Origin of the sequence: Pseudoxanthomonas sp. CF385 (genome assembly GCF_900104255.1) — a bacterium.
GTDB lineage: Bacteria > Pseudomonadota > Gammaproteobacteria > Xanthomonadales > Xanthomonadaceae > Pseudoxanthomonas_A.
In genome coordinates, this window is record NZ_FNKZ01000001.1 from 878449 (window position 1) to 990536 (window position 112088).

General features: G+C 66.1%; 112 protein-coding genes, 2 tRNA genes and 1 pseudogene (2 of these 115 only partly in view). 88 read left to right on the forward strand and 27 right to left on the reverse strand.

The features are described 5' to 3' along the window. From kdpA to BLT45_RS03805, 10 genes are all read left to right on the forward strand, one after another. Window positions 1-215, forward strand: partial view of a potassium-transporting ATPase subunit KdpA gene (gene kdpA / locus BLT45_RS03760; protein ID WP_093295359.1) — the end only. The gene continues 1489 nt to the left of window position 1, outside the view; only the last 215 of its 1704 coding nucleotides appear in the window; its start codon lies off the left edge, out of view; the stop codon is at window positions 213-215. Window positions 216-225: 10 nt separating this feature from the next. Beyond that, window positions 226-2286: a potassium-transporting ATPase subunit KdpB gene (gene kdpB, locus BLT45_RS03765; RefSeq protein ID WP_093295361.1), complete on the forward strand. Its 2061-nt coding sequence runs from the start codon at window positions 226-228 to the stop codon at window positions 2284-2286. A 9-nt stretch (window positions 2287-2295) separates the two neighbouring features. Then, the gene (gene kdpC, locus BLT45_RS03770; protein WP_093295363.1) at window positions 2296-2883 is read left to right on the forward strand and encodes a potassium-transporting ATPase subunit KdpC; all 588 of its coding nucleotides are present in this window, start codon (window positions 2296-2298) and stop codon (window positions 2881-2883) included. Between the two features lie 25 nt (window positions 2884-2908). Then, on the forward strand, window positions 2909-5554 hold the full coding sequence (locus BLT45_RS03775) for a sensor histidine kinase (RefSeq protein ID WP_093295365.1): 2646 nt from the start codon (window positions 2909-2911) through the stop codon (window positions 5552-5554). Then, window positions 5551-6273, forward strand: a complete 723-nt coding sequence (locus BLT45_RS03780; protein WP_093295368.1) for a response regulator — start codon at window positions 5551-5553, stop codon at window positions 6271-6273. Before BLT45_RS03775 ends, BLT45_RS03780 begins: the two co-directional genes overlap by 4 nt. A gap of 80 nt (window positions 6274-6353) precedes the next feature. After that, entirely contained in the window at window positions 6354-7352 is a 999-nt protein-coding gene (gene dusA, locus BLT45_RS03785; RefSeq protein WP_093295371.1) for a tRNA dihydrouridine(20/20a) synthase DusA, read from the forward strand. Window positions 7353-7355: 3 nt separating this feature from the next. Next, complete coding sequence (locus BLT45_RS03790) at window positions 7356-8279, forward strand: arginine deiminase-related protein (protein ID WP_093295374.1); 924 nt, start codon at window positions 7356-7358, stop codon at window positions 8277-8279. A gap of 183 nt (window positions 8280-8462) precedes the next feature. After that, on the forward strand, window positions 8463-8819 hold the full coding sequence (locus tag BLT45_RS03795) for a hypothetical protein (protein ID WP_254771781.1): 357 nt from the start codon (window positions 8463-8465) through the stop codon (window positions 8817-8819). A gap of 76 nt (window positions 8820-8895) precedes the next feature. Then, window positions 8896-9582, forward strand: a complete 687-nt coding sequence (locus BLT45_RS03800) for a response regulator transcription factor (protein ID WP_056879339.1) — start codon at window positions 8896-8898, stop codon at window positions 9580-9582. 29 nt (window positions 9583-9611) lie between these two features. Next, complete coding sequence (locus BLT45_RS03805) at window positions 9612-11063, forward strand: ATP-binding protein (RefSeq protein ID WP_093295377.1); 1452 nt, start codon at window positions 9612-9614, stop codon at window positions 11061-11063. A 3-nt stretch (window positions 11064-11066) separates the two neighbouring features. Here BLT45_RS03805 and BLT45_RS03810 read toward each other — a convergent pair. After that, a pseudogene (locus BLT45_RS03810) lies at window positions 11067-11877 on the reverse strand (M90 family metallopeptidase). Next, window positions 11844-12164, reverse strand: coding sequence for a hypothetical protein (locus tag BLT45_RS18065; protein WP_139187908.1), 321 nt, complete (start codon window positions 12162-12164; stop codon window positions 11844-11846). The pseudogene BLT45_RS03810 and the gene BLT45_RS18065 overlap by 34 nt, the downstream one beginning before the upstream one ends. 193 nt (window positions 12165-12357) lie before the next feature. On the opposite strand from BLT45_RS18065, the gene BLT45_RS03815 reads away from it, so the two are divergent. The 10 genes from BLT45_RS03815 (at window position 12358) to BLT45_RS03860 (ending at window position 19391) form a co-directional block, all read left to right on the forward strand. Beyond that, window positions 12358-14178, forward strand: a complete 1821-nt coding sequence (locus tag BLT45_RS03815; RefSeq protein WP_139187910.1) for a DegV family protein — start codon at window positions 12358-12360, stop codon at window positions 14176-14178. Between the two features lie 30 nt (window positions 14179-14208). Then, window positions 14209-14835 (forward strand): glycerol-3-phosphate 1-O-acyltransferase PlsY, encoded by a 627-nt coding sequence (plsY, locus tag BLT45_RS03820; protein ID WP_093295383.1) that lies wholly within the window; start codon window positions 14209-14211, stop codon window positions 14833-14835. After that, window positions 14832-15797, forward strand: coding sequence for a bifunctional biotin--[acetyl-CoA-carboxylase] ligase/biotin operon repressor BirA (gene birA, locus BLT45_RS03825; protein ID WP_093295386.1), 966 nt, complete (start codon window positions 14832-14834; stop codon window positions 15795-15797). The genes plsY and birA overlap by 4 nt, the downstream gene beginning before the upstream one ends. Continuing rightward, on the forward strand, window positions 15794-16543 hold the full coding sequence (locus BLT45_RS03830) for a type III pantothenate kinase (protein ID WP_093295389.1): 750 nt from the start codon (window positions 15794-15796) through the stop codon (window positions 16541-16543). The genes birA and BLT45_RS03830 overlap by 4 nt, the downstream gene beginning before the upstream one ends. A gap of 23 nt (window positions 16544-16566) precedes the next feature. Next, on the forward strand, window positions 16567-17229 hold the full coding sequence (locus tag BLT45_RS03835) for an SPOR domain-containing protein (protein ID WP_093295392.1): 663 nt from the start codon (window positions 16567-16569) through the stop codon (window positions 17227-17229). Window positions 17230-17242: 13 nt separating this feature from the next. Then, window positions 17243-17318 (forward strand) — tRNA-Thr (locus BLT45_RS03840). A 97-nt stretch (window positions 17319-17415) separates the two neighbouring features. After that, the gene (gene rocF / locus BLT45_RS03845) at window positions 17416-18339 is read left to right on the forward strand and encodes an arginase (protein WP_093295393.1); all 924 of its coding nucleotides are present in this window, start codon (window positions 17416-17418) and stop codon (window positions 18337-18339) included. 146 nt (window positions 18340-18485) lie between these two features. Next, window positions 18486-18638 carry an entericidin A/B family lipoprotein gene (locus BLT45_RS03850; protein WP_056879413.1) on the forward strand — a complete coding sequence of 51 codons (153 nt, stop codon included), beginning with the start codon at window positions 18486-18488 and terminating at the stop codon, window positions 18636-18638. 198 nt (window positions 18639-18836) lie between these two features. Next, window positions 18837-18971, forward strand: coding sequence for an entericidin A/B family lipoprotein (locus tag BLT45_RS03855; RefSeq protein WP_093295398.1), 135 nt, complete (start codon window positions 18837-18839; stop codon window positions 18969-18971). A 198-nt stretch (window positions 18972-19169) separates the two neighbouring features. Continuing rightward, window positions 19170-19391 carry a CsbD family protein gene (locus BLT45_RS03860; protein WP_093295401.1) on the forward strand — a complete coding sequence of 74 codons (222 nt, stop codon included), beginning with the start codon at window positions 19170-19172 and terminating at the stop codon, window positions 19389-19391. Window positions 19392-19451: 60 nt separating this feature from the next. Here BLT45_RS03860 and BLT45_RS03865 read toward each other — a convergent pair whose 3' ends face one another. Next, window positions 19452-20258: a hypothetical protein gene (locus BLT45_RS03865; RefSeq protein ID WP_093295404.1), complete on the reverse strand. Its 807-nt coding sequence runs from the start codon at window positions 20256-20258 to the stop codon at window positions 19452-19454. A gap of 192 nt (window positions 20259-20450) precedes the next feature. Between BLT45_RS03865 and BLT45_RS03870 the strand changes: the two genes are divergently transcribed. The 5 genes from BLT45_RS03870 (at window position 20451) to BLT45_RS03890 (ending at window position 25364) form a co-directional block, all read left to right on the forward strand. After that, window positions 20451-21743 carry a tryptophan--tRNA ligase gene (locus BLT45_RS03870; RefSeq protein ID WP_093295407.1) on the forward strand — a complete coding sequence of 431 codons (1293 nt, stop codon included), beginning with the start codon at window positions 20451-20453 and terminating at the stop codon, window positions 21741-21743. 3 nt (window positions 21744-21746) lie between these two features. Continuing rightward, window positions 21747-22046 (forward strand): hypothetical protein, encoded by a 300-nt coding sequence (locus tag BLT45_RS03875; protein ID WP_093295410.1) that lies wholly within the window; start codon window positions 21747-21749, stop codon window positions 22044-22046. A gap of 92 nt (window positions 22047-22138) precedes the next feature. After that, window positions 22139-23068: an MBL fold metallo-hydrolase gene (locus BLT45_RS03880; protein WP_093295414.1), complete on the forward strand. Its 930-nt coding sequence runs from the start codon at window positions 22139-22141 to the stop codon at window positions 23066-23068. Between the two features lie 140 nt (window positions 23069-23208). Next, the gene (locus tag BLT45_RS03885; RefSeq protein ID WP_254771783.1) at window positions 23209-24855 is read left to right on the forward strand and encodes a M28 family metallopeptidase; all 1647 of its coding nucleotides are present in this window, start codon (window positions 23209-23211) and stop codon (window positions 24853-24855) included. 74 nt (window positions 24856-24929) lie between these two features. Beyond that, entirely contained in the window at window positions 24930-25364 is a 435-nt protein-coding gene (locus tag BLT45_RS03890; RefSeq protein ID WP_175455715.1) for a BLUF domain-containing protein, read from the forward strand. Window positions 25365-25369: 5 nt separating this feature from the next. On the opposite strand, the gene BLT45_RS03895 is transcribed toward BLT45_RS03890, so the two are convergent. The 5 genes from BLT45_RS03895 to BLT45_RS03915 all read right to left on the reverse strand — a co-directional run bounded on the left by BLT45_RS03895 (window position 25370) and on the right by BLT45_RS03915 (window position 32983). After that, on the reverse strand, window positions 25370-25756 hold the full coding sequence (locus BLT45_RS03895) for a VOC family protein (RefSeq protein WP_093295420.1): 387 nt from the start codon (window positions 25754-25756) through the stop codon (window positions 25370-25372). A 138-nt stretch (window positions 25757-25894) separates the two neighbouring features. Further along, on the reverse strand, window positions 25895-27295 hold the full coding sequence (locus tag BLT45_RS03900; RefSeq protein ID WP_093295423.1) for a dihydrolipoamide acetyltransferase family protein: 1401 nt from the start codon (window positions 27293-27295) through the stop codon (window positions 25895-25897). A 43-nt stretch (window positions 27296-27338) separates the two neighbouring features. Next, window positions 27339-28370: an alpha-ketoacid dehydrogenase subunit beta gene (locus BLT45_RS03905; RefSeq protein ID WP_093298475.1), complete on the reverse strand. Its 1032-nt coding sequence runs from the start codon at window positions 28368-28370 to the stop codon at window positions 27339-27341. Between the two features lie 8 nt (window positions 28371-28378). Beyond that, window positions 28379-29464, reverse strand: coding sequence for a pyruvate dehydrogenase (acetyl-transferring) E1 component subunit alpha (pdhA, locus tag BLT45_RS03910; protein WP_093295426.1), 1086 nt, complete (start codon window positions 29462-29464; stop codon window positions 28379-28381). Between the two features lie 273 nt (window positions 29465-29737). Beyond that, entirely contained in the window at window positions 29738-32983 is a 3246-nt protein-coding gene (locus BLT45_RS03915; RefSeq protein ID WP_093295429.1) for a lamin tail domain-containing protein, read from the reverse strand. 210 nt (window positions 32984-33193) lie between these two features. Between BLT45_RS03915 and BLT45_RS03920 the strand changes: the two genes are divergently transcribed. Both BLT45_RS03920 and BLT45_RS03925 read left to right on the forward strand, forming a co-directional pair. Further along, on the forward strand, window positions 33194-34054 hold the full coding sequence (locus BLT45_RS03920; protein ID WP_093295432.1) for a tryptophan 2,3-dioxygenase: 861 nt from the start codon (window positions 33194-33196) through the stop codon (window positions 34052-34054). Between the two features lie 197 nt (window positions 34055-34251). Then, complete coding sequence (locus BLT45_RS03925) at window positions 34252-35748, forward strand: peptide MFS transporter (protein WP_093295435.1); 1497 nt, start codon at window positions 34252-34254, stop codon at window positions 35746-35748. A gap of 82 nt (window positions 35749-35830) precedes the next feature. Here BLT45_RS03925 and BLT45_RS03930 read toward each other — a convergent pair whose 3' ends face one another. After that, window positions 35831-36304 carry a MarR family winged helix-turn-helix transcriptional regulator gene (locus BLT45_RS03930; RefSeq protein ID WP_093295438.1) on the reverse strand — a complete coding sequence of 158 codons (474 nt, stop codon included), beginning with the start codon at window positions 36302-36304 and terminating at the stop codon, window positions 35831-35833. Window positions 36305-36380: 76 nt separating this feature from the next. Here BLT45_RS03930 and hppD point away from each other — a divergent pair, with 76 nt between their 5' ends. Further along, a complete protein-coding gene (gene hppD / locus BLT45_RS03935; protein WP_093295440.1) occupies window positions 36381-37478 on the forward strand; it encodes a 4-hydroxyphenylpyruvate dioxygenase in 1098 nt (365 codons plus the stop codon). A 28-nt stretch (window positions 37479-37506) separates the two neighbouring features. Then, window positions 37507-38805 (forward strand): homogentisate 1,2-dioxygenase, encoded by a 1299-nt coding sequence (gene hmgA / locus BLT45_RS03940; protein ID WP_093295442.1) that lies wholly within the window; start codon window positions 37507-37509, stop codon window positions 38803-38805. A gap of 6 nt (window positions 38806-38811) precedes the next feature. Here the strand turns inward: hmgA and BLT45_RS03945 are convergent, their stop codons facing one another. Further along, window positions 38812-39357: a hypothetical protein gene (locus tag BLT45_RS03945; RefSeq protein ID WP_093295445.1), complete on the reverse strand. Its 546-nt coding sequence runs from the start codon at window positions 39355-39357 to the stop codon at window positions 38812-38814. 124 nt (window positions 39358-39481) lie between these two features. Here BLT45_RS03945 and BLT45_RS03950 point away from each other — a divergent pair, with 124 nt between their 5' ends. The 9 genes from BLT45_RS03950 (at window position 39482) to BLT45_RS03990 (ending at window position 48053) form a co-directional block, all read left to right on the forward strand. Beyond that, on the forward strand, window positions 39482-40105 hold the full coding sequence (locus BLT45_RS03950) for a lectin (RefSeq protein ID WP_139187912.1): 624 nt from the start codon (window positions 39482-39484) through the stop codon (window positions 40103-40105). Window positions 40106-40156: 51 nt separating this feature from the next. Beyond that, on the forward strand, window positions 40157-41107 hold the full coding sequence (locus BLT45_RS03955) for a calcium/sodium antiporter (protein WP_093295448.1): 951 nt from the start codon (window positions 40157-40159) through the stop codon (window positions 41105-41107). A gap of 87 nt (window positions 41108-41194) precedes the next feature. After that, entirely contained in the window at window positions 41195-44026 is a 2832-nt protein-coding gene (locus tag BLT45_RS03960; RefSeq protein ID WP_093295451.1) for a monovalent cation/H+ antiporter subunit A, read from the forward strand. 16 nt (window positions 44027-44042) lie between these two features. Further along, a complete protein-coding gene (locus tag BLT45_RS03965) occupies window positions 44043-44465 on the forward strand; it encodes a Na+/H+ antiporter subunit C (RefSeq protein WP_093295454.1) in 423 nt (140 codons plus the stop codon). Next, window positions 44462-46027: a monovalent cation/H+ antiporter subunit D gene (locus BLT45_RS03970; protein WP_093295457.1), complete on the forward strand. Its 1566-nt coding sequence runs from the start codon at window positions 44462-44464 to the stop codon at window positions 46025-46027. Before BLT45_RS03965 ends, BLT45_RS03970 begins: the two co-directional genes overlap by 4 nt. A gap of 2 nt (window positions 46028-46029) precedes the next feature. Beyond that, the gene (locus BLT45_RS03975) at window positions 46030-46530 is read left to right on the forward strand and encodes a Na+/H+ antiporter subunit E (RefSeq protein ID WP_093295460.1); all 501 of its coding nucleotides are present in this window, start codon (window positions 46030-46032) and stop codon (window positions 46528-46530) included. Further along, a complete protein-coding gene (locus tag BLT45_RS03980; protein WP_093295463.1) occupies window positions 46527-46811 on the forward strand; it encodes a K+/H+ antiporter subunit F in 285 nt (94 codons plus the stop codon). Before BLT45_RS03975 ends, BLT45_RS03980 begins: the two co-directional genes overlap by 4 nt. After that, window positions 46808-47179 carry a Na+/H+ antiporter subunit G gene (locus tag BLT45_RS03985; protein ID WP_093295466.1) on the forward strand — a complete coding sequence of 124 codons (372 nt, stop codon included), beginning with the start codon at window positions 46808-46810 and terminating at the stop codon, window positions 47177-47179. Before BLT45_RS03980 ends, BLT45_RS03985 begins: the two co-directional genes overlap by 4 nt. Then, the gene (locus BLT45_RS03990) at window positions 47145-48053 is read left to right on the forward strand and encodes an NAD-dependent epimerase/dehydratase family protein (protein ID WP_093295469.1); all 909 of its coding nucleotides are present in this window, start codon (window positions 47145-47147) and stop codon (window positions 48051-48053) included. Before BLT45_RS03985 ends, BLT45_RS03990 begins: the two co-directional genes overlap by 35 nt. 4 nt (window positions 48054-48057) lie before the next feature. On the opposite strand, the gene BLT45_RS03995 is transcribed toward BLT45_RS03990, so the two are convergent. The 3 genes from BLT45_RS03995 to BLT45_RS04005 form a co-directional block, all read right to left on the reverse strand. Further along, window positions 48058-48537, reverse strand: coding sequence for an Mpo1 family 2-hydroxy fatty acid dioxygenase (locus BLT45_RS03995; protein ID WP_093295472.1), 480 nt, complete (start codon window positions 48535-48537; stop codon window positions 48058-48060). A 90-nt stretch (window positions 48538-48627) separates the two neighbouring features. After that, entirely contained in the window at window positions 48628-48960 is a 333-nt protein-coding gene (locus tag BLT45_RS04000; RefSeq protein ID WP_093295475.1) for an SMR family transporter, read from the reverse strand. 95 nt (window positions 48961-49055) lie between these two features. Continuing rightward, entirely contained in the window at window positions 49056-49982 is a 927-nt protein-coding gene (locus BLT45_RS04005) for a phosphoribosylaminoimidazolesuccinocarboxamide synthase (RefSeq protein ID WP_175455716.1), read from the reverse strand. A gap of 198 nt (window positions 49983-50180) precedes the next feature. On the opposite strand from BLT45_RS04005, the gene BLT45_RS04010 reads away from it, so the two are divergent. The 10 genes from BLT45_RS04010 (at window position 50181) to BLT45_RS04055 (ending at window position 58736) form a co-directional block, all read left to right on the forward strand. Next, window positions 50181-50510: a J domain-containing protein gene (locus BLT45_RS04010; RefSeq protein WP_093295482.1), complete on the forward strand. Its 330-nt coding sequence runs from the start codon at window positions 50181-50183 to the stop codon at window positions 50508-50510. An 8-nt stretch (window positions 50511-50518) separates the two neighbouring features. Next, entirely contained in the window at window positions 50519-51196 is a 678-nt protein-coding gene (gene rpe, locus BLT45_RS04015; RefSeq protein WP_093295486.1) for a ribulose-phosphate 3-epimerase, read from the forward strand. Window positions 51197-51475: 279 nt separating this feature from the next. Continuing rightward, complete coding sequence (gene yegS / locus BLT45_RS04020; RefSeq protein ID WP_093295489.1) at window positions 51476-52402, forward strand: lipid kinase YegS; 927 nt, start codon at window positions 51476-51478, stop codon at window positions 52400-52402. A gap of 157 nt (window positions 52403-52559) precedes the next feature. Next, window positions 52560-54032, forward strand: a complete 1473-nt coding sequence (gene trpE, locus BLT45_RS04025; protein WP_093295492.1) for an anthranilate synthase component I — start codon at window positions 52560-52562, stop codon at window positions 54030-54032. Next, window positions 54032-55123 (forward strand): threonine aldolase family protein, encoded by a 1092-nt coding sequence (locus BLT45_RS04030; protein WP_093295495.1) that lies wholly within the window; start codon window positions 54032-54034, stop codon window positions 55121-55123. Before trpE ends, BLT45_RS04030 begins: the two co-directional genes overlap by 1 nt. Window positions 55124-55126: 3 nt before the next feature. After that, entirely contained in the window at window positions 55127-55705 is a 579-nt protein-coding gene (locus BLT45_RS04035) for an anthranilate synthase component II (protein WP_093295497.1), read from the forward strand. A 65-nt stretch (window positions 55706-55770) separates the two neighbouring features. After that, window positions 55771-56814, forward strand: coding sequence for an anthranilate phosphoribosyltransferase (gene trpD, locus BLT45_RS04040; protein WP_093295499.1), 1044 nt, complete (start codon window positions 55771-55773; stop codon window positions 56812-56814). Between the two features lies 1 nt (window position 56815). Beyond that, complete coding sequence (locus tag BLT45_RS04045; RefSeq protein WP_093295501.1) at window positions 56816-57175, forward strand: antibiotic biosynthesis monooxygenase family protein; 360 nt, start codon at window positions 56816-56818, stop codon at window positions 57173-57175. Between the two features lie 47 nt (window positions 57176-57222). Next, the gene (trpC, locus tag BLT45_RS04050; RefSeq protein ID WP_093295504.1) at window positions 57223-58017 is read left to right on the forward strand and encodes an indole-3-glycerol phosphate synthase TrpC; all 795 of its coding nucleotides are present in this window, start codon (window positions 57223-57225) and stop codon (window positions 58015-58017) included. Continuing rightward, window positions 58014-58736, forward strand: a complete 723-nt coding sequence (locus BLT45_RS04055) for an HAD-IB family phosphatase (protein ID WP_093295506.1) — start codon at window positions 58014-58016, stop codon at window positions 58734-58736. The genes trpC and BLT45_RS04055 overlap by 4 nt, the downstream gene beginning before the upstream one ends. Window positions 58737-58748: 12 nt before the next feature. On the opposite strand, the gene BLT45_RS04060 is transcribed toward BLT45_RS04055, so the two are convergent. The 3 genes from BLT45_RS04060 to BLT45_RS04070 all read right to left on the reverse strand — a co-directional run bounded on the left by BLT45_RS04060 (window position 58749) and on the right by BLT45_RS04070 (window position 61511). Further along, window positions 58749-59123 (reverse strand): zf-TFIIB domain-containing protein, encoded by a 375-nt coding sequence (locus BLT45_RS04060; protein ID WP_093295508.1) that lies wholly within the window; start codon window positions 59121-59123, stop codon window positions 58749-58751. Between the two features lie 82 nt (window positions 59124-59205). After that, entirely contained in the window at window positions 59206-60849 is a 1644-nt protein-coding gene (locus BLT45_RS04065; RefSeq protein WP_254771784.1) for a type IV secretory system conjugative DNA transfer family protein, read from the reverse strand. Between the two features lie 86 nt (window positions 60850-60935). Continuing rightward, a complete protein-coding gene (locus tag BLT45_RS04070; RefSeq protein ID WP_175455717.1) occupies window positions 60936-61511 on the reverse strand; it encodes a hypothetical protein in 576 nt (191 codons plus the stop codon). Window positions 61512-62113: 602 nt separating this feature from the next. Between BLT45_RS04070 and BLT45_RS04075 the strand changes: the two genes are divergently transcribed. From BLT45_RS04075 to BLT45_RS04155, 15 genes are all read left to right on the forward strand, one after another. Further along, complete coding sequence (locus tag BLT45_RS04075) at window positions 62114-62563, forward strand: hypothetical protein (protein WP_093295515.1); 450 nt, start codon at window positions 62114-62116, stop codon at window positions 62561-62563. Window positions 62564-62579: 16 nt separating this feature from the next. Next, the gene (locus BLT45_RS04080) at window positions 62580-63503 is read left to right on the forward strand and encodes a VirB8 family type IV secretion system protein (RefSeq protein WP_093295517.1); all 924 of its coding nucleotides are present in this window, start codon (window positions 62580-62582) and stop codon (window positions 63501-63503) included. Continuing rightward, window positions 63500-64264, forward strand: a complete 765-nt coding sequence (locus tag BLT45_RS04085) for a TrbG/VirB9 family P-type conjugative transfer protein (RefSeq protein ID WP_093295520.1) — start codon at window positions 63500-63502, stop codon at window positions 64262-64264. Before BLT45_RS04080 ends, BLT45_RS04085 begins: the two co-directional genes overlap by 4 nt. Then, entirely contained in the window at window positions 64261-65454 is a 1194-nt protein-coding gene (locus tag BLT45_RS04090; RefSeq protein WP_093295522.1) for a TrbI/VirB10 family protein, read from the forward strand. Before BLT45_RS04085 ends, BLT45_RS04090 begins: the two co-directional genes overlap by 4 nt. 13 nt (window positions 65455-65467) lie before the next feature. Then, window positions 65468-66520, forward strand: coding sequence for a P-type DNA transfer ATPase VirB11 (virB11, locus tag BLT45_RS04095; RefSeq protein WP_093295525.1), 1053 nt, complete (start codon window positions 65468-65470; stop codon window positions 66518-66520). A 150-nt stretch (window positions 66521-66670) separates the two neighbouring features. Next, window positions 66671-67456 carry a transglycosylase SLT domain-containing protein gene (locus BLT45_RS18675; RefSeq protein ID WP_175455802.1) on the forward strand — a complete coding sequence of 262 codons (786 nt, stop codon included), beginning with the start codon at window positions 66671-66673 and terminating at the stop codon, window positions 67454-67456. A 73-nt stretch (window positions 67457-67529) separates the two neighbouring features. Next, a complete protein-coding gene (locus BLT45_RS04105) occupies window positions 67530-67904 on the forward strand; it encodes a TrbC/VirB2 family protein (protein WP_093295531.1) in 375 nt (124 codons plus the stop codon). Beyond that, entirely contained in the window at window positions 67897-68211 is a 315-nt protein-coding gene (locus tag BLT45_RS04110; protein ID WP_093295534.1) for a VirB3 family type IV secretion system protein, read from the forward strand. Before BLT45_RS04105 ends, BLT45_RS04110 begins: the two co-directional genes overlap by 8 nt. Window positions 68212-68216: 5 nt before the next feature. After that, complete coding sequence (locus BLT45_RS04115; protein ID WP_093295537.1) at window positions 68217-70697, forward strand: VirB4 family type IV secretion/conjugal transfer ATPase; 2481 nt, start codon at window positions 68217-68219, stop codon at window positions 70695-70697. 66 nt (window positions 70698-70763) lie between these two features. Continuing rightward, a complete protein-coding gene (locus tag BLT45_RS04120; RefSeq protein ID WP_139187914.1) occupies window positions 70764-71534 on the forward strand; it encodes a type IV secretion system protein in 771 nt (256 codons plus the stop codon). A 52-nt stretch (window positions 71535-71586) separates the two neighbouring features. Then, window positions 71587-72651 carry a TrbL/VirB6 family protein gene (locus BLT45_RS04125; RefSeq protein ID WP_093295544.1) on the forward strand — a complete coding sequence of 355 codons (1065 nt, stop codon included), beginning with the start codon at window positions 71587-71589 and terminating at the stop codon, window positions 72649-72651. 807 nt (window positions 72652-73458) lie between these two features. Next, window positions 73459-74040 carry a hypothetical protein gene (locus BLT45_RS04135; RefSeq protein WP_139187916.1) on the forward strand — a complete coding sequence of 194 codons (582 nt, stop codon included), beginning with the start codon at window positions 73459-73461 and terminating at the stop codon, window positions 74038-74040. Window positions 74041-74135: 95 nt separating this feature from the next. Continuing rightward, on the forward strand, window positions 74136-75353 hold the full coding sequence (locus BLT45_RS18070; RefSeq protein ID WP_175455719.1) for a Tle-like phospholipase domain-containing protein: 1218 nt from the start codon (window positions 74136-74138) through the stop codon (window positions 75351-75353). A gap of 70 nt (window positions 75354-75423) precedes the next feature. Next, complete coding sequence (locus BLT45_RS04150) at window positions 75424-76290, forward strand: hypothetical protein (protein WP_139187920.1); 867 nt, start codon at window positions 75424-75426, stop codon at window positions 76288-76290. Window positions 76291-76387: 97 nt separating this feature from the next. Further along, entirely contained in the window at window positions 76388-78217 is a 1830-nt protein-coding gene (locus BLT45_RS04155; protein ID WP_093295561.1) for a peptidoglycan-binding protein, read from the forward strand. A gap of 72 nt (window positions 78218-78289) precedes the next feature. On the opposite strand, the gene BLT45_RS04160 is transcribed toward BLT45_RS04155, so the two are convergent. The 3 genes from BLT45_RS04160 to crp all read right to left on the reverse strand — a co-directional run bounded on the left by BLT45_RS04160 (window position 78290) and on the right by crp (window position 80283). Next, the gene (locus BLT45_RS04160) at window positions 78290-79039 is read right to left on the reverse strand and encodes a sulfite exporter TauE/SafE family protein (protein WP_093295564.1); all 750 of its coding nucleotides are present in this window, start codon (window positions 79037-79039) and stop codon (window positions 78290-78292) included. Window positions 79040-79102: 63 nt separating this feature from the next. After that, complete coding sequence (locus BLT45_RS04165; protein ID WP_254771785.1) at window positions 79103-79516, reverse strand: GNAT family N-acetyltransferase; 414 nt, start codon at window positions 79514-79516, stop codon at window positions 79103-79105. An 80-nt stretch (window positions 79517-79596) separates the two neighbouring features. After that, window positions 79597-80283: a cAMP-activated global transcriptional regulator CRP gene (gene crp, locus BLT45_RS04170; RefSeq protein ID WP_254771786.1), complete on the reverse strand. Its 687-nt coding sequence runs from the start codon at window positions 80281-80283 to the stop codon at window positions 79597-79599. Between the two features lie 186 nt (window positions 80284-80469). Between crp and speD the strand changes: the two genes are divergently transcribed. After that, window positions 80470-81264: an adenosylmethionine decarboxylase gene (gene speD / locus BLT45_RS04175; RefSeq protein ID WP_056879496.1), complete on the forward strand. Its 795-nt coding sequence runs from the start codon at window positions 80470-80472 to the stop codon at window positions 81262-81264. A gap of 174 nt (window positions 81265-81438) precedes the next feature. Beyond that, complete coding sequence (gene sugE / locus BLT45_RS04180) at window positions 81439-81753, forward strand: quaternary ammonium compound efflux SMR transporter SugE (protein ID WP_093295570.1); 315 nt, start codon at window positions 81439-81441, stop codon at window positions 81751-81753. Window positions 81754-81771: 18 nt separating this feature from the next. Here sugE and coq7 read toward each other — a convergent pair whose 3' ends face one another. Beyond that, window positions 81772-82413, reverse strand: coding sequence for a 2-polyprenyl-3-methyl-6-methoxy-1,4-benzoquinone monooxygenase (coq7, locus tag BLT45_RS04185; RefSeq protein WP_093295574.1), 642 nt, complete (start codon window positions 82411-82413; stop codon window positions 81772-81774). A gap of 170 nt (window positions 82414-82583) precedes the next feature. Here coq7 and rplM point away from each other — a divergent pair, with 170 nt between their 5' ends. The 6 genes from rplM (at window position 82584) to maiA (ending at window position 86139) form a co-directional block, all read left to right on the forward strand. Beyond that, complete coding sequence (rplM, locus tag BLT45_RS04190; RefSeq protein WP_055936916.1) at window positions 82584-83012, forward strand: 50S ribosomal protein L13; 429 nt, start codon at window positions 82584-82586, stop codon at window positions 83010-83012. Window positions 83013-83014: 2 nt separating this feature from the next. Next, entirely contained in the window at window positions 83015-83407 is a 393-nt protein-coding gene (gene rpsI / locus BLT45_RS04195; RefSeq protein WP_055936912.1) for a 30S ribosomal protein S9, read from the forward strand. 33 nt (window positions 83408-83440) lie between these two features. Further along, window positions 83441-83515: transfer RNA gene (locus BLT45_RS04200), tRNA-Gln, on the forward strand. Window positions 83516-83581: 66 nt separating this feature from the next. Continuing rightward, window positions 83582-84328, forward strand: coding sequence for a 2OG-Fe dioxygenase family protein (locus BLT45_RS04205; protein WP_217629527.1), 747 nt, complete (start codon window positions 83582-83584; stop codon window positions 84326-84328). A 63-nt stretch (window positions 84329-84391) separates the two neighbouring features. Further along, complete coding sequence (locus BLT45_RS04210) at window positions 84392-85381, forward strand: fumarylacetoacetate hydrolase family protein (RefSeq protein ID WP_093295577.1); 990 nt, start codon at window positions 84392-84394, stop codon at window positions 85379-85381. A 98-nt stretch (window positions 85382-85479) separates the two neighbouring features. Further along, window positions 85480-86139 (forward strand): maleylacetoacetate isomerase, encoded by a 660-nt coding sequence (maiA, locus tag BLT45_RS04215; protein WP_093295580.1) that lies wholly within the window; start codon window positions 85480-85482, stop codon window positions 86137-86139. A gap of 57 nt (window positions 86140-86196) precedes the next feature. On the opposite strand, the gene BLT45_RS04220 is transcribed toward maiA, so the two are convergent. Further along, window positions 86197-87333, reverse strand: a complete 1137-nt coding sequence (locus tag BLT45_RS04220; protein WP_093295583.1) for a PilT/PilU family type 4a pilus ATPase — start codon at window positions 87331-87333, stop codon at window positions 86197-86199. 95 nt (window positions 87334-87428) lie between these two features. Here BLT45_RS04220 and BLT45_RS04225 point away from each other — a divergent pair, with 95 nt between their 5' ends. The 14 genes from BLT45_RS04225 to BLT45_RS04290 all read left to right on the forward strand — a co-directional run bounded on the left by BLT45_RS04225 (window position 87429) and on the right by BLT45_RS04290 (window position 103009). Next, window positions 87429-87806 (forward strand): DUF4398 domain-containing protein, encoded by a 378-nt coding sequence (locus BLT45_RS04225; RefSeq protein ID WP_093295586.1) that lies wholly within the window; start codon window positions 87429-87431, stop codon window positions 87804-87806. A 47-nt stretch (window positions 87807-87853) separates the two neighbouring features. Beyond that, window positions 87854-88696, forward strand: a complete 843-nt coding sequence (locus BLT45_RS04230) for an OmpA family protein (protein ID WP_093298487.1) — start codon at window positions 87854-87856, stop codon at window positions 88694-88696. 355 nt (window positions 88697-89051) lie between these two features. Beyond that, a complete protein-coding gene (locus BLT45_RS04235; RefSeq protein WP_056879505.1) occupies window positions 89052-89270 on the forward strand; it encodes a YdcH family protein in 219 nt (72 codons plus the stop codon). Window positions 89271-89386: 116 nt separating this feature from the next. Beyond that, window positions 89387-90757, forward strand: a complete 1371-nt coding sequence (locus BLT45_RS04240) for a pyridoxal-phosphate dependent enzyme (protein ID WP_093298490.1) — start codon at window positions 89387-89389, stop codon at window positions 90755-90757. Between the two features lie 98 nt (window positions 90758-90855). Beyond that, entirely contained in the window at window positions 90856-92040 is a 1185-nt protein-coding gene (locus tag BLT45_RS04245; protein WP_093295589.1) for a cystathionine gamma-synthase, read from the forward strand. Window positions 92041-92056: 16 nt separating this feature from the next. Continuing rightward, on the forward strand, window positions 92057-92839 hold the full coding sequence (locus BLT45_RS04250; RefSeq protein WP_093295592.1) for an ABC transporter permease: 783 nt from the start codon (window positions 92057-92059) through the stop codon (window positions 92837-92839). Further along, the gene (locus tag BLT45_RS04255; RefSeq protein WP_093295595.1) at window positions 92836-94050 is read left to right on the forward strand and encodes an ABC transporter ATP-binding protein; all 1215 of its coding nucleotides are present in this window, start codon (window positions 92836-92838) and stop codon (window positions 94048-94050) included. The genes BLT45_RS04250 and BLT45_RS04255 overlap by 4 nt, the downstream gene beginning before the upstream one ends. After that, window positions 94040-95683: a class I SAM-dependent methyltransferase gene (locus BLT45_RS04260; protein ID WP_093295598.1), complete on the forward strand. Its 1644-nt coding sequence runs from the start codon at window positions 94040-94042 to the stop codon at window positions 95681-95683. The genes BLT45_RS04255 and BLT45_RS04260 overlap by 11 nt, the downstream gene beginning before the upstream one ends. 18 nt (window positions 95684-95701) lie before the next feature. After that, on the forward strand, window positions 95702-97558 hold the full coding sequence (locus BLT45_RS04265) for a glycosyltransferase family 2 protein (RefSeq protein WP_093298492.1): 1857 nt from the start codon (window positions 95702-95704) through the stop codon (window positions 97556-97558). A gap of 110 nt (window positions 97559-97668) precedes the next feature. Continuing rightward, complete coding sequence (locus tag BLT45_RS04270; RefSeq protein ID WP_254771839.1) at window positions 97669-98802, forward strand: rhamnosyltransferase WsaF family glycosyltransferase; 1134 nt, start codon at window positions 97669-97671, stop codon at window positions 98800-98802. 15 nt (window positions 98803-98817) lie between these two features. Continuing rightward, window positions 98818-100785, forward strand: a complete 1968-nt coding sequence (locus BLT45_RS04275; protein ID WP_175455720.1) for a DUF2142 domain-containing protein — start codon at window positions 98818-98820, stop codon at window positions 100783-100785. Further along, window positions 100782-101576, forward strand: coding sequence for a glycosyltransferase family 2 protein (locus BLT45_RS04280; RefSeq protein WP_093295606.1), 795 nt, complete (start codon window positions 100782-100784; stop codon window positions 101574-101576). Before BLT45_RS04275 ends, BLT45_RS04280 begins: the two co-directional genes overlap by 4 nt. A gap of 9 nt (window positions 101577-101585) precedes the next feature. Further along, window positions 101586-101963 (forward strand): DMT family transporter, encoded by a 378-nt coding sequence (locus tag BLT45_RS04285; RefSeq protein WP_093295609.1) that lies wholly within the window; start codon window positions 101586-101588, stop codon window positions 101961-101963. Then, entirely contained in the window at window positions 101960-103009 is a 1050-nt protein-coding gene (locus BLT45_RS04290; RefSeq protein WP_093295613.1) for a glycosyltransferase family 2 protein, read from the forward strand. Before BLT45_RS04285 ends, BLT45_RS04290 begins: the two co-directional genes overlap by 4 nt. A 37-nt stretch (window positions 103010-103046) precedes the next feature. Here the strand turns inward: BLT45_RS04290 and BLT45_RS04295 are convergent, their stop codons facing one another. The 4 genes from BLT45_RS04295 to BLT45_RS04310 all read right to left on the reverse strand — a co-directional run bounded on the left by BLT45_RS04295 (window position 103047) and on the right by BLT45_RS04310 (window position 106379). After that, the gene (locus BLT45_RS04295) at window positions 103047-103463 is read right to left on the reverse strand and encodes a hypothetical protein (RefSeq protein WP_093295616.1); all 417 of its coding nucleotides are present in this window, start codon (window positions 103461-103463) and stop codon (window positions 103047-103049) included. Window positions 103464-103670: 207 nt separating this feature from the next. Continuing rightward, window positions 103671-104615: an electron transfer flavoprotein subunit alpha/FixB family protein gene (locus BLT45_RS04300; protein ID WP_093295619.1), complete on the reverse strand. Its 945-nt coding sequence runs from the start codon at window positions 104613-104615 to the stop codon at window positions 103671-103673. Next, a complete protein-coding gene (locus BLT45_RS04305) occupies window positions 104615-105361 on the reverse strand; it encodes an electron transfer flavoprotein subunit beta/FixA family protein (protein ID WP_093295622.1) in 747 nt (248 codons plus the stop codon). The genes BLT45_RS04300 and BLT45_RS04305 overlap by 1 nt, the downstream gene beginning before the upstream one ends. Before the next feature lie 76 nt (window positions 105362-105437). After that, window positions 105438-106379 carry an ATP-grasp domain-containing protein gene (locus BLT45_RS04310; protein WP_093295625.1) on the reverse strand — a complete coding sequence of 314 codons (942 nt, stop codon included), beginning with the start codon at window positions 106377-106379 and terminating at the stop codon, window positions 105438-105440. 111 nt (window positions 106380-106490) lie between these two features. Between BLT45_RS04310 and BLT45_RS04315 the strand changes: the two genes are divergently transcribed. The 3 genes from BLT45_RS04315 (at window position 106491) to BLT45_RS04325 (ending at window position 110443) form a co-directional block, all read left to right on the forward strand. Then, window positions 106491-107222: a CoA transferase subunit A gene (locus BLT45_RS04315; RefSeq protein ID WP_093298495.1), complete on the forward strand. Its 732-nt coding sequence runs from the start codon at window positions 106491-106493 to the stop codon at window positions 107220-107222. Then, the gene (locus BLT45_RS04320; RefSeq protein WP_093295628.1) at window positions 107222-107857 is read left to right on the forward strand and encodes a CoA transferase subunit B; all 636 of its coding nucleotides are present in this window, start codon (window positions 107222-107224) and stop codon (window positions 107855-107857) included. Before BLT45_RS04315 ends, BLT45_RS04320 begins: the two co-directional genes overlap by 1 nt. 189 nt (window positions 107858-108046) lie before the next feature. Next, window positions 108047-110443, forward strand: a complete 2397-nt coding sequence (locus tag BLT45_RS04325) for a reprolysin-like metallopeptidase (protein ID WP_175455721.1) — start codon at window positions 108047-108049, stop codon at window positions 110441-110443. Between the two features lie 151 nt (window positions 110444-110594). Here the strand turns inward: BLT45_RS04325 and BLT45_RS04330 are convergent, their stop codons facing one another. Both BLT45_RS04330 and BLT45_RS04335 read right to left on the reverse strand, forming a co-directional pair. Beyond that, window positions 110595-111308: a methyltransferase domain-containing protein gene (locus BLT45_RS04330; RefSeq protein ID WP_175455722.1), complete on the reverse strand. Its 714-nt coding sequence runs from the start codon at window positions 111306-111308 to the stop codon at window positions 110595-110597. A 31-nt stretch (window positions 111309-111339) separates the two neighbouring features. Continuing rightward, on the reverse strand, window positions 111340-112088 hold the end of the coding sequence (locus BLT45_RS04335) for a glycoside hydrolase family 99-like domain-containing protein (RefSeq protein WP_093295636.1). 1255 nt of this gene lie beyond the right edge of the window; the window shows 749 of its 2004 coding nt (coding positions 1256-2004); its start codon lies off the right edge, out of view; the stop codon is at window positions 111340-111342.

Consider the following 112088-nt stretch of genomic DNA (forward strand, 5'->3'; position numbering starts at 1 on the left):
TCGGCCGCTACCCTGCGCTGATCATCCCGCTGGCCATCGCCGCCTCGCTCGCGCGCAAGCGCGCCGCGCCCGAAGGCCCCGGCACCCTCCAGGTGGAAACCCCGACTTTCGCGCTCACCCTGATCGCCGTGGTTGTCATCCTGACCCTGCTGCAGTTCATGCCCGTGCTGGTCCTCGGCCCGATCGCCGACCACCTGTCCCTGAGCGCGCTCTGAGAACACCGACATGACTTCTACTTCCTCCCGCTCCGCCGGCCGTGCGCCGGCCCTGCTCGACAGCGCGGGCTTCCGCGCTGCCGTCATCGGCTCCTTCACCAAGCTGGCCCCGCAGCACGCCTTCAAGAACCCGGTCATGGCCGTGGTATGGCTGGGCACGCTGCTGACCGCTGGCCTTACCCTGGCCGGCACCACCACGCCGGGCATCGGATGGTCGGTGACCGTGCTGCTGTTCGTCACCGTGCTGTTCGCCAACTTCGCCGAAGCCGTTGCCGAAGCGCGCGGCCGTGGCCAGGCCGCCTCGCTGCGGCGCGCGCGGAAGGACCTGGTCGCGCGTCGCGTCGACACACCGCTCGGCGGCACCGAGCGGCGCCTGCCCGCGGCGGAACTGAAGGCGGGCGACTACGTCATCGTCTCGGCGGGTGAGCAGATTCCCGCGGATGGCGAGATCGTCAAGGGCCTGGCCACGATCAACGAATCCGCCGTCACCGGCGAATCCGCCCCCGTGCTGCGCGAAGCCGGCACCGACCGCAGCGGCGTGATCGGCGGCACCAAGGTGCTGTCCGACGAGATCGTGGTGAAGATCACCGCCGAGCCCGGGCACAGCTTTCTCGACAGGATGATCGCGCTGGTCGAAGGCGCCAACCGGCAGAAGACGCCGAACGAGATCGCGCTTGGCCTGCTGCTGCTGACGATGACGCTGACCTTCCTGATCGTCGTGGTCTCGCTGCCCTTCATCGCGGGCTTCGTGGGCGCGAAGCTCGATCCGCTGCTGCTGGTCGCGCTGCTGGTCTGCCTGATCCCGACCACCATCGGCGGCCTGCTGCCGGCCATCGGCATTGCCGGCATGAACCGCGCGCTGGCCGCCAACGTGCTGGCCAAGTCGGGCAAGGCGGTGGAAGTGGCCGGCGACGTCGATGTGCTGCTGCTCGACAAGACCGGCACCATCACCCACGGCGACCGCCAGGCCACGCTGTTCCATCCGCTGGCCGGCGTCGACCGCGAACAGCTGCGCGATGCGGCGATGCTGGCCTCGCTGGCCGACCCCACGCCGGAAGGCAAGTCCATCGTGCGCCTGGCGCGCGAGCAGGGTGCAACGCTTGACGAACCGGCGCGGGCGCAATTCATCGCCTTCACCGCGCAGACCCGCATGTCCGGCGTGGACCTGCCGGACGACGGCCGCGGCCACGCGCGCGTCATCCGAAAGGGTGCGTCGGACGCGATCCTCGCGCATGTGCAGGCCAGCGGTGGCAGCGCGCCCGCCGAACTCGCCGCGCGTGTCGAGCAGGTTGCCCGGAACGGTGCTACGCCGCTGGTGGTCAGCGACGGCAACCACGTGCTCGGCGTGGTCGAACTCTCCGACGTGGTCAAGCACGGCATCAAGGAAAAGTTCGCCCATATGCGCGCCATGGGCATCCGCACGGTGATGATCACCGGCGACAACCCGCTGACCGCCGCCGCCATCGCCGCCGAAGCCGGCGTGGACGACTACATCGCCGAGGCGCGCCCGGAAGACAAGTTGGCGCGCATCCGCCAGGAACAGGCCGGTGGCCGCCTCGTCGCGATGGTCGGCGATGGTACCAACGACGCGCCTGCGCTGGCGCAGGCCGATGTGGGCCTTGCGATGAACTCCGGCACGCAGGCGGCGAAGGAAGCCGGCAACATGGTCGACCTCGATTCCGACCCGGCCAAGCTGTTGGAAGTGGTCGAAGTCGGCAAGCAGCAGCTGATCACGCGCGGCGCGCTGACCACGTTCTCGCTGGCCAACGACGTGTCGAAGTACTTCGCGATCCTGCCGGCGCTGTTCGCCGCCGCCATCCCGTCGATGGGCGCGTTGAACGTGATGCAGCTGTCCAGCCCGACCAACGCGGTGCTGGCGGCACTCATCTTCAACGCCATCATCATCCCGCTGCTGATCCCGCTGGCGTTGCGCGGCGTGCGCTTCCGCCCGGCCGGCGCCACCGCGCTGCTGCGCCGGAACATGCTGGTCTACGGCGTGGGCGGCGTGCTGCTGCCGTTCGCCGCGATCAAGCTCATCGACCTGTTGCTGGCCGCCGTCATCGGCGCCTGAGGAGTTTCCATGAACGTTTCAACGACTGCTTCCACGCCGGTATGGCGCACCTCGCTGATGCTGGCGCTGGTCACGTTGCTCGGCTTCGGCCTGTTGTACTCGTTGGCCGGCGCGGGGCTGGGCCGGGTGCTGTTCCCGCACCAGGCCACCGGCAGCCTGCTCGAACGCGACGGCCAGGTGATCGGCTCTTCGCTGGTCGCGCAGCCCTTCGCCGATGATCGCTACTTCCAGTCGCGCCCGTCCGCCGCGAAATACGACGTGATGACGCTGGCCGGCAGCAACCAGGCCCGCACCAATCCGGACCTGCGCAGCCGCATCGACGAGGCGCGCACCGCCGTCGCCACGCGCGAAGGCGTAGCGCCCGATGCGGTCCCCGGGGATCTGGTCACCCAGTCCGGCGGTGGCATCGATCCGCATCTGTCGCCGGCCGCCATCCAGATCCAGGTCGCCCGTGTCGCTCGCGTCCGCGGGTTGCCGGTGGGCGAGGTCGAACGCCTTGTCGCCGCGCACACCGAGGCGCCGCAATTCGGCCTGCTCGGTGCGCCGCGTATCAACGTGCTCGCGTTGAACCTGGCGTTGGATGCGCAGGCGCACTGAGCCATCCAACGCGCACAATAGGCCCATGACCGACGCCCGCGAACGCCAGGCTGATGCCCTGATTGACCACCTGCAGCGCGAGCAGGGCGGGCGGCTGACCATCTTCCTGGGAGCGGCGCCGGGGGTCGGCAAGACCTACACCATGCTGTCGCGGGCGCGCGAACTGCGCCGGCAGGGCAGGGATGTCGTGGTCGGCATCGTCGAAACGCACGGGCGCGGCGAGACCGCCGCGCTGACCGAAGGGTTGGACATCCTGCCGCGCAAGCGCGTGGCCTACCAGGGCCGCTGGCTGGAAGAGATGGACCTGGACGCGCTGCTGGCGCGCCGCCCGCAGATCGCGCTGGTGGATGAGCTGGCCCACCGGAACGCGCCCGGCAGCCGCCATGAACGGCGCTGGCAGGACGTGATCGAACTGCTCGATGCCGGCATCGACGTCCACACCACGATCAACATCCAGCATCTGGAAAGCCTCAACGACGTCGTGCATCGGATCACCGGCGTGCGCGTCAGTGAGACCGTGCCGGACGCCGTGTTCGACCGCCTGCGCGACATCGTGCTGGTGGACCTGCCGCCGCGCGAATTGATCGAACGCCTGCACCAGGGCAAGGTCTACCTGCCGGAACAGGCGGCGCAGGCGCTGCAGGCGTTCTTTTCGCCCTCCAACCTGATCGCGTTGCGCGAACTGGCCATGCAGACGGCCGCCGACCGCGTCGACGCCGACCTGCGCGAAGACCAGGCCGCGCGCGGCCTGCCGGGTATGCCGCTGCGACGGCGCGTATTGGTGGCCATCGACGGCCGCGGCCAGTCCGAGTACCTGGTGCGCGCGGCGCGGCGCATCGCCGAGCGGCGCGATGCGCCGTGGAGCGTGGTGACCGTGCAGGTATCGGACACGGTGGACGATGCGCAGCAGCGCGAGATCGACCAGGCCTTCGCGCTGGCGCGCCGGCTGGGCGCGGACACCGAAGTGCTGCGGGGCGCGCGCATTCCCGATGCGCTGCTCGACCACGCCACCCAGAGCGGTGCATCGACGCTGGTACTGGGGCGCACGCGCGAGCGGCCGTTCGCGCGCATGATCAACCGCACGCTGACGCAGCAGATCCTGCAGCGCGGCGCGCATTACGAGCTGGTCATCATCAGCACACCGGAAGCGCGTGCACGTGCGCGTCGCGGCTATACCGGCCTGGGCGGCTGGTTGGAGCGGAATGAGCTGGCGTTCGCGGCGGTGGCTTCGTTGCTGGCGATCGGCGTAGCGTGGCTGGCCGAACGCTGGGTGGGGCTGGAAGACCTGTCGATGGTGTTCATCGTCGCGGTGGTACTGGTGGCAGCGCGCACGCGCATGACGGCTGCGGTGGTCGCCGCGTTGTTGAGCTTCCTGGCCTACAACTTCTTCTTCATCGAGCCGCGCTTCACTTTCAACATCGGCGCGCGCCAGGGCGTCACCACCGTGTTCCTGTTCCTGGTGGCCGCGCTGGTCGCCGGGCGCCTGGCCTCGCGCCTGCGCATGCAGGTGGTGGCATTGCGGGCGGCCAATGCGCAGGCCACCGCCCTGCAGACGCTGGCGCGCGATCTGGCCGGCGCCGCCGACCTGGGGCAGGTGCTGGTCGCCGGGCGCAAGGCGTTGGAGCGCGCGCTGGCCGCCGATGCCTGGTTGCGCGTACAGGGGCGCGAAGAGCCCGCTGATGGCACGCCGAGCGAGATCGACCGTGCCGCCGCCGACTGGGCGCAGCAGCACGGCCAGCCCACCGGTCGCCACACCGATACGCTAGCGGGCGCGGGGCGCTGGTTCCTGCCGCTGCGCGGGGATCGCGGCAGCCTGGGCGTGCTGGGCCTGCGCTTCGATCACGACACGCGGCTGCTGCCGGAGCAGCGCCGCTTGGCCGAAGCGATGGCCGACGACATCGCACAGGCCGTGGTGCGCACGCGGCTGGTCGCCGAGCTGGAGGATGCGCGCGTCAGCGGCGAGACCGAGCGGCTGCGGTCGGCGCTGCTGTCGTCGGTCTCGCACGATCTGCGTTCGCCGCTGGCTTCGATGATCGGTTCGGCCAGCAGCCTGGCCAGCTACGGCCAGCAGATGGGGGAAGATGATCGGCGCAGCCTGCTGGACACCATCCAGCAGGAGGGCGAACGGCTGGACCGCTATATCCAGAACCTGCTCGACATGACCCGCCTCGGCCACCGTGGACTGACCCTCAATCGCGACTGGATCGGCGTGGACGAGCTGCTCGGCTCGGCGGTGTCGCGCCTGCAGCGCTACCAGCCCGGTGTGCGCGTGCAGACCTCGGTCGCCCTGGACGTGCCGACGATCTGGGTGCACCCGGCCTTGATCGAGCAGGCCGTGTTCAACGTGCTGGAGAACGCGGCGAAGTTTTCGCCGCCGGACGAACCGGTGCAGATCGACGCGAAGCTTGTGGACGGGGCGCTGCGCATCGATGTGCGCGATCGCGGCCCCGGCATACCGGAAGACGAGCGCGCGCGCATCTTCGACATGTTCTACAGCGTGGAACGCGGCGACCGCGGCCGCCACGGCACCGGGCTGGGCCTGGCCATCTGCCAGGGCATGGTGGGCGCCCATGGCGGCAGCGTGCAGGCGTTGCCCGGGCCCGATGGCCGCGGCACGGTGATCCGGATTACCCTGCCGCTGCTGACGCCCACGCCGCAGGAACCGGTTTGACCTACACCGCACCACCGCCCGCGTCCGCGCCGCCGGCGCGCATCCTGGTGATCGACGACGAGCCGCAGATTCGGCGTTTCCTCGATATCAGCCTGCGCGCGCAGGGCTACGTGGTGGCGCTGGCCGACAGCGGGCGCGCCGGCTTGGCGGAACTGGCTGCGCACGGCGCCGACCTCGTCGTGCTCGACATCGGCCTGCCGGATCTGGATGGCCACGGCGTGCTGCGCGAGCTGCGCCAGTGGTCGCAGGTGCCGGTGATCATGTTGACCGTGCGCGACGGCGAAGCCGAGAAGGTCGCCGCGCTCGATGGCGGTGCCAACGACTACGTCACCAAGCCCTTCGGCGTGCAGGAACTGATGGCGCGCATCCGCGGCCTGCTCCGCGCGCGCGTCGCCCATGCCAACGCCGCGATGGCCCTCTTCGACGACGGCCACCTGCACGTGGACCTGGGCCGCCGCGAAGTGACCCTGGACGGCGAACCGGTGGTGCTGAGCCGCAAGGAGTTCGCCCTGCTGGCGTTGCTGCTGCAGCACGCCGGCCGCGTGGTCACCCAGCCGCAGCTGCTGCGCGAACTCTGGGGCCCCACCCACCAGGACGACACCCACTACCTGCGCATCCTCGTCGGCAAACTGCGCCAGAAGCTGGGCGATGACGCGACAGCGCCGCGGTATATCGCGACGGAGCCGGGGGTGGGGCTGAGGTTCGTCGCGCGGGAGTGAGATGCGTCGCGCATCGCGACGAGGTCCTAGCGCGTTGTGCTGGAGTGGGGGCCGAAAAGGCGCCACGCTACAATACCCACATGACGTCCCCCCCGATTCCCCACGAAGCCCTGCGCCTGTCCGTTGCTCCGATGATGGACTGGACGGATACGCACTGCCGCGTGTTCCACCGGCTGCTGACGCCGAATGCGCGCCTGTACACCGAGATGGTGCATGCGCAGGCGGTGATCCATGGCGACCGCGACCGCCTGCTCGGTTTCGATGCCGGCGAACATCCGGTGGCGGTGCAGTTGGGAGGCAGCGAGCCCGCGCACTTGGCGCAGGCGGCGCATATCGCGCAGGAGTGGGGCTACGACGAGGTGAATCTCAACGTCGGCTGCCCGTCGGACCGCGTGCAGGCGGGGCGCTTCGGTGCCTGCCTGATGAAGGAGCCCGCGCTGGTGGCCGAGTGCGTGGCGGCAATGATCGATGCCGTCCGCATTCCGGTGACGGTGAAGTGCCGCCTGGGCGTGGATGAGCAGGAAGACTACGGCTTGTTCCGTGCCTTCATCGATACCGTGGCGGCGACCGGCTGCAACGTGTTCTTCGTGCATGCGCGCAAGGCGTGGCTGCAGGGGCTGTCGCCGAAGGAGAACCGCGAGATCCCGCCGTTGCGCTACGACTGGGCGTACCGGCTCAAGCGTGAGCGGCCGGAACTGACGGTGGCCATCAATGGCGGCATCACCACGACGGCGCAGGTGCACGAGCACCTGAAGCACGGCGATGGCGTGATGATCGGTCGTGCGGCCTATCACGAGCCCTACGTGTTGCACGAAATGCAGGCTGCCTTGTTCGGGGGTGAGGTTGCGACGCGCGCGGACCTGCTGCGCGCGTGGCGGCCCTACGTCGAAACGCAGCTCGCCAAGGGCGTGGCGCTGAAGCACCTGACCCGGCATGTGTTGGGGCTGTTCCACGCGCAGACGGGCGGGCGCGCGTTCCGGCAGATCCTCAGCGAAGGCGCGCACAGGCCCGGCGCGGACTGGTCGCTGGTGGAACAGGCGCTCGCGGCGACCACGCGCGAACTGCGGCCGGCGGCCTGACCCATGATCACGCGCGACATCGATGCCTTCATCGCCCGTGCGCGGACGCTCCCGGCCGACGCCGGACCGGCGACGGCACGTGCGGCGTTCCTGGTGTCGCCGGACGGCTTCGTGCGGGCCGAGCAGTCCGCGCAGGACAACCGGTACATGGCCGACGCCGGGGCGTTCGACGCCGATGCGGCGTTGCGCGAACACCATGCGCTGCATCGCGCGCTGTCGCAGGAACTGCCCGTGATCTGCTTCCCGGGCAGCGAGGCGACGCCGGATGCGGTGTTCCCGAACAACGTGTTCGCCACGGCATGCGTCGACGGCCAGCCGCGCCTGGTCGTCGGGCGCATGCGCCATCTCGTGCGCCAGCGCGAAGCGGAGCGGCCCGACATCCGCGGCTACTTCCGCGACGTCCTCGGCTACGCAGAGGCCGACCTGTCCAGCCAACCGCATCCCTGCGAGCTGACGGGCGCACTGGTCATCGACCGGTCGCACGGCATCGGCTTCTGCGGGCTGTCGGAGCGCTGCGACGAAGCCGGCGCCGCCCGCATGCACCACGCCTTCGGCCTGCGTGCCACCCTGATGTTCGACCTGGCCGCGGGCGAGTACCACACCAACGTGCTGCTCGCCGTATTGGCCGGCCGCGCCGCCCTGGTCTGCCCGCACGCGCTGCAGGGCGATGTGGTTTCCGCACTGCAGGCGCTGTATGGCCCGCATGTCGTGACGCTGTCGCCGGCCGAGCAAGCCGCCTTCGCCGGCAATGCGATCGCCCTGACGGATCGATCGGTATGGATGAGCCGACGGGCCCATGACCGCCTGGAGCCGGCGTCTCGGCGGCAGTTGGAGGAGGCGGCCGGCTTCGCCATCCGCAGCGTGCCGCTGGATGCCATCGAGGCCGGGGGTGGTTCGCTAAGGTGTTGTGTGGCCGAGATTTTCTGACTGTTCAGCTGGCTGAATGGGGCCCGTTGGGCTGTGGATAAATTCAGAACGGATTCACCGCCGCCGGCCAAGACTTTGCCTCCAGTCCACAGAGGCGGTTTCGGGTTCCGTTCAGTTTCGCGGCCCCGTATCCGTTACGATTCCGTTATGCGATTTCGTTCATCGACCCTTGCCGCCGTTGCCATGACGGCGCTCATCGTCCTGGCGGGCACCTCCGCGGTGCTGGCGCAGGACGACCAAGGCCGTCGCGACGCGCCCCCGTCGCGCGAACGCGGCCCCCAGCGTGCCGAAGATCGCGGCCATCGCAGTTCGATGTCCGACTCCGTGCGCCGCGTGCGCAACGAGACCGGCGGGCAGGTGCTGAGCGTCGAGCGCATGCAGTACGACGGCCGCGAGATCAACCGGGTGAAGTACGTCGACGATCGTGGCCGTGTTCGCACGATGGATGACGCGGGCCCCTCGCGCCGCGGCGGCAATGCGCCGTCGCGTCCGCGTGATGACGGCCAGCCTGCACGCGGCGATAACCCCCCGCGCCCGTAGTCTTACGTAGAATCACGGCTCAACACGAGCACGTCCCGCGCGGATATACGCCGCGCCGCATTCCCAAGGAGAGTCCATGCGTATCCTGCTGGTCGAAGACGAAGCCCCTCTGCGTGAAACCCTCGCCGCGCGCCTGAAGCGCGAAGGCTTCGCGGTGGATGCGGCCCAGGACGGCGAGGAAGGCCTCTACATGGGACGCGAGGTGCCGTTCGACGTTGGCATCATCGACCTGGGCCTGCCGAAGATGTCGGGCATGGAGTTGATCAAGGCGCTGCGTGACGAAGGCAAGAAGTTCCCCGTGCTGATCCTGACCGCGCGCAGCAGCTGGCAGGACAAGGTCGAGGGCCTGAAGCAGGGCGCCGACGACTATCTGGTCAAGCCGTTCCACGTCGAAGAGCTGCTGGCGCGCGTCAACGCGCTGCTGCGCCGCGCCGCCGGCTGGAGCAAGCCGACGCTCGAGTGCGGTCCGGTCGCGCTGGACCTCGCCGCGCAGACCGTGAGCGTCAACGGCAGCAACGTCGACCTGACCAGCTACGAGTACAAGGTGCTCGAGTACCTGATGATGCACGCCGGCGAACTGGTCTCGAAGGCAGACCTCACCGAGCACATCTACCAGCAGGATTTCGACCGCGATTCGAACGTGCTCGAAGTCTTCATCGGTCGCCTGCGCAAGAAGCTGGACCCGGAAGGCGAACTGAAGCCGATCGAAACCGTGCGCGGTCGCGGCTATCGCTTCGCCATCCCGCGTACCGGCGAGGCCTGATGCGCCGCGCCGGCATCGCCTGCACTTGAATGCCCGCGCCACCTTCCGGCGGTACGCCGCCCGCGCCCGTCGGCCGTGACCGGTTCGACGGCTGGCGCCCGCGCTCGCTGCGCGCGCGCCAGTTGCTGGCCGCCAGCCTGGCGCTGCTCGCCTTCCTCGCCCTCGCCGGCTATGCGCTGGACCGCGCGTTCGTCGATACCGCCGAAGACAATCTGCGCCAGCGACTGAAGAGCTATGCGCTCTACTACACCGACAAGGTGGAGTTCGGCCGCAACGGCACGCTGATCCCGCCCTACAACACGCCCGACCCGCGCTTCGACATGCCCGACAGCGGCATGTACGCGCAGGTGGTGCTGCAGGGCACCCCGCCGTGGGGCTCCAACTCCACGCTGGGGCCCGAACTCCCGGTACCGCAGCTGCTCGGTGCGCTCGACGAATCGTTCGAAGGTCCCTTGCCGATCCGTCGCGCCGACGGCACCGAGAGCGAGGCCTACCGTTACGGCGTGGGCTACGCCTGGCCCGCGACCCACCAGCACGGCGAAATCCCCTACAGCATCTACATCCTCGAGGACGCGCAGGCGCTGAGCGCGCAGATCCGCGTGTTCCGCGGTTCGCTGTGGGTGTATCTGGGCGGCGCCGGCGTGATCCTGCTGCTGTTGCAGATGCTGGTGTTGCGCTGGAGCCTGCGGCCGCTGCGGCGGGTGATCTTCGAACTCAGCCGCGTGCAGCGCGGCGAAGCCTCGGGCATGACCGAAAGCCATCCGCGCGAACTCGAACCGCTGACCGACAGCATCAACGCCTTTATCGAGAGCGAGCGCGAGAACCTGGAGCGGCAGCGCAACACGCTCGCCGACCTGGCCCACAGCCTGAAGACGCCGATCGCCGTGTTGCGCACCCAGATGGACAACAACGCCGATCCCACCGCGTTGCGCGAGGAAGTGGACGTGCAACTCAAGCGCATGAACAACCTGGTCTCGTACCAGCTGGCGCGCGCGGCTTCGAGTGGCCACAAGCTGTTCTCGGCACCGGTGCCGATCGAGCCGCATGCGGAAGAGATCGTGCGTGGCCTGGAGAAGGTCTACGCCGGCAAGGGCGTGATCTGCGAATTCGAGATCGATCCGCGCGCACGCTTCCACGGCGAGACGGGCGACCTGCAGGAGCTGATAGGCAACCTTCTGGAGAATGCGTTCAAGTGGGCGCGCTCGCGCGTGCTGCTCACGGTGAAGGTGGGCGCGACCGCGCCGCAGCGCCGGCCGGGGCTTTTCCTCGCGGTCGACGACGACGGCCCGGGCATCGCCGAGGACGATATCGCCAAGGTCCTGCAGCGTGGGGTACGCGGCGACGAACGCGTGCAGGGCCACGGCATCGGCCTGTCGATCGTGCAGGACCTGATCCGCGACTACCGCGGCGAACTGCAGGTGCTGCGTTCGGACGAACTCGGCGGCGCCCGATTCGAAGTCCGACTACCGCCGGGACTCTAGCGCTCAGCCGGCGGACGCGAACGGCGAGGGGCCGTAGAACCGGAGCAGGTGGTCCGCGACTGCCGGCACCGATTCGGCCAGCACCGAGGGTGCGGAGAAGTGGTACTCGGTCGTGACGGCGAAGAACTCTTCCGGCGCTTCCGCGGCGTAGGGGTCCAGCGCGGTCTCGCGGCCCAGGTCCACCTGCATGCAGAAGTCGTCGTAGGCGCGCTGGAAGTCGCTCGCCCAGCGGGCGTGCCACTCGCGGGGCAGGGGCGGCGTGCCATCGAGTTCGCCATCCAGCACATCGAGCTTGTGCGCCATCTCGTGCACGGCCACGCAGAAGCCGGCGTCGGGTTCCGCAAGGTCCGCCTGCACGTCGGCCCAGGAGAGGATCAGCGGGCCCTGGTCCCAGGCTTCGCCGGAGAGATCGTCTTCCCACTCGTGCAGCACGCCGGCGGCATCGGTGTGCGTACGCTGCACGCGGAACGCGTCCGGATAGACGATCAATTGCGACCAGCCGCGCAGGCCCGGCTCGCCGAACTCGAGCAACGGCAGGCTGCACAGGGCGGCGAGCTGCACGCGCTGGGCGTCACCCAGCGCGAGACCGGCCAGCGGGGTGATGGTCTTTTCGTGCAGGAATCGCGCCGCCAGCGCGCGCAGGCGATCCGCGCGAGCGTCATCCAGCGCGGCGGTCCACGCGGTGTCCGCGCGCACGGCATGCCACAGGGCGTCTTCGATGAAGGGGGCGGGGCGCCGCAAGCGGCGCAGCAATCCAATCACGGGTCGGTACGGTCCGCGTCAGCGGAACATGCCCGGCAGGAAGCTGTGCCACTTGGAGCCGCGGCTGCGCGGCAGGGGGGTCTCATCGTCATCGCCGCCACCGCGCGACGCGGGCGGCGTCAGCGCCGTAGGGGCGGCGTACTTGCTGCGCACGGCCGTGGCACGTGCACGGCGCGCATCCGTTGCCGTCGGTACGGCATCGCCCGGACGGTCCGCGACGGCGCGCTCCGCGACATCCTGGCAGACCGTGGCGTTGCCATTGGGCATGCTGCGCCCGTTCTGGGCGAGCACGGCCGCCGAGGCACCGAGGAGCAGCAGGGCAAGGCTGGCGCGAAGCATCGGTAGACTCCTGTCGGTCGGTTACGGCGGCCAGATGACACCGCCGACTATAGCCGGAAAGGCCCCTCCCCGGCATGGACCGGGGCGGCCGTGCGACGAAACGCCGATACACGGCGACGGAACGAGGGAACCCGCCGACCGGCTGCTGCGTCGCAGCAGGGGGCGGGCGCCGGTTGCGGCAGACTGGCGCCCCATGCCCGTCCCGCCGGACCGCCCGCTGACCGCCCCCGCCCTGCGCTTGGCGCTGATCGCGGGCGCCCGCCGCGTCATCGCCGCACGCGATGGGCTGAACCGGATCAACGTCTTCCCGGTGGCCGATGGCGACACCGGCAACAACCTCGCCTCCACCCTGGCCAGCGTGCTGCACGGGGCGCTGTCCCGCCCAAGCCAGCATGCCGGCGACCTGCTCAGCCGGGTCGGCAACGACGCCATCGATGGCGCGCGCGGCAATTCGGGGGCGATCCTGGCCCAGTTCCTGTACGGCGTCGCCGAGCGGGTACGCACCCTGCCGGAGCTCGACGCCCGCTCCCTCGCCGCCGCCGTCCGCCAGGGGTCGCAGAGCGCGCGCCAGGCGTTGGCGCAGCCGGTGGAGGGCACCATTCTCAGTGTCATCACCGCGTTCGCCGACGAGTTGGATGCCGCGGCCGCGGACCATGATGCGCCCGTCGATGCGCGCAGCGGTTTCGCCCGCGCCCTGGACCGCGCGCGCCGTGCGCTGGCCGATACGCCGCGACAGATGGCGCTGCTGCAGCGGGCCGGGGTGGTGGATGCCGGTGCGCAGGGGTTCGTCGACTTGCTCGAAGGCATCGCCGAGTTCGTCGAAGGCGGGCCGCGCGCCGTGCGCATGCGCGGCAGCGCGCCGCCGGCCGCGAACGACGCCGCCGAGCCGCTCGGCCACGAACACGACATCGATCCGGCGCACCGCTGGTGCACCGAATGCCTACTGCTGGGAGAAGGGCTGGACCGGCAGCGCCTGCGTGCCGCACTGGAGGCCGTGGGCGCGGATTCCATCGTCATCGCCGGGGGCGCATCGCGGCTGCGCGTGCACGCGCACACCGGATCGCCGCAGGCCCTGTTCGACGCCTGCGCGGCGCAGGGCCAGGTGGAAGGCATGAAGGCGGACGACATGGTCCGCCAGCAGGCCGCCGCCGCGCTGACCCAATCGCTGATGATCGTCACCGACAGTGCGGCCGACCTGCCGGAGGACATCGGCGAGCGGTATGCGATCGGCGTGGTGCCGGCGCGCGTGGACCTGGACGGCCGCGACTACCTGGACAAGGTGGGGCTGTCGACGGCCGAGTTCTATCGCCGCATGGCGGCTTCGCGGCAGTTGCCGCGCACCAGCCAGCCGCCGCCGGGCGATTTCCGTCGCCAGTTCGAGCTCTCGCTCGCGCATCACGCACGCGTCCTGTACGTCGGCCTGTCGCGCGCGCTGTCAGGCACGCTGCAGTCGGGCGAACATGCGGCCGCACGCGACCCGGGCGCACGCGTACGCGTGTTCGACACCGTCAACGCGGCGTGCGGCCAGGCGCTGCTGGTCTGGCGCGCGGCCGAGCTCGCGGCGCAGGGGCAGGGCGAATCCGACGTGGTGGCGGAGTTGGAACGCCTTCGTCCGCTCACCCTGATGTGGGCGATCGCGCCGGATATCTCGCACGCGGTGCGCGGCGGGCGCATTCCGCGTTGGGCCGCACCGATCGCACGGCTGACGGCGTTGACGCCGATGGCGAAGATGAGCGCCGACGGTCGCATGGTCGTGGCCGGCCTGCTGTTGACGCGGGCGAACGCACCGGAAGCCTTCGCGCGTCGTGTCGCACGCGCCTTGCCGGACGGCCAGCGCTGGCGGCTGATCGTGGGCCACTGCGATGCGCGGCCGGAGGCAGAACGGTTGCTGGCCGCGCTGCGCACGCGCCTCGACCTCGATGAGGATCGCCTGGTCGACACCGGCGCGGCCATCGGCGCGCACGCGGGGCAGGGCGCACTGATCGTCGCCGTGCAACCGGCACCGGCCGCCTGAGCACGGTGGGCCGTGGCCCATAATGGGGTCATGCTCGTCCTCATCCTCCTGATCGTTTCGGCCTACCTGCTCGGTTCGGTGTCCGGTAGCCTCACCTTGGGCCGTCTGCGCGGCGTCGACATCCGCACCCAGGGCAGCGGCAATGCCGGCGGCACCAATGCCTTCCGCACCCAGGGCGCGAAGTTCGCGCTGGGCGTCGTGGTGATCGATATCGGCAAGGGCGCGCTGGCGGCGTGGCTCGCGCTGCGATTCGCCCCGACGGATGGGCCGCTGCCGGTGCGCGCGGTTGCGTGGCTGGCGGTGACCGCCGCTGCCGTCGGCCACGTGTGGCCGCTCTGGCACGGGTTCCGCGGTGGCAAGGGCGTCGGCACGTTGCTGGGCGGCGTCGCGGTCCTGTGGCCTATCGCGCTGCTGCCGTTGTTCCTCGTCTGGGTGTGCGTGCTGGTGGGCAGCGGCTACGTGGGGCTGGCGTCCATCATCGCCGCGGCCTGCTTGTTGCCGCTCGCTGTGTGGCTGCGCGCGGAAGCCTCCACGCAGATCTTCGCCGCAGCGGCCGCACTGCTGGTGCTGTTCACGCACCGCGTCAACCTGCAGCGCCTGCGTGCGGGCACGGAGTCCCGGTTCGAGCGCGTGCGTTTCTGGCGCCGTCGCGCATGACGGGTGAACGCGACCTGCTGCAGCGTCTCGCGCAAGGGCCGGTGTCCGGCGATGCGCTCGCGCGCGCTGTCGGCCAGACGCGCGCCGCGGTGTGGAAGCGCATCGAAACCCTGCGCGAAGGCGGTGTCCGCATCGATGCGCAGCCGGGCCGCGGTTACGCATTGGCGTTCCCGGTCGAACTGCTCGAGGCCGAGCGCATGCGCGCGCAGATGCGGCACGCCGCCGCGGTGTCCACGCTCGACGTCGCGTGGTCCCTGGATTCGACCAACAGCGAACTGCTGCGTCGGAAGGCCCCTGCGCAGGGCGTCGACGTTCTGCTCGCCGAACAGCAGACCGGCGGACGCGGCCGGCGCGGACGGCACTGGTCATCGCCGATCGCGGCCAACGTGTATTTGTCGGTGTCGCGGCAGTTCTCCGGCGGCTTGGCGCGCCTGGGCGGTCTCAGCCTGGTGGTCGGCGTGGCCGTCGCCGAGGCGCTGCGGCAGGCGGGCTACGACGGCGTTGGCGTGAAGTGGCCCAACGATCTGTTGGCCGGCGATCGCAAGCTCGGCGGCATCCTCGTCGAAGGCGGGGGCGAACATGGCGGGCCGGTACGCGCGGTGATCGGCATCGGCATCAACGTGCGCATGCCGGACACGGCGGCCGGGGACATCCAACAGGCATGGACCGATCTCGCGATGCTGGGCGGAGGTGACGCCCCGTCGCGCAATGCGATCGCCGCCCGCGTGCTGGACGCGCTGTTGCCCGCACTGGATATCTTCGATGCCGAGGGCCTGTCGCCGTTCCTCGCGCGTTATGCCGCGCTCGACGTGCTGGCCGGTCGCACGGTCACCGTGCATGGGCCGCAGGGCGAAGAGCACGGCACCGCGGAAGGCATCGGCGAGGATGGCGCCCTGCAGGTCAGGATCGGTACGGAACGCCGGCGGGTGCACGCCGGCGATGTCAGCGTGAGGGCGACATGACGCAGTGGGTGTTCGATGTGGGGAACAGTCGCCTGAAAGCCGCGCCGCTGCATGCGGACGGCAGGCTCGGCGAGGCGGTGGCGGTGCCGCATGGAGAAGGCGGCATCGCATCCGCACTCGACGCGGCGTTGCCGCAGGCCGCAACGCGTTCGGCATCGGCCATCGTCGCCAGCGTGGCATCGGCCGCGCGCACGGCCGCGGTGGTGGACTGGCTCGCGACCCGGTTCGACAGCATCTCGATCGCACGCACGCAGCCTGCGCTGCTGGGCGTCCGTATCGCCTATGCGGACCCCGCGCGATTGGGCGTGGACCGTTTCCTCGGCCTGCTGGCGGCGCGTGCACGCGGCGCACAAGCGTGGCTGGTGGTGGGCGTAGGCACGGCATTGACGGTGGACCTGCTGGACGCGCAGGGGGTGCATCACGGCGGACGGATCGCGCCGTCGCCGACCCTGATGCGCGCCGCGCTGGAACAAGCGGCCGCGCAGTTGCCGGCGCAAGGCGGCGTGTACGCGGAGTTCGCCACCGACACGCCCGATGCGCTGGCATCCGGCTGCGACGGCGCGGCGCTGGGCCTGATCGAACGCAGCCTGGCGCAGGCGGGCGAGCGGCTGGGTATCCGACCGGGCCTGCTGCTGCATGGCGGCGGCGCCGAGGCGCTCCGGCCATGGCTGCCGGACGCCACGCTTGCCCCCGGGCTGGTGCTGGAAGGTCTCGCGCGCTGGGCGCGTGCCGGTATCGACGGCTGAGCCGGGCTGGCTAGAATCGACCCATGCTGATCCGTGCCCTGATCGTCCTGCTGGTGGTGCTGAACCTGGGCGCCGCCGCCTGGTGGCTGACCCGACCTGCACCCGAACCCGCCCCCCCTCCGGAACTGCCGGCGGGCGTGGCGCGCCTGCAACTGGTGGGCGAGGACGCCCCGACGGCGTCGACCGCGCCTTCGCCCGTGCCCGCCGCCGTGCCGCGTCTTCCGGCGGTCTGCTTCAGCCTGGGGCCGTTCACCAGCGACGCCGCGGCCACCCAGGCCAAGGACGCACTCGGTGCCGATCTGCTGCGCGTGCAGCTGCGCGAAGCGCCGGGCGCGAGCGCCAGCGGGTACCAGGTGGTGATGCCACCGGCCGCCTCGCTGGAAGAGGCGCAGGCCACCGCGGCGCGGATCGGTGCGGCCGGTTTCGATGATTTCCTGGTCGTGCGCCAGGGCGAACAGGCCAACGGCATCGCGCTCGGGCGCTACCGCAGCCGCGACGCGGCCGAGCGCCGGCTTGCCGAACTGCAGGCGGGCGGCTTCACCGCTCAGCTGCAGCCCGTGGGGCGCGCCGGACCCAGCCTGTGGTGGCTGGATGCGGGCGCAACGGAAGGCGCGGATCCGGCAGCGTTGGCCCGGCGCGCGTCCAGTGCCGCGCCGCAGCCGCTCGAATGCACGGCGCTGCGCTAGAATTGCCGCCCACGCCGCTTTAGCTCAGCTGGTAGAGCAACCGCCTTGTAAGCGGTAGGTCATCCGTTCGATTCGGATAAGCGGCACCAGTTTCCCGCTCCGTGCCGTGCCCCGCGTGTTGCGATGCCACAGGGCCGTCACCGCCGTCGGCATAGACTGTGCGTCTGTTTTCCGCCGGACGTACCCATGAGTCGAGCCTTTCCGCCCGTGTCGTTGATCGGCGTGCCCACCGATGTCGGCGCCGGCCACCGTGGTGCCCGCATGGGGCCCGATGCGCTGCGTATCGCCGGCCTGGGGGAAGCGCTGCTGGCGCGCGGCGTGGATGTCGTGGATACCGGCAATGTGCAGGGCCCGGCCAATCCGTGGACGGGGCCGGTCGAAGGCTATCGGCATCTCGATGAAGTCGTCGCCTGGAACCGCGCCGTGATGGACGCCACGGCGGCCGAACTGGCGCGCGGGCGCCTGCCGATCATGTTGGGGGGCGACCACTGCCTGGCGATGGGTTCGATCACGGCCGTGGCGCGGCACTGCCGCCAGGCCGGCAAGCAGCTGCGCGTGCTCTGGCTCGACGCGCATTCGGACTTCAACACCAGCGAGGTCACGCCGTCGGGCAACATCCACGGCATGCCCGTGGCCTGCCTGTGCGGCATCGGTCCGGACGCGCTGACCCGACTCGGCGGCGACGGCCCGGCGATCACGCCGTCGATGGTCCGGCAGATCGGCATCCGTTCGGTCGATCCGGAAGAGAAGAAGCTGATCAAGGACCACAAGGTCGACGTGTACGACATGCGCTACATCGACGAGGTCGGGATGAAGCGCACGGTGGAGGCCGCGCTGGAAGGCCTGGACGCCGACACCCACCTGCATGTCAGTTTCGACGTGGATTTCCTCGACCCGAGCATCGCGCCGGGCGTCGGCACCACCGTGCCGGGTGGCCCCAATTACCGCGAGGCGCAGCTGGTGATGGAGATGATCGCCGACACCGGCTTGATGGGCTCGCTGGACATCGTCGAACTCAATCCCGTGCTGGACCGGCGCAACCGCACCGCCAAGCTGACGGTGGACCTGGTGGAGAGCCTGTTCGGCAAGTCCACGCTGATGCGCGACTGACGCCGTCGCCGCAGGGAAAACTGCGACTGAACGGACCGGGGGAGGCTTCACGCGGCCTATACGGCGCCGCGTCGAAGGTGATCGCACACGCCGCCGCGGCGTGGGACGCACCTGCGGCGGCACCCCTTTCCACCAGGAGATGACACATGAAGCGTGCGATGACCCTGCTGATGCTGGCCCTGTTCTCGACGGCCGTCCTGTCCGGCTGCAACACCATGGCGGGCGCCGGCAAGGACGTACAGAAGGTCGGCGAAAAGGTCGAAGACAAGGCGCAGGACTGCAAGGACGGCAAGTGCTGATCCATGTGTGATGCCGGGGCCCCGAGGGGTTCCGTTGCAGGAAGGGCCGGGTCACTCCCGGCCCTTCCGCGTTCCGGCCATCGTGTTTGGTCAGCCGGCAGCCAGTGTGCTTGAATCAGACTGCGCGGGTGGGGCAGCACGCCGGTCCGCCGGCCTGCCCGAGCCCCGGATCGTCGGTACTGTCCACAGGAGTCGCTTATGAAGCGTTTCGTCGCGTTGATGCTGTTGTCCCTGTTCTCCATCGCCGTGCTGTCCGGCTGCAACACCGTCAAGGGGTTCGGCAAGGACGTGCAGAAGGTGGGCGAGAAGGTCGAGGATTCCTCGGGCAAGTAAGCGCCGGGTGTCCGATCAGAAAACGGGCCGCATCGCGGCCCGTTTTTTTGCGCGTTCATCGCCGCGAACGCGCCGTCATGCGCCTGAATGGTTCAGCGTTTCCTAATGGCGTGTTGACGCCTGCTTGATCGGATGAGAACGCTGCGCTTGCGATCCTGTGTGTGCGGCGCCCCCTGCCGCGAAACAAGCGAGGAAACCATGAATCAGGACATCATCGCCGGCAACTGGAAGCAGCTGAAGGGCAAGATCCAGGCGAAGTGGGGCGATCTCACCGACGACGATTTCAAGGTGGCCCAAGGCAACGCCGAATACCTGGAAGGCAGGCTTCAGGAGCGGTATGGCTACGATCGCGATCGCGCGCACACCGAGGTCGAGGACTTCCAGCGCACCCTGCGTTCCGACAAATCCATGAACCACTGACCGGCCGACGCCGCGCCGAGCAGGACGGGCCGCCTCGTGCGGCCCGTCTGCTTTTCCGTTTCAGTACCTGCGCGGCGGATCGGTGACGAAGCCGCCGGGGAAGGCGTTCGGCGCGTCTTCGCGCCAGACCGGGCCATGCAGGCGCGGCAGGATGCCCAGCGCGACGAGACGCCGGCGTTCGTCGTAATGCACTTCGCTCACCTGCTCGGGCTGCCGTGTCGCGCGCTCGAATCCCGTGCGCGAGGTCGGCGCCCATTCGCGATCGCCGTGGCCGGTGCCGATGCTCTGCTGGCGGGCGGATTCTTCATTGGCGATGGCGCGCGATGCGCCCGCAGGTGCCGCGGCGGCGTCGCTCGCTTCACCGCGTTTCTCCAGCCGCCCCCGCGCGATCGGCGGAGGCGAGTACTGCGGGTAATAGGTACGAGCCTCGCGAAAGGCGGCCACGCCGATCACGCCGACGTTGCGGGGCCGGCCGGTGCGCGCGGCGTAGCTGTCGCCGAGATCGGTGAAGACGAACTGCGCCACGTCCTGCATCGACTTGCGCCAGCCATTGATCTCGGTGGTCTGCCACGGTTCGAGCACATAGCCGGCCTGCGACGGGTGCGCGGTCTGGCCGGTGATCGCGTTGACGCCGTCGATCGACAGCACCACCAGCACGCGTTCGTCGGTGGTGTTGGTCAGACGGACGCTGTAGCGATGGCCGGGCGCGCCGGCGACCCAGATGTCGCCCCGATGCGGGTACTGGGACAGCCATTCGCCGCTGTCGCGGTCGACCACGCTGACATCGACCAGTGGACGGGCCTGGGTGGGGGCGCACGCCGCTAGCAACGCCAGCGTGGCCAGGGAAGCGAGGATCCGATGCAGCATGTCCGTTCTCCAGGTGGGGACGATGCTGGAAACGGGCCGTGGGCGGAAACGGGGTTGCCATGAAAGGCGTGGCCGCGACCGGTTAAGCCGGCAGCAGGGCCCGGCTGCGACGCCGTGTCGCAGGCCCGGTGCCGGCATCGCCCGGCCCCAGCCGGTAAACTGGCCGCTTTCCCGCATTCCCCCGCTTCGCACATGACCACCCGCGTCCTTACCGGCATCACCACCTCGGGCACGCCGCACCTGGGCAACTACGTCGGCGCCGTGCGCCCGGCCGTGGCCGCCAGCCGTGCCGCGGACACGGAGAGCTTCTACTTCCTGGCCGACCTGCACAGCCTGATCAAGGCGCAGGATCCCGCCCGCACCCAGCGTTCCACCCTGGAGATCGCGGCGACCTGGCTGGCCTGCGGGCTGGAGCCGGACAAGGTGTGGTTCTACCGCCAGAGCGACGTGCCGGAAATCACCGAGCTGACCTGGTTCCTGACCTGCGTGGCGGGCAAGGGCATCCTCAACCGCGCGCACGCCTACAAGGCCGCGGTGGACAAGAACAACGCCGAAGGCGAAGACCCGGATGCCGGCGTCAGCGCGGGCCTCTTCATGTACCCGGTGCTGATGGCCGCCGACATCCTGATCTTCAACGCGCACCAGGTGCCGGTGGGCCGCGACCAGATCCAGCACATCGAGATGGCGCGCGACTTCGGCCAGCGTTTCAACCACGTGTACGGCAAGGAGTACTTCACCCTGCCGGAAGCGCTGATCGACGACAACGTGGCCACGCTGCCCGGGCTCGACGGGCGCAAGATGAGCAAGAGCTACAACAACACCATCCCGCTGTTCGCGCCGCGCGAGGAGCTGAAGAAGCTGGTGTTCTCGATCCTGACCGACTCGCGCGACCCCGGCGAGCCGAAGGACACCGAGGGTTCGGCGCTGTTCCAGCTGTACCAGGCCTTCGGCAGCGCCGACGAAACGCGCGCGTTCGCGCAGAAGTTCGCCGACGGCATCAGCTGGGGCGACGCCAAGCAGCAGCTGTTCGAGCGCATCGATGCGGAGATCACCCCGCTGCGCGAGAAGTACGAAGCGCTGATGGCGAAGCCGGCCGACATCGAGGCCATCCTGCGCGATGGCGCGCGCCGCCTGCGCGAGCGCTATGCCGCGCCGCTGCTGGCGGAACTGCGCCACGCCGTGGGCCTGCGCGACCTGTCGCAGCAGCCGGTAGTGGACACCCAGGTCGCCGCGAAGGCCGCGTTGCCGGTGTTCAAGCAGTACCGCGACACCGACAGCCGGTTCTACTTCAAGCTGGTCGATGCCGAAGGCAACGTGCTGGTGCAGAGCAACGGTTTCGATTCGCCGAAGGACGCCGGCAAGCTGATCGGCGTGCTGAAGCAGGCCGAGCAGGCGGATGCGATGGAGACGCCGGAGATCGTCCTGCAGGTGCCCGTCGGCGATGTGCTGGCGGCGCTGGCCGCGCTGCGCGCGGCGGAGGCCTGAGCCATGCCGTATCTGGCGGTTATCCTCTTCTTTCCATGGTTCCTGCTGCTGGGTTCGCTGTTCTGGCTGTTCCCGCGACAGCCGCGCACGGCGCGCCGCAAGGGCTTCGACCTGGCCGCGCTCGCGGTCGCCTTCGTGCTCAGCTTCATCGGCATGCAGTGGGGCTATGCCCTCGGCGCATCCGATGTCGGTACGGGCGCGATCTGGAAGCAGGTGCTGGCCACGCTGGTGGCGTACGGCGCCTTCCTGTTCGTGCTGACGCTGGCGGTGCCGCTGCGCGGCTGGTGGCTGTCGCGCGGCTGAGCCGCGGGGACAGCGTGTTCCACCAAAGGCGGGTCGTGCCGGCGCGACGCGGGGACTAGAATCGGTCCATCCGTCCCCACACAGGTCCGCGGATGAGCCTCCACGGCATCCACACCATCGACACCGCGTTCCAGCGCGACCATTTCGACGCCGCCTACCTCATCGTCGAGGACGGGCGCGGCGCGTTCGTCGACTGCGGCACGAACCATTCCGTCCCGCTCCTGCTGGCGGCCGTGCAGCAGGCGGGCATCACGCCCGCCGACGTCGACCTGCTCATCGTCACCCATGTGCACCTGGACCATGCCGGCGGAGCCGGCCTGCTGATGCAGCAGCTGCCGAACGCCACGCTGGTCGCGCATCCGCGCGCCGCGCCGCACCTCATCGATCCGGAAAAGCTCATCGCCGGTGCCACCGCCGTCTATGGCGAAGAGGAAATGCAGCGTAGCTACGGCAGCATCCAGCCCGTGCCCGAGTCCCGCGTGCGCATCGTCGCCGATGGCGAAACAGTGATGCTGGCCGGTCGCGCGCTGGAATGCATCGATACGCCGGGCCATGCGCGCCATCACCACTGTATCTGGGATGCGCGCAGCCGCAGCTGGTTCACCGGCGACACCTTCGGATTGTCCTATCGGGAGCTGGATGGCCCGCAGGGCGCCTTCATCCTGCCCACGACCACGCCGGTGCAGTTCGAGCCCGAGGCCTTGAAGTCCAGCATCGCGCGCATGGTCGCGCGCGCGCCCGAGGCCATGTACCTGACCCACTACGGCCGCGTCGGCGACGTGCCGCGTCTCGCTCAATCGCTGTACGAACAGATCGACGCGATGGTGGCGATCGCCGACAGCTGCGACGGTCGCGCGGACCGGCACCGCTGCCTGACGGCCGGACTGACCGCGCTTTACCTGGAACGCGCCCATGCCCTGCAGGTCCCGCTGGCGGACGAAGACGTCGAACGCATCCTGGCGATGGACATCGAGTTGAATGCGCAGGGCCTGGGTGTGTGGCTGGATCGTGGGCGGCCGTGAATCCCGCAGGTCCATGAATCTTCGTTTGTGGGAGCGACGTCAGTCGCGATGAAGAGCCAAAGATCCGTCATCGCGACTGACGTCGCTCCCACATCCATCCTCTAGACTGGCGACGTCCATCGCATCAGATCGAGATTCCCATGAAGCGCTCTTTCCCGTTGCTGCTGTTGTCGTTTGGCATGGCCCCCGCTTTCGCCGCGGACATCCCCGGCGGCGGCATCAGCGCCGACAACCTGTCGAAGCATGTGGAAGTGCTGGCTTCGGATGAATTCGAAGGCCGCGCGCCGGCGACACCCGGTGAGACAAAGACGATCGCCTACATCGTCGACGCCTTGAAGAAGGCGGGTGTCCAACCCGGTGGCGAACAAGGCGGCTGGACGCAGGCGGTGCCGCTGGTGCGCGCGCAGGTGGACGGTCCTGTGCGCGCGTCGCTGCACGTCGATGGCGCTACCCAGGCGCTCGCCAATGGCGAGGACGTGGTGTTGCAGAGCCTGAGTCCGGTCGACAGGGTCGCCGTCACCGACGCGCCGCTGATCTTCGTCGGTTATGGCGTCGATGCGCCGGAGCGGGACTGGGACGACTTCAAACAGGTCGACCTGCGCGGCAAGGTCGCGGTGGTGCTGGTCAACGATCCGGATTTCGAGACCGATGCGCCGGGTGCGTTCGACGGGCGTGCGGTGACCTATTACGGCCGCTGGACCTACAAATACGAGGAGCTCGCGCGCCAGGGCGCTGCGGGCGTGCTGATCGTCCATGAAACGGCGCCGGCCGCCTACGGCTGGGCGACCGTGCGCGCCTCCGGCCTGTCGGCGGTGTTCGATATCCCGCGACCGGACGCGGCGGAGTACCACACCCTGCTGCGGGGCTGGATGCAGCGCGACCTCGCGGTGTCGCTGTTCAAGCGCGCGGGGCTGGATTTCGATGCGGAGAAGCGCCGTGCGCAGACGGAGGCGTTCACGCCGGTGGCGCTGGGCGATGCCACCTTGTCCGCCGCGTTCGCGGTGAAGCGCGACCAGGTGGTCACGCGCAACGTCATCGGTCGGCTGGAGGGTGCGCAGCGCCCCGACGAAACCGTCATCTATTCCGCGCACTGGGATGCCTTCGGTGTGGGCGAACCCGACGCGGCTGGCGACGCCGTGCGGCACGGCGCGGTCGACAACGCGACCGGGGTGGCTGCGGTGATCGAGCTGGCGCGGGTGTTCGCCGCCGGCCCGCGTCCGCAACGCACGCTGCTGTTCATGGCACTGACGGCCGAGGAGAAAGGCCTGCAGGGCGCGACGTATTACGCGGCGAATCCGCTCACCGCCTTGGCGAAGACCGCCGCCGTGCTGAACATCGAAATGCTCAGCCCCGATGGCCCCACCCACGACATCGCCTCGTGGGGCAACGGGCGCGTGTCGCTGGAAGGCGACCTGAAACGCGTGGCGGAGGCGCAAGGTCGGACGTACTCGCCGGACCCGAACCTGGAAGCGGGCTTCTTCTACCGTGCCGACCATTTCGCCTTCGCGCGCGCTGGCGTTCCGGCGATCACCGTCGGCGCAGGCCTGGATCGCGTGGAGGGCGGCGTCGCTGGCGGCAAGGCCCTGCGCGATGCCTACTTCGCCAAGTGCTACCACCAGCCGTGCGATGCCTGGACCGACGGATGGGATGCGCGTGGTCAGGCGCAGGACGTGGAGATCCTCTATGCGCTGGGTCGCGAGATCGCCGACGGCGCGACGTGGCCGCACTGGCGGGAGGGCTCGGAGTTCGAGGCCACGCGCGCGCGCAGCGACGCCGAGCGCAAATAACCGCACGCATTCGCACCGCTGATGCGGTGGTGCGCGCTATGCTGCGCATCCTTGTTGTCTTCGCGGTCGTTGCCATGACGCCTCACCACGCATTGGTCTACCAGAGCCAGGCCACGCGCCCGCTGGATGCGTCCGACCTCGACATCCTGCTGCTGGACGCGCGCATCAACAACGAACTCGCGAACGTCACCGGCGTGCTGCTGTACGGGGACCAGCAGTTCGTGCAGTACCTTGAAGGCGCGCGCCCTGACGTGGAGCAGATCTACGCGCGGATCACGCGGGCCAGCCAGCATCACCGGCTGGAAATCCTCGAGCAGGGCAGGGTCGAGGCCCGCCGGTTCCAGCGCTGGCACATGGGGTTCTCGGACGCGCCGCAGACCGTGGTGCAGCAGTTGAGCCAGGCGCAATGGAAGCGCGACGCGCCGTGGCTGGACGAGCACGTCCCATCGTCGCCGGGGCTGGCGCGCCTGCTCACGTTCTGGAGCGAGCAGGCCATCCTCAGCCGCTGATGCGGTCAGGGCCAGCGGTTCGGCGTGTCCCGCGCGCTGTCCTCGTCCATCGGCACCACGCAGAAGCGATGGCCGGTGGGCGCTTCCATCACCCACCAGCGGTTGCGTACGTGCTGCACGCGCCTGGCGCCGAGCGCTTCCAACCGCACGACTTCGGCCTCGATGTCGTCGGTCTCGATGTCCAGGTGCACGCGCGCTTCGTGCTTCACCTTCTGGACTTCGATATGCAGGCCGCCCGGACCGGGCTCGAACTTGTCGTAGATGCCCAGGCCGCCATCGTCCGGGTGCGTGACCTTCAGGCCGAGCGCAGCGCTCCAGAACGCGGAAGCCGCGGGCAGGTCGTCGACCTGGCTGTCGATGATGAAACCGGCGAGGCGACTGCGGTGGCTCATGGCGACTCCTGCGGTGGGATCACCGCGGCATCCTGCCACGCTTCGCGGTCTGAGGTTGCCCTCATCCCGCGCGTCCGGTGCAGGGCGTGAGTGAGCGGCCGATGCTACGCACCGCTCACCGGATGCCCTGGCGCACGGTCAGTGCGGCAACGCGAGGTCGTCGATCAAGGCCTTGAGGAAGCGCGCCGCTTCGCCGCCCGTGCAGGCGCGGTGGTCGAACGTCACCGACAGCGGAATGACCTTGTGCGATTCGAAGCCGCCCATCACCGGCGTGACCTGGTGGCGGGCGCGGCCGGCGGCGATGATGGCCACGCACGGCGGCACCACCACGGGGGTGGCGTAGCGGCCGGCGAACATGCCGAAGTTGCTCAGCGAGATCGTGTAACCGGTCAGTTCGGACGGTGGGATGCTGCGGTCTTCCACCTGCGCGCGCAGGCGGTTGATGCTTTCGCGCACGCCGCTGGCTTCCAGCAGGTCCGCATTGCGCAGCGCGGGGACGAACAGGCCGTCGTCGGTATCCACGGCGATGCCGATGTCGACATGCGGATGCAGCGTACGGGTCAGCTTGTCGCCATCGAACCAGGCGTTCATCGCCGGCACCGTCTTGCAGGCGCGGACGATGGCGCGGACCAGGCGGCCGGTCATGTCGTTGCCGGGCGTCCAGGCATGCACGTCGGCGTCGTCGCTCAGCGTGGTCGGCACCACCCTGGCATGGGCGTCGGCCATGACGCGCGCCATGTTGCGGCGCACGCCCTTGAGCTGTTCGGGCTGGCCGCTGACGGACACGCCCGGCGGCTGCGTGCGCATCGGCTTGCCGCTGGCCGACAGCGCAGTGCGCTGATCTTCCCTTCTCCCCTCGGGAGAAGGTGCCCGAAGGGCGGATGAGGGTTCGGTACGAGCGCTAGCGACGGGATGCTGCGCACCCTCTCCCCCGACCCCTCTCCCGGCGGGAGAGGGGAGCAGATTGGATCCGTCGGCGGCCGCCTGCTTCACATCCTGCATCGTGACCGCGCCATCGCCGCCGGTCGCACGCACGCGGGTCAGGTCCACGCCGAGCTTCTTCGCCATCGCGCGCACGGCCGGCATCGCCTTGACGCCCCCGACGGCGATGGCCTGCTCGGTGTGCACCGCGTTGGACGATTGCATGGCACCGACCACGGTGCCGGCGTCGTCGCGCTCGCCGCCGTCGTTTGCCGCCGGTGCGGAAGCCGCAGCTGCGGGCGGCGCGGCCTGTTCCTTGGGCGGGCCGTGGTGGTGGCCGGTGTCCTGGCCTTCTGCGCGCTGCGGCAGGTTGGCATCGGGTTCGAACACGGCGAGCATGCTGCCGGTGACCACCACGTCGCCCGCCGCGCCGGCCAGCTTCACCACCTTGCCGGACACCGGGGACGGCACTTCGACCACGGCCTTCGCGGTCTCCATCGACACCAGCGGTTCGTCCAGCCGGATCACGTCGCCTTCCTTGACGAACCACTCGACGATGGTCGCGTCCGGGAGGCCTTCGCCCAGGTCGGGAAGGTGGAAGGTCTTGCTCTCGCTCATTCGGAAGGTCTCTTCGTAAGTCGTTTCGTGGACCGACGCGCGGTCAGCCGTTCGCCATCGCCCGCTTCGCCGCCGCGACGATCTTGTCGACGCTGGGCAGGTACTTCATCTCGAGGCGGAACAGCGGAATATGGGTGTCGTAGCCGGTGACGCGCTCGACCGGAGCGAGCAGGTCGTACATCGAGTGCTCGGCCAGGCGCGCGGCGATCTCCGCGCCGAAGCCCGCGGTGCGCGGTGCTTCGTGCACGATCACGCAGCGACCGGTGCGGGCCACCGATTCGGCGATGGTGTCGAAGTCGAGCGGACGCAGCGTCGCCACGTCGATGACTTCGGCGCTGATGCCTTCGCCGGCCAGCTTGTCGGCGGCTTCCAGCGCTTCCTTCACCTGTGCGCCCCAGGTCACCAGGGTCACGTCGGTGCCGTCGCGCAGCACGAAACACACGTCCAGCGGCAGCGCCTCGCCGTCGTCGGCGACCACTTCCTTGTACTGGCGGTAGATGCGCTTGGGCTCCATGTAGATGACCGGGTCCGGGTCGCGGATGGCGGCCAGCAGCAGACCGTAGGCGCGCTGCGGCGAGGACGGCATCACCACGCGCAGGCCGGGCACGTTGGTGAAGATCGCCTCGTTGGCCTCGCTGTGGTGTTCCGGCGCGCGGATGCCGCCGCCCCACGGCACGCGCAGCACCATCGGGCAGTGCAGGCGGCCACGCGTGCGGGTACGCAGGCGGGCGGCGTGGCAGATGATGTGGTCGACCATCGGATAGACGAAGCCGTCGAACTGCGCTTCGGCCACCGGTTTCATACCTTGCGCGGCCAGACCGACCGTCAGGCCGGCGATGGTGGTCTCGTCGAGCGGCGTGTCGAGCACGCGCTCCGGGCCGAACTTCTGCTGCAGGCCCGCGGTGGCGCGGAACACGCCGCCGTTCACGCCCACGTCCTCGCCCAGCACCAGCACGGATTCGTCGTGCGCGATCTCCCAGGCCAGCGCCTGGGTGATGGCTTCGATCAGGGTGATCGCCGTCGGGGCGGCCACGGTCTCGGCGTTCTGTGTCTTCGCCACGGTCTTGTTCTCCATCACGGCGCTCATGCGCGGCCCTCCGCGGCGATCGCGGCGGCGCGTTGCTGCAGCAGTTCCGGCGGCGGGTCGGCGTACAGGTAGTCGAACATCGCCTCGACCGGCTGCACCGGCGTGTTGAGGTAGGCGTTGACCTCTTCGTCGACCAGCGCGCCGCACTCTTCCTTCCACGCGGCTTCGTCGGCTTCGCTCCAGGCGCCCTGCGCGGTCAGCCAGGTGCGCAGGCGGGTCATCGGCTCGCGCGCCCAGCCGGCCTTCACTTCGGCATCGTCGCGGTAGCGGCGCGCGTCGTCGGCGGTGGTGTGGTCGGACAGGCGGTAGGTGACGAACTCGATCACCGTGCCGCCCTGGCTCTTGCGGGCGCGCTCGCTGGCGCGGCGCATGCCCTCGAGCACGGCGATCAGATCGTTGCCGTCCACCTGAAGGCAATGCAGGCCGCCGGCCAGGCCCTTCTGCGCCAGCGTCTGCGCGCCGGTCTGCGCGCTGCGCGGCACCGAGATCGCCCAGCCGTTGTTGATCACGCCCAGCACCAGCGGCAGTTCGTAGGCGCCGGCGGAATTCAGCGCGGCGTAGAAGTCGGTCTTCGACGAACCGCCGTCGCCGCAGGTGCTCACCGCGATGTGCGGCTGCTTGCGCAGCTTGAAGGATAGCGCCGCGCCGGCCGCATGCAGGCACTGGGTGGAAATCGGCACGCAGAACGGGAAGTCGATGCGTGCATCGCTGTCGCGGTCGAAGTCGCTGCCGCGCTCGTCGCCGCCCCAGTACATCAGCACGTCGCGCGGTTTCACCCCGCGCATGAACATGGCGCCGTACTCGCGGTAGCTGGGCGCATAGACGTCGCCGGTGCGCATCGAGGCGCCGATGCCGACATGGGTGGCCTCGTGGCCCAGGCAGCTGGCGTAGGTGCCCAGCTTGCCGGTGCGCTGCAGGGCGATCGCCTTGGTGTCGAAGGTGCGGACGAACAGCATCTGCTTGAACAGCTCGCGCAGGCGGGCGATGTCGCGCCCGGCCTCGGGCAGGTCGGGGCGGACCAGGGTGCCGTCGGGCCCCAGGTACTGGAGGTATTCGATCTCGAAGCTTGCGGCGATGCTCATCTGGACGGTGTTCTCGTCGATAGGCGGAATTGGTTTCAGATGTAATTTTAGGAGCGGCGATCCGGATGGCCGTCGTGCAATGCAGCAAGACGACGGCGCATGGCACCCGGCGTGGCAGGAAACCGGTGCGGAAACAGGGGCTTGCCGGGCTGTCGTTCGGTGTCAGCCTGCCTGCGGTCGGCGTGGGCCGGACGTGATGCGCGTCGCGGGCTGCGCAAACGACAAGGGGCGCGGTTGCCCGCGCCCCTGTCGACCCCACGATGGCGGGAAAGTTCAGCGGATGCGCTGAACCAGGCGATCGTGGTTGTTGGCGGTGTCCGGGTCCGGCGTGTCGCTGCTGACCGTCGCCTCGAACTCGAACGAGGTGCCGCGCTTGGGCTTGCCGGGCACGACCATCGCGAAGGCCAGCGTCTGCACGCTCTTCGGCATGGCGCCGCGGCGGGTGCATTCGGCCTTCGAGCCGTCGGCGGTGTCCTGCACGCGGGTGCACGACCAGCCGCTCGGAGCGGCGACCGCGGCGTAGCGGGCGTCGACGTTGCTCGACAGCACCACCTTGACCTGCTCGGCGGTGTCCGGACCGGCGTTGCGCACCGGCACCAGCAGGGTGGCGATGGTGTTGCGCAGCAGCGGCAGCGCGCCACCGGCCAGCTTCACCGACAGGTCGGCCTTGCGGGTCGGCAGGGCGGCGACGGCCACCGAGACGGCGGCGGTGTTGTCGCCGTTGGCCGGGTCGAGCACGGTCGAATGGGCCGACACGCCCAGGCCGAGCGTGGCGCCCGCCGCGCTGGCCGGGACGACCGCATCGAGCGCGAAGGTCGCTTCGCTTCCCACCGCCAGCGAGGGCACGGTGCAGGCCACGCGGGTGGTGCCCGCGGTGACTTCCGGTGCCGCACAGTTCCAGCCGGCCGGCAGCGTGGCCAGCGACGGCGACAGCTCGGCCGAGAACACGAAGGCGAACGCCGCCGGCGATGCCGCACCCGGTCCGGCGTTGCGGACGGTCGCGGTGTAGCGCACGGTCTCGCCGACGTTGGCGGTGGCGCGGTCGGCCGACACCGTCGCCGACAGGTCGGCGCGGGCGAACGACGGCACGCGGATGCTCAGGCGTACCGGATCGTGGTCGGACGAGCGCAGCGCGACGGTGGCGTCGCCGAAGTTGTCCACGCCGAAGTCCGCGTTGATGCGCGCATGGTCCACGCGCAGGCCGGCGGCCATCACCAGGGCTTCGTTGAACAGCACGTGGTCCAGCGTCTGCGCATTGCCCTCGAACGAGTACGAGTAGCGGTGCGCCGGATCGGCGATCAGCTGCGAGCCGTCGACCAGCGGCGTGGAGACCGGGCTGGCCATCCAGGTCAGCACCTGGTCTTCGGCCGCGGCTTCGCCCTTGATGATGCCCATCACGTCGACGTAGCCGTCGTTGAACTCGAACGCGTTGAAGTCGCCGACCAGCACGATCTTCTCGTCCGGGTTCGCCTGCTGCATCTCCTCCACCAGGCCGGCGAGGTAGACCGCCTGGGCGCCGCGCTTCACCCGCACGCGCTCGCCGCCGGTGGCCCAGCCGCTGCTGCCGGGCAGGGTGTCGTTGATGTCGTTGAGCGAACGCAGGTGGTTGACGATGACCGTCAGCGGATAGCTCGACGCGGCGTCCTGGTGCACGCGGGCGCGCAGGCGCAGCGGCGGGCGGTCGTTGAGCAGGCTGGTGGTGCCGTTCGGGTTCGGGATGGTGGTCTCCTTGCCGAACTGCGCCACGTCCAGCACCTCGACGCGGGCGATGCCGCTCGCCGTCAGGCGCGAGCTGACCAGGAAGCCGACGTTGATGCCGCCCACGTCGTTGCCCGGCTGCAGGTACGGCACGTAGCCCGGGCGCGCGGCGCAGGTCGCGTCGATGCGCTCGGACAGCAGCTGCAGCACGCGCAGGTTCTCCACTTCCACCGCGCCCAGGATGTCCGGGGTCTTCAGGTAGTCGCAGATCGCCAGCGCCGCCTTGGCCAGGCGCTTGTCCAGCGCTTCCGCCGTCAGCGTCACCGCGCCGTTGCTGTCGTTGACCTCGTCGAACAGGCGCAGCAGGTTGAAGCTGCCGACGGTGACTTCATCGTAGGCGGCGTCGTTGACGGCTTCCGGCGCCATGCCGCCGGTGATCGTCGGCGGCGTGGCCACGTCGGGCAGCAGCGCCCAGGTACCGGCGAAGTAGTCGAGCACGCCCAGCAGGCCGGCGACGGCCGCGCCGGTGTCCGTCGACAGCGGCAGCGCGCCGACCTGGCCACGGCTGCGCACCATCAGGCGTTCCTGGTTGGTGTCGAAGCGCGGTGGGTTCTTGCCGGCCGGCAGGGTGATGGCATCCATCACGGCGATGCCGGGCTCACGGAACGGACGCGCCACGCCGGGCAGGGCGACATGGAACACGCCGTCGCTGAAGGACAGGGCGTCGTTCTCGTCCAGGCTGCCGCCGGACGGTGCGATCACCACGGACTGCGCCACGCTGACGCGCATGCCTTCCAGGCGTTCCAGCGTGCCGGGCAGCGCGTCGGGGCCGAGTTCGGCGGCAGTCAGTTCGATCGCGGCGGGCAGGGCCACGCCGGTCTCGAGCACTTCGACCGTCGGGGTGACGATCTCGGTGATCGCCAGCTGGTGCGGGTTGGCCGACGGGGTGTATTCCTCCACCGTGCCGGTCACGCGCACGCGGGTGCCGACGGCGGCGGTCGCGGGCGGCGCGCTGCTGGTGAACACGAAGACGGCATCCGACGTGGCCGGGTCGCCATCGTCGTTGGCGGCCTGCAGGAAGAAGCCGTTGTTGAACTTGATCGCGGTGACGATGCCTTCGGTCACCACGCGCTTGCCGTTGTGCGGCGACAGCAGCGCGTTGCCCTGGATCTGGGCGATGGTCAGGGCCAGCGGCGGGTCCGGCGGTTCCGGCGGCTCGGCGCCGCTGTTGCGCGGATTCGGCGCGCCGACGGCGAAGTCGGCGCCGTTGTTGTTGGTGTCGATGCTGCCGTCGCCGCCACGCAGCGCCGCGGTGGTGTTGCTCAGCGTGCCGGTGGGCGCGCTGCCTTCGAAGCAGTTGGCCGCGCTGCCGAAGCCGACGAAGTCGACCACGTTCGCATCGGTGGTCGGGCAGGCGCCCGTCAGGGCCGTGGTGCTGCGGCTCAACGCGACCTTGCCGGCGGTGCCGCTCATGGCGATGGTGCCGGTCGCGTCGGGCGTGGGCAGGTCCACCGTGCCGCCGGCGCCCTGCGCCTGCTGGACCAGGTAGAAGCCGCCGGCCGGGATGGTGCCGGTGAGGTTGGTGCGCCCGCTCCAGGTGGTGCCGGCGGAGGAGGTGTACTGGACGCTCCAGCCGGTCAGGTCGATCGCGGTCGGCCCGTTGTTGCGCAACTCGATGAAGTCGTTCTTCAGCGTGGCGCCGCTGTTGCCGCCGCCGCCGTACACCTGGCTGATGACCACCTGTGCCTGTGCCGACGACGCGGCGAACAGCAAGGCGCAAGACGCGAACACGGCCGCAAGGCGGCCCCGTGGCATTTCCATGGAACGGGTTCTCCCTCAGTGGATTGGACGCCGACCCCCACGGGAGCGATGCCGCCCCCGGCCGACGCAATGTAGCGGAAGCCTGTGGTACACGCATTGCATGGGCATGACATAAGTGCCGGTTTTCCATCACCTTGCCCGGGTCGCCCGCCCTCATCGGTTACGCTGGCGCCCCCGCCGCCCCCCGGGCGGCTCCCGGTTGATCGACGGATGGCCGTAGAAAAGAACGAGCGCCCGCTGGAAGCGGGCATCCACACCGACCTCTCCGGGCGGATGAGCTACGGCGGCTACCTGCAGCTGGACCGCCTGCTGTCCGCGCAGCATCCGGTATCGGATCCGCCGCACCACGACGAGATGCTCTTCATCGTCCAGCACCAAGTCTCGGAGCTGTGGATGAAGCTGATGATCCACGAGCTGCGCGCCGCGATCGGCTTCCTCCAGCGCGACCAGGTCTGGCAGGCCCGCAAGGTGATGGCGCGTGCCAAGCAGGTGCTGCGCCAGCTGACCGAGCAGTGGTCGGTGCTGGAGACGCTGACGCCGTCCGAGTACATGGGCTTCCGCGACCTGCTGGGCCCGTCGTCGGGCTTCCAGTCGCTGCAGTACCGCACCATCGAATTCCTGCTGGGCAACAAGAACGCGGCGATGCTGAAGGTGTTCGCCCACGACCCCGAGGGCCATGCCGGGCTGGAAGCGGTGCTCGACGCGCCCAGCCTGTACGACGAGTTCCTGATGTACCTCGCGCGCTGGCACCATGCGATCCCCGCGCAGCACCTGCAACGGGACTGGCGCCAGTCGCATTCCGCCGATGCCGCGTTGCTGCCGGTGTTCGAGGCCATCTACGAGGACACCGACCGCTACTGGCGCGAGTACTCGCTGTGCGAGGACCTGGTGGACCTGGAGAGCCAGTTCCAGCTGTGGCGCTTCCGCCACATGCGCACGGTGATGCGCATCATCGGCTTCAAGCGCGGTACCGGCGGCTCGAGCGGCGTGGGCTTCCTGCGCCAGGCCCTGGAGCTGACGTTCTTCCCGGAGCTGTTCGACGTACGCACCTCGATCGGGCCCGGTCGCTGACGGCGGGCCGCACGAATTCCCGTCGAAATCCCTTGAAAATCAGCGGATTGACTCGCTGAACAGGGCAAACAGCCGTTACACCACCGGTGTTTCAGCGATTTGACGTGCGCCGGCCGGGTCGGTGATCCTCGCCCGTCCCCCGCGCTCGTTGCAGGGGAAACCGAAATCCTGAACCACTTTTTCTAGGGGGAGCCCGCATGAGCGGAGCCGTCAATACGCAACCGGGGCACGTTCCCGACTACGCCCAGGTCATGGGCCATCCGCGTCCGTTGTGGATGCTCTTCATGACCGAGTTCTGGGAACGCTTCGCGTTCTACGGCATCCGCTGGGCGCTGGTGCTCTACATCGTGGCCCAGTTCTACCAGGGCAGCGGCACCGGCGAAGCGCCCGCCAACCAGGTCTACGGCGCCTACCTGGCGCTGGTCTACGCCGCGGCCATCTTCGGTGGCTACGTGGCCGACCGGGTGATCGGTTACCAGCGCTCGATCCTGCTCGGCGCCATCATCATGGCGGCAGGCCTCTTCATGATCGCGGTGCCGAGCGAGAACATCTTCAAGCTCGGCCTCGCCACGATCATCGTGGGCAACGGCCTGTTCAAGCCGAACATCTCCACGATGGTGGGCAAGCTGTACACCACCGGCGACGAGCGCCGTGACTCCGGTTTCACCCTGTTCTACATGGGCATCAACCTGGGCGCGATGATCTCGCCGATCCTGACCGGCTGGCTGGCCGACAAGGTGTTCGGCAGCGAAGTGATGCCGGCCTACAAGGTGGTCTTCATCACCTCCGGCATCGGCATGCTGATCAGCCTGGTGTGGTTCTGGTTCGGCCGCGCGCAGCTGAAGGGCGTGGGCACGCCGCCGGAAGGTTCGGGTGGCGGTCGCGTGATCGCCACCGCCATCGGCGCACTGGCCGCCATCCCGGCCTTCTATTTCCTGCTGGCGCTGGACAGCAAGGTCCTGCAGGTGCCGCTGACCCTCCTGTTCATCGCCCTGGGCGTGCTGCTGCTGGTGGAGGGCATCCGCAACGGGCCCAAGCAGCGCGACATGGTCATCGCGATGCTGATCATCTTCACGTTCAACATCATCTTCTGGTGCTTCTTCGAGCAGGCCGGCAGTTCGTTCAACTTCCTGGCCCAGAACATCGTCAACCGCACCTTCGGCGACTGGACGTTCCCCGTCGGCTGGTTCCAGTCGGTCAACTCGGTGGCCATCATCACGCTGGCGCCGGTGCTGGCGTGGCTGTGGGTGAAGATGGGCAAGGCCAATCCGTCGATCCCGCGCAAGTTCGGCCTGGGCCTGATCTTCAACGGCCTGGCCTTCCTGCTGCTGATGTTCGCCCTGTCCAGTCTGGTGGACCCGCAGACGCTGAAGATCCCGTTCTGGACGCTGTTCATGGTGTACGTCATCCAGTCCGTCGGTGAGCTGTGCCTGTCGCCGATCGGCCTGTCGATGGTGACCAAGCTGGCCCCGCTTCGCCTGGTCGGCTTCGGCATGGGCGGCTGGTTCCTGTCCACCGGCATCGGCAACAACCTGTCGGGCATCTTTGCGGCGCACGTCAGCGGCGAGCGCGGCATGAACGTGGCGTCGGCGTTGGACGGCTACACCTTCGGGTTCTGGGCGCTGGTGATCCCGGGCGTGCTGCTGTTCGTCATCGCGCCGCTGATCCAGAAACTGATGCACGGCGTGAAGTGACCATCTGGCGTCCCGGCATTCGCCGGATGCCAACGAAAAACGGCGGCCATTGGCCGCCGTTTTTTTTCACGGAAGAAGGGCCTCAGCCCTCGATGCGCCTGACGCCTTCGCCGGCCAGCTTGTCGATCAGCTGATCCAGCATTGCGCGTTCCTCGGCGGTCAGCGGCTCCAGCATGCGCTGGTGGTATTCGATGACCATCGGCGCGACCTCGTCGTAGACCCGGAACCCCTCGTCGGTCAGTGCCAGCACCGAGCGGCGGCGGTCGTCGCCGTGGATCTCGCGCTGGATCAGGGCCCGCTCCAGCAGGCGGGCCACCGCCCGGCTGACCGCGACCTTGTCCATCGCGGTCCGGTTGGCGACCTCGCCGGCCGACAGGCCCGGGAAGCGTCCGAGCACGGCCATGACCCGCCATTCGGTGATGGCCAGGCCGAAACGGCGGTGGTATTCGCGGGAAATCGCCCCGCTGATGCGGTTGGAGAGCACACTCAACCGGTAGGAAAACAGGCGGTCGAGGTCGAAATCGGCGTGGATGGCGGGGCTGGCTGGCTGGCTCATGCTGCGCTGCTACTTGTGGGTGGTTTCAGCTGAAACTATATTGGAGCGTATTCCGGCAAGCCTAGCGAGGTGCCCCATGCACGCACAACCCAATACCGGCATGAAGCCGACCACGTTCGACAACCCGATGGGCATCGACGGGTTCGAGTTCGTGGAGTTCGCCGCGCCCGCCGGACAGGCCCACCATCTGCACGACTACTTCCGCAAGCTGGGCTTCGTCCAGGTCGCGCGCCACAAGACGCGCCCGATCAGCACCTACCGCCAGGGCGACTGCACCTTCCTGATCAACGAAGATCCGGACTCCTTCGCCGCGCGCTTCGCCGCCCAGCACGGCCCCAGCGCGTGCGGCTTCGCGATCCGCGTCAACAAGCTGGCCGAATGGGCGCGCATGCAGGCGCTGAAGAACGGCGCCAAATCGTTCGATGCCGCGGACGAGCTGACCAAGGCCGTCGCCGCGCCGGTGATCAAGGGCATCGGCGACTGCATGCTCTACATCGTCGATCGCTACGACACCGAAGGCACCATCCACGACCCGGACTACGAGTACCTGCCGGGCGTGGAGCTGATGCCGAAGGGCTTCGGACTGACCTTCATCGATCACCTGACCCACAACCTCTACCACGGCAACATGGCCAAGTGGGCGGACTACTACGAGCGGCTGTTCAACTTCCGCGAGATCCGCTACTTCGACATCAAGGGCGCCAAGACCGGCCTGCTGTCCAAGGCGATGACCGCGCCGGACGGCATGGTGCGCATCCCGCTCAACGAGTCCAGCGACCCGAAGAGCCAGATCAACGAATACCTCGATGCCTACAAGGGCGAGGGCATCCAGCACATCGCCTGCTTCACCGACGACATCTACACCACGGTGGAGCAGATGCGTGCGGCCGGCGTGGAGTTCCTCGACACGCCTGACACCTACTTCGACGTGATCGACCAGCGCATCCCGGACCATGGCGAGGACGTCGCGCGCCTGACGCGCAACAAGATCCTGATCGACGCCGATCCGGAAACCAAGCAGCGCAAGCTGCTGCAGATCTTCACCCAGAACGCACTGGGCCCGATCTTCTTCGAGATCATCCAGCGCAAGGGCAACGAAGGCTTCGGCGAAGGCAACTTCCAGGCGCTGTTCGAAAGCATCGAACGCGACCAGATGCGCCGCGGCGTGCTGTAATCCGTTTCCACCCACAGGCCTCCGCCGCATGAGCGCATCCGCCTACCTGACCGGCTTCGGCAACCACTTCGCCAGCGAGGCGGTCGCCGGCACGCTGCCGGAAGGCCGCAACTCGCCGCAGCGGGTCGCCCACGGGTTGTACGCGGAGCAGCTCAGCGGCACGGCGTTCACCGCGCCGCGGGCGGAGAACCGCCGCAGCTGGCTGTACCGCATCCGCCCGGCGGCGATGCATGGCACCTTCGCGCCTTACGCGCAGCATCGCCTGCACAGCGACTTCAGCGCCGGTCCGGTGTCGCCGGACCAGATGCGCTGGTCGCCGCTGCCGATGCCGGGGACGCCGACCGATTTCGTCGATGGCCTGTACACGATGGCCGGCAACGGCACGCCCGAGGCGCAGCACGGCGTGGGCATCCACCTGTATGCGGCGAACCGCTCGATGCAGGGCCGCTACCTCTACGACGCCGACGGCGAGCTGCTGATCGTCCCGCAGCAGGGACGCCTGCGCCTGGCCACCGAGTTCGGCGTGATCGACCTCGAACCGCAGCAGATCGCGGTGATTCCGCGCGGCGTGCGCTTCCTGGTCGAACTGCCCGACGGCGAAGCGCGCGGTTATGTCTGCGAGAATTTCGGTGCGCCGCTTCGCCTGCCGGACCTCGGGCCGATCGGCTCGAACGGGCTGGCCAATCCGCGCGATTTCGAAACACCGGTCGCCGCTTACGAAGACGTGGAAGGTGGGTTCGAACTGATCGCCAAGTTCCAGGGCCACCTGTGGCGAGCGGACATTGGCCACTCGCCGCTGGACGTGGTGGGCTGGCACGGCAACTACGCGCCGTATCGCTACGACCTGCGCCGCTTCAACACGATCGGCTCGATCAGCTTCGACCATCCGGACCCGTCGATCTTCCTGGTGCTCACTTCGCCCAGCGATACGCCGGGCGTGGGCAACATGGACTTCGTGATCTTCCCGCCGCGTTGGCTGGTGGCGCAGGACACGTTCCGTCCGCCGTGGTTCCACCGCAACATCGCCAGCGAGTTCATGGGCCTGATCCACGGCGTGTACGACGCCAAGGCGGAAGGCTTCGCGCCGGGTGGCGCCTCGCTGCACAACTGCATGACCGGGCATGGGCCTGACGCGGCGACGTTCGAGAAGGCGTCGCAGGCGGACCTCTCCAAGCCGGACGTCATCGCCGGCACGATGGCCTTCATGTTCGAGACGCGGGCGGTGATCCGTCCCACCCGCCAGGCGGTCGAAGCCCTGCACCGGCAGCGCGATTACCAGGCCTGTTGGGCCGGTCTGCGCAAGCACTTCGCGCCGCCGCAGGGCTGAGCGGCGCTACGGCAGGGCGAGCGCGTCGTCCTGCGTTCCCAGTCGCGCGTGGAACGGCGGCATGTCGTCAAGCGGCAGCGCTTCCAGCAGGCGCTCGCGGATCCGCTGGGCCAGGGTCGCGGCGACCCGGCTTTCCAGGAACCGCAGCGCGGCCGCGAGTGCATCGAGCATCGCGTCGTCGTCGAGGCGCGACTGCAGTCGATCACGATGTCGGCGCGCCTCCGCGTCGCGATGCAGTTCGAGCATGCCCGACAGATAGACGCGGGCGGCCACCCGGGAACGACGGGGTCCCGCAGGGGTGGCCGGCATGGCGACCGCTGTCGCGGAGCCGGTCGCGACGACGGTCGCCGACGTCGAGGACGAGCCGGTCAGGTATCCGTCGCGCACCAGGCGCTGGATCAGCAGCGGCGCGTCCTGGCCCAGCAACTGCACCAGGTCCTCGAGGCCGCGCTGGCCATCGCAGAGGATCAGCGCCCGACGCTCGCGCATGCCCAGCGTGCCGCCGTGGGCCTGGAGCGTGGTGCGGGCGAGATCGGTCTTGGACGGGCGCATGCGTGAGCCGGAAGGGGCCGCGCGCAGCCTAGTGCCCAGCGATGAAGTGCGGATGACAGACGGGCGTTCGCGGTGACTTAACGCGTAAACGTTAGTCTTCAGGTTTGTGCATAGGAGAGAGCCGATGAAGTCGATGCTGCCGATCGTGATGGTCGCTGCCCTGTTGTCCGCCTGCCAGCGCGAGGAGGCGCCGGCCCCGGCCGATGCGGAGCCGTTGACCACGGCAGCGAGCACGCCGGTGGCCGAGACGCCCGCACCGGTGCCGGCCGTCGACGACACGGCGGCGCCCGCCGGCCCGGTCAGCCAGGCGAGCTTCCTCGGCTACGGCGACATGAAGCTGGGCAGCACCGTGGAAGAAGCCCGCGCGGCCTGGGGCGGCGAATTGAACGGCGCACCGATGGAAGGCACCAGCTGCCACTACCTCTGGCCGAAGTGGATCAGCCGTCCGGCCGAGTTCGCCTTCATGATGGAAGAAGGCAAGTTCGTCCGCTACGACGTGGGCATCGACAAGGAAACCGCACCGGGCGGCGGCAAGGTCGGCATGAGCGTGGAGGAGCTGCAGAAGCTCTACGGCGGGGCGCTGAAGGCCACGCCGCACAAGTACGTGCAGGGCGGCCAGTACCTGGCCATCGACGCCGGCGACGTGGCGCCGACCAAGCTGATCTTCGAAGCCGATGCGGCCGGCAAGGTCACCTCCTGGCGCGTGGGCCTGTCGCCGCAGGTGGAATACGTCGAAGGCTGTTCCTGAGGAAGCGGGGCGGCATAGAATCCCCGCAATCCACGAGGGGAGTGCGGGGCCATGATGGAAGCCTGGGGATACTTCGCGCTGGGCCTGGTGCTGCTGGCGCTGGGCGGTGATTCCATCGTCAAGGGCGCCTCGGGACTGGCGCAGCGCTTCGGCGCCTCGCCCTTCGTCGCCGGCCTGGTGCTGATCGCCTTCGGCACCTCGCTGCCGGAACTCGCGGTCAACGCGCGTGCGATGTGGGTGGGTTCGCAGGAGCTCGCCCTCGGCAATGCCGTGGGCAGCAACATCGTCAATCTCGGCCTGACCCTGGGCCTGGCCGCGGTGGTCGCGCCCGTGGTGATCCGCATGCGCCTGCTGTCGCCGCTGCTGGTGTTGCTCGCGGTCGCCACGCTGGCGCTGATCGTGTTCGGGCTCGATGGCGTGGTCAGTCGCGTCGAAGGCATGGCGCTGTTGCTGGGCTTCGTCGCGATGCTGGCGTTCCTGTTGGCCCGCGCACCGCGCGAGGACGCCGCGGTGCGCGCCGAGATCGAAGCCTTCGCGAGCACGCGCACCGATCTGTGGATGAACCTGCTGCGTTTCGTTGTGGCGGTGGCGCTGCTGTACTACGGCGCCCGCTACATGGTGCAGGGCGCGCCCGTGATCGGTGCGCACTGGGGCCTGTCGCCGCTGCTGACCGGCCTGCTGCCGGTGGCCATCGGCACGGCGCTGCCCGAGATCGCTGCCGCGGCGATGGCCGCGCGCCGCGGGCAGGGCGACATGGTGGCGGGACACGTGATCGGCTCCAGCCTGTTCAACCTGCTGGTGGTGGTCGGCGGCATGGCGGCGTTCCGCCCGCTGCCGCTGCCGGAATCCTTCGTCCGCTTCGAACTGCCCGCGGCCATCGCGTTCGTCATCGTGCTGTACCCGATGCTGCGCGGCGACCTGCGGGTGAGTCGCGTGGAAGGCGGATTGCTGCTGGCGGCCTTCATCGGCTGGCTGGTGCTGGAGATCGCACTGCTCGCCTGAACCGCGGGTCAGGCAGGGCGTGACGGGTTTGTTAAACTCGGGCGGATTGCTCGTGAATGACGCATTCCCTGCAACGCAAGGCGGTTGATGATCCCTTTTCTTGAAATCCTGCTGGCGCTGCCGTTCGTGCTCGCGCTGGTGGTGGCGCTGGCGCGCGGCCTTCCGCGCGGCGCGACCGCATGGCTGGCGGGGCTCGCACCGCTGCTGGGCCTTGTGCTGCTGGCGTGGATGACACCCAGCGTGCTGCAGGGTTGGAACCTGCGCGCAGAACACGCCTGGCTGCCGCAGATCGGGTTGGATTTCACCCTGCGCCTGGATGGCCTGGCCTGGATGTTCGCCGGCCTGGTGCTGGCGATCGGCGCGCTGGTGGTGATCTACGCGCGCTACTACCTCAGCGAGAAGGACAGCGCGCCGCGCTTCTTCGCCAGCCTGCTGCTCTTCATGGGCTCGATGCTGGGCGTGGTATTGGCCGGCAATCTGCTGTTGCTGGTGGTGTTCTGGGAACTGACCAGCATCAGTTCGTTCCTGCTGATCGGTTTCTGGTCGCATCGCCAGGATGCGCGCGAAGGCGCGCGCATGGCGCTGGCGATCACCGGCGCGGGTGGACTGGCCTTGCTCGGCGGCGTGCTGCTGATCGGGCGCATCGTCGGCAGCTACGATCTGGACGTGGTGCTCGCCTCGGGCGACCTGATCCGCGGCAGCGCGCTTTACCCGTGGGCGCTCGCGCTGGTGCTGGCCGGCGTGTTCACCAAGAGCGCGCAGTTCCCGCTGCATTTCTGGCTGCCGCATGCGATGGCCGCGCCCACGCCGGTGTCGGCGTATCTGCATTCGGCCACGATGGTGAAGGCGGGCGTGTTCCTGCTGGCGCGGTTGCATCCGGCGCTCGCGGGCACCGACCTGTTCTTCTACGTGGTCACCACGGTCGGCGCGCTGACGCTGCTCGTCGGTGCCTGGCTCGCGATCTTCCAGCATGACCTCAAGGGCCTGCTGGCGTACTCCACCATCTCGCACCTGGGCCTGATCACGCTGCTGTTCGGCATCTCCACCCCCATGGCGGTGGTGGCCGGCGTGTTCCATATCCTCAACCACGCCACGTTCAAGGCGTCGCTGTTCATGGCGGCCGGCATCATCGACCACGAGACCGGCACGCGCGACATGCGCAGGCTGGGCAACCTGCGGCGTTCCATGCCCTGGACCAGCGCCCTGGCGATCGTCGCCTCGCTGGCCATGGCGGGCATCCCGCTGCTCAACGGTTTCCTGTCCAAGGAAATGTTCTTCGCCGAAGCGATCGACATCGGCGGGCACCGCGAGATGCGCGATGCGATCGCGGTGGCCGCGCTGCTGTACGGCGTCTTCGGCGTGGCCTACAGCCTGCGCTTCGTCTACGAGACCTTCTTCGGCCACGGACCGCGCGCGCTGGACACCACCCCGCACGAGCCGCCGCGCTGGATGAAGATTCCGGTGGAAGTGCTGGTGGTGCTGTGCGTGGCGGTCGGCATGTTCCCGGCCTTCACCGTGGCGCCGGTGTTGAAGGCGGGCGCGGGTGCGATCCTCGGCCCGTCGCTGCCGGAGTACAGCCTGTCGGTCTGGCACGGCGTCAACACGCCGCTGCTGATGAGCCTGGCCGGCATCGCCGGTGGCGTCCTGCTGTACTTCGGCCTGCGACGCCTGTTCGACCTGCACGCGATCGTGCGGCGCTCGCTGGGGCGCAACGTGTTCCGCTGGAACATGGAAGCCCTGTACGCGCTGGCGGGACGCTTCACCTCGCGCCTCGCCAACGGAAGCCTGCAGCGCAGCCTGCTGTTCCTGGTACTGGCCGCGCTGGCGGCGGGCGTAGCGCCCTTCATCACCGGCGTGTCGCCGCCGTTGGCCTGGCGCGCGCCGCAACCGATGCCGCTGCTGGGTTGGCTGCTATGGCTGGTGCTGGTCGTATGTGCGGTCTACACGATCCGCCTGTACCGGCAGCGCCTGCTTGCCGTCATCGTGCTGGGCGGCGCCGGCCTGGTGGTCAGCCTCACCTTCGTGTTCCTCTCCGCGCCGGACCTCGCGCTGACCCAGTTGATGGTCGAGATGGTCAGCCTGGCGCTGCTGTTGCTGGGCATGCACTACCTGCCGCCGCGTTCGCCGCCCGAGCGTACGCCGCGGCGTCGCCTGCGTGACATCGTCGTATCACTCGCGGCGGGCCTGGGCGTGGGCCTGCTGGCCTACGCCGTGATGACGCGCCCTGTGGACACGATCAGCGGCGAGATGCTGGCGCGCTCGTTGCCGGAAGCCTACGGCAGTAACGTGGTGAACGTGATCCTGGTGGACTTCCGAGGCTTCGATACCTTCGGCGAGATCACCGTGTTCGGCATCGCCGCGCTGATCGTGCACGCGCTGCTGCGTCGCGCGCGGATGGCGCCGGAGAAGGTGATGTCCGGTCCGCCGATCCAGCTGCCGGTGCCCGCCGACCTTGCACAGATCATGTTCCCGCTGACGCTGACGGTCTCGGTGTTCCTGTTCCTGCGCGGACACAACGCACCGGGCGGCGGCTTCATCGCCGGCCTGGTGCTGGCCGTGCCGCTGCTGGTGCAGTACGTCATCCAGGGCGCGGCATCGGTCGAATCGCGCTTCGGCTTCGACTACGTGAAGTGCATCGGCGTCGGCCTGATCGTGGCGGGCATCAGCGGCGTGGCCTCGATGGGTTTCGGCGTGCCGTTCCTGACCAGCGGGCACCTCGATCTCGACCTGCCGCTGATCGGCACGGTGCCGCTGGCCAGTGCGATCGGTTTCGACACCGGCGTGTACCTGGTGGTGTTCGGCGGCGCCATGCTGATCCTGTCGATGCTCGGCACGATCAAGCCCTCCCGCACGCGCATCTCGCACCTGGGCGTGATGGAGCCCGGCGACCGATCCACCCGCACCGGAGACATGCGCTGATGAGGGCTGCACCGTAATGGAGCTGGCGATGGCGAGCGCGATCGGCATCCTGACCGCGGCGGGCGTGTACCTGCTGCTGCGCGCGCGCAGCTTCGACGTCATCCTCGGGCTGACACTGCTGTCGTACGCGACCAACCTGCTGATCTTTTCCGGCGGCCGCCTCGTGCCCGGCAAGCCGCCCGTGCTGCGCGACGGCGTGCCGACCGACCTGGTGCATTACACCGATCCGCTGCCGCAGGCGCTGGTGCTGACCGCCATCGTGATCGCCTTCGCGATGACGGCGGTGACCGTGGTGCTGGCGATCCGCAGCCGCGGCGACAACGACAGCGACCACGTCGACGGCCGCAGGGCGGAGCGCGAGTTCCTGGCGGCCGAACAGCGTCGCCACGAGGAAGCACGCGAACTGGCGAAGGCCGAGGACCCGGAGGGCGGCGCATGAGCCACCTGCCCATCCTCCCGGTCCTGATCCCGCTGTTCGCCGCGTCGATCGCGCTGTTCTTCGAGCATCGCCGCTTCGGCATGGTGCCGCAGCGGATCGTGGCCTGGTTGTCGGTGGCCGCGATGCTGGGCGTGTCCGGCATGCTGGTCGCGCAGGCGGCCACCGGCCAGGTCCAGGTCTACCTGCTCGGCGACTGGCCGGCGCGGTTGGGCATCGTGCTGATGGTCGACCGCCTGTCCGCGCTGATGGTGCTGGTGGGCCTGCTGCTCGGTGCGGCGTGCCTGCTGCACGCCTGCGCGGGCTGGGACCGGCGTGCGCCGCACTTCCACGCATTCTTCCAGTTCCAGCTGATGGGCCTGAACGGCGCGTTCCTGACCGGCGACATCTTCAACCTGTTCGTGTTCTTCGAGGTGCTGCTGATCTCGTCGTACGGGTTGATGCTCAGTGGCGGCCGCGGCGAGCGCCTGCGCGCGGGCCTGCACTACGTGACGTTCAACATCGCGGCGTCGACGCTGTTCCTGATCGCGCTGGGCCTGCTGTACGGCCTGCTGGGTTCGCTGAACATGGCGGAGCTGTCGGCGCGGGTGTCGCAGCTGCCGGCCGGAGACGTGGCGCTGGTGCAGGCCGCCGCCGGCCTGCTGTTCGTGGTCTTCTGCGCGAAGGCTGCGCTGTTGCCGATGTATTTCTGGTTGCCGGAAACCTACACGCACGCGCCGGCGGCGGTCGCCGGCCTGTTCGCCATCATGACCAAGGTGGGCCTCTACGCGGTATTGCGGCTGGGCACGCTGAGTTTCGGCGCGGCCGGGCCGCTGGACGGCTTCGCGTGGCCGGCGCTGCTGGCGCTCGGTGCCGCCACGCTGGTGCTCGCCGCGCTCGGCGTGTTGGCGGCCAACCGGCTGCGCGCATTGGCGGCCTATCTCGTGCTGGGCTCGGCCGCGACGCTGTTCGTCGCGTTCTCGCTGCATACCGCGGGCACCGTCAGCGCGGGGCTGTACTACCTCGTGCACAGCAGTTTCGCCGGCGCGGCGCTGTTCCTGCTGGCAGACGTGATCCGCCGCCGCCGCGGCCGCGCGGGGGACCGCAAGGACGTCATCGCCGCGCTGCCGCGCAAGACCGTGCCGGGCCTGTTGTTCCTGGTCGCGGCGGTGTCGCTGGCGGGCCTGCCGCCGCTGTCGGGCTTCATCGGCAAGCTGCTGTTGCTCGGCGCCGTGCCGGAGGGCCCGCGCACCTTCTGGGTCTGGCTGCTGGTGCTCGGCACCAGCTTCCTGATGCTGGTGGGTCTGGCGCGCGCCGGCACGCGCCTGTTCTGGCGCACCGAACCGTGGCCGGATGCCAGTGCGGAAACACGTGCGGCGTTCACGCCTGCCGGCGACCTGGCGCACGCGCCTTCGCGACCGCTCGAGACCGCGGCCATCGTGCTGCTGCTGGGCTATGGGGTGGCGCTGGTGCTGGCGGCCTCGCCGCTGCTCGACTACACCCGGGCCACCGCCGCGCAACTGCAGTCGCCTGGCGACTATGTGCGGCAGGTGCGTGCTGCGCTGCCCACCCTGAGGGAGCCCTGAGCATGGTCGCGATCTGGCGCAAGCGCTGGCTGCCGTCGCTGCCGCTGAGCGCGACGGTGTTCTGCTTCTGGCTGCTGATGAACGACGATATCAGCGTAGGCCAGGTGGTGATGGCCCTGGTACTGGCCCTGGTGATCCCGGTCTTCGCTGCTAGGCTGGACCGTGAGTTCGCGCGGATCGGCCGCTTGCGCAGCGTGCCGCGCATGCTGGGCGTGCTGCTGCTGGACATCGTGCAGGCCAATGTCACCGTCGCCCTTCAGGTGCTGGGCCCGGAGCGCAAGATCACGCCCGGTTTCATCTGGGTGCCGCTGGACATCGGGAACATCCACGGCATCGCGGCATTGACCAGCATCATCACGCTGACGCCGGGCACGGTATCGTCGGCGCTGTCGGACGACCGCCGCCATCTGCTGGTGCATGTCCTCAACCTGGAGGATGCCGACGAGGTGATCCGGCAGATCAAGACGCGCTACGAAGCGCCGCTGATGGAGATCTTCCCATGACCCCGCAGAGCCTGGTGATGTACGCCGTGGTGGGTGCGATGCATGTCGTCGGCATCGCCATGCTGCTGGCGTTGTTCCGGTTGGCGCGCGGGCCGAGCGTGCCCGACCGCATCCTCGCGCTCGACACGCTCTTCGTCGCCGCCATCGCGCAGCTGATGCTGTTCGGCATGTACCTGGGCACGGCGGTGTACTTCGAAGCGGCGTTGATCATCGCGATGCTGGGTTTCGTCGGCACGGTGGTGCTGAGCAAGTACGTGCTGCGCCGGGACATCGTCGAATGAGCTGGGTTTTCGCCATCCTGCTGGTGCTGCTGCTGGCCGTGGGCAGCTTCTTCATCCTCGTGGGCTCCTTCAGCCTGGTGAAGCTGTCGGAGTTCTTCAAGCGCCTGCACGGGCCGACCAAGGCCAGCACGCTGGGCGTGGGCTGCGTGCTGATCGCATCGATCGGCTACCACGCGCTGTCGGGCACGGACCCGCAGCCGCGCGAATTGTTGATCACGGCCTTCCTCTTCATCACCGCGCCGATCAGCGCGCACCTGATGGCGAAGGCCGCGCTGTCGCTGCACATGGCCGAGCGCCCACCGATGCCGGGCGGCGAACCGCCGGAACCCATCGATGCGATCGACGAAGGCGCTCGCCCGGATGCCTGACGTGGCGCCGCGCACGGCGTTGGTGTTCGGTGCCAGCGGCCAGATCGGGGCGGCCTTGCTGGCGCGACTGGCGGGCGGGGGCTGGCAGGTGTTGGCGGTATCGCGCACGCCGCGCGCGCCGTCCGTCGGGGTGACCTGGCTGAAGGGCGAATTCGGCAACATCGAAGGTTTGCCGGCTGCGGTGGATGCCATCTTCAGCGCCGGACCGCTGGACGCCTTCTCGCGGTGGTACACGCAAGGATCCGTCGGAACGTCGCGCGTGGTGGCGTTCGGCTCCACCAGCCTGGATACCAAGCAGGCCTCCGGCGACGCCCACGAGCGCGACATCGTTGCGCGGCTGCAGGCGGCGGAGCATGCCGTGTTCGAGACCGCATCCGCACGCGGTGCCGCCGCGACCCTGCTGCGCCCCACGCTGGTCTATGGCGCAGGACGGGACCAGACCCTGGCGCGCATCGCCGCGATGGCGCGGCGCACGGGTTTCTTCGTCCTGCCACGCGGCGCGACGGGGCGACGCCAACCGGTGCACGTCGACGATCTGGCGCACGCGGCGATGGCGGTGGTGGACGCGACGGCCTCGCACGGCCGCGCGTACGCGTTGCCCGGCGGCGAAACGCTGGCCTATCGCGACATGGTGGCGCGCACGCTGGCAGGGCTGTCGCCACCGGCAAGGCTGTGGGAGCTGCCGATGCCGCTGTTCCGCACGCTGCTGGGCGTCGCGCGGGCGGCGGGGGCGATGCGCGGGCTTAGCGACGACGCGGTGGCCCGCATGCGCGAGGATCTGGTCTTCGATGCGGCGCCGGCATGCCGCGACTTCGGCTATGCGCCGCGCGCGTTCGTGGTCGACGCGCGCGCGCTGGGCGAAAACGGCCGCTGACGGCTCAGTACTTCCAGCCCATCTTCCGGTAGAACTTGCTGAGCACCCATACCGGCCCGATCAGCAGGTAGGTGAGGTCGGTCAGGAAACTCGGCTTCTTGCCTTCGATCTTGTGGCCGATGAACTGGGCGATCCACGCGACTACGAATACGGTCACCGCGAGGAAGAACAGGTTCTTCAGCCCCAGCAGGCTCTCCAGCCAGCGGGTCAGCCAGGCCATCGCGATGAAGATCGCCAGCATGCCGAAGCCCAGCGGGCGCGACAGCTTGTAGTAGTACATCCACGCGCCGAACATGGCCAGCGCCGCCCACATGCCGGACTTCACCCAGGTGCCGAACACCGGGATGCACCACAGCAGGGCGACCACCGTCCACAGGATCATGGGCACGGCGAAGACGTGGATCAGCTGGTTGGTCTCGTTGACGTGGTCGCCGGAGTAACTGGCGAACCAGCGGTCCACCGGACGTTGCGCGGTCGCGTTCATGCATCCCTCCCGAGGATGGCAATGCGGCAGGGTATGGAGCATACCCCAGCCCGGCAGGCGATGCCGGGCCGGCGGTCAGGTGTCGAGGAATCAGTGCGCCGCGGCTTTGGAGAACAGCTGGATCACCAGCACCCCGGCGACGATCAGGCCCATCCCGATCATCGCCGGCAGATCCAGCGGCTGCTTCAGCACCACCCAGCCGATCAGCGCGATCAGCACGATGCCCGCGCCCGACCAGATGGCGTAGGCCACGCCGACGGGCACCGTCTTGAGGGTCAGCGACAGGAAGTAGAACGCCACGCCGTAACCGGCGGCGACCAGCAGCGACGGGCCCGTCCGGGTGAAGCCCTCGGAGGCTTTCAGGGCGCTGGTGGCGATGACCTCGGCGGCGATGGCCAGGGCGAGATAGACGTAGGCGTTCATGCGCGTGCACCCGATGACAGGGTGGCCAGCCTACTGCACGCAACGCTGAATCCCGGCTTGCCCTGCATCGTCGCGATGCAGGGCGGGGATGCAGGTCAGTCGACGAGGATGCCGGCGAGCTTCTGCAGCGCTTCGGCGTACTTCGCGCGCGTGCGCTCGATGACTTCGGCCGGCAGCGACGGGCCGGGCGCGGTCTTGTTCCAGTCCAGCGTTTCCAGGTAGTCGCGCACGAACTGCTTGTCGTAGCTGGGCGGGCTGGTGCCGACCTCGTACTGGTCCGCAGGCCAGTAGCGCGAGGAATCCGGCGTCAGCATCTCGTCCATGATGTAGAGCCGCCCGTCTTCGTCCGTACCGAACTCGAACTTGGTGTCGGCCAACAGGATGCCGCGCTCGGCCGCGAAATCGGCAGCGAAGCGGTAGATGCGCAGCGTGGCGTCGCGCACGCGCTCGGCCAGTTCGGCGCCGACGGTCTTCACCATGGCGTCGAAGTCGATGTTCTCGTCGTGGTCGCCGACGGCGGCCTTGGTCGACGGGGTGAAGATCGGCTCGGCCAGCTTCTCGGCCTGGCGCAGGCCGTCGGGCAGTTCGATGCCACTGACCTTGCCGGTGCGCTGGTAATCCTTCCAGCCGCTGCCGATCAGGTAGCCGCGTGCGATGGCTTCCACCGGCACGGGCTTGAGCTTCTTCGTCACCACCGCGCGCTTGGCGTACAGCGAGGCGTCCACGCCGGCGGGCAGCACCGAGGCGACGTCGATGCCGGTCAGGTGGTTGGGCATCAGGTGCGCCGTCTTGGCGAACCAGAAGTTCGAGATCTGGCAGAGCATTTCGCCCTTGCCGGGAATCGGGTCGGGCAGCACCACGTCGAACGCGGAAAGGCGATCGGTGGCCACCATCAACAAACAGTCGCCGGCCGGAGCATCGGCAGGCAGGCGGTCGCGGGGCAGGTCGAACACGTCGCGGACCTTGCCGCGGTGGCGCAGGGTGAGGCCGGGCAGATCGGATTGGAGCAACGTCGTGGGCACAAACACTCCTTCGGGAGTCCGGAAACCAGCGAGGCATACAGCGTCGTGGGGGCGTGCGGCAGGCCGTGCGCCCGTGCCCCGGGGCGGCCGTCTACCCGCGGGTGGCGGGGCCGGGTACCGGACCGGGCCGCGTAGTGTACGGCGCTTGGGGCCCGTATGTGCCGTAAAATGGCGCGATTGCCGGAGAAGGCGGGCCGAATGAAGCGCTGGTACGGAAAACTGCTGGGATTCGTGGCCGGTTGGCTGCTGATGCGCCATCCGTTGGGCGGCCTGGTGGGCCTGATCATCGGCCATGCCTTCGACGAGGACTGGTTCAAGCTCAGCCGCGACAACCCGTACCGCGTGTTCGACCTGACCAGCGACGCCAGCGATGCCGAAGTCGACCAGGCCTATCGCCGGCTGATCTCGCAGTACCACCCCGACAAGATGGCCGGCGCCGCAGACGACCTGCGCCGCCAGGCCGAACAGAAAGCCGGCGAGATCAACGCCGCCTACGACCGCATCAAGACCCTGCGCAAGCGCAAGTGAGCCCCTCCATGTCGAACTGCATCATCGCCCCGTCCATCCTGTCCGCGAACTTCGCCCGCCTGGGCGAGGAAGTCGACAACGTGCTGAAGGCCGGCGCCGACTGGGTGCACTTCGACGTGATGGACAACCACTACGTACCCAACCTGACCATCGGCCCGATGGTGTGCAGCGCACTGCGCAAGCATGGCGTCACCGCGCCGATCGACGTGCACCTGATGGTGGAGCCGGTGGACCGGATCGTGCCGGATTTCGCCGAGGCCGGCGCCAGCATCATCAGCTTCCACCCGGAAGCGTCGAAGCACGTGCACCGCACGATCCAGCTGATCAAGTCGCTCGGTTGCAAGGCCGGCCTGGTGCTCAACCCGGGTACGCCGGTGGAGGTGCTGGACTGGGTGCTGCCGGAGCTCGACCTGGTGCTGCTGATGTCGGTGAACCCGGGCTTCGGCGGCCAGGCGTTCATCCCGTCGGCGCTGGACAAGCTGCGCGCGGTGCGCGCGATGATCGACAAGACCGGCAAGGACATCCGCCTGGAAATCGACGGCGGCGTGAAGGCCGACAACATCGGCCAGATCGCGGCGGCCGGTGCGGACGCCTTCGTCGCTGGTTCGGCGATCTTCAATGCACCGGACTACAAGGACGTGATCGAGCGCATGCGCGCTGCGGTCGCCGAAGCGCGCGGCGCCTGAAAAAGCAGAAGGGCGATGGCCTGCGCCACCGCCCCGGAAAAATTGGAGGCTGATCCTGCCTCCGCCCGTCGTCCCTGCTATGGCCTTCCACGTTACGGATCATCTGTGACGGGAAGATGACGGCGCCCCCGGCTCGGGCTCTTGTGGGAGCGACGCGAGTCGCGAGTTTTCCCGCCAGCCAGCGCGATCCCAATACCGGGAAGGGCGGGAAGATGTTCGCGACTCACGTCGCTCCCACACCCGCACCCGCTATCCTCGCGCATCCCCAAGGAAACTCCCATGTCCGCACCCCGCTGGCGCCTGATCCTCAATGGAAAATCCGCCGGCGACGACGCCCTGCGCGAGGCCGTGGGCACGATGCGCGAGGCGGGCATCGCGTTGGACGTGCGCGTCACCTGGGAAGACGGCGATGCCGAGCGCTATGTCGCCGAGGCCATCGCCGATGGCGTGGACACGGTGATCGCGGCCGGCGGCGACGGCACTTTGAGCGAAGTGGCGACCACGCTGGCGCATCGGGATGAAGCCGCCGAGGCGCTGCCCTCGCTGGGTCTGCTTCCCATGGGGACCGCGAACGATTTCGCCACGGCGGCCGGCATTCCCGAAGACCCACTGCCCGCCCTGCAGTTGGTTCGCGACGCGGCCGCCGTGCCGCTCGACCTGCTGCGCATCGACGCCGACGACGGCACCCACTGGTGCGCGAACCTGGCCAGCGGCGGCTTCGGCACCGAGGTGACCGTGGAAACGGATGAGGGCCTGAAAAAGATGCTCGGCGGTCTGGCATACCTGATCACAGGCATCGCCAAGCTCGGGCGCATCGAACCCGTGCGCGCCCGGGTGCGTGGCCCGGCGTTCGAGTGGGAAGGCGATTTCATCGCCCTCGGTCTCGGCAACGGGCGGCAGGCCGGCGGCGGCCAGGCCTTGTGCCCGGACGCGTGGGTCGACGACGGACAGCTGGACCTGACCATCGTCCCCGAGCTGTCGGGCGAGGTCGCCGCGACCGTCGGCACGCTGGTCAAGGACGGCAAGCACGCCGCCCTGGACCGGGTGGCCGTGCGGACGCGATTGACCTCGGTGGAACTGACCGCCGAGGCGCCGTTCACGCTCAATCTGGACGGCGAACCGGTGCAGTCGCGGCGCTTCCGCGTGGACTGCGTGCCGGGCCGGGTCCGCATGCACCTGCCGGCCGATTGCCCCTTGCGGAGGTAGGTCCGCGCCGGCTGGCCGGTGGGGCCGGGCATCGGGTAGAGTAGAGCGGTGTCCCACCCCACGCGCCCGCTTTCCAAACTTTCCGCACGCCGCAGCTGGCGATGGTGGCCCGTAGCCGTCGCCCGCCCCGCCACCGCGTCCCGGAAGGAAAGCCCGCTTGATCTCGCACGACCAGTTCCAGCAGTTCGCTGCTGAAGGCCACAGCCGCATCCCCGTTGTCCGTGAAGTGCTGTCCGACCTGGACACGCCGCTTTCGGTCTACCTGAAACTCGCCGACGCGCCGCATACCTACCTGTTCGAGTCGGTGGAAGGCGGCGAGCGTTTCGGCCGCTATTCCATCATCGGCCTGCCCGTGCGCCGCGTGGCCACCTTTCGGGGCCACACCTTGCAGGTCCACGACCATGGCGACCTGGTCGAGACGCGCGACGTCGCCGACCCTTTCGCCGAAGTCGAAGCGCTGCGTGCCGCCTACAGGGTGCCGAAGCTCGAAGGTCTGCCCGGGTTCACCGGCGGCCTGGTCGGCTGGTTCGGCTTCGAATGCATCGGTTACATCGAACCGCGGCTGGCGACCGGCGAGAAGCCCGATGAACTCGGCACGCCCGATATCCTGCTGATGCTGTCGGAAGAGGTCGCGGTCTTCGACAATCTCAAGGGCCGGCTTTACCTGATCGTGCACGCCGATCCGCGCGAGCCCGACGCGTGGGACGCGGCGCAGGCACGGCTGGACGCGTTGACCGCCAAGCTGCGCCAGCCCGGTTCGTACCCCACGCCGATCACCCGCGACGTGCTGGACGAAAGCCACTTCGTCTCCGGTTTCACCCACGACGGTTTCATCGCCGCGGTCGAGCAGTCGAAGGAATACATCCGCGCCGGCGATATCTTCCAGGTGGTGCTCAGCCAGCGGCTGAGCGTGCCATTCAATGCGCGTCCGGTGGACGTCTATCGCGCGCTGCGCGCGCTGAATCCGTCGCCGTACATGTACTTCCTTGATGTCGGGGATGTGCAGGTGGTGGGTTCCTCGCCGGAAATCCTCGTGCGACTGGAGCAGGGCGAGGTCACGGTCCGCCCGATCGCCGGCACGCGCCCGCGCGGCAAGACCCACGACGAGGATCTGGCGCTGGAAGCCGAGCTGCTGGCCGATCCCAAGGAGCGCGCCGAGCACCTGATGCTGATCGATCTGGGTCGCAACGATACCGGTCGCGTGTCGGAAGCCGGCACCGTGCAGGTCGGCGAGCAGTTCGTCATCGAACGCTACAGCCACGTCATGCACATCGTCAGCGAAGTCACGGGCAAACTGCTGCCCGGCCTGAGCTACGCCGACGTGCTGCGCGCGACGTTCCCGGCAGGCACCGTCAGCGGCGCGCCGAAGATCCGTGCACTGGAAGTGATCCGCGAGCTGGAGCCGATCAAGCGCAATGTCTATGCCGGCAGCATCGGCTACATCGGCTGGCACGGCGACGCCGACACCGCCATCGCCATCCGTACCGCCGTCATCAAGGACGGCCGACTGCACGTGCAGGCCGGTGCCGGCATCGTCTACGACTCTGACCCCGAGAAGGAATGGGACGAGACGATGAACAAGGGCCGCGCCCTGTTCCGCGCGGTCGCCGAAGCGGCGAAGGGGTTGTGATGGAGGTCGCGACCGACAACGCCAGGATCAGCCTGCGCAACGACTACAGCGAGGGCGCGCATCCGCGCCTGCTGCAGGCCCTGGCCGTGGCGAGCGCCGAAGTCAATCGCGGTTACGGTCTCGACGTCCACAGCGCCCGCGCTGCCGCGCTGATCCGCGACCGCCTGGGTCGCGACGCCGACATCCATTTTCTCGCCGGCGGCACCCAGACCAATCTCGTTGCCCTGGCCGCATTCCTGCGTCCCCACGAAGCGGTGATCGCGCCGGCCAGCGGCCATATCGCCACGCACGAAACCGGTGCCATCGAGGCCAGCGGCCACAAGGTGCTGACGGTCGCCACGCCGGACGGCAAGCTGAGCCCGGCGCTGGTCGGGCCCTGCGTGGACGGTCACGCCGGCGAACACATGGTGAAGCCGCGAGTGGTCTACATCTCCAATTCCACCGAATGGGGTACAGTCTACAGCGCGGCGGAACTGCAGGCGCTGGGCGTGTTCTGCCGCGACCGCGACCTGCTGCTCTACGTCGATGGCGCGCGGCTTGCATCAGCGCTGACGACGCCGGGCAATGACGTGGATCTGGCGCTGCTGTCGACCGAGGCCGACGCGTTCTACATCGGCGGCACCAAGAACGGCGCGCTGCTGGGCGAAGCCCTGGTGATCGTGAACCCCATGCTGCGCGCCGACTTCCGCCACATCATCAAGCAGCGCGGCGCAATGCTGGCCAAGGGCATGGCGGTCGGCGCGCAGTTCGAGGCGCTGTTCGAAGACGGGCTGTACTTCGTGCTGGCGACGCACGCGAATGCCATGGCCGACCGGTTGCGGGAGATCCTGCACCAGGCCGGCGTGCCGCTGGCCGTCGACTCGCCCAGCAACCAGGTGTTCCCGGTGCTGCCGGACGCGGTGGTCGAGCGCCTGCAGCAGTACGTCGAGTTCGAAACCTGGGAGCGGCGTGGCGATGGCAGCACGGTGATCCGGCTGATGACGTCGTGGGCGACGCCGGAGTCCGACATCGAAGCGTTCGCCGCGACCTTTTCCTCGCTTTATCCGGCAAGTCCGGCCGCGACGGCCGCCCCGCAGGCACAAGGAGCCTGAGCGATGCTGTTGATGATCGACAACTACGACAGCTTCACCTACAACCTCGTGCAGTACCTGCAGTCGCTGGGCGCCGAGGTGAAGGTGGTGCGCAATGATGCGATGACGGTGGACGAGATCGCGAAGCTCGCGCCCGAGCGCATCGTCATTTCGCCTGGCCCATGCACCCCGAACGAGGCCGGCGTCTCGCTGGAGATCATCGAGCGGCTGGGCGCCACCACGCCGATCCTCGGCGTGTGCCTGGGCCACCAGAGTCTCGGGCAGGCGTACGGCGGCAACGTCATCCGCGCGGGCCGCATCATGCATGGCAAGACGTCGCGCATCCGCCATGAGGGCAAGGGCGTCTTTGCCGGGTTGCCGGATGCCTACGAGGCCACGCGCTACCACTCGCTGGTGGTGGAGCGCAGCAGCCTGCCGGACGCACTGGAAGTCACCGCCTGGACCGAGAACGAGGACGGCAGCTTCGAGGAGATCATGGGGCTGCGCCATCGCCAGTTCCCGGTGGAAGGCGTGCAGTTCCACCCGGAGTCGATCCTGACCGAGCATGGGCACGCCCTGCTGAAGAACTTTCTCGAACGATGACGTAGGGCGGGCCTTGGCCCGCCATCGTCACGCCGGTGGGCCAAGGCCCACCCTACGGAGCCTCCATGCCACTGACCCCTCAAGAAGCCCTGCAGCGCACCATCGAGCACCGCGAGATCTTCCACGACGAGATGGTGGACCTGATGCGCCAGATCATGCGCGGCGACGTGTCGCCGACGATGACGGCGGCCATCCTGACCGGGTTGCGCGTGAAGAAGGAGACCGTCGGCGAGATCGCCGGCGCCGCCACCGTGATGCGCGAGTTCTCGCGTACCGTCGACGTCCCGGACCGCGCGCATCTGGTCGATATCGTCGGAACGGGGGGCGACGGCTCCCACACGTTCAACATCTCCACCTGTTCGATGTTCGTGGCGGCCGCCGCAGGCGCCAAGATCGCCAAGCACGGCAACCGCAGCGTGTCGTCGAAGTCGGGTAGCGCCGACGTGCTGGAGGCGCTTGGCGTGAACATCGAGCTGCAGCCCGACCAGGTCGCGCAATCGATCGCAAAGGCCGGCATCGGTTTCATGTACGCGCCCGTCCACCATCCCGCCATGAAGGTCGTCGCCCCGGTGCGACGCGAGATGGGCGTGCGCACCATCTTCAACATCCTGGGCCCGCTGACCAATCCTGCCGGTGCGCCCAGCATCCTGATGGGCGTCTTCCACCCGGATCTGGTCGGCATCCAGGCGCGCGTGCTGCAGGAACTGGGCGCCGAGCGTGCGCTCGTGGTCTGGGGCCGCGACGGGATGGATGAGCTGTCGCTCGGTGCAGGCACGCTCGTCGGCGAACTGCGCGACGGCCAGGTGCGCGAGTACGAACTGCACCCGGAGGACTTCGGCATCGCCATGGCCGCCAGCCGCAACCTGCGCGTAGGCGATGCGGCCGAGTCGAAGGCGATGCTGCTGGGCGTGCTCGACAACCGGCCCGGACCGGCGCGCGAGATCGTCGTGCTCAACGCCGGCGCGGCGCTGTACGTGGCCGGCGTGGCGGAGAGCATCGAGGCCGGCATCGCCGCCTCGCGCGAAGCGATCGCCAGCGGCAAGGCCCTGGAACGGCTTCAGCATTTCGTCGCCACGACCCAGGCGCTGGCAAAACAGGGAGTGCACTGACATGGCCGCCAGCGGATTCGCCAGCCTGCCCAAACCACCGTACTACGCGGTGATCTTTTCATCGCTGCGCAACGCGCAGGACGATGCCGGCTATGGGGCCATGGCCGAACGCATGGTCGAACTGGCCCAGCAGCAACCCGGCTTCCTCGGCGTGGAGTCCACCCGCGGCGCCGACGGCTTCGGCATCACCGTGGCCTATTGGGAGAGCGAGGCGTCCATCCTCGCCTGGCGGCAGCATGCCGAACACACCGCGGCGCGCGAGCAGGGCCGGCGGGACTGGTACGACCACTTCGAACTGCGGGTCGCCAAGGTCGAGCGGGCCTACGGCTGGGACCGCGCAGCGGCCGAACGGCGCGGATAGTGCGAAAATGAGGGTCCCGCACAGGCGGGCACCCGCCTGAGGACTGCATGAGCGACATCCTGACCACCATCCTCGCCCGCAAGGCGGACGAGATCGCCGAACGCAGCGCCCGCGTGCCGCTGGCCGACCTGCGCTCGCGCGCCGAGGATGCGCCGCCCACGCGCGGCTTCGCCGATGCGCTCAACGCGATGATCGCGCAGGGCGACCCGGCGGTGATCGCCGAGGTGAAGAAGGCCAGCCCCTCCAAGGGCGTCATCCGCCCGGATTTCAGGCCCGCCGACATCGCGGTCAGTTACGAGTTCGGCGGCGCGGCCTGCCTGTCGGTGCTCACGGACGTCGACTTCTTCCAGGGCGCCGACGACTACCTGCGCCAGGCGCGCGAGGCGTGCACGCTGCCCGTACTGCGCAAGGACTTCACCGTCGATCCCTACCAGGTGTATGAGGCGCGCGTGCTGGGCGCCGACTGCATCCTGCTGATCGTCTCCGCACTGGACGACGGCCAGCTGGTCGATCTGTCCGGCCTGGCGCTGCAACTCGGCATGGACGTGCTGGTGGAAGTGCACGACATCGACGAGCTCGAGCGCGCGCTGCAGGTGCCGGTCCCGCTGGTCGGCATCAACAACCGCAACCTGCGCACCTTCGAAGTCACCCTGGAGACGACGCTGGCGATGAAGGACGCGGTGCCCAAAGACCGCCTGCTGGTCACCGAGAGCGGCATCGTCGTGCCGGACGACGTGGCGAAGATGCGGGCTGCTGGCGTGAATGCGTTCCTGGTCGGTGAGACCTTCATGCGGGCGGAAGAACCCGGCGAGGCGCTGCGTCAGCTATTCTTCGCAGCATGACGGACACGCCTTATCCCGCGCCGCGCCCGGACGCCCCGGTCGTGGTCTTCGATTTCGATCACACGCTGTACGACGGCGACTCCGGCGGACACTTGGTCAGCTGGCTGATCAAGCGCAACCCACTGCGGGCCGCGGTGGCGATCGCCGCGTCGATCGTCCTGGGCCCCATGGTGGCTTTCCTGCCCACGCGCCGGCGCGGGATTTCCGGGTACATCTGGATCGGCACCTTCGGCCTGCACGGTCGCCGCAGCTTCGATGCCCTGATCGATCAGTACGTGGACACGCACCGCGACGAGGTGCAGCAGCGCCTGCTGCCCCACGCGCTGGAGGTCTTCCGCGAGCATCGTGCGACCGGCGATCGCGTCGTCGTGGCCACGGGCGCGCCGCCTGAGCTCGCGCGCGCCATCCTCAGCTTCGTCGCCCACGAGGATGTGCCCGTCATCGGTACCGCCGTGGGACCACGGCTGGGCGCGGTGGTGGCCACGCGCCACTGCCATAACGAAGAGAAGATGCGGATGCTGCGCGAGCGCGGCTACGGCGAGATCGCAGTAGCGTATTCGGACAGCAGTGCGGACCTGCCGCTGCTGAAGGCGGCCCGCGCACCGGTCGTGGTCAATCCGAAGCCGGGGCGCGTGGAGATGTTCAGGCGGGTGCTGCCGCCCGGCACGCCGATCCTCAACTGGGGCTGCAAGGAGCGGGGCGGGGCAGCGAACCGCTGACCGCCCGTCGCATCAGCTACGTTCGGGGGCGTTCCAGTCCCTGATCAAGTCGGCGAACTCGATCTCGGCGAAGTCCTGGTACTCGCCCGCGTCGTAGAAACGTCCGTAGCAGTTCTTGCAGCTTTCGAACCAGATGTGGGGCTGCTGGGGATCGACCATACGGATGAGGTCCCGGCTGCCGATGCACACCGGACACTTGATGCGGTCCACCTTGTTGCATGCCTCGCCCTGAGCCGGGTCCCCGGTATCGATCTCCTCGGCGCGGTGCTTCAACGTCTCGTGCGCCATCATCTCGAACCACAACCCTTTGCACTGGGTGCACCGGTGCGCGCTGGCCTCCGGTTCCACGATCAGTTCCATCACGCTATGGCATTTGGGGCACTGCATGGGCGGAACTCCTGGACGTCTGCGAGCGAATTCCGGCGGATTCTAACCCCGATTCCCGCCCTGGCGGCAGGAACCGCGTGCGTCATATGCGCAGCGGCTCGACGTCCGCCCTCGGCAGCAAGCGGCGGGTGAAGTAGGCATCCTCGAAGTACCGGATCTTGCGGCACAGGATCGGGTGCGCCAGGCCCTCGTACAGGATGATTTCCTTCTTGGGCCCCATGGCCTTCAGCTCCTGGGGCAGCATCAGCGCCCGCTTCTCCAGCACCTCGTTGTCAGACACGTTCCGTCCCTGGCCATGCGAGCGGGTCCGGGCCCGTCGCCGGATCGTCGTGTAGCCGAGCATCTCGGAATAATCGTTGGCGTCCTGCTGCTCGCGGGGTGCGTAGATGATCTGGAGCGCATGGTTGGTGATGATGGTGCGGGAAAGTTCCTTCCCGTACACCGCATCCAGTTGCGCCATCGATTGGATGATCGGCAGCAGCCTGAGGTTGTACCCCGCCATGTAGGCGACCGACTTCGAAATGATGTCCACGCGGCCGATCGCGGTGAACTCATCCATCAGCAGCAAACATTGATGTTTGAGCGATGCGTCGTTCTGCGGCAGCGTCTTGGTGTTGACGTTGATCAACTGGCTGAAGAACAGGTTCACGATCAGCCGGCTTTCCGCGAGCTTGTTGGGCTGTATGCCGACATAGATCGTCATGCGCCGCCGGCGCACATCGTCGAGACGGAAATCGTCGGCGCTGGTAGCCGCGTCGAGGACGGGGTTCAGCCAAGGATTCAGGGGTTCGCGGAACGAGCCGATGATCGACGCGAAGGTCACGTCCGCCTGCGACAGCAACCCGGAAAAGGCGGTGCGCGCCTGGGCGCTGAGGAACGGCGCTTCCACGAGCCTCTGGAGGTAGGGCTTCAGCTCGCCCCCGTCGCCCGATGCCACCCGCAGGATGGTGCCGAGCGTGGGTGCGTCGGTCGTACGGTCATGCGCATGCCGCTCGAAGACGAAGAGCGCGAAGGCCAGGAAGGCATTGCGCGCCTGGCTGACCCAGAACTTGTCCTTGTCGTCGCCGTCGGGGTACAGCATCGCCGCGATGCTTTGCAGGTCCGATACCCGGAAAGCGGGATCGCCCGAGACATAGGTCATCGGATTCCATCGGTGCGTCCGACGGTCCTCCGCAAAAGGATTGAACAGGTAGACCTCGTGCCCGATCGACTTCCGCCAGCCGGAGGTGAGGTCGAAGTTCTCCTGCTTGATGTCCAGCACCACGGCGGATTCCCGGTAATCCAGGAGGTTCGGGATCACGATGCCGACGCCTTTACCGGATCGGGTGGGCGCCGCCAGGATCACGAATTGCTGCCCGCGCAGGCGAAGCAGCTTCCCGTTCATTTGGCCGACGACAACGCCATCATCGCCATCGGCAAGGAACCCCTTCCTGCCAAGATCCATCAAGCCAGCGAACCTGGCTCGACCGTGCAGGTTGCGATGGCTTCGCAGCTTGAAAATCATCACCACAAGCGCAGCCCACACCAGCAGCATCAATCCGCCGCCGACCAAGCCCGCAGACTTGATGCGCCATGCGTAGGGCTGGACCCGCGGGTGGTCGAGGTGCTTCAGATAGTTGAAGTAGGTGTCCCAACCGACCTGAGACCCGTCGAGCCCAAGAAAGATCAGGGACAGATATCCCGCCAGATAGATGCCAGCCAGTAGGGCGCCGATACCCAGCGCCACGCTTGCAAGAATACGCGTGTTTGCCAAAGAGTCCCCCTAGTGAATCCCTTCGTTCGACAGCCCGGTCACACACTCACGCTTTCTTTTTAGCGCTGGCCCGTCGGTTCTTCGTTGCTCTCGCGCCCCCCATCGACAAGCACATAGTCCTGGTTCTTGCCCCAACGACGGAGCCCGTCTTCGAGCTTGATGCAGGGCTTCCCATCGCATGCCGTGATGGTGACTTGCCGGAGGGCGCCAAGGACCTCAGCATCCGCGTGGGCGCGCTGTGCACGCTTGACGTTGTACCAGGAGGCATAGCCGGTTCCGGCCACGAGTAGTGTGCAGGCGATGACGATAACGCTCATGGTGCTCGTGCCGATGATCCGAACCTTCCGGTCGAGGGCCGCTTGTTCGTTCTGAAAGCGCTCTGTCACCTGCTTCAGTCGGGCGGCGGTATCGAGGATGTCTCGCGTAGCGATAGGAAGGTTCTCCGTCAACGCAGCAGAGACCGCGGAGCCCGCAAGCTCGACGAGTTCGCGCTTTCCTTCTTCGATCGTCTTTCTGACAACGATGGCTGCGCCCTGCAGATCCTGTGCCGACGACTGCTGCGAAGCCGCCGCGCGTTCGCACTGTTCCTTCAAGTGGGCCGCGAGCAAGGCGGCATTGGCAACGAATTCCTCCATCTTCGAAGAGTCCATATCGATCCTTGTCTATGGCAAAGCGAGACTGCTCGGTTGTTGAGCAAGGTGCAAAGCGAGGTCGAGCTTCAATATCGCACGAAGAAATCGCAGCGGACACAGTGTTCACGCGAGTGAAGAGTGAATTCACATGATCATGTGACCCGGTGTGTACTTTCACAATCACCTTCACATCCATGAGTGAAGTAAAGGTACCCGCTTCACGGCTTTGCAATAAATGCCTTGTTTTATAGGGTTCCTGATCGGCGTGCTTGGTGTGTTCGAGTAGTTGTACATATGTTTACTCGTGCGCGTGGGTTGACGACACAAAACAGCGTGGATATGTTCGGCTCAAATGTCGTGATGCAGTATGCGTATCGGATGTGATTCGCAAACATCACTGAACTTCATTGGAGCGTTAACGCATGGATGCGTACAGGGGGCATGGCACGGGCCATCAATCCGTGCACGGCGAAGATCGCGGCTGTTCCGCGGATCCCGATGCGCGCTCGCGCACTGTCACCCGCACACAATCATCAGTACCGCGACGCGATCCACGCAGGATCGCAGCGGGTTCGTGTTGCCGACGATTGCAGGGTGGTGGATCCGTGAGTCGAGACGTCCAGGTTCGAAAGGCGCGTGCTTCCTGCGTTCTGATAATTGCAACTCTTCTGGCGGGTTGCGTTACTCCGGGTGCAGCGGATGTCGGCGGGCGCTGGCGCCCGGTCAATCGTTTCGCCGAGATGCCGCAAGCGATCCCGCTGCAGCAGGCCTATATCTACCAGGCCTCGCCGGCCGATGGGACGCTGAAGACCATGTTGGCTCGTTGGGCGAAAGACGCGAACCTGACACTGGCCTACCTGCATCCGAATGACTACACACTCCATTCGCCCGTCGCGCAAATCCATACCAGTAGCCTAGAGGATGCCGCCGTTTCGTTATCCGCGGCGTATGCGGGCCAAGGCGTACGAGTCGTCATTGAGCGCCCCAGGATCATCGTGAGCCAGGCGTCGTCGCCGACGTCGGATGTGGCTGCGACCATGGTGCAGGACGACTGAGGGCGACGGCCACCGCATGTTCAAGAATACGTCCTCTCCTGATATCGATCGCGCGGTGGCGCAGGGCGTCAGCTTCGAGCTGACTTTGGCGGAACGCGCGCGCAAGAGTGAACGGCGCGCGTGGCTTGTAGCCTGGTCTGCCATCGTGATGGCGCTGATCCTCGCGGGTGGCTACTTCCTATTCCTTCCCTTGAAAGAAAAGGTTCCCTACCTCGTCATGGCTGACCCTTACACGGGAACTGCTAGCGTCGCGCGGCTTTCGGGAAATTTCCAGGATCGTGATGTAACCGCCGAAGAGGCGATCAACAAGAGCAACGTCGCGCAGTTCGTCCTGGCCCGCGAATCGTACGATTCGGGCCTGATTGGCCAGCGCAATTGGCGCACGACCCTGTCGATGGCCGGGCCGGCGGTGTCGCCCGCCTATGTCGCGCTCCATTCGGAGAGCAACCCCGAGCGACCTTTCCGCCTGTATGGCGGCGATAGTTCCGTGCGCACCCGCATTCTCAGCATCGTTCTGATTGGCGGAGGCGCGGGTACGCGTCCGACGGGCGCGACGGTGCGCTTCCAACGGAGCCTCTACGACAAAGGGCGCGGCCAGGTGCAGCCGCTGGACAGCCGCATCGCGACGCTGGAGTTCACCTATAACCCGGATCTTCGTCTGAGCGAGGAGGATCGGCTGCTGAATCCGTTGGGATTCCGGGTAACCAATTATCGCGTCGACGACGATTTCGCTGCTACCGCCGTGCCAGAGCGCGAGTTCCCCGCGCCGCTCGCGGCGCCGAATGCCGCTCCCGCGCGACCCGTAATGGTGCCGGCTGCGGATCCTGCTGCGCCCGAACCGACCGACGCTGCCGTCCCAAACGAGAATGAAGTTTCGACCGCGCCCCAACCCGTGGAGCAGTCGGAGCCCGAGACTCTACCTGGAGTTCCCCAACGATGAAGTTGAAGCACCTACTGCTATGGCTGCCAGCTGTCGGCCTGCTTCTTATGGCGCAGTCCGTGAGCGCTCAGGTGATTGAGGAGTACACCTATGCTCCGGACAAGGTGTATCCGGTGCGCACTGGATTGGGCATCACTACACAGATCGAACTTTCGCCGCATGAGGAGATACTGGACTTCAGTACGGGATTCAGTGGCGGCTGGGATATCGGTCGTCGTGGCAACGTGTTCTACCTGAAGCCGAAGAACGTGGACGTCGATACGAACCTATTGGTGCGGACCGCTGCGCATTCCTACATCTTCGAGCTCAAGGTCGTGGCGACGGACTGGCGCGTTCTGGATCAGGCGCGCGCGGCGGGCGTTCAGTACCGCATCAAGTTCGCATACCCCGGCGATACGAGCTTCGCCGAGCACGCGAACAAGCCCAAGGAGGCCATGGCCGAGCTCAACACCGGGATCGAGCCGGGACGCGCCTATCACTTCAACTACGAGTATGCCCAGCGCAAGCGCGGTCCTGCATGGCTGGTCCCAATGACGGTCTACGATGACCGTCGCTTCACCTATATCCGAATGGGGGATCGGACGCGCTTTCCCAGCGGAAATTTCCCGGTGGTGTTCGCGAGGGAAAGCCAGGGCGGCGACGAGTTCGTCGTCAATTCGACCGTGCAGGACGACACCATCGTCGTACATGGCACGTATCCCTACTTGGTCATTCGCCACGGCGACAACGTGGTAGGCCTGCGCAGGAGCGCGGAGCAATGAACGAAACTCCTTACGAATCCCGGGCAGAGTCTGCGCCTCAGAACCCCTACCAGCGCGCGGAGCGACCCGTCCCAGAGCCCGATCTAGATGCAAACGCGCCGTATCTTCGCTCGGTCGATGTGCAACGCCTGAATCGGAAAGCGCTGCTGTTTCTGGGGGGGATCGTGCTGCTATTACTGGCCGTCGCCTTCTGGATCTTCAGTACGGCAGTTTCCGGCCAAGACGACGAGGCTCGCGGCAAGGCCCGTGGAGAGCAACTGGTGATTCCGGCCGCTCCCAAGGACCTCCCCGAACTTCCCCCCGAGCAACCCGCGATGGTAGCGGAGCCCGATCTGCCACCGTTGCCGATAGTCGATGAAGGTCCGGCTGTCCCCAGTTTCAGTTTGCCGAAAGACGCCCCCGCACAAAGTGTTGAGTTGACGCTGAGGGACCGTCGCATCATGGATGCTTCCGGAAGTGGCCGCTCTTCTTCGGGCCAGTCCGGTGCGGTCCCTGGAGTGATGTCGCCCGAAGACTACGCACGCCTCATGACGCAGGCGGGGGCCGAGCCTGACGCCGCGGCGGCTGTCGAGTCCGAGGATGTGTCCAGTGCCAAGCCGCTCTACAACCCCAATACATTGCTGCTTCGCGGGACGTACATACGATGCGTACTCGAGTCGCGTGTAATTACCGACGTGCCTGGCTACACGTCCTGCGTAGTGACGGAACCGGTGTACTCCGTCAACGGCAAGCGCCTTCTGCTCCCGCGTGGATCGAAAGTCATGGGCAGCTACGATGCAGAGGCGATTATTGGCGAACGCGCTGCCATTGTGTGGGATCGCATCACCACACCGACTGGCATGGACGTCAACATGCGAAGCCCAGGCACGGACATGCTCGGTGCGGCCGGAAATCCCGGACATTACTCCGCGCATTGGGCGCAGCGCATCTCGTCCGCGCTTCTGATCAGCATGCTGAGCGATGCGTTCAAGTACGCCGGCGCGAAACATGGTCCCCAGGAGACGTCGATCGTGAATGGCGCCATCGTTCAAAACCCCTACGAGAGCAATACCGCCAGGACCATGGAGCGCTTAGCCAACATGGCGTTGGATCGCAGTATGGCGAGGCCTCCGACAGTAACGATAGACCAGGGCACCATCGTCAATGTGTACGTGGCGCGCGATGTGGATTTCTCAGCGGTGATGCGCTGAGGGGCCTTCAGATATGGACGCGCAGAACGAGCCCCTTGCCCGTGTTTCCAACGAGTTCCTGGATTACCAGTACCAGGTGCTAGGGATCGGCGAACATCTGCACTCCTCCGATGTGACTGAGATCTGCATCAATCGCCCTGGAGAAATCTTCCTCGAAACGGCTCGTGCGGGTTGGCTCAAAGCGGATGTGCCAACACTTACCTTCGAGCGCGCGCGCCAGTTCTGCACCTCCGTAGTCAATGAAAGCAACACCGGCCAGCGCATCACCGACATCGACCCGATGGTGTCGTTGACCTTCCCTACCGGTCAGCGCGCCCAGTTCGTGATTCCCCCGGCCTGCGACGCCGGCAAGGTATCTATCACCATTCGGCTGCCGGCCAAGTTCAGCAAGACCCTGGAGCAGTACGAGCAGGATGGCTTCTTCGATGAGATTCTCGAGCAGCAGCAAATGCTGGGCGACCACGACCAGGAACTGCTGGAGTTGCGCCGCAGCCGCAACTACGCGGAGTTCTTCCGCAAGGCGGTTCAGTACCACAAGAACATCGTGGTAGCGGGCGCGACGGGCAGCGGCAAGACCACGTTCATGAAATCCCTGGTCAACCACATTCCTGATCATGAGCGCCTGGTCACTATCGAGGATGCGCGCGAACTTTTCATAAGCCAGCCCAATGTCGTGCACCTGCTGTACTCCAAGGGTGGGCAGAGCGCCAGCAATGTCACCGCCAAGAACTGCATGGAGGCTTGCCTGCGCATGAAGCCGGATCGCATCATTCTGGCCGAGCTGCGCGGCGACGAGTCGTTCTACTTCATCCGCAACTGCGCGTCGGGCCATCCCGGGTCCATCACCAGCTGCCATGCGGGGAGCACCGCACAGACCTGGGACCAGTTAGCGCTGATGGTCAAGGCGTCCGCGGAGGGCGCTGGCCTGGAGTTCGAGGTCATCAAGCGCTTGTTGAAGATGACCATCGACATCGTGGTTCACATCAAAGCACATGCGGGGCGGCGCTACATCACAGGCATCGACTTTGATCCCGCGCGCGTGTTGGCCCGACAGGAATCCTCATGAGCCTTGCCCCTTCGAATAGATACATGTCCCCACCGATCGCTCCTGCGCGACACCTCAAGCATGTGTCGTCGCGCGCTCATCATTGCATCGTGAGGGTTTCCCGTGGCGTTACCACCGCTGAGAAAGTGAGGTAGTCCTATGTTGCCTGGTATGGAACTAATGGGTTGCACCGGTCTATCGGTACCACCAGCAGTGATGGAGCACGTCGTGAAGGTCGAGTCCTCCCTTAATCCGTATGCGATCGGTGTCGTCGGTGCGAGGTTGGCGCGGCAACCTCGCAATCTGGCCGAGGCATTGTCGACCGCACGCATGCTGGAGACTCGCGGATACAATTTCTCGTTGGGCTTGGCGCAGGTCAACAGATACAACCTCGCGCGACAGGGTCTGGACAGCTATGAGAAGGCCTTTGACGTTTGTCCTAACCTGCAAGCGGGTTCGCGCATCCTGGCCGAGTGCTATGCGCGTTCCGGTAACAGCTGGGGGAAGGCATTCAGCTGCTACTACTCCGGCAACTTCACGACAGGCTACCGGCATGGCTATGTGCAGAAGGTATTCGCGTCATGGCGCCAGCAGGCGAGTAAAGAGGCAGAAGCAGCAATAGCAGTGATCGACGGCCAAACGCCGACGAAGCCACAACGCGCACTGCCGCGGACAGCCATCACGGGAAACACGTCGTCCCGCCTGACTCGCCGCATTGAGGAGGCGAGAAACGATTCCCCGACCATGCGGACTATCGGGGCCAGCATTCCCACGACACGCATGGTGGCGCCGGCTGCGCCCGTCGCGGCCGCCGTGAGCACGATCCCGCCCGCCACTGCACAGGGGTCGATTGATACCCCTGTGCTTGTGCAGCCCTACCAAAAGAACGCCGACGTGAAGCTGCAAGTATCGCAAGCGGCTCGGGCGCCCGGGAGGGATGACGCCTTCGTCTTCTAGCAGAAACCGCCAAGGATGGCTCATCGGCACGCGAAAGTGCCACCACCGTAGTAACCACCATTCGGGGTCAATCATGAACAACATGCAATCTACTCAAACGAAAGAGATCTCTAGCACACTGATCCTGGTGATCGTTGCGGCCACTATGCTGGCACTTCCCGAACTGGCACTAGCCCAGGACGCCACGGGTGCGCAAGGCCGCGTGACCAGCTTCTTCACCAACATCAACTCATTGCTGAATGTTGCGTCCATCGCCATCGTAACGATCGCGGTGATCTTTGCGGGCTACCAGATCGCCTTCAACCACAAGCGCGTGGGAGATGTAGCGCCGGTCCTGATCGGTGGCTTTCTTATTGGGGCCGCTGCGCAGATCGCGAAGATGCTGTTGCCATCCGACGTTACTTCCACGGCCATGATCGTCGGCCAAGTGCTGATTCAGCATGCATAAGAACGTGCTTTTCAGGGGTTGCACGCGCCCGCCCATGTTCATGGGCGTTCCTTATGTTCCCTTTGCGATCGGTGCGGGAGGCTGCCTGTTGCTCACGTTCTACTTCAACATGTTCTTTCTGGCACTTTTGCCGGTGGTTGTCTTCGTCATGCGGCAGATGGCGCGCCGCGACGAGATGATCTTTCGGCTCCTTGGCTTGCGCTGGCAGTTCCGGACGCGTGTCCGGAACCTCGGCCATCATCAGGGGATGTGGGTGTTCACGCCCAACACCTACAGAAAGCGCTTCGACGAATCGATTCCGGACTGAATTCCATGCTCGCGCCAGACCTTTCCATCGCCGAGTTCATCCCGCTGTCCGCGCATGTGTCCCCGCACGTGATTAAGACGACGGGTGGGGACTTCTTGCTGACATGGCGCCTGGACGGGCTCCCGTTCGTAGGGCGTGAGGAATGGGAACTTGAACACCGTCACAATACGTTCAACCGCATGCTCCAGACCCTGCGCGCTCCAGATTTTGTAAACGTGGCGTTCTGGGCGCACGATCTGCGGCGCCGAGGGCGAATCCGCTCGGGTGCACACTTCGGCCAATCGTTCAACCAGGAGTTGTCGGACAGATACTTCGATGCGCTCTCCTCGCAGAAGATCATGCAGAACGAGCTGTATCTGACGATGATCTACCGGCCCATCGTGATGGGGAAAAAGTTCGTCGAGAAGTCTGCCAACGTGTCACGCCTACAGGCTGAACAAGACCAGGCCGTGGCGAAGTTGATGGAACTGGCGGGCAACGTGGAGGCGGTGCTCAAGGACTATGCCCCCGTGCGTCTCGGTATGTATGAGGTCGAGTCGGGCGGGGTATTCTCGGAGACGTTAGAGTTCTTCGGTTTCGTGCTCAATCGCATCTCCGAGCCGGTGCCTGTGCTACGCGCGCCGCTTTATGACTACTTGGCCGTCAGCCGCCATATGTTCTCGTCGAAGACGGGCGATTTCGTCGTCAGCACGCCAGATGGGCAGAATCATTTCGGCGCCATCCTGAACATCAAGGAGTACACCGACGGAACCTGGCCCGGGATCCTAAACGGGCTGAAGTACCTCAACTTCGAGTACGTCATCACGCACTCTTTCAGCCCGATGGGGCGTCAGGATGCGCTGAAGGTGCTGGATCGAACGAAGGGCATGATGATCTCGTCCGGCGACAAGGCGGTCAGCCAGATCGTCGAGCTGGACGGCGCCATGGATCAGGTTGCGTCTGGGAACTTCGTGCTCGGCGAGTACCACTTCATCATGACCCTGTACGCTGAGGACCAGCAGCGACTTTCGCAGAATGTGGCGGTCGCCCGTGCAGAGTTGTCCAATGCCGGCTTCGTCTCGGTTAAGGAGGATCTGGCCGTCTGTTCGTCCTTCTATTCCCAGATGCCGGGGAACTGGCGTTATCGCACCAGGCTTGCCAACGTCAGTTCGCTGAACTTCCTCGGCTTGTCGCCGCTGCACAATTTTGCCACCGGAAAGCGCGACAACAATCCGTGGGGCGATTGCGTCACAGTGCTTCAGACGACCAATGGGCAGCCCTACTACTTCAACTTCCACGCGACCCATCCGGCCGAGAATTCACTCGGCGAGAAAGCCATCGCCAACACCATGGTCATCGGTAAATCCGGTACCGGCAAGACGGCACTTATCAACTTCCTACTTAGCCAGGTGCAGAAGTTCGATCCGGTGCCGACCATCTTCTTCTTCGACAAGGATCGAGGCGCGGAGATCTTCGTTCGCGCCTGCGGAGGCAACTATCTCGCGCTCGAGAACGGGAAGCCCACCGGCTTCAATCCATTCCAGTGTCAGCGCACCGATGCCAACGTGCAGTTCCTCGCCGGGCTGGTCAAGGTGCTGGCGGGAAAAACGCACTACACCGCACGTGAGGACGAGGACGTATTCCGAGCAGTCGAGGCCATGCTCGACATGCCGCTGCACCTGAGGTCGATGACGAATTTCCAGAAGAGCCTGCCCAACATGGGTGACGATGGGCTCTTCGCCCGCCTGCGGAAATGGACGGCCGGCAATGCGCTTGGCTGGGTGTTTGACAATCCAATGGACACCATCGAACTGGATCGTGCGAGCATCATTGGATTCGACTATACCGATGTCATCGAGAACGCCGAGATCCGCGTCCCAGTGATCAACTACCTTCTGCATCGACTGGAGGAACTGATCGATGGTCGACCACTCATCTATGTTATGGACGAGTTCTGGAAGATCCTCGATGGTGGTGGTGCGTTGAAGGACTTCGCCAAGAACAAACAGAAGACGATCCGAAAGCAGAACGGGCTTGGTATCTTCGCCACGCAGAGTCCAGAAGATGCCCTGGCGAGCGATATATCAGCCGCTCTCATTGAGCAGACCGCGACGCTGATTCTGTTGCCAAACCCGAATGCGGCGCGAGAGGACTACATCGACGGCCTGAAGCTTACCGATGCCGAATTCGAGGTGATCAAGAATCTTGACGAACGCTCGCGCTGCTTCCTCGTGAAGCAGGGGCACGCGTCGACTGTGTGCCAACTCAACCTGCGCGGCATGGACGACGCCTTGGCGGTCATCTCCGCCAGTACTGACAATATCGAGATCATGCACGGCATCGTTGAAGACGAGGCGCGGCGTCTGGTGGTGGACAAGGCCGAACTGCTGCCCGAGCAGTGGTTGCCGCGATTTCAGCGGGAGCGCAAGGGGTCGGGTAGGAGTGGCTCATCGCAGGCGCCTTCCTCCCGGGCGGATGGCGCAAGGCGCTCCTCAGCGCCTTCGTAGGAGCGAAACTGAAATGTGCCGGAGAGCCGGGTCGCATTGATCAGCACTACTTCAGGAGAAAAAGTCATGTCGCACGTCAACGCAAATCAGACCCGTCGCCTGCCGATGTGGGGTCTTCTGTCGCTGTCTACCGTGTTGTGGATCCCGCCGTCGCTCAGCGTAAGCGCTTCCGGTGTTCCTGTCGTTGACGGGGCACACATTGGCGTCAACAAGTTCGCTTGGGTTGCCCAGTATCAGCAAATGTATCAAGAGCTTCAAAGGCAGATGGAACAGTATCGCACGCAAATCCGAGAGCTCGAACAGAAGTACGTCAGCGGCCCTTCGTTCAGCGGAGCGGCCGGGTACCGGGAGACGCTGTCCGAGCGGGGCCTGAATGACTATGTTGCGGAACGCTGCGGTGCCGGGGCCGGACTACGCACCGGCCCGGCACAGATCAAGGAAATTGCGGAGCGACAGTTCAGGAACTGTGTCGCGATCATTCAGACCGAGAATACGCGCTACAACGTCATGGTCCGCGTGCTCAAGAACCTTGATGTTCGAGATCGGCAGATGGAAGAGCTGAAAAGGCAGGCGGCGTCTGTTCCAGCAGATCAGCCAGGAGCTCTCGAACGGGTTAAGGCCAATATCGCGCAGCTTGAGGCCTATGTAGAGCTCGATCTGCAGAATGCCACGACGTTACTGAGCGCCTACGACGCCAGCCTGAAGGCACTGAATACCGAGCAGGTCTGGCTCGGTCAGGCGGCTTTCAACGGAAAGAAAAGCGGACTGGTGGATACGGTAGTTCAGTATGGCGCGCTCAAGGGTGCGCTCGAGGTCGCGAGGAGTCGCGAGCGCTGACTAGCGACGCCGCACGACTCGACTCGGATCTCCACATCTCGGATTAAGAAAGATGGACGGCAGCTTACTACTCCTCATGGACACGGCGATCAGTGGAATTCCACTCAAGGCGTCGCTGCCTAACATGATCTTCTTCCACGAGATCAATGAGTTCATCGACGATGAACTCATGAACGAGTACTTGCCCAATCTTGGTCGTCGCGTCATGCGTGTCGTAGGTGGTCTCGGGACCATCCTCCTTACGCTATGGATCATGATTCAGGGCTATCGCGTCGTAACCGGACAGTCACGAGAGTCGATGATGGCGCTCGTCGTGAGTTCGTTGCGGGCGACATTCATCATTGGCATCGCGCTTGGTGTGGCGATCTCTTGGGGGCCGATCTACCAAACACTGACTGATGGCCTCACGAGAACGGTCAACGAGACGATGACCGGAGATGAAGATGGGGACGGGGCCTACGGCGATATAGATCGGACCTTGGCCATCATGCAGGCGGCGCTGGCGGCGATCGATACTGTCGATAGTAACTATGACGTCGTTACCGAGAAGCAGAAAGACAGAGCCTTGCTTTTCACGGGGATCGGCTTGGGGGCCCCGGCGATCATGGCCGCCGTCGCGATGATGCTCAACAAGGTCGCAATAGGTCTGATCATCGCGCTGGGGCCCGCCTTTATCCTGTGTCTTTTATTCGAGCAAACGAAACCTCTGTTCCAAAAATGGTTGATGTACGGAATCGGGACGCTTTTTTCGATGGCCTTGCTTACGGTCATGGTGACGCTCGCGCTGGATATGGTCATCGCGGTGGGCATGGCGTTCTGGGTCACAAGTTCGCTTGGCTTCGGCGGTGAGAACGTGACCAACATGGCCATGCAGCAGGGTGGGCTTGGACTAATTCTGACTGCGCTGATCGTGAGTGCCCCACCGATGGCGGCGATGCTGTTCCAGGGGACGCTTGGGCAGTTCACGCCCTACAGTGCGTTCCAGCCGCAGCCCCAGCCAGGAGCGCCGGGTCAGCCGGGATATGCGGGCGTGGGGGGGCAGTACTCTCGCGCGGACAGTTCATCCTCAACTCCAGACTCGGCGCGCGCTCTGAAGCCCTCACCTACCATTGGATAAGAACATGCCACGTCTTCTAGTATTCCTTGTCCTCGGCTTGTTGGCTGCGCCAGCTATTGCGCAAACCGGATGTCCACAAGGCGTATCTCCAGGGGATCCGCGCTGCGGCCCGTCATCGGGTGGCCTGTCCATTGAGCCTGTGTACGTGCCGAAGATGCGTTGGAAATCTACGTGGGGGGGGTTCGCCTCCGATGCGGAGGGGGCGGTCATAGGAACGTCCACCGCCCAGTCAAGTAAGTCTGCTGCGAGTCGTGCCGCGGTCAAAAGGTGTCAGGAACTGGGTGGAAAGGAATGCAGCGTGGCGCTAACTTACAAGAATCAGTGTGCGGTCGTTGCGGATCCCATCGAGCAGGAAAGTGGGCTAAGGACGTTTCTTGGCGCTTCATCGATTGACGAGGCGACAGTGCTCGCCATCGGCAAGTGCGTTGAAAGAAACCCCGGGACGACCTGTAAGATTATCTACTCAAACTGCACGGCGCCTATCTCCTATATCGATTGACAGGTGTATCGCATGGAATGCTTCGAGCATCCGGCAGCCTGCCTGCAGCCTGTCGGTAAGGTATCTGGGTCGGGGTCGCGCGCGTACGAGATGTCGGCGTGTTGATGCAGGGCGTGATGCGGAAGTGGGTTCCTGTGGCCAGACTGGTCGCGTGCAACCATGCCGCTGCCGCTGCCGCTGCCGCTTTCGCTGTCGTGCGTCGTGAGTCGTACGTACCAGCGCGGCGTCGTTACTTCCGGTGCTACATGCCGCGCGCAACGATCTTAGTGCCCCTGTTATGGGCGGTCGCATGTTCACAGGAGCAGGGAATGAATTCCGTGGGCGATAGTGAAACTAGCGTTGGGGAGCAGGCGCCGCTCAGGAAAATCAATCCCTCTCCCCGGCGCGGCCATATCATCGCCATGACGCTGGAGGACGCGCCCGGAGTCTTCGCTTCCATTGAGGGTGTTGCGCAGTACACGGTAGAGAACGCGACCGAGTGTGGCGAGAAAGTTGCCTTGTCGGGCGCATTTCCTCGTATCAGCACCAGTGAACCTTTCGTCTTGACCAAGGTCTCCGAGAATGAATACCGCGGAACCGTGTATGAGGACCTCATCGTGGACGAGGACTACTTCGGGCGGGGAGTGTGTCGTTGGAAATTTTCGTCCGTCAGCGTCCATCTGAGCGCCACGACGGACGGCGCCGATACGAAGTTCATCCCCAGTATCGATTCGATCCTGGTCGCTTCATCTGGGTCCGAAGCAAAGTATTTCTGGAAGGCCCGCTACCCTAGGGTGGCGGACTACGACGGTTTTCCCGTATTCGGGGAAAGTGACCTCGAAAGTGTTCCAGAGGATAAGCGAGGCGAGTTCTTCGTCATCACCCTGGCTTCGGGGGAGACGTCGCGGTGAGAATTTCGTCACAGGAGTATGCCGAGCTGGCAAACGATGCGTATAAGGATCGCGCTGTCGGCGCTCGTCCCCCTGGGCAACGGGAGCCTGTAACCTTGGGCGGGGCCCATTACTGGGTCATAGAACACGTCGACAACAAGAACACCGGATACCAGGGCACGATCTATCAGCGGGCGAACGATGGTGCAATCGTGGTGGCGCACCGCGGTACCGAAGAAGTATGGATGGACGGTGTCGCGGCCGACGGCTCTATGGTGCTGAGTCGCGTCAATCCGCAGGCGAGCGATGCCGTCGAGCTGACACGGCGCGCCCTCGCTATCGCCAGGGAAGACGGCCGTCAGCCAGGAAAGAGTGAGCCCGAAGTCACGGTCACGGGTCATTCCCTTGGAGGAACGTTGGCCCAGGTAGCGGCGCATCATTTCGACCTGCGAGGCGAGACATTCAATGCCTACGGCGCTGCGAGCCTCGACCGCCGGATCCCCGAGGGTGGCGTGCGGATGCTTAACCACGCAATGGCCGGCGACACCGTCAGTGCAGCTAGTCCGCATTATGGCCAAGTTCGCATCTACGCCACGGCCAGCGAAGTCGCAACCCTAAAGGCAGCGGGCTATCACAACCAGCGGTTCGTCGACCTCGTGACGCCGAACAACCCCATTCTCGCGGCGGGTGCGTCGCTGGGATCGCACTCGATGCACCAGTTCCTGCCGGTGGATGGCGATGGCCGACTTGATCGCTCCGCGCTCGAGGGCTTCCATGCTCGAGTTCTCGCGGATGACAATCGGCAATCGATCGCCCGCTATCGCGACGACGTTCTGGACCTGCGGCGAGGTGTGACCGCGATGTCTCGTGGTCCCTTCGGCCTCGTGCGTGATGGTGTCGATCATCTCCGGGGGCCATTGCCAGCGGGAGAGCCAGCGGCGCACGAGTATCGCGAACTGCAACAGCGTTCCAGCCGGACATCGCCATCTGCCTCCGCGGACCCTGGAAAGGCTCACAACTACACATTCCACTGGGAGATGGGTCGGGGCGCGTCGATCCAAACACCGCTGCGCACCGATGTGGCGATGCCCTCGCGTGAAGTTGATCGGCTCTTGACGGCTGCGCGAACTGGCGACGTCTCTGCAGTGCGCGCTGCCCAAGAGGATCTGCAGGCGTCGGAATTTGGTCAGTCCTGGCGAGCGCTCGTCCAGGAGCGTCAACGGGATCTCGAGCGCCAGCGTGGGTTCGGTCCGGGAGTGAGCGAGGTGAGGGCCACACTATCAACGGAGGCGCGCGATGAGAGGGAATCCGGAACACACGCCTATCAGCCATGACGCCGGTTTGGTGACCGGCGACGTGCCAGATGTACGGTTGAGTGGAACTACCCTTATGAGGTTGCAGCACATGAAGAAGCTTTCTCCCCTGCTCCTGGTATCAATGACGGTCCTCGCCGTCGGCTGTGACGCTCAGGCGCCACAGTCGCCAGACGCAGCGACCCAGGCGGCGCCCCTCCAGAAGAAGGATCAGGACATGTCGGAGCTGAAGCCGCCATCAGCGGACAGCGTGTTGTACTTCATCTACCAGCGCGATGGCGATGGTGCGGTCAGCTACAAGGTTGATGGCGGTGCCACCGTCAGCTACTGGTATGGCCACGCGTTCGATCTCAACGGAAAGCACTACTTCACTGGCTTCGGCAGTAAGAACCAGGGAGAGGGGCCGGAAGGCGACGACGGCATGATGGATGCCGAACACGTAGCCATCTCACAGGCGACGTTCACCCGTGTTGAGAAGGAGGATAGACAGGAGTGGTCCAAGCCCGACACCGATGGCTATGTCGGAGAGTTCGGCAGGATGGGGCGGCCCGAGCAGATCGACGATTCGCGGAAAGCCCAGTCGTTCACGACCGGCGACGGCCGCTATCTGTTGGCGGTGCCGACCCTGGATCTCGTGAATGGCACCGATGTTCGCAGTTTTGCTCTGCTTCTCTTCGATCCGGGCAATGTGGACAAGTTGGGATTCAGGCAGTGGGGCTACGTGGGTAGCATCCCCGTCAGCGACGACAACAGCGATGCGTGCGATGGCGGAGAAGTGATGCCTTGTGTCGCAAGCAGCGGGATGCTGGCATTCGAGCAGACGGGTGCGGGACTACCCAATCTCAAGGTTGCTACGAAGGGAACCACGATCGCTTCTCCCGGAAAGGTTCGCGACCTGACGAGCGCGGACGCCGTGGTCTACACCTTCGATCAGGAGAAGCAGAGTTACGGAAAGTAAGCCGATTTCCAGTTGACCGACTTGCATCAGGCCCATGGAGGGGCCCGGTTGACGTTCTGTGGCCCACCGGCCACGCACATCAGCAGAGGAGCCAACGATGGCCAGTGACTACACCCGTGAACAGATTCTCGACATCGTCGAACGCCAGGCGCAGGCGAGCGGCATTCCACGCGATGACTTCCTGCGGTTCGCCTATATTGAAACAGGCGGCCGCTTCAACCCCGACGCGAGCAATCCCAGCGGCGCAAAGGGCCTGTTCCAGTTTATGCCGGGTACCGCGGCGCAGTACGGCATCGCGGGACGCGAGTTCGATCCGGCGGAGAGCACGCGGGCCGCAGCGGAGCTTTATCGCGACAACCTTGCCGACATCACGCGCCGTCAGTCGCGCAGCGGCCACGAGTTCCTGTCCGGGCAGGAATCGCCCAGTGGCCTTGACCTGTATCTGGCTCACCAGCAGGGCGCGGCAGGGTACGCCTCCATCCAGAGCGCGATCGCGACGGGCGACTTCACGCGCGACGATACGCGTCGCAACATCCTCAATAACATCAGTGCGCGCGATGCAGAGCGATTGACGGGGCATACGACCGACGAGCTACGTGGGCTCGGTGATCGTGAACTGGCCACGGCGTTCTCGCAGTATTGGAATGGCAAATACGCCGCCATCAGCATTTCCGATCGCGGCATCCAGGCGGGCCAGCCCGATGCAGTTGCCCGTGAACGCACGTCGCCGCTGGCCGATGGCGTGCTTCAGGGCGGCGAGCGGGGCGAGGAGGTACGCGCTCTGCAGACATCATTGAACCAGTTGGGCTTCCGTGATGGGCAGGGTGCTGAACTGGAAACGCGCTCCGGCATCTATGGCGGCAGGACGCAGGAGGCGGTGCGCGCCTTCCAGACGGCGAACCAGCTGGAAGCCACGGGTACCGCCGACGCGCGTACGCGTGAGGCGATCGCGCAGCAGTTGGCGTTGCCGGAACAGGAGCGAAATCGTGCCCAGCCCGCCGCGGCACAACAGCGAGAAGGCGGGCTGACGTGGCCGACACCGGGCAACCGCGACATCAACGAGGCCGACAAGCCGCGCGAAGGGCGGGGTGAGTTCGGTACGCCGCGCAGTGGCGGCCGACGCCACGGCGGCATCGATATCCAGGGCGATGTGGGCGATCCGGTGGTCGCCGTTGCGGGCGGGACGGTCGTGGTGCGACCGAACAACGGGGCGGCAGGCAATACCGTCCACATCCGGCATGACGACGGTTCCCTCAGCAAGTACTTCCATCTGGACGGGTTCAGCGTGCGCAATGGGCAGCGCGTGGAAGCCGGGCAACAGGTCGGCACCATGGGGCGGTCTGGCAATACCCCAGCACAGGGCGATACGCACCTGCACTTCGAGCTGTGGCGGGACGGCCGTCAGGTCGATCCGCTGCCGCAGTTGCGCGGTGCGAACCGCGATGCGGCGGTGTCCCCGCGGCCTGCTGCGCCGGAGGTGCTGCGTGACGGGACGTCGGGCGCGTCCGTGCGCGAGCTCCAGCAGCAGCTCAACCAGCTGGGCTACCGCGGCGCCGATGGCCGGCCGCTCGAAACCACGTCCGGCAAGTTCGGGCCGCAGACCGAGCACGCGCTACGCGCCTTCCAGACGGATCGTGGGCTGAAGGTGGATGGCGAGTATGGCGATCGATCACGTGAGGCATTGACCGCGGCTAACCGCGAGGCGACGCCTGCCGGGACCACGCCGCAGACGGCACGCGGAGAGGATGCACAGCGTTCGTTCGTGGACCGCATGTTCGCCGCCATGCACGGGGGTGACGACCGTGCCATGCGGCAGGCGCTGGATGACTATCTGAAGACGCCCGCCGGTCAGGGCTGGCAGAAGGAGCAGCCGGCGGCGGACCCGCAGGTCGCGCAACAACGCGATCAGACCGGTCCGTCCCGCTGAGACGGCTGCAAACGACGCGGGTCGGTTGGAAGACCGGCCCGCGTGTCGATCCGGCGTCCGGGACGCGAGCGCTTAGAAGAACCAGGCGCGCCCGACCTGATACAGGCTGATGCACAGCACCAGCAAGCCGACCACCTTCAGCACGATGCGCTCGGAGACGTGACGGACGAACCACGCCGCGAAGGGCGCGGCGATCGCGCCGCCGACCAGCAGGCCCAGCACGATCTCGAGGTGCTGCAGGCCGATGGTCAACAGGAAGGTGACGGACACCACCAGCGTGATCACGAACTCGGAGGCGCTGACGGTGCCGATGGTGGTGCGCGCCTTGCCCCCACGTGCGAGCAAGGTGGAGGTCGCGAGCGGTCCCCAGCCACCTCCGCCGCTGGCGTCGAGCAATCCCGCGAAGAATCCGAGGACGGGCACACGCTTGACCTCTTCACGGGGCACCCAGCGGCCGAATGAGCGCACCAGGATCAGGATCGCAAGCGCAAGCAGGTACAGGTAGACGAAGGGACGGATGGCGTCGCCGGGAAGGCGCGTCAGCACGTAAGCACCCAGTGCGCCGCCGACGGAGCCGGAGATCGTCAGGCGCCAGAACAGGCGCTTGTCGATGTTGCGGAAATAGGCGTGCGATGCGCCGGACACGCCGGTGGTGACGACTTCGGCGGCATGCACGCTGGCACTGACGGCGGCGGGCGGCAGGCCCATGCTGAGCAGGATGGAGGAACAGATGAGGCCGAAAGCCATGCCCAGCGCGCCATCCACCAGCTGCGCGCCAAGACCGATGAGGATGAACCAGAAAAACTCACTGCCGAACGCCATCCGCAGATTCCCGCCGGTGGGGAATCCGGCATCGCGTCCACACAGGATACCGCGCGCGGTCGATCAGGCTCCGCCGAGTGCGCGGGTGAAGCGCAACGAGCTCTCGGTGAAGCCGCAGGCGCGATAGAACGCGTGGGCCTCGGTGCGATGCAGGGCGGTGGTCAGCTCGAGGCGGACGCAATCCGCGCTGCGCGCGCGACGGTAGGCTTCTTCGAGCAACTGGCGGCCTACACCGCTGCCGCGGGCTTCGGTCGCCACGACCAGCGCAGTGATGCGGCAGATGAGCGCACCCAGCGGCACGTAGTACAGGAAGTGCAGGCCCACGAGACCGCAGCCGGCGCCGTCGCGCCGAGCGAGCAAGAGCACTTGCTGGCGATCCGCATCCACGGCATGGATGCGTTCGGCGGCCTCACGGGTCGAGCACGGGTATCCCAACTCCACCAGCAGGCGCGCTACATCATCCGCATCCCCCGGCATGGCGGGTCGGATGTCGAGGGGCGGACGGGTATCGGTCGCTGCGGCCGGTCGCAGAGGTGGACCGGCCCGACCCATGGACGTCAGCGGGTGCCGTACAGGACGACGGTCTTGCCGCGCGCGTGCAGGGCGCCATCCGCCTGCAGCTTCTTCAGCACGCGACCGGCCATCTCACGCGAGCAGCCGACCAGGCGCGCGAGCTCCTGGCGGGAGACGCGCAGCTGGGTGCCTTGCGGATGGCTCATGGCCTCCGGCTCGCGGGCCAGATCGTGCAGAGTACGGACGATGCGGTCGGTGACGTCCAGGAACGCCAGGCGGCTGGCCTTGCGGCTGGTGTCCAGCAGGCGCCGGGACAGCTGGGCGCCTATGGCGTACAGCAGCTTGGGGGCGTCGGCCGAGAGCGTGCCGAGGAACAGCTGGTGCAGGCGCTCGTAGCTGATCTCGGCCAGTTCGCACTGGGTCCGGGTCCGCAGGATCACTTCCCGACGGTCGGACTCGATGAACAGACCCATCTCGCCGACGAATTCGCCGCTGCCGAAGTAGCCGAGGACCAGCTCACGGTCGTCGTCTTCCTCGGTGATGATGCTGACCGAGCCGCTGACCACGTAATACAGGGTGCCGGCCGGGTCGCCCGGGCGGAACACGTCGGCACGGGCCGGGTAGCGGCGCCGGTGGCTGTGGGCCAGAAAGCGCTCAAGCGTGGCGTTGTCCGGCGTCAGGGGGCTGGCGGCGGTGCGAGCGGGGGCTGCAAGGGGGATGCCTGGGCTCATGGTGGTCACGGCTTGTAATTCAGGAAGCTTAGTCCGAATACGTAGCCCACGGCAAACGCAGGCCATGCAAGGGCTGGGCCAGTATGTGACGGTGTACCGACGGGCGGGCTACGGACATTTCACTGTCACCCGCTATGGCGCATAATCCGCCCCCTTATCCGACACCCCCTGAGAGGGACCACCGCCGTGGTAAAACCCCTGCCTCGCCTGCGGCTGCAAGGCTTCAACAACCTGACCAAGGCGCTGAGCTTCAACATCTACGACGTGTGCTACGCCTCGTCCGAGGACGAGCGCCGCCGGTACATCGAGTACATCGACGAGGAATACAACGCCGACCGCCTGACCCAGATCCTGACGGATGTGGCGGAGATCATCGGCGCCAACATCCTGAACGTGGCCCGCCAGGACTACGACCCCCAGGGCGCGTCGGTGACCATCCTCATCTCCGAGGAACCGGTGATCGACAAGAAGGATGCGGGCAAGGAGATCATCTCCGACGCGGTGGTGGCCCACATGGACAAGTCGCACATCACGGTGCACACGTACCCGGAGACCCATCCGGACAACGGCATCGCGACGTTCCGCGCCGACATCGACGTGGCGACCTGCGGCGTGATCTCGCCGCTGAAGGCCCTGAACTACCTGATCGAAAGCCTCGAGTCTGACATCGTCATCATGGACTACCGGGTGCGTGGCTTCACCCGCGACGTGAAGGGCAAGAAGCACTACATCGACCACAAGATCAACTCGATCCAGGACTTCCTCGCCAAGAACATCAAGTCGCGCTACGAGATGCTCGACGTGAACGTCTACCAGGAAAACATCTTCCACACGAAGATGCACCTGAAGGAGTTCGACCTCGACAACTACCTGTTCGAGGAGAAGGCCAAGAACCTGTCGTTCAAGGAGCGCATGAAGATCGAGGCGCGCCTGAAGCGGGAGATCGAAGAGCTGTACCACGGGCGCAACCTGTCCGAGTGACGGGCGCCGCGGGTTACACCCCATTGGGGTGGCCCGGGGTAACGTGGGTTCAAACAGGCGGGACGACCCGCCCGCGGCGCGAGCCGCGCACCAGGACCGACGGCGGTCCGGAACGCGAGTTCCGGGCCGTTTTCGCTTTATGGCCCGGGCTTCAGAAACCTGAGGAGTAGGCGTATGGCGTGGGTCTATCTGATGTTGGCGGGCGTGCTGGAAGTCGTATGGGCGGTAGGCCTGAAGTATTCCGAGGGCTTCACCCGACTCGTGCCCAGCGTGGTCACGGCGGTCGCTGCGGCGGCCAGCTTCTGGCTGCTGGCGGCGGCGCTGAAGCACATCCCGCTGGGAACCGGCTACGCGATCTGGGTGGGCATCGGCGCCGTCGGCACGGCCTGCGTCGGCATGTGGTTGTTCCAGGAGCCCGCGACGGTGGCGCGCCTGGTGTGCATCGGCCTGATCGTGGCCGGCATCATCGGCCTGAAGCTGGCTTCGTAAGCCAGGACGGACGGCGCCTCAGAGGCGGTAGGCCACGGCCTTCATCAGCTTCGAGGCGCCGGCCATCAGGCTCGGGATCGGGGTCGGCAGCACCCGGGCGCCGGCGTGCTGGGCGTGTTCGGCATGGCGGGCCTCGTCGGCCTTCATCACCGTCAGGATCTCGCGGCTGCGCAGGTCGGCCGGGGGCAGGGATTCCAGATGTTCGTCCAGGTGGGCTTCCACCTGGTGCTCGGTCTCCACCACGAACCCCAGGCTCCAGCCATCGCCCCGCAGGCCGGCCAGCGCGCCCAGGGCGTAGCTTCCGGCATACCAGACGGGGTTGAAGAGGCTGGGGCGGCTGTCCAGTTCCCGCAGGCGATCGGCGCACCAGGCCAGGTGGTCGGTCTCTTCCTGGGCGGCGTCCAGCAGGTGCGCCCGCGTCTCCGGGTCGCGGGCGACCGCCGCCTGGCCGAAGTACAGGCCCTGGGCGCACACCTCGCCCACGTGGTTGATCCGCATGAGGCCCGCGGCATGGCGCTGCTCGGCGTCGTCGAGGGCCACATCCGGGGTATCGCCCGCCGGATTGGGCCGCTGGGCGGGCGGATTGCCGAAAACGGTGTCCAGGCCACGCTGGGCTTCCACCAGCCAGCGGTCGAGGGGAGAGAGGCTCCGGATGCTCATGCGCCCATTGTGCCGGCTGCCGGGCTGGACGTCTCGGGCCCGCCGGGCAGGTTGCGCAGACCCGCTGAGCCCCGTACAATCCCGCCTCTTCCGTTTCACCCTTCACAACGCGTGGCAAAGTTCCGCCCGGGAAACCGCGGAATCCGCCCGACCAGACACACGAGAGTTACATGAGCACCTTTACCGCCAAGTCCGAGACCGTCCAGCGCGACTGGTACGTCGTCGACGCAGCAGGCAAGACCCTGGGTCGCCTGTCCACCGAGCTGGCCCGCCGTCTCCGCGGCAAGCACAAGCCCGTCTATACCCCTCACGTTGATACCGGCGACTACCTCGTCGTGATCAATGCCGAGAAGATCCACGTCACCGGCAACAAGCTGGCCGACAAGAAGTACCACCGCTTCACCGGCTACATCGGCAACCTGAAGACCGAGACGCTGGCGCAGGCGCTGGAGCGCCATCCGGAGCGCGTCATCGAGACCGCCGTGAAGGGCATGCTGCCGAAGGGCCCGCTGGGCCGCGACATGTATCGCAAGCTCAAGGTCTACGCCGGCCCGAATCATCCGCACGCCGCTCAGCAGCCGCAGGTCCTGGACATCTAATCATGGCTATCACTCAGAACTACGGCACCGGCCGTCGCAAGTCCTCCACCGCCCGCGTGTTCCTGCGCAAGGGTTCCGGCAATATCACGGTCAATGGTCGTCCGCTGGACGAGTTCTTCGGCCGCGAAACCGGCCGCATGATCGTGCGCCAGCCGCTGGAACTGACCAAGAACACCGAAACCTTCGACATCACCGTCACGACCACCGGTGGCGGCATCACCGGCCAGGCCGGCGCCATCCGCCTGGGCATCGCCCGCGCGCTGGTGGAATACGATGAAACGCTGAAGCCGGAACTGCGCAAGGCAGGCTTCGTGACCCGCGACGCCCGTGAAGTCGAGCGTAAGAAGGTCGGCCTGCACAAGGCGCGTCGCGCCACCCAGTTCTCCAAGCGTTAACAGACGCGCTACACTACGCGTCACTGGTTATACAGCCCCGTCGCCAAGCGGTAAGGCACCTGACTCTGACTCAGGCATTCGGAGGTTCGAATCCTTCCGGGGCTGCCAACTTGAAGTCCAATGGACATCCGCAAAAGCCCGCCTCTGGCGGGTTTTTGCGTTGAGGGGTTTGCCATGGTCGCGATGTTCCAACCTCCGTTCTGTCCTGCCGACGAGGCCGTGCGCCGCGTGCAGGAGCGTGGCTATGCCGTGCTCGAGCCGCGATCCATGGCCGACGCCGTCGGCGCCGATCTGGATGCCCTCGATGCACTGCTGCCGAGCTGGGATCGGCTGGAGGTGGACGGATACCTCAAGGATGGCGGCCGCTACCGGCGGCGTCGGCATTCGTGCTTCGTCCTCGATGCGGATGGGATCACGCAGGCGCCGCACCGCGCGCACTGGCAGTCGCTGGATTACAACGCCCTGCACGGCGGCATGCAGCGCTGGTTCGAGCCGATCGAGTCGGCCGTTGCGGGTGCTCTAGCTTGGCAACAATTGCTGGGGGGACTGGGACGCTGGTGCTCGGCGCTGAAGGGCGAGCGCCCCTGGCATGTCGAGGCGCACCAGTTCCGCATCGACACCACCGATGGCATCGGCCGGCCGACGCCGGAGGGTGCGCATCGCGACGGCGTGGATTTCGTCGCGGTGCTGTTGCTGGGCCGGCAAGGCATCAAGGGGGGCGAGACCCGCGTGTTCGCCGCCGCGGGACCGGACGGGCAGCGTTTCACGCTGGAGGCGCCGTGGTCGTTGCTGTTCCTCGACGACGAGCGCGTCATCCACGAATCCACCCCGATCCAGCCGCTCGACGGACAGGGCCATCGCGATACGCTGGTTCTGACGTTCCGCAAGGACGGCTTCCAGGGCGATCCTGCCGCCGGCTGACCGTCGCACGTATTTCGTTACAATTGAAACCAAGGCGCGTGGGCGCCGGCATCTGGAGTTCCGATGAAGCTGGGTTCCCTGAAGGAAGGTGGTCGCGACGGTACGTTGATCGTCGTGTCGCGTGATCTGGCCCGCGGCGTGCGCGCCACCGGCATCGCGCCGACGCTGCAGCGCGCGCTGGAGGACTGGAGCAACACCGCGCCGCGCCTCAACGCGCTGTACGAGTCGCTGAATGCCGGCGACGCCGGCGACGCCTTCGACATCGACCTGCAGTCGCTCGCTGCCCCGCTGCCGCGCGCCTACGAATTCGTGGACGGCAGCGCCTACCTGCCGCACGTCGAGCGCGTACGTCGCGCCCGCAACGCGGAAGTGCCGGCCAGCTTCTACACCGATCCGCTGATGTACCAGGCGACCAGCGCCGGGTTCCTCGGCCCGCGCGACCCGGTGAAGGTCGTCAGCGAGGACTACGGTATCGACCTGGAAGCGGAGATCGTCGTGATCACCGACGACGTACCGATGGCGGTGACGGCTGCGCAGGCCGCCGCGCATATCCAACTGGTCGGCCTGGTCAACGACGTTTCGCTGCGCAATCTGATCCCGGGCGAACTCGCCAAGGGCTTCGGGTTCCTGCAGTCCAAGCCGCGCTCGGCGCTGTCGCCGGTGTTCGTGACGCCTGACGAGCTCGAGGGTGCCTGGGACGGCAACAAAGTGCACCTGCCGCTGGTGACCCACATCAACGGCGCGTGGTTCGGCGCACCGGAAGCGGGCGTCGACATGCAGTTCGACTTTTCGCAGCTCGTCGCCCACGCGGCGAAGACGCGTCCGCTCTCGGCCGGCACCATCGTCGGTTCGGGCACGATCGCCAACGAGGACACGTCCAAGGGCGCCTCGTGCTTCGCGGAGAAGCGCACCGTCGAAACGCTCCGCGACGGCAAGCCCAGCACCCCCTTCATGAGCTTCGGCGACGTGGTCCACATCGAAATGAAAGACCGTGACGGCCGTTCCATTTTTGGCGCGATCGAACAGCGGATCGAAGCCGAACCCTTGCCTTGAGGACCTGCCCGGGCCCAGTGTGGTGACAGGAAGGATCGAGACGGGCAGGGACGTGGATTCCGGGCATGTGATGGCGCAAACCGCGGGGAGCGGCTTGCATGGCTGAGCAACTGAAGCTGTATTCCTACTGGCGCTCCAGCGCCGCCTACCGCGTCCGCATCGGCTTGAACCTGAAAGGCCTGGTGTACGAGACCGTGCCCGTGCACCTGGTCCGCGACGGGGGCCAGCAGCATTCCGCCGAGTACATCGCCAAGAATCCCCAGCAACTGGTGCCGACGCTGCAGCACGGCGTGCGGGTGATCCGGCAGTCGCTCGCGATCCTCGAATACCTGGACGAAGCCTGGCCCTCGCCGCGCTTGTTGCCGATGACGGCGCGCGACCGCGCTCGTGTGCGCGCGTTGGCGCAGATGGTGGCGTGCGACATCCACCCGCTCAACAACCTGCGCGTGCTGCAGTATTTCGAGCACACGTGGAATGTCCCGCAGGCCGAGCGGGACGACTGGATCAAGCACTGGATCGTGGAGGGCTTCACCGCGATGGAGTCCCTGCTCACGGAGGACGCCGCCACCGGTCCTTACTGCCACGGCCAGACGCCGGGCCTCGCCGACTGCTGTCTGGTGCCGCAGGTCTTCAATGCGCGCCGCTTCGGCGTGGACATCTCGGCGTTCCCGACGATCCTGCGCATCGAGGAAGCCTGCCTCGCGTTGCCCGCCTTCGACCGGGCGCGCCCCGAGAACCAGCCCGACGCGAACGCCTGAAACAGGAAGGGCAGGTTTCCCTGCCCTTGTCGTGCGTGTCGCGATGTGCCGCTGCGATCAGCCGAAGCCGTGGGTGATCCGCGGCGAGCTGCTGCCGTTGTCGTAATCGGCATAAGGGTCGTGCTCGCCCTTGCTGCCCTCGGACAGGCGGAACTTCAGCGCCAGGCCATCGCGCGAGTCGGCCGCGCGCAGCGCCTCCTCCTGCTCGATCTGGCCTTCCTTCACCATGCGGAACAGGCACTGGTCGAAGGTCTCCATGCCTTCCTCCAGCGACTCCTCCATGGCGGCCTTGATTTCGTGCACCTGACCGCGGCGCAGCAGGTCGCGGATCATCGGCGTGTTGATCAGCACTTCGGCCGCGGGCAGGCGGCGCCCATCGTTGCCCTTCACGAGGCGCTGCGACACCACGGCGCGCAGGTTCAGCGCCAGGTTCATCAGCACATTCTTGTGGGCGCTCTCGGGGAAGAAATTGAGGATGCGCTCGATGGTCTGGTCGGCGTTGTTCGAGTGCAGCGTGGCGAGGCACAGATGGCCGGTCTCGGCGAAGGCGATCGCCGCCTCCATCGTCGTGGCGTCCAGGATCTCGCCGATCAGGATGACGTCCGGGGCCTCGCGCATCGCGTTCTTCAGCGCGTTGTGGAACGCGTGGGTGTCCAGGCCGACTTCGCGCTGGTTGACGATGGACTGCTTGTGCCGGTGCAGGTACTCGATCGGATCCTCGATGGTGAGGATATGCCCGGTGCTGGTGGTGTTGCGGTAGTCGATCATCGACGCCAGCGAGGTCGACTTGCCCGAACCGGTGGAGCCGACGATCAGCACCAGCCCGCGCGGGGTCATGATGATGTCCTTCAGCACCGGCGGGAGGTTCAGCTCCTCGATGCTCGGGATCACGCTGCGGATGGCGCGGATGACCATGCCCACTTCGCCGCGCTGCTTGAACACGTTGACGCGGAAGCGGCCGGCGTCCTGCAGGGCGATCGCCATGTTCAGCTCGAGCTCGCGCTCGAACACGGGCACCTGGCCCTCGTCCATCAGCGAGTACGCGATCTTCTTGACCATGCCGGGCGGCAGGCCGGTATTGCCCAAGGGGTACAGCTTGCCCTCGATCTTGATGTAGACCGGCGCCCCGGTCGTCAGGAACATGTCCGAGGCGTTCTTCTCGGTCATCAGCTTCAGGAAATAGCCGATGTCCATGTGCAAAGCTCCCCACGATGCGCGGCACCACATTGCAACGGCGCCGAAGGCTACAGACAATGGCCGCGCGTACCCCTCAACGTCACGGCACCCCAATGACTGTTAGCTTCGCACACTTCCGCAGGCCCCTGCATGTGATGGCCGCCGCAGTAGCGGCACTCGCCCTGGCGCCCGCGTTCGCCCAGAGCGTGCCCAGCCCGGAACTGGAAGCCGCCGTGCAGGCGGTCCAGCGCGCCGACCGGGCCGATGCCGACCAGTACGCCCCTGAACCGCTGGCGGCGGCCCGCCAGGCCCTGGCGCAGGCGCAATCCACCCGCAACAAGAAGGAAGCGCTCGATTTCGCCCTGCGCGCGGCGGCCGACGCCGACCTGGCGCGCGCCCGCAGCGAGGAGGCCGTCGCGACGGCGGAGGTGGGCCAACGCCGCGCGGAAATCGCGGATCTGCAGCGCCAGCTCGGGGAGGGTGGCCGATGAGCGCGCGCCGGATCGTCCCGCTCGCCCTGGGGCTGCTGCTCGCCGGCATGACCGCCGCGGCCGCGTTCGCCGCGGAGAACCCGGTGACGGTGCAGCTCAACCAGCGGCTCGGCCGGCTGCAGTCGGATCCCGCCCTGGCGGAATTCGCCGCCTACGAGAAATTGCAGGCCCAGCACGCCGTGGCGGCGTTCGACAAGGGACGCCGCAGCCAGCGCGAGACCCTGCAGTACGTGGCCGAGCGCCGCGTCGAAGTCGCCGAGATCGCGGCCCGCACGCAGGCCGCGCGCCGTGAAGCCGATCGCCTGGATCGCACGCGCAGCGAGCTGCTGGTCGAAGCCAGCCGACGCGAGGCCGAGCGGGCGCGCCGCGAGGCCGAGCGCTTGCGCGTGCAAGCCCAGATCCAGGCGGAGGAAACCGATCGCCTGCGCCTGGCGGCGGAAGCCGAGGCCCTGGCGCGCCAGGAGGCGGAAACCACCCTGGATACCGTGGCGGGGCAGCAGGCGAGCCGGCTCAGTACCGCGCGCCAGCGTGAGTTGAAGCTGGCGCGAGAAGAAGCCGAACTGGTCTCCGGGGCGAAGCTGCCGGCGTCCAAGTTCGAAAGCCGCGGCGAAGTGTTCGCTCTGGGCGCGGATGCCTTCGCGAGCGGATCGGCCAAGCTGTCCGGCGGCGGCACTGCGACGGCGAGCGCGCTCGCCGCCTACCTGCAGGCGAACCCGAAGGCGCGTGCGCGGATCGAGGGGTACGGCGACAAGCAGACGCCGGGCCAGCGCCGCGCGGATGCGCTGCGGGATGCGCTGACCGCCGGGGGCGTCCAGAAGAGCCGGCTGCAGAGCGCGGCCAAAGGCACCGGGACCAAGGCACGCGCAGTCGAAGTCATCATCACGCACTGATTTTTTCTTCAAGATCAGTTAGTTGCACGGTGATTCGGGTCGCGCGAAGGCCCGCATGTGAAGCGGGCGTTACCGCGCAACATGCGTTGAATCAACCACTTACGACCGGGGTTGCCGGGCCCCGGAGCGAGGAGTAGGGTCATATACCCAAGCGACCCCTGTCGCTTGGCTCACCGGAGAATCGCCCCGATGACGCCCGTTCCAATCCCGCAGGAAACCGCCGCCGGCAGCCAGGCTGTCGCGGGCATTCCGGCGGGAGGTGCCCGCGAAACCGGTCGGCAACTCCGCTCCCAAGCCAACGCCCCGTGCCTGTGAAGGCCGGGGCGTTCGTATTTCTGCTGAAGGAGGTAACACCATGTTCGAAGGTCAACCGCAGGCCGAAATCGATGCACTCATCAAGGCCGATCCGGAGTTCAAGCAGCTTTACCAGCGCCATCGCGAGCTGGACAAGAAAGTCACCGACGCCGAGCTCGGCGTTCTGCCCATCGACGACAATCTGCTGGGCCAGATGAAGCGCGAGAAACTGCACGCCAAGGAGCGATTGCTCCGGATCTACGACGCCAAGCCCCACTGAAGCCTCCCCCCGAGCTTTCTCGTCGCGGGCGGCGACGGCCTCCTCGTCGGCCGTCGCCGTCCGCGTCACCCTAGTGCGATAATCCGGGCCACGTTCCGCACCGGATGCACGGCCGCATGGCGATCCACTCCTCCGTACTCGACCTGATCGGCGACACGCCGATCGTCCAGGCCAAGCGCCTCGACACCGGGCTCTGCACGCTCTACCTGAAGCTCGAAAGCGCCAACCCAGGCGGGTCCATCAAGGACCGCATCGGCATGTCGATGATCGAGGCCGCCGAGAAGCGGGGCGATCTGAAGCCCGGCGCCACGCTCGTGGAAGGTACGGCCGGCAACACCGGCATCGGATTGGCCCTGGTCGCCCAGCAGAAGGGCTACAAGCTGATGCTGGTCGTCCCGGACAAGATGAGCCGGGAGAAGATCTTCAACCTGAAGGCGATGGGCGCCGAGGTCATCCTGACCCGCTCCGACGTGGCGAAGGGGCATCCCGAGTACTACCAGGACCTGGCCGAGCGCATCGCGCGCGAGACACCCGGCGCCTACTTCATCAACCAGTTCGGCAACCCCGACAACCCCGCGGCACACGAGTTCGGCACGGGTCCGGAAATCCTTCGCCAGATGGAGGGCCAGCTGGACGCCATCGTCTTCGGGTGCGGCAGTTCCGGCACCATGACCGGCCTGTCGCGCTGCTTCGCGGAGCATTCGCCGCTTACGGAGATGGTGCTCGCCGACCCGGTCGGCTCCATCCTCACCCAGTACATCAACGAGGGCATCCTCAGCACCAAGTCGGGCAGCTGGCTGGTGGAAGGCATTGGCGAGGACTTCCTGCCGCAGATCTCGGACTTCACCCGCGTCAAGAAGGCGTATGCCATCAGCGACCGGGAGAGCTTCCTGACCGCGCGCGAGCTGCTGGCGAAGGAGGGCATCCTGGGCGGCTCGTCGACCGGCACGCTGCTGGCCGCGGCGCTGAAGTACTGCCGCGAGCAGACCGAACCCAAGAAAGTGCTCGTGTTCGTGTGCGACACCGGCAACAAGTACCTGTCGAAGATGTACAACGACTACTGGATGCTGGACAACGGCTTCATCGACCGCCCCCAGTACGGCGACCTGCGCGACCTCATCCTGCGTCCCTACAGCCAGCGCGACACGGTCGTGGTCAGCCCCACCGACCTGCTGACGACCGCCTACCAGCGCATGAAGCTGTACGACGTTTCGCAGCTGCCGGTGATGGAAGGCGACAGGCTGGTCGGCATCGTCGACGAAAGCGACGTGCTGCTGCATGTCTATGGCGATGAGGCCCGCTTCCGCGACCCGGTGTCCACGGCGATGGTCAGCAAGCTGGACCGCCTGGACGTGCGCTCGCCGATCGAGGCGCTGTTGCCTGTCTTTGATCGCGGGCAGGTCGCCATCATCACCGACGGCGACGCCTTCCTGGGCCTGATCACCCGCATCGACCTGTTGAACTATCTGAGACGCCGCGCACAGTAGGCGGCGGCGCCGGCCGTCCACAGGGGAGGGCGGCCGGGCACGGACGATACGTTAAGGACCCGCTGGTAAAATGGCGGGCTGACTCAAGGAACCCGAACATGGCGCACCATTCCTCCCCTTCGAACGGGACCGCTGGCGATCTCGCACTGGGCACGCTGGCCATCCACGGCGGCCAGGCCCCCGACCCGACCACGGGCGCGGTCATGCCGCCGATCTACGCGACCTCGACGTACGCGCAGTCCAGTCCGGGCGTCCATCAGGGCTTCGAGTATTCCCGCACACACAACCCCACCCGTTTCGCCTACGAGCGCTGCGTCGCCGCGCTTGAAGGCGGAAGCCGCGGCTTCGCCTTCGCCTCGGGCATGGCGGCGACCTCGACGATCCTGGAATTGCTGGACAGCGGCAGCCATGTCGTCGCGATGGACGATCTGTACGGCGGCAGCTTCCGCCTGTTCGAGCGCGTGCGCCGGCGCACGGCGGGGCTGGATTTCAGCTTCGTCGACATGACCGACCTGGCGGCGTTCGAGTCCTCGATCCGGCCGGAAACGCGACTGGTGTGGGTGGAAACCCCCACGAACCCGATGCTGAAGATCGTCGACATCGCCGCCATCTGCGAGATCGCGCACAGGCATGGCGTACGCGTGGTGGTCGACAACACCTTCGCCTCGCCGATGCTCCAGCGCCCGTTGGCCCTAGGTGCCGACATCGTCATGCACTCCGCCACCAAATATCTCAATGGCCATTCCGACATGGTGGGCGGCATGGTGGTGGTGGGCGAGGACGCGGAACTGGCCGAACAGATGGCCTTCCTGCAGAACTCCATCGGCGGCGTGCAAGGCCCCTTCGACAGCTTCCTCGCCCTGCGCGGCCTGAAGACGCTGCACCTGCGCATGAAGGCGCACTGCGACAACGCCCTCGCGCTGGCGCAGTGGCTGGAAACGCACCCCGCCATCGAGAAGGTCATCTATCCCGGCCTGCCATCCCATCCGCAGCACGCGCTCGCCACCCGGCAGATGCAGGGCTACGGCGGCATCATCTCCATCGTGATCAAGGGCGGCTTCGATGCCGCGCGCAGGTTCTGCGAGAGCACCAAGCTGTTCACCCTCGCCGAATCGCTCGGCGGCGTGGAGAGCCTGGTCAACCACCCCGCGGTCATGACGCACGCGTCGGTGCCGGTGGAACGGCGCGAGACGCTGGGGATCAGCGATGGGTTGGTGCGGTTGAGCGTGGGGGTGGAAGACCGGGGTGACCTGTGCGCGGATCTCGCGAGCGCGCTCGCGTGAAGGAATCGGCGACTCGATGAAACAGGCAACCCATTCGGGATTCCTATTCCGGCAGCTACTGGCACGCGAACTGGCGGCGAAGTACAAATCGACCACGCTTGGCGTTTTCTGGTACGTAGCCCAGCCTCTGCTGATGCTGGCGGTTTATACGGCGGTGTTCAGCGGCATCTTCAAGGTAAGATGGCCGGGCGTGGATAACTCAGCCACGTTCGCGCTGATGCTTTTTGCCGGGCTTATCATCTTCAACCTGTTTTCCGAAGTGCTGACCACGTCCCCCGGCCTGGTCACGGGGCAGCCCAATTACGTCAAGAAAGTGGTTTTTCCGTTGGAGATCCTCTCCGTCGTGCGAGTGGCCGCCGCCGTCGTCACGGCTCTGATCAGTTTGATCGTGCTGCTCGCCGCGCAGTGGCTGGTCACAGGCCATGTCGGTGCGTGGTTTCTGACGGCGCCCGTGGTCCTTGTCAGCCTTTTCCCGCTGCTGCTCGCGATCTCGTGGCTGGTGGCGTCGTTTGGTGTGTACCTAAGGGACGTGGGACAGCTGGTCGGCCTGGTTGCCAGCGTTTTCCTGTTCATCAGCCCGATTTTCTTCCCTGCAACCGCCATTCCCGCCGAGATGCGTTTTCTGGTGGAGTTCAATCCGCTGGTTGCGCCGATCGAACAATTGCGGGCCGTGACCCTGCGGGACGTCGCGCCTGACGTGGTGGGTCTGTTCTACCATTTCGCTATCTGGTCGGTCGTGGCGTTCTTGGTCCTGAAGGTCTTCAGGCGGCTGGCGAAAGGGTTCGCGGACGTCATATGAGCGAATCACTTCCCGCTTCTGCATTCACGCCCGCGATCTCTGTGCGTGGCTTGGTCAAGGACTACACCCTCTACCGTTCTCCGGCGCAACGATTGTTGGCGCTGTTCTGGCCGCGCCTCGTCAACGCAAAACGATTCCGAGCGCTCGACGAGGTTAGTTTCGAAGTGCCGAGAGGCCACACTATGGGCGTTATCGGTCGCAATGGTGCGGGCAAGTCCACGCTCTTGCAGATCCTTTGCGGCACCGTAACGCCCAGCTCGGGCGAAATCCGGATTGATGGTCGTTTTGCTGCCCTGCTTGAGCTCGGTGCGGGTTTTAATCCGGAGTTCGATGGGCGGCAGAACATCTACCTCAATGCTTCGTTGCTGGGCCTTTCGCACGATCAGGTGAATGAGCGCCTGACTGACATCATCGAGTTCTCGGGCATAGGCGAATTCATAGATCGGCCGGTCAAGACTTACTCGAGCGGCATGTATGTGCGCCTGGCATTCGCGGTCGCCGTGCACACGCAACCGGAAATTCTCATCGTGGACGAGGCGCTCGCCGTGGGCGACATCCGCTTCCAGATGAAGTGCCTGGAGAAGATCGAGCAGCTAAGAGCGGGCGGCACCACGATCTTGTTCGTCTCCCATTCCTTGGAGCAAGTGAAGCGGTTCTGCCAGACGGCCATATGGCTAGAGGCCGGCAAGGTGAAACTCCATGGTGACGCAAATTTTGTCACTGACTGCTTTCGTGATCATGAAATGTCCGTGTCGCCGTCTCAGTCGGAACCGACGGGCAGCAGTATCGATACGCATGGTCTCGGGTTGCATCCTGCCCGGATCAACGAGGTGCGGGTCTCCAGGGAGCACCTCGCGCCCTTCGATGATCTCACCGTTGATGTGCATTACGAAGTCCTCGATGAGTCGGTGCCTGGATTGCTGCTTGGCGTGGCGATCAAAAGCCCTGATGGCGCCCATATTTTCGGGCCCAACACGCATTTGGAGCGCGTGGCAATTCCTACAGAGCAAGGACGCCATCATGTCAGCTACCACATTCCAGCGTTTCCGCTGCTTAGCGGCAGCTATCGGATCGACGCGGGAATATTCACCGACAAAGGTCTGGTATGCCTGGACTATCTGTCCGATGTGAAGCGAGTTGTCGTGGCATCTCCTTATTTCAGTGAGGGTGTCGTCTATATCCAGCACGAATGGCGCGTACATGGAAAATGATCTGACGTTGCTGCCGTTTGATCACTACCAGCGCTATGCAACCGTGGCGCGGCTGTTGTCGCTTGTCGATGGCGATCCAAGCATCCTTGAGGTGGGCGCTAACCGCCAGCGCCTGCTTGGAGAATTTCTTCCCGGAAGCAGGATCCTTTACAGCGACATCGAAGCGCAGCCGGAAGCGGAGGACTTCATCGTCGCTGATGCCAGCAGGCTCCCGCTGGCCGACGGCTCGTTTGACGCCGTCGTGTCTCTCGATGTCCTTGAGCACATCCCGGTGCCAATGCGGTTGCCAGCAGTGCGCGAGATGAGCCGGGTCGCTCGAACGATGGTAGTGATCGGGTGCCCTACCGACGAACGTCACGTGCTCGAAGCGGAGGCAGCGGCGAACGCCTATTGGAACAAGCACTTTTCCGAACCCTATCCATGGCTGGCGGAGCACGAAGAGTTCGGTCTCGTTGATGCCGCCGGCGTGCGTGAGGCGCTGCAGCAGGCAGGCTTGGTCGCGGTGGATCTAGGGCATGGTGATCCACAATTGTGGGCGAGCTTGATGGGTACGCACTTTCTCAAGGAGGCGTACGCCGAGCTTCAGCCCCTGTCGCGTGAGATCGATGCCCTCTATAACCGCGTGCTGTTCGCTTCCGATCGTCCGCGGCAGTCCTACCGGCGCTTCTTAGTAGGCGTCCGAACGCAACAGCACGCTGACCAGTTGCGAGAGATGCTGGCTCCAGCCGCCGTTACACCAGCGCTACTGGGGTTTCTCGAGAACTTGCCGGGATCGCTGCAGCCGTTGTTGCAGCGATTGGTGCATGCCGAATCGGAGTGGAAGCGCACTGCGGAACTCTTGCAGGGCTCGCCGTCGACTGGCTCGGAGACGGAGGCCGCAGCCCATATCAGGACCGTCGAAGCCGAATGGCGAGTGACTGCCGAGAAGCTTCGCGCACTCGAGCAGGAGCTGCGCGACGAGCGAGAGGCGAGACACGTTAGTGAGCTTGCCGCGCAGTCATCTGCCCGACGTGCGCTCGACCAGATTAGCGAGATCGAGGCGCAATGGAAAGCTTCCGCCACCTTGGCTGAGAGCCTGCAGGTGGATCTGCGAACGGAGCGACTGGCGCATCACGAAACCGGGCTGAAGTTGCAGACGGAAGCGGAGAGCGCGATCGTCCGGATCCGAAGTGCGGAGCAAGGGTGGAAGGAATCCGCAGATCTTGCGCGACGCTTGGAGACGGAGCTGATCGAAGAGCGGGCGAGTACGGTCGATACGACGCGTCGCCTGCACGAGATACAGGCGGCTAAGGAAACGCTGGAAGAACGCCATGGCCATGATCGCGCGCGGATTGCGGCGCTGGAGAGCGAGTTGTGTGCGGAACAAGACGCCAGCGACGCCGCTCGGGGCGAGCTGGTCCGCTGGCAGGAGCAGGTCCATGATCTCGCGAACGCCACGGAAGAACGTCCCAGTCGAGGACGTAGTGCTCCCTCGTCCCTGGAGCTTTCGCGGGCGACGGATGTCGAGCGCATCCTTGCGGCTTTGCAGGGACATCGGGCACTACAGAGAAGGGTGGCTCGCTTAAAGGGCGCGTTGATCGCGGCCACCGTCCTGGTGATCGTGCTGTGCCTGGTGCTGATCGTCACCCACTGACCTAACCTAATGACCACGATGAAAGAGAAGAAGCCCGGTTTGTACGCTCGCATCCGAGCGCTGGTCATCGCTTTGGCCGAAAGCCAAGCCAAGGCTCGTAGGGAAGGGCTAGGCGTGCGCACCGTGCTTGCGTTGCTTGTCCGGGAGGCCAAGTTTGGCCCGAGACATCTTGCACGCAAGATCATCGCTTACACCGGCCATGGTCGAGTCGGCCGCGCCGAGCTGGAGACGGCGCGTAGCGAGTACCGGGTCTGGCTCGATCATCAGGAAGCGAGTCTTGAAGCATGCACTGAGGGCGGGCTGGTCAGCATCATCATGCCCACTTGCGACACTCCCGCTTCGTTCCTTCGCGAAGCTGTCGAGAGCGTGCGCAGGCAAACATACGCCGATTGGGAGCTGTGCATCCATGACGATGCGTCGCGCGACGCCGAGGTGGTGCGCTATCTGCGGCTTGAGGCATCGGCCGACCGCCGGATAAAGATTAGCCTTGGATCGAGCCGGGGCGGTATTGCCAATGCAACGAACGCAGCCCTCGCGCTCGCGAGTGGACGATGGGTTGCTTTCCTGGATCATGACGACCTGCTGCACCCGGCGGCACTTTCGGAGCTGGTCGAGCGCGCGATCGCGATGGACGCGCAGATCGTCTACTCGGACCACGACATAGTGAGCGAATCAGGCGAGCGTAGTGCGCCTTTCTTCAAGCCGGACTGGAACCCGGACTTGTTCATGGCGCAGATGTACCTGGGGCACCTGGTGATTGCAGAGCGCGCGTTGGTCGCCCAGCTCGGAGGCCTGCGCCCGGAGTTCGACGGCGCCCAGGATTACGACCTTCTACTGCGATGCGCCGGTGCCGGTGCACGCATAGCCCATGTTCCCAAGGTGCTCTACCACTGGCGGCAACACGCCGGGTCCACATCATCCAATGCGGACTCCAAGCCATATGCACATCACGCGGGAAGGGCTGCCATCCAGTCGTTCGTTTCGACTCGCTACCCGGGCGCCCGAGTCGACGACAGCGCATTCACCTTCTGCTACGACGTCCGCTTTCCGCTGCCCGCCAAAGCTACGGCGAGCCTCATCATTCCCACGCGCGATGGGCTTGAACTGCTGAAGGCGTGTGTCGATTCTGTGCGCGCGACCACGCAGGGCGTGGACTACGAGATCATCGTGGTCGACAACGGAAGCACTCAGCCCGCCACGCTGGCTTGGCTGAACGAACAGCAGCGCGACCACGGCATGATCGTCATTTCTTCGGATACGCCATTTAACTGGTCTGCCCTCAACAACCTGGCCGCGGCTAAAGCCACCGGTGACGTGCTCGTGTTCCTGAATAATGACACTGAGGCCGTCACTTCGGATTGGTTGGTCCGCCTCGTCGAGAACGCGCTCCGCGAAGATGTGGGAACGTGCGGCCCATTGCTCTTGTACGGGGATCTCACGATCCAGCACGCAGGCGTGGTCGTCGGCATGGGCGGCTGGGCGGATCACGTGTTCAAGGGCCTCGCGCCCGTTCACCATCAGCACCTGTTCGTGTCGCCGATCCTGCGGCGAGACGTGCTGGCCGTAACCGGAGCCTGCATGGCTGTCGCGCGAGACCGATTCGCTCAGTTGGGGGGGTTCGATGAGACCTTCCAGGTCTGCGGTAGCGATGTTGAGCTTTGCTTACGCGCCCATCGCGCGGGATTGCTCAACGTTTACGTCGCAGAAGCGCGTCTGATCCATCACGAGTCCAAGACCCGCGATGCGCGCGCGGTGCCCGAGGGTGACTTCGTGCGCTCTGCAGAGGCATATCATCCTTACAGGACGGCTGGCGATCCGATGTTCAACCCCAATCTGGATCTGTACAGTGCGACGCCTAAGTTGAGGGCGCAATGAGCGTTTTCGCAAAGCGCGTACTACGTCGTCTACTGGGAGCCCGGCATGAAGCTGGTTCGGCCGCGATCGCCACAACGGTAGGTGAGATCACGCCATGCAGCGCGAGACCGGTGCCACTGTTGGAAAAGCGCCTTAACATCTTGCTGCCTTCCATCAACACCCAGCATCTGTTCGGCGGCATCCACACGGCACTGCAGCTGTACGAAGCTGCGTCTGCCGGGTTCCCGCGCACCCGCATCATCACGCTGGATAGCGCGCCGGATGCGGCTGCGTGCGCGCGGTTCCCCGACCACGTGCAGGTTTCCAGCGATCAGGAGAGCGAGGCGGCGCGTCAGATCGTTCCCTTCAGTGACCGTTACGGAAAGACACTTCCTGTTGGACGAGCGGATGTTTGGCTTGCTACTGCCTGGTGGACGGCCCATGCCGCACAGCGCTTGTCCCGCTGGCAGGCAGAACAATTCGGGGCTGCGAAACGCGTGGCATATCTGATCCAGGACTTCGAGCCCGGCTTCTATCCTTGGTCCAGCCGTTATGCGCTAGCTCTGAGTACTTATCGCCCCGACGAAGATCTCGCGGTCTTCAATACGGCGCTGCTCAGGGACTTCTTCGCTGCCCAGGGAATTTCGTATCGGAACGACGGCTGGTTCGAGCCCACATTGAACGGCGGGTTGCTGGGTCCCCTACTGCAGCTACGTCGACGGCCGCCGGCGCCGCGTCAACGACGCATGGTGGTTTACGGACGCCCTTCCACACAACGGAACGCTTTCGAGCTGATTTGCGAGGGTCTGCGACTATGGGGTTGGCGCGATCCTAGAGCCGAGACGTGGGAGGTGGTGGCGCCCGGTGAGATATCCGAGGAAATTGATCTCGGGCCGTTCAAGCTACGCGGCCTTGGCAAGCTGAGTTTGGATGCATACGCCGAGCTCCTGTCCACTTCCGCCATCGGTATATCCTTGATGGTGTCGCCGCATCCCAGCTATCCCCCACTCGAGATGTCGGCATTCGGCATGAGGGTACTAACCAATAGTTACGCCAACAAGAGGCTTTCCGCGACCCACGAAGGCATTGTCGATCTCGAAGTAATGACACCCGAGCACATGGCCGCGCAACTGAGCGCGATTTGTGATGCGTGGGAGCAGCGTGAGATGATGCCGCTCGGTTCATGGCCAGACGACGAGGGATTCCTGCGTGGCGCAGGGGTCGGGAGCATGTCCGCTCGCGTGGCCTCTTTTCTGGGGCAGTAAGGGATGGGAATCCAGATGACGGGCTTCGCGCCCTTGCGTGCGTTCGCGATGCGAGTGCGGCGATTGCCCTATTTGGAGCGCGGCCTATGCGCGGCTGCGGTGTTGCTGTTGCTGATTGCGGTTTACCTGCAGGGCGGGAACGATATACGCCTCAGCTTCCGAGCCACTTCCGAGAATACTGGCAGCCTGCAGCTCTACTATTCCGACGAGTCGGGTTTCAGGGAGTCCCGCTCGCAGATATTTGCGGTGGGTGACGCTGCCGACAGGCACATGACGCTCCCGATCTCGGGCACGATGAGTCGGGGCGTTCGTGTGGATCCGCAGCCTGGTATGAGTGCGCTGCACATTTGCGACATGACGTTCTGGATCGGCTCGTCGCAACGCCCCGTCCATGGCGCGCAGTTCAAGAATTCGAACGAAGTACGGGTGGCCGAGGATGGCGGATGCACGACGCTCACCGTCGACCCCCGCGCATCGGATCCTCAGACGTTACTGGACACGACTCCGTTCCAGTCCGAGATTCTGGCGGTCAACCGCGCCGCAGAGCGTTCAGTACGGATGTTGGTGTCGCTTGCTCTGTTGTTGTTCCTTGCCGTAGCGCTTCTGAGTAGGTGGCGCAGCGGACATGCGCAGGACGGACTGGCCCTTCCCAGCATCCACCGCGAACTGCCCAGGATGTACTTTCTTTTTGCCCTGGTACTGGGAAGTCTGTTCGCGGTGGTGACGCCACCGGGCGGAGTTCCTGATGAGCCTGCTCACCTGGCCAAGATCGTTCTGGTCGAGAATGGGCAGTGGGTGGGCGGACATGAAGGGGCCGTACTCGACCCGCCGCTCAGCAACCTGCTGGGCCCTTTCGATGGATTCCTGAATCCTTCGACGCAGTTTGAGGCGGCCGAGGTGCTAGAACACGCGTCCGCGCCCCTGCAATGCAGACCCGCCAAGGAAGACTTCATTGGGAGCGCGGCGAGCTATTCACCCACGATGTATACCGTCGGCGCCGTGCTGCTGAATCTCTCGTGTCGGGCGGATGCGTCCGTAGGGACATTCTTCTACGCTGCACGCTGGCTCAATCTACTGTTGTCCGTGACGCTGACGTTCTTCGCACTGCGGGCCGCAGGGCCCTTGTCGTGGCCGATCGCGATGTTTGCGTTGCTGCCGATGAGCCTTTTCGAACAAGCGTCGCTCACGGCGGACAGTATGACCTTGGGCCTTGGTTTCCTCGTGACAGGTCTGCATGCGGGTCTAGCAAGCGGCCATCTGCAGCGGACTCGACGGCTGGAACTGGGAATCTTCGTCGCATCGCTCGCCCTGACTCTTACCAAGCCAGGGGCGGCATGGCTATGCGCGGGATTCTTACTGACATGGCCTGCTTACCGACCGCACGTCCGCCGTTTCGCGGTAATGTGCTTTATGTTGATTCTGTTGCCTTGGATACTGCATACAACGTGGGTGCTCTGGAGTTCGCAATACGGAATTCCCCGCGTCGGTATTGACGTAAGCGCTAACGTCAATGCCTTGACCGAGCAACCATCGCGGGTCGCGATGCTGGTATGGAACACGTTTACCGGCGACGAAGGGGAGTTCCTATACATGTCGGTCGTCGGGCGCTTGGGCTGGCTTGATGTCGTCATGCCGCACTGGGCCTACTCCATGGGCTATCTGGTCCTGGCGGCATCCCTGTTGATGAAGGGCGATGCAGTGCGCGATCTTCCGATGTTCACCAAGCCCGTTGCGCTGCTACTGGGACTTGGTGCGGTGCTCATTCCTGTCGCACCCATGTACTTGTACTGGACCACGCAGAGTGCGGAGGCAGTGCAGGGGCTTCAGGGCAGATATTTCATCCCGATGCTGGCGTTCGTCGCGTGCTGGGTGGCGTGGCGAGCCGCGCCCGCGCGTTTCGCAGTCGCTTTGTTCTCGTTCCTGGTGCTGCTCGTCATCAATGTAACTGCGATCTATCACCTTGTGGCGAGATACTACGGATGAGCGCCCTGACACACTGTTTCGTCGTTCCGGCCTACGGTAAGTCGCCTTATCTCGGAGATTGCCTGGCCTCGCTCGGCCGGCAGTCCAGACCTTCGAGGGTCGTGGTTTTCACGTCGACGCCCTTCGAGGGGATGGAAGAGTATGTGGCGAAGTTCGGCGCCGAGCTCGTCTGTCATGGGCCGAACAAGGGAATGGCAAACGACTGGAACTATGCACTGCGCGGGGTGGACGCCAACTGGGTGACGATCGCCCACCAGGATGACGTGTACGGTCGCGACTTCCTGGCGAGAACCCTCGATGGAATAGATCAGTACCCCGACGCGAAGTTGGTCTTCACGGACTACTGCGAGCGTGACGAACGAGGCATTCGACCCGTCTCGCTGCCGCTACGGGTCAAGCAGGCCATCATTCGCTTTGCCACGATGGGAGGTGGAGTGGCAGCATCGCCAGCGGCGCAAGCAAATCTACTGAGGTTCGGATGTGCGATTCCGTGCCCAAGCGTGACCCTTCGTCGCCAGCTGGCGGTAGGACTTGGCGGATTCGGCACGGAATACCGGGTCAACATGGACTGGGATTTCTGGCTGCGAATCGCCGATGAGCCAGGGGGGGGCTTCGTGCATTGTCGCGGGGTGCTGATGGAGCACAGGATCCACAAGGGTAGCGAAACGACGGCAGGCATTGCCGACGGTATCCGCACCGCTGAAGACAGGAGCCTGTTCCGGCGCGTGTGGCCAACCCCCATCGCTGATTTCCTGGCTTTCTTGTATCGCCTCACTTACCGCTATAACTAGGCAACGATCATGCGTACCTATCTGCTCGTACTCTTTGTCACGTGTTGCACATTGGGGAGCCAGCTGGTTCTCAAGAGTGGCGTAGGGCCGCTTGTCGCCATACTGCGCAGCGAAGGTACGCTGTCGTTCCTCCTGGCGGCTGCGACATCTCCGCGAGTACTCACTGCGCTGACATTCCAGGGCATCGGTTACGGTGTATGGATGCTGGTGATAGCACAGGAGCGGCTATCTGTTGCGTTCGCGATCTCTGGCGCATTCTTCTATTTGGCGATGGCTGCCTGCAGTTGGTTCTTCTTCGGCGAGCGGCTGACGGTTCTCCAGTGGGTGGGCCTGGGCTTGATCTCGCTTGGCGTGGTGCTGGTGAGCCAAGCTGGAGCCCCTGCATGAGTAGTGTTGGTTTCGATGGTTCCCTTCGCGCGTCCGCAGGCTTCCCTGACGGGCGCGATGCGCGTATCGCAGTCATTGTTCCTGCGTACAAGGTCACGGAGCATATCGGTGGTGTAGTGGCGACCATTCCAGCATTCGTCGAGAAGATCTACGTCATCGACGATGCATGCCCGAATCAGAGCGGTAAGGTCGCTGAAGCGCTGCAGGATCCGCGCGTGACCGTTCTCTTCAACGCCCAGAACCTCGGCGTAGGTGGCGCGGTGATGCATGGGTATCGTCGAGCGATCGAGGACGGCCTCGACATCATGGTGAAGGTCGATGGGGATGGCCAGATGGATCCGGCGATGATGGCGGATCTGATTCGGCCGTTGCTGTATGGCGAGGCCGACTACGCAAAGGGCAACAGGTTCTACGACCTGACCTACATCGGACGCATGCCGCCGATGCGACTGTTCGGAAATTCGGTGCTTTCGTTGCTCTCCAAGGCATCCACCGGCTATTGGGATGTCATGGATCCGACCAATGGCTACACGGCGCTAAGTGCCGACGTCGCCTCCCGCATGGATTTCTCGAAGCTCAGCCTCCGATACTTCTTTGAGACAGACTTGCTGTTCCGCCTAAACACCATTCGCGCGGTCGTGGTCGATGTGCCGATGGATGCGCGCTATGGCGACGAAGTTAGCAACCTCAGCATTTCGAAGGTCGTAACGGAGTTCATGTGGAAGCACCTGCGGAACATTTGCAAGCGCATTTTCTATAGTTACTTCCTCCGAGATTTCAGCATCGCTTCGATCGAGCTAGTGCTCGGCAGTGCGCTTCTCTTATTTGGTGGAGTATTCGGAATAGCAAGCTGGTTCGAGTCCACCAACAGTGGCATCGAGACCGGCGCGGGGACGGTAATGGTCGCTGCGCTGCCGGTAATCTTCGGATTGCAGCTCTTGCTTGCCTTCACCTCGTACGATATCGCGCGCGTTCCGCGGAAGGTCATAGGGCGCCCGGCAGGCTGGCGCAAGTTGCTGTCCGGTCGCTTCGATCCCAAGCAGTGACTTCACGGGCGCCGTTCGGCGCCCGTGCACTGGTTTGTCAGCGACGCAGCGCGATCTTGGGCGTGCTCTGCACTTCTTCGCCGTCATTGATGCGAATCGCACTTAGCTCGCCGGCGACGGGATAGAGCCACAATGCCACCGGAACGCTGCCGCCCATCTTGCTGATCCGATACGTGATCGCTTCTTGCGCCGCAACTTCAAGGGGCGCGGCCAGGGTGACTTCGATGTACTCATTGTCGACGCTGCCCGTCAGTGGTTTGGAGCCTTTCGTGCAATCCTGCTGCTTGCACACCTCGACCACGAGTTCTCCGTCGGTCGTGCCGTTGTAGTTGCCGATCTGCACCAATGCGCCCTTGATGGGGGTGGCATCTTTCAACACGATGCGGCCCGACGCATAGCTTCCGGCTACCAGCGGGAATGCCTCCGCGGCGCCACCTGCAGGCAGCAGCTCCACGGGTGCGGCTTCGGGAGCGGCTTCCTGTGCTGCGGTGGCGGGGGGAGCTACGCCCGCGGCGGTCGGTGTAGCCTCGGCATCAGGGTGCCTTTCTCCGCAAGCGGCAAGCACGGTCAGTAGCGCTGCCGATACTGCCACGCGTGTCATACGGTGCATGGTGTCTCCTTGGTGTGCGGGTATTTCGTTGATGGAAGTGTCAGGGAGAAATCACTGGGCGATTTGCTCACTGAGCTCTGGCAATAGCTGGAACAGATCCCCCACCAGCCCGATATCCGCGATCTCGAAGATCGGCGCTTCGCCGTCCTTGTTGATGGCGACGATCGTGCCGGCGTCCTTGATGCCGGTCAGGTGTTGGATGGCGCCGGAAATGCCGACGGCGACGTACAGCTCGGGGGCAATGATCTTGCCGGTCTGGCCGACCTGCAGTTCGTTCGGCACGTAGCCCGCGTCCACAGCCGCGCGCGAAGCGCCGACGGCGGCGCCCAGCTTGTCGGCCAGGGCGTAGATCACCTTGAAGTTCTCGGCCGAGCCGACACCGCGGCCGCCGGAGACGACGCGCTTCGCGCTCTGCAGGTCGGGGCGGTCGGACTTGCCGGCAGCGAGGCCGACGTAGCGGGTGTGCGTCGGCAGGGCGGCATCCACACTGGCGGCTTCGACCGTCGCACTGCCGCCCTTGGCGGCTTCCGGCCACGAGGCCGTGCGCACGGTGGCGACGACGGTCTGGTCGGACGGGGTTTCGACAGTGATGATCGCGTTGCCGGCGTAGATGGGACGCTTGAAGGTGTGCGGACCTTCCACGGCCATCAGGTCGGAGACCTGATTGACGCCGAGCAGGGCGGCCACGCAGGGCAGCAGGTCCTTGCCGAACGTGGTCGACGGTGCGAACACGTGCGTGTAGCCGGCCGCGAGCGTGGCGATCTGGGGCGCCAGCACCTGCGCGATGGCATTCGCGTTGGCGGCGTTGGCGACGGTCAATACCTTGGCGACGCCGGCGATCTGGGCGGCGTCGGCGGCGATGGCCGTCGGGTCGGCGGCCAGTACGACCACATCGATGGCATCCGCATTGACGGCAGCAGCGGCGCTGACCGTCTTGGCGGTGGAGGCGTTGAGCTCGCCGTCCAGGTGTTCGGCGATGACGAGAACCTTGGCCATTACAGCAACCCCTTCTGCTTGAGTGCGGCGACCAGTTCGGCCGCGTCCTTCACCATCACGCCTTTGCTGCGCTTGGCAGGCGGGGCGTAGTGCGTCGTCTTGTGCGTATCGGCGGCGTCCACCCCGAGGTCGGCGAGCTGCAGGGTTTCCAGCGGCTTGCTCTTGGCCTTCATGATGTCCGGCAGCTTGATGAAGCGCGGCTCGTTAAGGCGCAGGTCGGTGGTGACGACGGCGGGCAGGTCGATGTCCAGCGTTTCCAGGCCGGCGTCGACTTCGCGCACCACCGTGGCCTTGCCATCGGCGATGTCGAGCTTGCCGGCGAAGGTCGCCTGCGGGCGGCCCCACAGCGTGGCCAGCATCTGGCCGGTCTGGTTGGCATCGTCGTCGATGGCCTGCTTGCCGAGGATCACCAGGTCCGGCGATTCCTTCTCGACCAGCTTGAGCAGGGTGCGGGCGGCGGTCAGCGGCTGGATGGCCTGGTCGGTGACCACGTGGATGGCGCGGTTGGCGCCCATGGCCAGGCCGTTGCGCAGGTGGGCCTGGGCGTCGGCGGGGGCGATGGTGGCGACCACGACTTCGGTGGCGATGCCCTTGTCGCGCAGGCGCAGCGCTTCTTCCAGCGCGATCTCGTCGAAGGGGTTGGGGGACAGCTTGACGCCATCGGTGACCACGCCGGAGCCGTCCGGCTTGACCTGGATGCGGACGTTGTAGTCCACCACGCGCTTGTAGGCGACGAGAATCTTCATCCTGCGGGAATTCCTGTGTGCGACGGAGAGGCCCGGCCGCGGCGGCGGGCCGAGGGCAGAACGCCGATTTTAGCCGTCAGGCCGGATCCATGCGAGCCCGTACGGTGGCGTCTGCGTCTGCAGGCCAGATGGCGAGCAACGCGGCCAACCGGGCGGCGCTTCCGGGCGCCTGGTCGAAGAACAGCGAGGGCTCGGTCAGCTCCAGCTCGAGCAGGCAGGGGTGCCCGTCCGGGCCGGGCAGCAGGTCGACGCGCGCGTAGGGCAAGGGGGCGTCCAGCTGGCGCAGGCGGGCCGTCGCGGCCAGCGTGCGGTCGGCCAGGGCGAGTTCGGCAGGCAGGGCGTCGCGTGCGGTGATGTCGCCTGCCGCCATCGGCGCCTGCCGCGCCCCTTCGCCCGGAGCCAGTTGCGCCCCCTTGCGGAGCGCATGGCTGAACCGGCCGGCGAAATAGACCAGGGCGGTCTCGCCGGCAGCATCCACCGTGGCCACGTACGGCTGCAGCATCACGCTGCGGTCCTGGTCCAGCAGGCGCGCGATGTGGTTGCCGGCAGCGAACTGCTGGTCGCGCCCGTAGCGCTGGGTGTCGCGCGCACCGGCGCTGACGGCTGGCTTGACCACGAATTCTTCGCTTGCCGGGAACGCCTCGAGGAAGCGGGTCAGGGCCTCCATCGGCTCGGCATCGGGCTCCACGAACGTCGTCGGTACGGTGGGAACTCCTACCGCGGCCAAGTCGGCCAGGTAGTGCTTGTCGGTATTCCAGCGGACCACATTCAGCGGATTCAGCAGCGTGGTCACGCGGTCGACCTGTTCGGCCCAGGCCAGGAATTCGGGCAGCCGCTCGGTGTAGTCCCAGGGCGAGCGCAGCAACACCGCATCGAAGCGTCCCCAATGCACCGTGGGGTCGTCCCAGGCCACGGCGCGCGCATGCAGGCCGGCGTCGGCGCAGGCATCGAGCAGGGGAACGAGGTCATCGTCATGCCCGGTGGCGGCGACGGCGGTGACGAGGGCGACGGTTTTCATGGCGGAAGTGTACGCGCACGTCCCGCAGGGGATTCCCATTGCCCGAAAGTACCTGTGTCGTTCCGGGGTGGCTGGGTAGAATGCGGGCTTTCCTCACGAATGGATCGCGCCATGGCGGGTACCCCGGCCTCCGGAGGCAAGCAGAAGCTCTATCCCAACGCGGCAGCCGCGCTGGAAGGCGTCGTGGCGGATGGGCAGACCCTCGCCGTGGGCGGCTTCGGTCTGTGCGGCATCCCGGAGGCGCTGATCGGCGCGCTGCGGGACAGCGGCGCGAAAGGGCTGACGGCGATCTCCAACAACGCGGGCGTGGACGGCTTCGGCCTGGGCCTGCTGCTCGAGACCCGGCAGATCAAGAAGATGATCTCGTCCTATGTGGGCGAGAACAAGGAGTTCGAGCGCCAGTTCCTTTCGAATGAGCTGGAGCTGGAATTCAATCCGCAGGGCACGCTGGCCGAACGCCTGCGCGCGGGCGGCGCCGGGATCCCCGCATTTTTCACGCGGACCGGCTACGGCACGGTCGTCGCCGAAGGCAAGGAAACCCGCCAGTTCGGCGAGCACTGGTACGTCATGGAAACCGCCCTCAGCGCCGACGTGTCGCTGGTCAAGGCATGGAAGGCCGACAAGGCCGGCAACCTGGTGTTCCGCAAGACGGCGCGCAACTTCAATCCGGCCTGCGCCATGGCCGGCAAGGTCTGCATCGCCGAGGTCGAAGAGGTGTTGGAGGTCGGTGCGATCGATCCGGACCACGTCCATCTGCCGGGCATCTACGTGGACCGCATCGTCCACAACCCGACCCCTGAAAAGCGCATCGAGCAGCGCACCGTCCGCCAAGGAGACAAGTGATGCCCTGGACCCGCGATGAGATGGCGCAACGCGCCGCCCGCGAACTGACCGATGGCGCGTACGTGAACCTGGGCATCGGCCTGCCGACCCTGGTCGCCAACCACATCCCGGCCGGGGTGGACGTCTGGCTGCAGTCGGAGAATGGCCTGCTTGGCATTGGTCCGTTCCCGACCGAGGACGAGGTCGATGCGGACCTCATCAATGCCGGCAAGCAGACCGTCACCGCCCGCGCCGGCGCCAGCTACTTCGGCAGCCACGACTCCTTCGCCATGATCCGGGGAGGCCACATCGACCTGGCCGTGCTGGGCGCCATGCAGGTCACTGACAAGGGCGACCTGGCCAACTGGATGGTGCCCGGCAAGATGGTCAAGGGCATGGGAGGCGCCATGGACCTGGTGGCCGGCGTCAAGCGGATCGTCGTGCTGATGGAGCACGTGGCCAAGGACGGGAGCCACAAGATCCTGCCCCAGTGCGACCTGCCCCTGACGGGCGTCGGTGTGGTGGACCGCATCATCACCGACCTGGCCGTGTTCGACGTGACCGCGGAAGGCCTCGTACTGGTCGAGGCGGCCGAGGGTGTGACGGAGGCCGAACTTCAGGCCAAGACGGGTGTCACCTTCCGCGCCGCGGCTTGACCTGATGCCTGCGCAGGACGTGACGCGCGTCAATCCTTCGTCCGTCACGGGCCTTGGACGCTTCTGACTTTCAGCTGTACGCGCGCCTGCCGATAACAAGCCAAGTAGACGTGCTTGGCTGTTTTCATGTCCTCGGGCTGGGCTATAGTGTCCGTTCAGGGGCTCCAACTGTTTTTCTCGAGGGTACGTATGAAACTCCGCATTGGCGCTTGCGCCTTGGTATTGGCATTGGCCGGGTGCAGTGGAGAAAGCCCCGAATCAGGGGTTGCAGGGATGCGGGGTGTTGCGGCCAGCGGCGCGTCTGGCGCGCTGAAGTCGCCGCTTCCGACGGCGCGGCCCATCGGCAAGTCCATCGCGAATGCGCCCGATCGTGGCCAGCTGATCTCCTACGCCAACAAGGGCGAGCCCACCAAGCGCGAGGGTGCCTACACGTGGTACCCGATCGCCATCAGCGAGGCGCATGCGTTCCGCGGCCTGGCATCGGGCGAGATGACGGTCCCGACGCCCGAGGGCGGTCAGGTCAAGGTGCGCTACGAGCGGCATGCCGAAGAAATCGACGGCAACTGGACCTGGATCGGCCGCGTGGTCGGTGGCGATCCGCTACAGGAAGCCATCATCACGTTCGGTGAAAAGGCCGTGTTCGGCTCCATCCCGATGGGCAAGGGCAAGCTGCCGCTGTCGCTGCAGACTCGCCAGGGCCAGGTCTTCGCAGTCGAGACGGATCCTTCGCTCGTCGTGTCCGCTAATACCGGTCACGTCGACATGCTGGTCCCCGAGGCCTCCCAGCTGCGCGCGATGGCCGGTGCTACTGCCAGCCAGTCGGCGGCTGTGAGCCAGGGCGCGGTAGCCGTGGCCCAGGGCGCGCCGCAGACGGCAGCGAACACCATCGACGTCGCCATCGGCTACACCCCGGAGTTCGCGGCCGACAACGGCGGCGCGTCGGGTGCGGCCACGCGCTTGGTGTACTTGATCCAGGTAGGCAACCAGGCTTTCACCAACAGCCAGATCAACGGCTACCTGCGCATCGTGAATGCGGTGCAGGTCAGCTACACGAACTCGACGGCGAACGCCACCGCGTTGAACGAAGTGACGGGTAGCAACGGCTCGGCGCAAGTGGCCGTGCCGCCCAGCCTTGTTCCGCTGCGAACGGCCCGCGACCAGTACGGTGCCGATATCGCGATCCTGGTACGCAAGTTCACCACGCCGGAGAATGCGGGTTGCGGTGTTGCTTGGTTGAACGGCGCAGGTGCGCAGAACGGCGGCGTGCGGGTGTCCGACGCGCCCTTCGGATACGCCGTCATCAGCGACGGCTACGACCAGGGTACGGACGGCAAGACCTATTACTGCGCAGACGAAACGCTGGTGCACGAAGCCGGTCACCTGATGGGTGCCGCGCATGACCGGGCGAACTCGAAGATCAATCCCAACAACCCGCCGGGCGGCACCAACCTGTTGTACGGCGCTTACACCTATTCGTTCGGCCTGAACACCGATGCCGCCAACGGCAACTTCTTCACGCTCGATGCGTATGGCGACGAAGCGGGCGGCGACACGCCCTACCGCGTCTTCTCCAATCCCAACGTCACGATCTGCGGCGGCCGCGCCTGCGGTGTTGCGAACAGCGAAGACAACGCGCGCACGCTGAATCAGACGATTCCGGTGGTGGCGCAGTTCAGGGCGACCGTTGTGCCCATCGTTGGCAGCGCGAAGAATGACATCAATGGCGATGGCAAGGACGACCTTGTCTGGCACAACGCGACGCTGTCGAGCTACGGATATTGGCTGCTGGATGGCGCGGGCATCACCCATGCGCCGAACGTCCCCTCTGCGCCAGGCCTTACCATCGCCGCGCAGGGCGACTTCACTGCCGACGGTCGCATGGACCTTGTGTGGCAAAGCCCTCAGCGCGACCTGTACTTCGTTCCGGCGGGTGCGAGCGGCTTTGGCGCAGGGGTCTACATCGGCACCTATCCGGCTGGGTGGAAAGTCGTTGCTGCGGGTGATGTGGATGGTGACGGGCGAGCCGACTTGATCTGGCACAACGCGACCACGCGCGAGTACGGCTACTGGATAATGAATGGCGCGACCAGGATAAAAACGTATTCGACGAGTGCGGCAGCGGGATACAACATCGCGACTGTTGGTGACTTCAACGGCGACGGTAGGCTGGACTTGGTGTGGGTGGGTCCGACCAATGACATCATCCTGCTGACCGGCAACGGAAACACCTTCACGGACGCCAAGATTGGCAACTATCCCGATGCGGGACGGATTTTTGCATCGGGCGACGTCAATGGTGATGGCAGGGACGACCTGCTGATCCATAACAAGGTGACGAATCAGTGGGGCTATTGGCTGATGAATGGCGCGGCCATCAGCGGCAGCAGAGGTTTCTCAGCTGCGCCTGGCTACTCCGCCGTCAGCGTGGGCGACTACAACGGCGATGGCATAGTTGATGTCATCTGGAGCAGCGCTGCGAAGGACTTGCAGATGCTGGCGGGCAATGGCTCAACGTTCGTGCACGTGACGCTGGGTTCGTACAGCGGCGACTGGAAGCCCATCGATAAATCGGTTAACTACAACTGACAAGGCAAGAAAGGGCGGACTTAGGTCCGCCCTTTTTTTGTGCCGTGTTTGTATGGGTGCTCGCGTAGGTGCCTGGTTCTGGCTCGCCGGCAAAGCGCGACGGCAAGTTATCGGGATGCCGACTTCCGTGAGTGGACGTTCGCGACGACAATCAGATGCGGGCGCGGACGATCCAGCCTGCGCTCAAGATGGGCGACACAAGCTCCAGTCCGTTGACGATCGACTGGAAAGCCCGTGCAGCCACAGATGTCGCCGCGCTTCGGCCTTCGATCATTTCGGGGAATCTTGCTCGATAAGGTAGCAACGCCTCTATCTTGATGCCTGACCGCTCGAACAAGGTACGCAGAGTCTTGTACGAGTAAATCTGCAGGTGGTCCTTGTGCATGGACTCCATACCGACTAGTCCAACCAGTCCGTTGTGCCAGCAGCACGCATTCGGCGTGGTGACCAACAGTTCGACGCCCTGCAGTGAGGGTGTGGCCTTCAACGAGGCAAGCAGCGCTGATGTGTCAGGAAGGTGCTCAATCAGCTCTCCGGCCACTATCAGGTCGGGCTTCCCGTGCTTCTCCACCACCGGGTGGAGATCGAAAATATTCTCGCGCACGATGATGCCGTTCTCGGCGGTGGCTAGGCCGGCGTCCGGCACGAGCGAGGAGTTGTCGATACCCACCACCTTCCTCGCGGCGCCGCATAGGCGGGCGTGCAGCCAATGCCGGGTGGTTTGCTTCGCTTGATAGGCGGTCTCATCGAGCGCGCCCAGATCAAAGACCAGCTTGCCTTCCGCGCAGCGTTCCAGGTAGGTCAGCCGATCGGTGGGGCGCGGCACAGCGATTCTTTCAAGCGCCGAGTAGTTAAGATCCTGCATGTGTCCTTGGCCCTTATTCGCCAAACGTGGGTCAAACCTGCCTGATAGTGTATCCCGAGCTCTCGACCACCTGCGATATCGCGCGCTCCACGGCATGGGCGAGCGTGCCATCGATCTGGCTGCCCTCGCTCTCGAACTCGGACCGGCGCAACCCAGCGTCCAGTAGTGGAGACAGGGCGTCGAGCCGAACCCAGTACATGCTGCCGGCAGGGAAAGCACGGGGATACGGAATACCAATCCGGGAAGTCAGATACTCGAGCCCCGCACCATTTGCGCCGAGCAGCTTCTGCAGAGGGTGAAAATGCTGGGCGCATGCCACGAGCCCGACATCCGCGTCGGTTTTCATCGTTTCCAAGATGGCGGGCGCCGTCGCCGGGCTGCAAAGCGAGGCGAGCATGTCCGCGCGAAGGCGAGCGCCATCGGTGCGATGGGGCGAGCGTTTTGTGTGGAGCTTGAGGACGAAGTCTTCGCTATCGACCAGACTCTCCGCGACCTGGAGAAAGGGCAGAATGTCACGCCCCCTGTTCTCGAAGATGCGGATGTCGGTAGCGATCTGGGCTGCCGATACCACGCGACGTATGTCGGCTTCGCGTTCGGCGGAGGTAGTGATGATGAAGCGCCAGTCGACAGGGCATTGCTTCAGTGTCGCGAGTATCTCTGCCAGCTCTTCGACATACCAAGCGTGGATGATGGCGGGGACGGGTTTGCTGGTCTCTCTCTTCGATCGGGTGGCCGATACGAAGTGTAGGCTGTCGCGAACAGCTTTCAATGAGGCATGAC

Bases quoted from the DNA above. Each gene is read 5' to 3' on its own strand.
- BLT45_RS03890 (WP_175455715.1), top strand. From the start codon at position 24,930: ATGACGCCTCACCACGCATTGGTCTACCAGAGCCAGGCCACGCGCCCG.
- hmgA (WP_093295442.1), top strand. From the start codon at position 37,507: ATGAGCGCATCCGCCTACCTGACCGGCTTCGGCAACCACTTCGCCAGC.
- dusA (WP_093295371.1), top strand. From the start codon at position 6,354: ATGACGTCCCCCCCGATTCCCCACGAAGCCCTGCGCCTGTCCGTTGCT.
- BLT45_RS04330 (WP_175455722.1), bottom strand. From the start codon at position 111,308: ATGCAGGATCTTAACTACTCGGCGCTTGAAAGAATCGCTGTGCCGCGC.
- BLT45_RS03950 (WP_139187912.1), top strand. From the start codon at position 39,482: ATGAAGTCGATGCTGCCGATCGTGATGGTCGCTGCCCTGTTGTCCGCC.
- BLT45_RS04290 (WP_093295613.1), top strand. From the start codon at position 101,960: ATGAGTAGTGTTGGTTTCGATGGTTCCCTTCGCGCGTCCGCAGGCTTC.
- BLT45_RS03815 (WP_139187910.1), top strand. From the start codon at position 12,358: ATGCCCGTCCCGCCGGACCGCCCGCTGACCGCCCCCGCCCTGCGCTTG.
- virB11 (WP_093295525.1), top strand. From the start codon at position 65,468: ATGGACGCGCAGAACGAGCCCCTTGCCCGTGTTTCCAACGAGTTCCTG.
- BLT45_RS04045 (WP_093295501.1), top strand. From the start codon at position 56,816: ATGGCCGCCAGCGGATTCGCCAGCCTGCCCAAACCACCGTACTACGCG.
- BLT45_RS04300 (WP_093295619.1), bottom strand. From the start codon at position 104,615: ATGGCCAAGGTTCTCGTCATCGCCGAACACCTGGACGGCGAGCTCAAC.
- BLT45_RS03930 (WP_093295438.1), bottom strand. From the start codon at position 36,304: ATGAGCCAGCCAGCCAGCCCCGCCATCCACGCCGATTTCGACCTCGAC.
- BLT45_RS03945 (WP_093295445.1), bottom strand. From the start codon at position 39,357: ATGCGCCCGTCCAAGACCGATCTCGCCCGCACCACGCTCCAGGCCCAC.
- BLT45_RS04135 (WP_139187916.1), top strand. From the start codon at position 73,459: ATGAATTCCGTGGGCGATAGTGAAACTAGCGTTGGGGAGCAGGCGCCG.
- BLT45_RS03905 (WP_093298475.1), bottom strand. From the start codon at position 28,370: ATGGAGAACAAGACCGTGGCGAAGACACAGAACGCCGAGACCGTGGCC.
- BLT45_RS04245 (WP_093295589.1), top strand. From the start codon at position 90,856: ATGGCGCACCATTCCTCCCCTTCGAACGGGACCGCTGGCGATCTCGCA.
- BLT45_RS03965 (WP_093295454.1), top strand. From the start codon at position 44,043: ATGGAGCTGGCGATGGCGAGCGCGATCGGCATCCTGACCGCGGCGGGC.
- BLT45_RS03775 (WP_093295365.1), top strand. From the start codon at position 2,909: ATGACCGACGCCCGCGAACGCCAGGCTGATGCCCTGATTGACCACCTG.
- BLT45_RS03795 (WP_254771781.1), top strand. From the start codon at position 8,463: ATGACGGCGCTCATCGTCCTGGCGGGCACCTCCGCGGTGCTGGCGCAG.
- BLT45_RS04225 (WP_093295586.1), top strand. From the start codon at position 87,429: ATGACTGTTAGCTTCGCACACTTCCGCAGGCCCCTGCATGTGATGGCC.
- BLT45_RS04205 (WP_217629527.1), top strand. From the start codon at position 83,582: ATGGTCGCGATGTTCCAACCTCCGTTCTGTCCTGCCGACGAGGCCGTG.
- BLT45_RS04315 (WP_093298495.1), top strand. From the start codon at position 106,491: ATGGCGGGTACCCCGGCCTCCGGAGGCAAGCAGAAGCTCTATCCCAAC.
- BLT45_RS04310 (WP_093295625.1), bottom strand. From the start codon at position 106,379: ATGAAAACCGTCGCCCTCGTCACCGCCGTCGCCGCCACCGGGCATGAC.
- BLT45_RS04160 (WP_093295564.1), bottom strand. From the start codon at position 79,039: ATGGCGTTCGGCAGTGAGTTTTTCTGGTTCATCCTCATCGGTCTTGGC.
- BLT45_RS04105 (WP_093295531.1), top strand. From the start codon at position 67,530: ATGAACAACATGCAATCTACTCAAACGAAAGAGATCTCTAGCACACTG.
- BLT45_RS04210 (WP_093295577.1), top strand. From the start codon at position 84,392: ATGAAGCTGGGTTCCCTGAAGGAAGGTGGTCGCGACGGTACGTTGATC.
- BLT45_RS03980 (WP_093295463.1), top strand. From the start codon at position 46,527: ATGACCCCGCAGAGCCTGGTGATGTACGCCGTGGTGGGTGCGATGCAT.
- BLT45_RS03975 (WP_093295460.1), top strand. From the start codon at position 46,030: ATGGTCGCGATCTGGCGCAAGCGCTGGCTGCCGTCGCTGCCGCTGAGC.
- BLT45_RS04110 (WP_093295534.1), top strand. From the start codon at position 67,897: ATGCATAAGAACGTGCTTTTCAGGGGTTGCACGCGCCCGCCCATGTTC.
- BLT45_RS04325 (WP_175455721.1), top strand. From the start codon at position 108,047: ATGAAACTCCGCATTGGCGCTTGCGCCTTGGTATTGGCATTGGCCGGG.
- BLT45_RS04235 (WP_056879505.1), top strand. From the start codon at position 89,052: ATGTTCGAAGGTCAACCGCAGGCCGAAATCGATGCACTCATCAAGGCC.
- BLT45_RS04060 (WP_093295508.1), bottom strand. From the start codon at position 59,123: ATGCAGTGCCCCAAATGCCATAGCGTGATGGAACTGATCGTGGAACCG.
- BLT45_RS04230 (WP_093298487.1), top strand. From the start codon at position 87,854: ATGACCGCCGCGGCCGCGTTCGCCGCGGAGAACCCGGTGACGGTGCAG.
- BLT45_RS03860 (WP_093295401.1), top strand. From the start codon at position 19,170: ATGAATCAGGACATCATCGCCGGCAACTGGAAGCAGCTGAAGGGCAAG.
- rocF (WP_093295393.1), top strand. From the start codon at position 17,416: ATGAGTCGAGCCTTTCCGCCCGTGTCGTTGATCGGCGTGCCCACCGAT.
- BLT45_RS03870 (WP_093295407.1), top strand. From the start codon at position 20,451: ATGACCACCCGCGTCCTTACCGGCATCACCACCTCGGGCACGCCGCAC.
- BLT45_RS03900 (WP_093295423.1), bottom strand. From the start codon at position 27,295: ATGAGCGAGAGCAAGACCTTCCACCTTCCCGACCTGGGCGAAGGCCTC.
- yegS (WP_093295489.1), top strand. From the start codon at position 51,476: ATGTCCGCACCCCGCTGGCGCCTGATCCTCAATGGAAAATCCGCCGGC.
- BLT45_RS04150 (WP_139187920.1), top strand. From the start codon at position 75,424: ATGAAGAAGCTTTCTCCCCTGCTCCTGGTATCAATGACGGTCCTCGCC.
- BLT45_RS03790 (WP_093295374.1), top strand. From the start codon at position 7,356: ATGATCACGCGCGACATCGATGCCTTCATCGCCCGTGCGCGGACGCTC.
- BLT45_RS03830 (WP_093295389.1), top strand. From the start codon at position 15,794: ATGACGCAGTGGGTGTTCGATGTGGGGAACAGTCGCCTGAAAGCCGCG.
- coq7 (WP_093295574.1), bottom strand. From the start codon at position 82,413: ATGAGCATCCGGAGCCTCTCTCCCCTCGACCGCTGGCTGGTGGAAGCC.
- BLT45_RS03835 (WP_093295392.1), top strand. From the start codon at position 16,567: ATGCTGATCCGTGCCCTGATCGTCCTGCTGGTGGTGCTGAACCTGGGC.
- trpC (WP_093295504.1), top strand. From the start codon at position 57,223: ATGAGCGACATCCTGACCACCATCCTCGCCCGCAAGGCGGACGAGATC.
- BLT45_RS04010 (WP_093295482.1), top strand. From the start codon at position 50,181: ATGAAGCGCTGGTACGGAAAACTGCTGGGATTCGTGGCCGGTTGGCTG.
- pdhA (WP_093295426.1), bottom strand. From the start codon at position 29,464: ATGAGCATCGCCGCAAGCTTCGAGATCGAATACCTCCAGTACCTGGGG.
- crp (WP_254771786.1), bottom strand. From the start codon at position 80,283: ATGAGCCCAGGCATCCCCCTTGCAGCCCCCGCTCGCACCGCCGCCAGC.
- rpe (WP_093295486.1), top strand. From the start codon at position 50,519: ATGTCGAACTGCATCATCGCCCCGTCCATCCTGTCCGCGAACTTCGCC.
- BLT45_RS04155 (WP_093295561.1), top strand. From the start codon at position 76,388: ATGGCCAGTGACTACACCCGTGAACAGATTCTCGACATCGTCGAACGC.
- BLT45_RS03895 (WP_093295420.1), bottom strand. From the start codon at position 25,756: ATGAGCCACCGCAGTCGCCTCGCCGGTTTCATCATCGACAGCCAGGTC.
- BLT45_RS04265 (WP_093298492.1), top strand. From the start codon at position 95,702: ATGAAAGAGAAGAAGCCCGGTTTGTACGCTCGCATCCGAGCGCTGGTC.
- BLT45_RS03880 (WP_093295414.1), top strand. From the start codon at position 22,139: ATGAGCCTCCACGGCATCCACACCATCGACACCGCGTTCCAGCGCGAC.
- BLT45_RS04030 (WP_093295495.1), top strand. From the start codon at position 54,032: ATGGAGGTCGCGACCGACAACGCCAGGATCAGCCTGCGCAACGACTAC.
- kdpB (WP_093295361.1), top strand. From the start codon at position 226: ATGACTTCTACTTCCTCCCGCTCCGCCGGCCGTGCGCCGGCCCTGCTC.
- BLT45_RS03865 (WP_093295404.1), bottom strand. From the start codon at position 20,258: ATGCTGCATCGGATCCTCGCTTCCCTGGCCACGCTGGCGTTGCTAGCG.
- BLT45_RS04220 (WP_093295583.1), bottom strand. From the start codon at position 87,333: ATGGACATCGGCTATTTCCTGAAGCTGATGACCGAGAAGAACGCCTCG.
- birA (WP_093295386.1), top strand. From the start codon at position 14,832: ATGACGGGTGAACGCGACCTGCTGCAGCGTCTCGCGCAAGGGCCGGTG.
- plsY (WP_093295383.1), top strand. From the start codon at position 14,209: ATGCTCGTCCTCATCCTCCTGATCGTTTCGGCCTACCTGCTCGGTTCG.
- BLT45_RS03805 (WP_093295377.1), top strand. From the start codon at position 9,612: ATGCCCGCGCCACCTTCCGGCGGTACGCCGCCCGCGCCCGTCGGCCGT.
- BLT45_RS04260 (WP_093295598.1), top strand. From the start codon at position 94,040: ATGGAAAATGATCTGACGTTGCTGCCGTTTGATCACTACCAGCGCTAT.
- BLT45_RS03970 (WP_093295457.1), top strand. From the start codon at position 44,462: ATGAGCCACCTGCCCATCCTCCCGGTCCTGATCCCGCTGTTCGCCGCG.
- kdpC (WP_093295363.1), top strand. From the start codon at position 2,296: ATGAACGTTTCAACGACTGCTTCCACGCCGGTATGGCGCACCTCGCTG.
- BLT45_RS03995 (WP_093295472.1), bottom strand. From the start codon at position 48,537: ATGAACGCGACCGCGCAACGTCCGGTGGACCGCTGGTTCGCCAGTTAC.
- BLT45_RS03850 (WP_056879413.1), top strand. From the start codon at position 18,486: ATGAAGCGTGCGATGACCCTGCTGATGCTGGCCCTGTTCTCGACGGCC.
- BLT45_RS03955 (WP_093295448.1), top strand. From the start codon at position 40,157: ATGATGGAAGCCTGGGGATACTTCGCGCTGGGCCTGGTGCTGCTGGCG.
- BLT45_RS03915 (WP_093295429.1), bottom strand. From the start codon at position 32,983: ATGGAAATGCCACGGGGCCGCCTTGCGGCCGTGTTCGCGTCTTGCGCC.
- BLT45_RS04085 (WP_093295520.1), top strand. From the start codon at position 63,500: ATGAAGTTGAAGCACCTACTGCTATGGCTGCCAGCTGTCGGCCTGCTT.
- BLT45_RS04275 (WP_175455720.1), top strand. From the start codon at position 98,818: ATGACGGGCTTCGCGCCCTTGCGTGCGTTCGCGATGCGAGTGCGGCGA.
- BLT45_RS04280 (WP_093295606.1), top strand. From the start codon at position 100,782: ATGAGCGCCCTGACACACTGTTTCGTCGTTCCGGCCTACGGTAAGTCG.
- BLT45_RS18065 (WP_139187908.1), bottom strand. From the start codon at position 12,164: ATGCTTCGCGCCAGCCTTGCCCTGCTGCTCCTCGGTGCCTCGGCGGCC.
- BLT45_RS03855 (WP_093295398.1), top strand. From the start codon at position 18,837: ATGAAGCGTTTCGTCGCGTTGATGCTGTTGTCCCTGTTCTCCATCGCC.
- BLT45_RS03960 (WP_093295451.1), top strand. From the start codon at position 41,195: ATGATCCCTTTTCTTGAAATCCTGCTGGCGCTGCCGTTCGTGCTCGCG.
- BLT45_RS04285 (WP_093295609.1), top strand. From the start codon at position 101,586: ATGCGTACCTATCTGCTCGTACTCTTTGTCACGTGTTGCACATTGGGG.
- BLT45_RS04165 (WP_254771785.1), bottom strand. From the start codon at position 79,516: ATGCCGGGGGATGCGGATGATGTAGCGCGCCTGCTGGTGGAGTTGGGA.
- BLT45_RS03985 (WP_093295466.1), top strand. From the start codon at position 46,808: ATGAGCTGGGTTTTCGCCATCCTGCTGGTGCTGCTGCTGGCCGTGGGC.
- BLT45_RS04125 (WP_093295544.1), top strand. From the start codon at position 71,587: ATGGACGGCAGCTTACTACTCCTCATGGACACGGCGATCAGTGGAATT.
- BLT45_RS04115 (WP_093295537.1), top strand. From the start codon at position 68,217: ATGCTCGCGCCAGACCTTTCCATCGCCGAGTTCATCCCGCTGTCCGCG.
- BLT45_RS04305 (WP_093295622.1), bottom strand. From the start codon at position 105,361: ATGAAGATTCTCGTCGCCTACAAGCGCGTGGTGGACTACAACGTCCGC.
- maiA (WP_093295580.1), top strand. From the start codon at position 85,480: ATGGCTGAGCAACTGAAGCTGTATTCCTACTGGCGCTCCAGCGCCGCC.
- BLT45_RS04250 (WP_093295592.1), top strand. From the start codon at position 92,057: ATGAAACAGGCAACCCATTCGGGATTCCTATTCCGGCAGCTACTGGCA.
- BLT45_RS04080 (WP_093295517.1), top strand. From the start codon at position 62,580: ATGTTCAAGAATACGTCCTCTCCTGATATCGATCGCGCGGTGGCGCAG.
- BLT45_RS04240 (WP_093298490.1), top strand. From the start codon at position 89,387: ATGGCGATCCACTCCTCCGTACTCGACCTGATCGGCGACACGCCGATC.
- BLT45_RS04090 (WP_093295522.1), top strand. From the start codon at position 64,261: ATGAACGAAACTCCTTACGAATCCCGGGCAGAGTCTGCGCCTCAGAAC.
- BLT45_RS04120 (WP_139187914.1), top strand. From the start codon at position 70,764: ATGTCGCACGTCAACGCAAATCAGACCCGTCGCCTGCCGATGTGGGGT.
- hppD (WP_093295440.1), top strand. From the start codon at position 36,381: ATGCACGCACAACCCAATACCGGCATGAAGCCGACCACGTTCGACAAC.
- BLT45_RS04035 (WP_093295497.1), top strand. From the start codon at position 55,127: ATGCTGTTGATGATCGACAACTACGACAGCTTCACCTACAACCTCGTG.
- BLT45_RS03875 (WP_093295410.1), top strand. From the start codon at position 21,747: ATGCCGTATCTGGCGGTTATCCTCTTCTTTCCATGGTTCCTGCTGCTG.
- trpD (WP_093295499.1), top strand. From the start codon at position 55,771: ATGCCACTGACCCCTCAAGAAGCCCTGCAGCGCACCATCGAGCACCGC.
- BLT45_RS04070 (WP_175455717.1), bottom strand. From the start codon at position 61,511: ATGGAGGAATTCGTTGCCAATGCCGCCTTGCTCGCGGCCCACTTGAAG.
- BLT45_RS04000 (WP_093295475.1), bottom strand. From the start codon at position 48,960: ATGAACGCCTACGTCTATCTCGCCCTGGCCATCGCCGCCGAGGTCATC.
- BLT45_RS03920 (WP_093295432.1), top strand. From the start codon at position 33,194: ATGGCCGTAGAAAAGAACGAGCGCCCGCTGGAAGCGGGCATCCACACC.
- rpsI (WP_055936912.1), top strand. From the start codon at position 83,015: ATGGCTATCACTCAGAACTACGGCACCGGCCGTCGCAAGTCCTCCACC.
- BLT45_RS03990 (WP_093295469.1), top strand. From the start codon at position 47,145: ATGCGATCGACGAAGGCGCTCGCCCGGATGCCTGACGTGGCGCCGCGC.
- BLT45_RS04255 (WP_093295595.1), top strand. From the start codon at position 92,836: ATGAGCGAATCACTTCCCGCTTCTGCATTCACGCCCGCGATCTCTGTG.
- sugE (WP_093295570.1), top strand. From the start codon at position 81,439: ATGGCGTGGGTCTATCTGATGTTGGCGGGCGTGCTGGAAGTCGTATGG.
- BLT45_RS03800 (WP_056879339.1), top strand. From the start codon at position 8,896: ATGCGTATCCTGCTGGTCGAAGACGAAGCCCCTCTGCGTGAAACCCTC.
- BLT45_RS04320 (WP_093295628.1), top strand. From the start codon at position 107,222: ATGCCCTGGACCCGCGATGAGATGGCGCAACGCGCCGCCCGCGAACTG.
- rplM (WP_055936916.1), top strand. From the start codon at position 82,584: ATGAGCACCTTTACCGCCAAGTCCGAGACCGTCCAGCGCGACTGGTAC.
- BLT45_RS04055 (WP_093295506.1), top strand. From the start codon at position 58,014: ATGACGGACACGCCTTATCCCGCGCCGCGCCCGGACGCCCCGGTCGTG.
- BLT45_RS18675 (WP_175455802.1), top strand. From the start codon at position 66,671: ATGGAACTAATGGGTTGCACCGGTCTATCGGTACCACCAGCAGTGATG.
- BLT45_RS03925 (WP_093295435.1), top strand. From the start codon at position 34,252: ATGAGCGGAGCCGTCAATACGCAACCGGGGCACGTTCCCGACTACGCC.
- BLT45_RS03885 (WP_254771783.1), top strand. From the start codon at position 23,209: ATGAAGCGCTCTTTCCCGTTGCTGCTGTTGTCGTTTGGCATGGCCCCC.